80 protein-coding genes, 3 tRNA genes and 1 pseudogene are annotated in these 82,273 nt (G+C 68.7%); 44 read left to right on the top strand and 40 right to left on the bottom strand.

Features of this window, described 5'->3' with window-relative positions:
• Nucleotides 1-2,146: 2,146 nt before the first annotated feature.
• A tRNA-Gln gene (locus ASG51_RS07735) sits at nt 2,147-2,221 on the bottom strand.
• A 100-nt stretch (nt 2,222-2,321) separates the two neighbouring features.
• Here ASG51_RS07735 and ASG51_RS07730 point away from each other — a divergent pair.
• The 3 genes from ASG51_RS07730 (at nt 2,322) to ASG51_RS07720 (ending at nt 5,828) form a co-directional block, all read left to right on the top strand.
• Nucleotides 2,322-3,074 carry an SDR family oxidoreductase gene (locus ASG51_RS07730; protein ID WP_056380036.1) on the top strand — a complete coding sequence of 251 codons (753 nt, stop codon included), beginning with the start codon at nt 2,322-2,324 and terminating at the stop codon, nt 3,072-3,074.
• A 102-nt stretch (nt 3,075-3,176) separates the two neighbouring features.
• The gene (locus ASG51_RS07725) at nt 3,177-4,796 is read left to right on the top strand and encodes a peptide chain release factor 3 (protein ID WP_056274029.1); all 1,620 of its coding nucleotides are present in this window, start codon (nt 3,177-3,179) and stop codon (nt 4,794-4,796) included.
• A gap of 240 nt (nt 4,797-5,036) precedes the next feature.
• Nucleotides 5,037-5,828, top strand: a complete 792-nt coding sequence (locus tag ASG51_RS07720) for a DUF2189 domain-containing protein (protein ID WP_056380034.1) — start codon at nt 5,037-5,039, stop codon at nt 5,826-5,828.
• A gap of 15 nt (nt 5,829-5,843) precedes the next feature.
• Here ASG51_RS07720 and ASG51_RS07715 read toward each other — a convergent pair whose 3' ends face one another.
• Together ASG51_RS07715 and ASG51_RS07710 are read right to left on the bottom strand one after the other, a co-directional pair.
• Nucleotides 5,844-6,296 (bottom strand): response regulator, encoded by a 453-nt coding sequence (locus ASG51_RS07715; protein WP_056215936.1) that lies wholly within the window; start codon nt 6,294-6,296, stop codon nt 5,844-5,846.
• A gap of 55 nt (nt 6,297-6,351) precedes the next feature.
• A complete protein-coding gene (locus ASG51_RS07710; RefSeq protein WP_056274034.1) occupies nt 6,352-6,819 on the bottom strand; it encodes a BLUF domain-containing protein in 468 nt (155 codons plus the stop codon).
• A 252-nt stretch (nt 6,820-7,071) separates the two neighbouring features.
• On the opposite strand from ASG51_RS07710, the gene ASG51_RS07705 reads away from it, so the two are divergent.
• From ASG51_RS07705 to ASG51_RS07690, 4 genes are all read left to right on the top strand, one after another.
• Entirely contained in the window at nt 7,072-8,466 is a 1,395-nt protein-coding gene (locus tag ASG51_RS07705) for a flagellar hook-basal body complex protein (protein ID WP_056215930.1), read from the top strand.
• 46 nt (nt 8,467-8,512) lie between these two features.
• Nucleotides 8,513-10,390, top strand: a complete 1,878-nt coding sequence (flgK, locus tag ASG51_RS07700) for a flagellar hook-associated protein FlgK (RefSeq protein ID WP_056380032.1) — start codon at nt 8,513-8,515, stop codon at nt 10,388-10,390.
• Nucleotides 10,391-10,446: 56 nt separating this feature from the next.
• Nucleotides 10,447-12,261 (top strand): hypothetical protein, encoded by a 1,815-nt coding sequence (locus ASG51_RS07695; protein WP_056380030.1) that lies wholly within the window; start codon nt 10,447-10,449, stop codon nt 12,259-12,261.
• A 69-nt stretch (nt 12,262-12,330) separates the two neighbouring features.
• Nucleotides 12,331-12,654 carry a hypothetical protein gene (locus ASG51_RS07690; protein ID WP_156389615.1) on the top strand — a complete coding sequence of 108 codons (324 nt, stop codon included), beginning with the start codon at nt 12,331-12,333 and terminating at the stop codon, nt 12,652-12,654.
• Nucleotides 12,655-12,694: 40 nt separating this feature from the next.
• On the opposite strand, the gene ASG51_RS07685 is transcribed toward ASG51_RS07690, so the two are convergent.
• From ASG51_RS07685 to ASG51_RS07675, 3 genes are read right to left on the bottom strand one after another with little or no spacing between them, the layout of a single operon-like run.
• Nucleotides 12,695-13,183, bottom strand: coding sequence for a hypothetical protein (locus ASG51_RS07685; RefSeq protein ID WP_056380043.1), 489 nt, complete (start codon nt 13,181-13,183; stop codon nt 12,695-12,697).
• Nucleotides 13,167-13,544: a rod-binding protein gene (locus tag ASG51_RS07680; RefSeq protein ID WP_056215917.1), complete on the bottom strand. Its 378-nt coding sequence runs from the start codon at nt 13,542-13,544 to the stop codon at nt 13,167-13,169. Before ASG51_RS07680 ends, ASG51_RS07685 begins: the two co-directional genes overlap by 17 nt.
• A gap of 45 nt (nt 13,545-13,589) precedes the next feature.
• The gene (locus ASG51_RS07675; protein ID WP_244472818.1) at nt 13,590-14,663 is read right to left on the bottom strand and encodes a flagellar basal body P-ring protein FlgI; all 1,074 of its coding nucleotides are present in this window, start codon (nt 14,661-14,663) and stop codon (nt 13,590-13,592) included.
• A 307-nt stretch (nt 14,664-14,970) separates the two neighbouring features.
• On the opposite strand from ASG51_RS07675, the gene ASG51_RS07670 reads away from it, so the two are divergent.
• Nucleotides 14,971-15,396, top strand: coding sequence for a flagellar assembly protein FliX (locus ASG51_RS07670; RefSeq protein WP_056380027.1), 426 nt, complete (start codon nt 14,971-14,973; stop codon nt 15,394-15,396).
• Nucleotides 15,397-15,418: 22 nt separating this feature from the next.
• Here ASG51_RS07670 and ASG51_RS07665 read toward each other — a convergent pair whose 3' ends face one another.
• Nucleotides 15,419-15,961, bottom strand: coding sequence for a ferritin-like domain-containing protein (locus tag ASG51_RS07665; RefSeq protein ID WP_056274049.1), 543 nt, complete (start codon nt 15,959-15,961; stop codon nt 15,419-15,421).
• A 585-nt stretch (nt 15,962-16,546) separates the two neighbouring features.
• Here ASG51_RS07665 and dksA point away from each other — a divergent pair.
• Nucleotides 16,547-16,966: an RNA polymerase-binding protein DksA gene (gene dksA, locus ASG51_RS07660; protein WP_055951344.1), complete on the top strand. Its 420-nt coding sequence runs from the start codon at nt 16,547-16,549 to the stop codon at nt 16,964-16,966.
• A 69-nt stretch (nt 16,967-17,035) separates the two neighbouring features.
• Here dksA and flgH read toward each other — a convergent pair whose 3' ends face one another.
• From flgH to flgF, 4 genes are read right to left on the bottom strand one after another with little or no spacing between them, the layout of a single operon-like run.
• Nucleotides 17,036-17,782: a flagellar basal body L-ring protein FlgH gene (flgH, locus tag ASG51_RS07655; protein ID WP_056215907.1), complete on the bottom strand. Its 747-nt coding sequence runs from the start codon at nt 17,780-17,782 to the stop codon at nt 17,036-17,038.
• Between the two features lie 47 nt (nt 17,783-17,829).
• Nucleotides 17,830-18,894 (bottom strand): flagellar basal body P-ring formation chaperone FlgA, encoded by a 1,065-nt coding sequence (gene flgA / locus ASG51_RS07650; RefSeq protein ID WP_056380025.1) that lies wholly within the window; start codon nt 18,892-18,894, stop codon nt 17,830-17,832.
• Between the two features lie 14 nt (nt 18,895-18,908).
• Nucleotides 18,909-19,700: a flagellar basal-body rod protein FlgG gene (gene flgG / locus ASG51_RS07645; protein WP_055951334.1), complete on the bottom strand. Its 792-nt coding sequence runs from the start codon at nt 19,698-19,700 to the stop codon at nt 18,909-18,911.
• Between the two features lie 12 nt (nt 19,701-19,712).
• Complete coding sequence (gene flgF / locus ASG51_RS07640) at nt 19,713-20,453, bottom strand: flagellar basal-body rod protein FlgF (RefSeq protein WP_056215900.1); 741 nt, start codon at nt 20,451-20,453, stop codon at nt 19,713-19,715.
• A 285-nt stretch (nt 20,454-20,738) separates the two neighbouring features.
• Here flgF and fliL point away from each other — a divergent pair, with 285 nt between their 5' ends.
• The 8 genes from fliL (at nt 20,739) to ASG51_RS23235 (ending at nt 28,987) form a co-directional block, all read left to right on the top strand.
• The gene (fliL, locus tag ASG51_RS07635; RefSeq protein ID WP_056380023.1) at nt 20,739-21,242 is read left to right on the top strand and encodes a flagellar basal body-associated protein FliL; all 504 of its coding nucleotides are present in this window, start codon (nt 20,739-20,741) and stop codon (nt 21,240-21,242) included.
• A gap of 51 nt (nt 21,243-21,293) precedes the next feature.
• Complete coding sequence (gene fliM, locus ASG51_RS07630; RefSeq protein WP_056215891.1) at nt 21,294-22,511, top strand: flagellar motor switch protein FliM; 1,218 nt, start codon at nt 21,294-21,296, stop codon at nt 22,509-22,511.
• 11 nt (nt 22,512-22,522) lie between these two features.
• Nucleotides 22,523-23,041: a DUF6468 domain-containing protein gene (locus ASG51_RS07625; RefSeq protein ID WP_056380021.1), complete on the top strand. Its 519-nt coding sequence runs from the start codon at nt 22,523-22,525 to the stop codon at nt 23,039-23,041.
• Entirely contained in the window at nt 23,038-23,853 is an 816-nt protein-coding gene (locus ASG51_RS07620; RefSeq protein ID WP_056380019.1) for a hypothetical protein, read from the top strand. The genes ASG51_RS07625 and ASG51_RS07620 overlap by 4 nt, the downstream gene beginning before the upstream one ends.
• A gap of 132 nt (nt 23,854-23,985) precedes the next feature.
• Nucleotides 23,986-24,645: an invasion associated locus B family protein gene (locus ASG51_RS07615; RefSeq protein ID WP_056274061.1), complete on the top strand. Its 660-nt coding sequence runs from the start codon at nt 23,986-23,988 to the stop codon at nt 24,643-24,645.
• Between the two features lie 71 nt (nt 24,646-24,716).
• Nucleotides 24,717-25,097 (top strand): hypothetical protein, encoded by a 381-nt coding sequence (locus tag ASG51_RS07610; protein ID WP_156389614.1) that lies wholly within the window; start codon nt 24,717-24,719, stop codon nt 25,095-25,097.
• Nucleotides 25,098-25,299: 202 nt separating this feature from the next.
• A complete protein-coding gene (locus ASG51_RS07605; RefSeq protein WP_244480086.1) occupies nt 25,300-28,653 on the top strand; it encodes a hypothetical protein in 3,354 nt (1,117 codons plus the stop codon).
• Between the two features lie 160 nt (nt 28,654-28,813).
• The gene (locus tag ASG51_RS23235; RefSeq protein WP_082487900.1) at nt 28,814-28,987 is read left to right on the top strand and encodes a DUF3606 domain-containing protein; all 174 of its coding nucleotides are present in this window, start codon (nt 28,814-28,816) and stop codon (nt 28,985-28,987) included.
• A gap of 82 nt (nt 28,988-29,069) precedes the next feature.
• Here the strand turns inward: ASG51_RS23235 and fliP are convergent, their stop codons facing one another.
• Both fliP and ASG51_RS07595 read right to left on the bottom strand, forming a co-directional pair.
• Nucleotides 29,070-29,825: a flagellar type III secretion system pore protein FliP gene (gene fliP, locus ASG51_RS07600; RefSeq protein ID WP_056380013.1), complete on the bottom strand. Its 756-nt coding sequence runs from the start codon at nt 29,823-29,825 to the stop codon at nt 29,070-29,072.
• A 140-nt stretch (nt 29,826-29,965) separates the two neighbouring features.
• Entirely contained in the window at nt 29,966-31,354 is a 1,389-nt protein-coding gene (locus ASG51_RS07595) for a hypothetical protein (RefSeq protein ID WP_056380010.1), read from the bottom strand.
• Nucleotides 31,355-31,728: 374 nt separating this feature from the next.
• Here ASG51_RS07595 and ASG51_RS07590 point away from each other — a divergent pair, with 374 nt between their 5' ends.
• From ASG51_RS07590 to ASG51_RS07555, 8 genes are all read left to right on the top strand, one after another.
• Nucleotides 31,729-32,205 (top strand): nucleoside deaminase, encoded by a 477-nt coding sequence (locus tag ASG51_RS07590; protein WP_056380008.1) that lies wholly within the window; start codon nt 31,729-31,731, stop codon nt 32,203-32,205.
• Nucleotides 32,206-32,544: 339 nt separating this feature from the next.
• Nucleotides 32,545-32,967, top strand: coding sequence for a flagellar basal body rod protein FlgB (flgB, locus tag ASG51_RS07585; RefSeq protein WP_056274076.1), 423 nt, complete (start codon nt 32,545-32,547; stop codon nt 32,965-32,967).
• Between the two features lie 30 nt (nt 32,968-32,997).
• On the top strand, nt 32,998-33,408 hold the full coding sequence (gene flgC, locus ASG51_RS07580; RefSeq protein WP_056215858.1) for a flagellar basal body rod protein FlgC: 411 nt from the start codon (nt 32,998-33,000) through the stop codon (nt 33,406-33,408).
• 32 nt (nt 33,409-33,440) lie between these two features.
• Nucleotides 33,441-33,755, top strand: a complete 315-nt coding sequence (gene fliE / locus ASG51_RS07575) for a flagellar hook-basal body complex protein FliE (RefSeq protein WP_056215853.1) — start codon at nt 33,441-33,443, stop codon at nt 33,753-33,755.
• A gap of 81 nt (nt 33,756-33,836) precedes the next feature.
• Entirely contained in the window at nt 33,837-34,103 is a 267-nt protein-coding gene (gene fliQ / locus ASG51_RS07570) for a flagellar biosynthesis protein FliQ (protein ID WP_056215843.1), read from the top strand.
• Nucleotides 34,104-34,121: 18 nt separating this feature from the next.
• Entirely contained in the window at nt 34,122-34,886 is a 765-nt protein-coding gene (gene fliR / locus ASG51_RS07565) for a flagellar biosynthetic protein FliR (protein ID WP_056355546.1), read from the top strand.
• Nucleotides 34,887-34,909: 23 nt separating this feature from the next.
• The gene (gene flhB / locus ASG51_RS07560) at nt 34,910-35,977 is read left to right on the top strand and encodes a flagellar biosynthesis protein FlhB (RefSeq protein ID WP_056274088.1); all 1,068 of its coding nucleotides are present in this window, start codon (nt 34,910-34,912) and stop codon (nt 35,975-35,977) included.
• A 135-nt stretch (nt 35,978-36,112) separates the two neighbouring features.
• A complete protein-coding gene (locus ASG51_RS07555) occupies nt 36,113-38,791 on the top strand; it encodes a PAS domain-containing sensor histidine kinase (RefSeq protein WP_056380006.1) in 2,679 nt (892 codons plus the stop codon).
• Between the two features lie 60 nt (nt 38,792-38,851).
• On the opposite strand, the pseudogene ASG51_RS23230 reads toward ASG51_RS07555, so the two are convergent.
• Both ASG51_RS23230 and ASG51_RS23970 read right to left on the bottom strand, forming a co-directional pair.
• Nucleotides 38,852-39,192, bottom strand: a pseudogene (locus ASG51_RS23230) (transposase); the annotation flags it as partial.
• A 213-nt stretch (nt 39,193-39,405) separates the two neighbouring features.
• The gene (locus tag ASG51_RS23970) at nt 39,406-39,831 is read right to left on the bottom strand and encodes a hypothetical protein (RefSeq protein ID WP_210168758.1); all 426 of its coding nucleotides are present in this window, start codon (nt 39,829-39,831) and stop codon (nt 39,406-39,408) included.
• 432 nt (nt 39,832-40,263) lie between these two features.
• Between ASG51_RS23970 and recA the strand changes: the two genes are divergently transcribed.
• Nucleotides 40,264-41,355: a recombinase RecA gene (recA, locus tag ASG51_RS07550; RefSeq protein WP_056215830.1), complete on the top strand. Its 1,092-nt coding sequence runs from the start codon at nt 40,264-40,266 to the stop codon at nt 41,353-41,355.
• A gap of 103 nt (nt 41,356-41,458) precedes the next feature.
• On the opposite strand, the gene ASG51_RS07545 is transcribed toward recA, so the two are convergent.
• The 3 genes from ASG51_RS07545 to ASG51_RS07535 form a co-directional block, all read right to left on the bottom strand.
• A complete protein-coding gene (locus tag ASG51_RS07545; protein WP_056274105.1) occupies nt 41,459-41,767 on the bottom strand; it encodes a cytochrome c in 309 nt (102 codons plus the stop codon).
• 43 nt (nt 41,768-41,810) lie between these two features.
• Nucleotides 41,811-43,100, bottom strand: coding sequence for a PQQ-dependent sugar dehydrogenase (locus ASG51_RS07540; protein WP_056274106.1), 1,290 nt, complete (start codon nt 43,098-43,100; stop codon nt 41,811-41,813).
• 126 nt (nt 43,101-43,226) lie between these two features.
• Complete coding sequence (locus tag ASG51_RS07535) at nt 43,227-43,643, bottom strand: MAPEG family protein (RefSeq protein WP_056215820.1); 417 nt, start codon at nt 43,641-43,643, stop codon at nt 43,227-43,229.
• A gap of 214 nt (nt 43,644-43,857) precedes the next feature.
• On the opposite strand from ASG51_RS07535, the gene alaS reads away from it, so the two are divergent.
• A complete protein-coding gene (gene alaS, locus ASG51_RS07530; RefSeq protein WP_056380004.1) occupies nt 43,858-46,521 on the top strand; it encodes an alanine--tRNA ligase in 2,664 nt (887 codons plus the stop codon).
• Nucleotides 46,522-46,567: 46 nt separating this feature from the next.
• On the opposite strand, the gene ASG51_RS07525 is transcribed toward alaS, so the two are convergent.
• From ASG51_RS07525 to ASG51_RS07505, 5 genes are all read right to left on the bottom strand, one after another.
• The gene (locus ASG51_RS07525) at nt 46,568-46,996 is read right to left on the bottom strand and encodes a DUF2147 domain-containing protein (protein WP_056215815.1); all 429 of its coding nucleotides are present in this window, start codon (nt 46,994-46,996) and stop codon (nt 46,568-46,570) included.
• A gap of 97 nt (nt 46,997-47,093) precedes the next feature.
• The gene (locus ASG51_RS07520) at nt 47,094-47,648 is read right to left on the bottom strand and encodes a hypothetical protein (protein WP_056380041.1); all 555 of its coding nucleotides are present in this window, start codon (nt 47,646-47,648) and stop codon (nt 47,094-47,096) included.
• A 131-nt stretch (nt 47,649-47,779) separates the two neighbouring features.
• Nucleotides 47,780-47,855, bottom strand: a tRNA-Ala gene (locus ASG51_RS07515).
• A 261-nt stretch (nt 47,856-48,116) separates the two neighbouring features.
• Nucleotides 48,117-48,192 (bottom strand) — tRNA-Ala (locus tag ASG51_RS07510).
• Between the two features lie 168 nt (nt 48,193-48,360).
• Nucleotides 48,361-48,753, bottom strand: a complete 393-nt coding sequence (locus tag ASG51_RS07505) for a TIGR02300 family protein (protein WP_082487898.1) — start codon at nt 48,751-48,753, stop codon at nt 48,361-48,363.
• A 256-nt stretch (nt 48,754-49,009) separates the two neighbouring features.
• Between ASG51_RS07505 and aroA the strand changes: the two genes are divergently transcribed.
• Together aroA and cmk are read left to right on the top strand one after the other, a co-directional pair.
• On the top strand, nt 49,010-50,359 hold the full coding sequence (aroA, locus tag ASG51_RS07500) for a 3-phosphoshikimate 1-carboxyvinyltransferase (RefSeq protein WP_056215810.1): 1,350 nt from the start codon (nt 49,010-49,012) through the stop codon (nt 50,357-50,359).
• Nucleotides 50,360-50,364: 5 nt separating this feature from the next.
• Nucleotides 50,365-50,997: a (d)CMP kinase gene (gene cmk / locus ASG51_RS07495; RefSeq protein ID WP_056215952.1), complete on the top strand. Its 633-nt coding sequence runs from the start codon at nt 50,365-50,367 to the stop codon at nt 50,995-50,997.
• Between the two features lie 87 nt (nt 50,998-51,084).
• On the opposite strand, the gene gltA is transcribed toward cmk, so the two are convergent.
• Both gltA and gltX read right to left on the bottom strand, forming a co-directional pair.
• Nucleotides 51,085-52,374, bottom strand: coding sequence for a citrate synthase (gene gltA / locus ASG51_RS07490; protein WP_056215808.1), 1,290 nt, complete (start codon nt 52,372-52,374; stop codon nt 51,085-51,087).
• Nucleotides 52,375-52,623: 249 nt separating this feature from the next.
• Nucleotides 52,624-54,045: a glutamate--tRNA ligase gene (gene gltX, locus ASG51_RS07485; protein ID WP_056380002.1), complete on the bottom strand. Its 1,422-nt coding sequence runs from the start codon at nt 54,043-54,045 to the stop codon at nt 52,624-52,626.
• A gap of 194 nt (nt 54,046-54,239) precedes the next feature.
• On the opposite strand from gltX, the gene ASG51_RS07480 reads away from it, so the two are divergent.
• A complete protein-coding gene (locus tag ASG51_RS07480) occupies nt 54,240-56,498 on the top strand; it encodes a ComEC/Rec2 family competence protein (RefSeq protein ID WP_056380039.1) in 2,259 nt (752 codons plus the stop codon).
• Here the strand turns inward: ASG51_RS07480 and lexA are convergent.
• The gene (gene lexA / locus ASG51_RS07475; RefSeq protein WP_056215804.1) at nt 56,492-57,244 is read right to left on the bottom strand and encodes a transcriptional repressor LexA; all 753 of its coding nucleotides are present in this window, start codon (nt 57,242-57,244) and stop codon (nt 56,492-56,494) included. The two genes, ASG51_RS07480 and lexA, sit on opposite strands and share 7 nt — an antisense overlap.
• Before the next feature lie 353 nt (nt 57,245-57,597).
• Nucleotides 57,598-58,485 carry a DUF937 domain-containing protein gene (locus ASG51_RS07470; RefSeq protein WP_156389612.1) on the bottom strand — a complete coding sequence of 296 codons (888 nt, stop codon included), beginning with the start codon at nt 58,483-58,485 and terminating at the stop codon, nt 57,598-57,600.
• A 61-nt stretch (nt 58,486-58,546) separates the two neighbouring features.
• Here ASG51_RS07470 and sfsA point away from each other — a divergent pair, with 61 nt between their 5' ends.
• Complete coding sequence (gene sfsA, locus ASG51_RS07465) at nt 58,547-59,254, top strand: DNA/RNA nuclease SfsA (RefSeq protein ID WP_056379998.1); 708 nt, start codon at nt 58,547-58,549, stop codon at nt 59,252-59,254.
• 32 nt (nt 59,255-59,286) lie between these two features.
• Here sfsA and ASG51_RS07460 read toward each other — a convergent pair whose 3' ends face one another.
• Nucleotides 59,287-60,117, bottom strand: a complete 831-nt coding sequence (locus ASG51_RS07460; protein ID WP_056379996.1) for an FkbM family methyltransferase — start codon at nt 60,115-60,117, stop codon at nt 59,287-59,289.
• 345 nt (nt 60,118-60,462) lie between these two features.
• On the opposite strand from ASG51_RS07460, the gene ASG51_RS07455 reads away from it, so the two are divergent.
• Complete coding sequence (locus ASG51_RS07455; protein WP_056215943.1) at nt 60,463-61,725, top strand: outer membrane beta-barrel protein; 1,263 nt, start codon at nt 60,463-60,465, stop codon at nt 61,723-61,725.
• Between the two features lie 152 nt (nt 61,726-61,877).
• Complete coding sequence (locus ASG51_RS07450) at nt 61,878-62,642, top strand: alpha/beta fold hydrolase (protein WP_056379993.1); 765 nt, start codon at nt 61,878-61,880, stop codon at nt 62,640-62,642.
• A gap of 17 nt (nt 62,643-62,659) precedes the next feature.
• Here the strand turns inward: ASG51_RS07450 and ASG51_RS07445 are convergent, their stop codons facing one another.
• From ASG51_RS07445 to ASG51_RS07405, 9 genes are all read right to left on the bottom strand, one after another.
• Nucleotides 62,660-63,421 carry an ABC transporter permease gene (locus tag ASG51_RS07445; protein WP_056215796.1) on the bottom strand — a complete coding sequence of 254 codons (762 nt, stop codon included), beginning with the start codon at nt 63,419-63,421 and terminating at the stop codon, nt 62,660-62,662.
• Nucleotides 63,418-64,344, bottom strand: a complete 927-nt coding sequence (locus tag ASG51_RS07440; RefSeq protein ID WP_056215793.1) for an ABC transporter ATP-binding protein — start codon at nt 64,342-64,344, stop codon at nt 63,418-63,420. The genes ASG51_RS07445 and ASG51_RS07440 overlap by 4 nt, the downstream gene beginning before the upstream one ends.
• Nucleotides 64,345-64,472: 128 nt before the next feature.
• Nucleotides 64,473-64,958, bottom strand: a complete 486-nt coding sequence (locus ASG51_RS07435; protein WP_200927220.1) for an ATP F0F1 synthase subunit B — start codon at nt 64,956-64,958, stop codon at nt 64,473-64,475.
• Between the two features lie 92 nt (nt 64,959-65,050).
• Nucleotides 65,051-65,614 carry an ATP synthase subunit B gene (locus ASG51_RS07430; RefSeq protein WP_056379991.1) on the bottom strand — a complete coding sequence of 188 codons (564 nt, stop codon included), beginning with the start codon at nt 65,612-65,614 and terminating at the stop codon, nt 65,051-65,053.
• 106 nt (nt 65,615-65,720) lie between these two features.
• Nucleotides 65,721-65,948, bottom strand: a complete 228-nt coding sequence (locus ASG51_RS07425) for a F0F1 ATP synthase subunit C (RefSeq protein WP_018044493.1) — start codon at nt 65,946-65,948, stop codon at nt 65,721-65,723.
• A gap of 108 nt (nt 65,949-66,056) precedes the next feature.
• Complete coding sequence (locus tag ASG51_RS07420) at nt 66,057-66,812, bottom strand: F0F1 ATP synthase subunit A (protein ID WP_056215786.1); 756 nt, start codon at nt 66,810-66,812, stop codon at nt 66,057-66,059.
• Nucleotides 66,813-66,928: 116 nt separating this feature from the next.
• Nucleotides 66,929-67,303, bottom strand: coding sequence for an AtpZ/AtpI family protein (locus ASG51_RS07415; RefSeq protein ID WP_056274132.1), 375 nt, complete (start codon nt 67,301-67,303; stop codon nt 66,929-66,931).
• A 227-nt stretch (nt 67,304-67,530) separates the two neighbouring features.
• On the bottom strand, nt 67,531-68,184 hold the full coding sequence (locus tag ASG51_RS07410; protein ID WP_056355509.1) for a thioredoxin domain-containing protein: 654 nt from the start codon (nt 68,182-68,184) through the stop codon (nt 67,531-67,533).
• 89 nt (nt 68,185-68,273) lie between these two features.
• Entirely contained in the window at nt 68,274-68,759 is a 486-nt protein-coding gene (locus tag ASG51_RS07405; protein ID WP_056215776.1) for a DciA family protein, read from the bottom strand.
• Nucleotides 68,760-68,967: 208 nt separating this feature from the next.
• Here ASG51_RS07405 and mutY point away from each other — a divergent pair, with 208 nt between their 5' ends.
• A complete protein-coding gene (gene mutY, locus ASG51_RS07400) occupies nt 68,968-70,290 on the top strand; it encodes an A/G-specific adenine glycosylase (RefSeq protein ID WP_244480085.1) in 1,323 nt (440 codons plus the stop codon).
• 10 nt (nt 70,291-70,300) lie between these two features.
• Here mutY and ASG51_RS07395 read toward each other — a convergent pair whose 3' ends face one another.
• Together ASG51_RS07395 and ASG51_RS07390 are read right to left on the bottom strand one after the other, a co-directional pair.
• Nucleotides 70,301-71,428 carry a site-specific DNA-methyltransferase gene (locus tag ASG51_RS07395; protein WP_056274162.1) on the bottom strand — a complete coding sequence of 376 codons (1,128 nt, stop codon included), beginning with the start codon at nt 71,426-71,428 and terminating at the stop codon, nt 70,301-70,303.
• A 354-nt stretch (nt 71,429-71,782) separates the two neighbouring features.
• Complete coding sequence (locus ASG51_RS07390; protein WP_056379986.1) at nt 71,783-71,962, bottom strand: hypothetical protein; 180 nt, start codon at nt 71,960-71,962, stop codon at nt 71,783-71,785.
• 155 nt (nt 71,963-72,117) lie between these two features.
• Here ASG51_RS07390 and ASG51_RS07385 point away from each other — a divergent pair, with 155 nt between their 5' ends.
• The 7 genes from ASG51_RS07385 to ASG51_RS07355 all read left to right on the top strand — a co-directional run bounded on the left by ASG51_RS07385 (nt 72,118) and on the right by ASG51_RS07355 (nt 80,181).
• Nucleotides 72,118-72,474, top strand: coding sequence for a septal ring lytic transglycosylase RlpA family protein (locus ASG51_RS07385; RefSeq protein WP_056274143.1), 357 nt, complete (start codon nt 72,118-72,120; stop codon nt 72,472-72,474).
• A 77-nt stretch (nt 72,475-72,551) separates the two neighbouring features.
• Nucleotides 72,552-72,866 carry a polyhydroxyalkanoic acid system family protein gene (locus tag ASG51_RS07380; RefSeq protein ID WP_056215767.1) on the top strand — a complete coding sequence of 105 codons (315 nt, stop codon included), beginning with the start codon at nt 72,552-72,554 and terminating at the stop codon, nt 72,864-72,866.
• Between the two features lie 89 nt (nt 72,867-72,955).
• Nucleotides 72,956-73,183, top strand: coding sequence for a hypothetical protein (locus tag ASG51_RS07375; protein WP_056215764.1), 228 nt, complete (start codon nt 72,956-72,958; stop codon nt 73,181-73,183).
• 81 nt (nt 73,184-73,264) lie between these two features.
• Nucleotides 73,265-75,088 (top strand): ATP-binding cassette domain-containing protein, encoded by a 1,824-nt coding sequence (locus tag ASG51_RS07370; protein WP_056379984.1) that lies wholly within the window; start codon nt 73,265-73,267, stop codon nt 75,086-75,088.
• Between the two features lie 99 nt (nt 75,089-75,187).
• Complete coding sequence (locus ASG51_RS07365) at nt 75,188-77,152, top strand: BON domain-containing protein (protein ID WP_156389611.1); 1,965 nt, start codon at nt 75,188-75,190, stop codon at nt 77,150-77,152.
• Nucleotides 77,153-77,174: 22 nt separating this feature from the next.
• On the top strand, nt 77,175-77,456 hold the full coding sequence (locus tag ASG51_RS07360) for a hypothetical protein (RefSeq protein ID WP_056379980.1): 282 nt from the start codon (nt 77,175-77,177) through the stop codon (nt 77,454-77,456).
• Between the two features lie 163 nt (nt 77,457-77,619).
• Nucleotides 77,620-80,181, top strand: coding sequence for an HWE histidine kinase domain-containing protein (locus ASG51_RS07355; RefSeq protein WP_056379978.1), 2,562 nt, complete (start codon nt 77,620-77,622; stop codon nt 80,179-80,181).
• Here ASG51_RS07355 and ASG51_RS07350 read toward each other — a convergent pair.
• Nucleotides 80,178-80,795, bottom strand: coding sequence for a biliverdin-producing heme oxygenase (locus ASG51_RS07350; RefSeq protein ID WP_056215748.1), 618 nt, complete (start codon nt 80,793-80,795; stop codon nt 80,178-80,180). The genes ASG51_RS07355 and ASG51_RS07350 overlap by 4 nt on opposite strands.
• A 140-nt stretch (nt 80,796-80,935) precedes the next feature.
• On the opposite strand from ASG51_RS07350, the gene ASG51_RS07345 reads away from it, so the two are divergent.
• From ASG51_RS07345 to ASG51_RS07335, 3 genes are all read left to right on the top strand, one after another.
• Nucleotides 80,936-81,379, top strand: a complete 444-nt coding sequence (locus tag ASG51_RS07345) for a DMT family transporter (protein ID WP_056215746.1) — start codon at nt 80,936-80,938, stop codon at nt 81,377-81,379.
• Nucleotides 81,380-81,476: 97 nt separating this feature from the next.
• On the top strand, nt 81,477-81,938 hold the full coding sequence (locus ASG51_RS07340; RefSeq protein ID WP_056215742.1) for a tellurite resistance TerB family protein: 462 nt from the start codon (nt 81,477-81,479) through the stop codon (nt 81,936-81,938).
• 144 nt (nt 81,939-82,082) lie between these two features.
• The coding region (locus ASG51_RS07335) for a GTP-binding protein (protein WP_244480084.1) at nt 82,083-82,273 on the top strand (191 nt) is incomplete at its 3' end.

Below are 82,273 nucleotides of genomic sequence, written 5' to 3'. Positions count from 1 at the left end.
CTTCGTGTAGGTGCCTGAGGCGTCGGTGATGGTCTCGATGGAGCTGGTGAAGAGCTGATCGCGCTGAGCGGCGGTCAGGGTCGCACCCTTGAGGATGATGGCATCCTGCCCAGTCCCGCCCATGATCTGAAGGGCGGACTGGTAGCTGTCGACGGTGAAGCTGGTGCCCGTCGTGTTCAGGCTCGTRATGGTCCCGGTGCTGGCGCTGGGATACAGGCCCNATGATCTGAAGGGCGGACTGGTAGCTGTCGACGGTGAAGCTGGTGCCCGTCGTGTTCAGGCTCGTAATGGTCCCGGTGCTGGCGCTGGGATACAGGCCCAAGGAGACGATCTTGCTGGTCAGGTCGAGAGCCGTAGCCGTCGTGGCCAGCGTTCCGTTGTAGCCCAAGCTGATGCTGGTGACGTCGGCCAGGGTGGCGGCATCCACCTTCACGATGGTCTTGCCAGTGCCCAGGGTGCTGCCCGACACGCTCAGGCTCTCAACATGGCTGAGGCTGATGCCGGTCAGGTCGTAGGTCGTGTCGACGCTCGAGGACGACCCCGTTGTGGGGTTGTAGTTGTAAGGCGCSGACAGGCTCAAGGTGTCGTAGCCCGCACCGCCATCGATGACGCTGCCCGCCTGCAGCTTGGTCGGGCCATTGACGTTGATCTGGTCGCTCTCGTTNGACAGGCTCAAGGTGTCGTAGCCCGCACCGCCATCGATGACGCTGCCCGCCTGCAGCTTGGTCGGGCCATTGACGTTGATCTGGTCGCTCTCGTTCCCGCCTTGCAGCGTGACCCGGCCGGTGCCGAGCGTGACCGAGATCCCGCCCGTGGTCGGAAAGGAAGTCGATCCCCCTGGCGTGGTGGTGCCGTCGCTGAGCACGACCTTGAGATCCACACCGTCGCGCAGCGTCAGGTAGGCATAGCTGGAGGTGGCGTTGGTGAGGCGCACCTCCTCGAAGCCRGWGAACTGGGCCAGATTTGCAAGGTCGAAGCTGCCCGGACCYGTCAGCGCGAGCACGTCGTAGCCGGCGCCCCCATCCAGCTGGTCACCACCCGTGTAGGTCGAGGTCGTGCCGTTGTAGACGTAGGTGCCGGCGTTCAGCGTCGCGGCAGTGGCCTGAACGATCTGGTCGCCATCCAGCTGGTCACCACCCGTGTAGGTCGAGGTCGTGCCGTTGTAGACGTAGGTGCCGGCGTTCAGCGTCGCGGCAGTGGCCTGAACGATCTGGTCGTTGTCCAGCGGCAACACCGTATCCTGACCCGTCGTCAGAACAGTCATGCTGGACATACGTGCTCTCCGGAAGCGTTCGGTCGATCTCAAGACGGTGCGCCGCGGTCACCGCCAAGGCTTTTTGAGAGTACCCGGACAGGTTGTCGAGCGCCAAAATGCGGTGCGTGCCGAAGATTTCATTTACCAAGCCATAGATGTCTAAAAGCCACGAATCGCACCCGCCTCCTCCTCGATGGGCAGGAAAGCAATACAAATTTAGATATGTCGGACGGCCTGCGCGATCCTCCTTGAGCAGCGTCTTGGTGCGTCCGCACGATAAGCGCTTTGCAAACGCCATCTAAGTATTTTGAAAGATTATACTGACTTAAATAGTGTTTTGAAAATATACATAAGATTTTATCTATTACCTTACATGAACTACCAGACATATTACAAGTATTATTAATAGAAATGGGTTTAGATCGCTGAGTCAGAAGTTCGCATAAGGCACTTCGCAAGCTTCTCATTCCGGCCAGGGTCGGTGGCTGGGTCCATAAGACGTTTTCGCAGAACGAACCCATTTCGAAGAGGGGTAGCTGCCGTCAGCGGCTTAGGCATGAATTTTCTATCAGCTTGACTGCGAGCATCGATATTAAAGTCGATAGTCATCGGTGCGGAACCCCGCGAAAAAGCTCACAGCCCAGAACTCGATACAGGGAGCCTAGTGTAGTCGTCTAAACTTGATGGCGGCAGGTGATACTCGCAAAGTTCTCTCTCTGCGCTCCAACCATGTCGAGCGTCAAGTCTGCTTAATCGAGCGATGTCTTTCGTGAGGAACGATCTTCAGCGCAAGGCACTAAGTCTGATAGCGGCTGTGCAGCACGATTCGTGGCACCATCTCTCAATCTCGAGAGAGTGCTCTCGGAATAATATTGAGTCCGACGAAATGGTTGGCTGGGGCGCCAGGATTCGAACCTGGGAATGGCGGTACCAAAAACCGCTGCCTTACCACTTGGCGACGCCCCATCGCGCTCGGCGGAGGTGTGTCTAGACGCAGTATCGGGTGCTGGCAACAGGGGGAGGGGACGCTTATGGCTCTCGCGGGTTCAGCGGGAGGCGTTGGGACATGAGCGGGCGGATCGCGGTGGTGACGGGGGCAGGGTCGGGGATCGGACGGAGCGTGGCCTTGGCGCTGGCCGCGGCGGGCTATGATCTCGCCCTGGCCGGGCGGCGCGTGGCGCCCCTGGAGGCGGTGGCCGGAACGGCGCGGGCGGCCGGCGTCGCTGCGGAGGTGGTGGAAACGGACGTGGCGGACGCGGATTCGGTGGCGCGACTGTTCGCCCGGGTGGGCGAGCGGTTCGGGCGGCTCGACCTCCTGTTCAACAATGCCGGGGTGTTCACGCCCGCGGCGGCGATCGACACGGTCGCCCTCGACGACTGGCGACGCTCGGTCGACGTGAACCTCACCGGTGCGTTCCTGTGCACGCAGGCAGCCTTCCGGATGATGAAGGCGCAGGATCCTCGGGGCGGGCGCATCATCAACAACGGCTCCATCGCCGCGCAGGCGCCGCGGCCGCATTCGGCGCCCTACGCGGCCACCAAGCATGCGATCACCGGCCTGACCAAGGCGACGGCCCTGGACGGACGCCCCTACGACATCGCCTGCGGGCAGATCGACGTCGGCAATGCCGAGACGGAGATGACGGCAGGGATCGCGAAGGGCGCCCGGCAGGCGGATGGCAGCATTCGCCCCGAGCCCGTGATGGATGTGCGGCATGTCGCCGACGCCGTGGTCTACATGGCGGGCCTGCCGCTCTCGGCCAACGTCCCGTTCCTCACCGTGATGGCCACCGCCATGCCCTATCTCGGACGCGGCTGAGTTTTGCGCATCGCGCGCGAAACGCCTACAGAACACCCCTTCGTCGCTTATCCGTCGCGAATGCAGTGCCGCCCAGGGCGGACCCGGAAATTTTTGCCCGCCATGCTGATGCCGTCTGAGATCAAGCCGCCGGAGGCGAAGGCCGACCCCGTCGCCCGCCGCCGCACCTTCGCGATCATCTCGCACCCGGATGCCGGCAAGACCACGCTCACCGAGAAGCTGCTGCTGTTCGGTGGCGCGATCCAGCTCGCCGGCGAGGTCAAGGCCAAGCGCAACCGGGTCTCGACCCGCTCGGACTGGATGGGCATCGAGAAGGAGCGCGGCATCTCCGTCGTCACCTCGGTGATGACCTTCGAATACGGCGACTGCGTCTTCAACCTCCTCGACACCCCCGGCCACGAGGACTTCTCCGAGGACACCTACCGCACCCTGACGGCGGTCGATTCGGCCGTGATGGTGATCGATGCCGCCAAGGGCATCGAGGCGCGCACCCGCAAGCTGTTCGAAGTCTGCCGCCTGCGCGACATCCCCATCGTCACCTTCATCAACAAACTCGACCGCGAGGCGCGCGACCCCTTCGAGCTCCTCGACGAGATCGAGAAGGTGCTCGCCCTCGACGTGGCGCCGGTGACCTGGCCGATCGGTCGCGGGCGAAGCTTCGCCGGCACCTACGACCTCGGCAACGGCCGGGTGCGCCGCCTCGACGCGGCGGACGATGCCGGGACTGTGGCGGTGACGGGCGTCGACGATCCGCTCTTCGACCAGCTGCTGACCGAGGACGGTGAGGCCGCGACCTGGCGGGAGGAGGCGGAGCTCGCCGAAACCGGGCTGAAGCGCTTCGACCTCGCGGCGTTCCGCGAGGGCCACCTGACGCCGGTGTTCTTCGGCTCGGCCCTGCGCAATTTCGGGGTGCGCGACCTGATCGACGGGCTTGCCCGCTTCGCACCGCCACCGCGCGGCCAGGATGCCGACAAGCGCCTCGTAGAGCCGACCGAACCGAAGATGACGGGCTTCGTGTTCAAGATCCAGGCGAACATGGATCCGAACCACCGCGATCGCATCGCCTTCATGCGGGTCTGCTCGGGACGCCTGAACCGGGGCATGAAGGCCAAGCTGGTGCGCACCGGCAAGCCGATGTCGCTCTCGGCCCCCCAATTCTTCTTCGCCCAGGACCGGGCCATCGCCGACGAAGCCTTCGCCGGCGACGTCGTCGGCATCCCGAACCACGGCACCCTGCGCATCGGGGACACCCTGACGGAGGGCGAGGAGATCGTCTTCCGCGGCGTGCCGAGCTTCGCACCCGAGATCCTGCGCCGGATCAAGCTCACCGACGCCATGAAGGCCAAGAAGCTGAAGGAGGCCCTGCAGCAGATGGGCGAGGAAGGCGTCGTGCAGGTCTTCCGCCCGCATGACGGCTCCCAGGCTATCGTCGGCGTCGTGGGCGCCCTGCAGCTCGACGTGCTGAAGGAGCGTCTCCAGGCGGAGTACGGCCTGCCGATCGACTACGAGCCGACCCGGTTCTCGATCTGCCGCTGGATCACCGCCGAGAAGGAGCCCGAACTCGACAAGTTCATCGGCAGCCACGGCTCCGCCATGGCGAGCGACCTCGATGGGGCCCCGGTCTTCATGGCCACGACGGCCTTCTCCCTGCGCTACGAGGAGGAGCGCGCCCCGGAGGTCCGCTTCAGCGACATCAAGGACTATCAGAAGCGCGCGGCCTGACACAGGCCGCCCAGCGCCAAGCTTTCGCGCCGCGGCAGACAGTATCCGAAAATCTTCGCTCGCATATCCGCGCGGCGGAAGACAAGACCGCCGAAAGGGATTAGCGTCGAGGGTAGTCGCTCTCGGCGCAAGCACGCACGGGCATGCGCGGCGGGATTGGGTCCGGAAGGGCTTTTGTCTTGCCGAGACGGGCTCGGGCGCCGACGTCGTGGGCATCCTCCCTGCGTGAGGGCTTGAGCCATGACGACCCTTCCGGTTCACGATTTCGGCCACAGCATGGCCCGTCCGGTGGTGAACGCCATCGACAGGCACGACCTCTCGATGGCGCTGCGGCGCGGCGTCGACGATTTTTTGGCGATGCCGACCCACGCCCTCTTCATCGGGCTGATCTATCCCCTCGTCGGCATCGTGCTGGCCACCGCCGCCTTCGGCACCGAGGTCCTGCCCCTGGTCTTTCCCCTGGCGGCGGGTTTCGCCCTGATCGGCCCCTTCGCGGCGATCGGCCTCTACGAACTGAGCCGCCGCCGCGAGAAGGGCCTGTCCACCGATTGGGCCTACGCCTTCGGCAACCTGACACGTCCGGCTGCGGGCGCCCTCGCCGGGCTCGGACTGCTGCTGGCGGTGGTCTTCGCCTGCTGGCTGGTGGCGGCGCAGGGGATCTACTGGGCGCTCTACGGAACGAGCGTACCGAATTCGATCTTTGCCTTCGCTCAGGACGTGCTCACCACCCCGCGGGGCTGGGCCCTGATCGTCATCGGCAATCTCGTGGGTTTCGCCTTCTCCCTCGTGGTCCTCGCGCTCAGCGTGGTCTCGGTGCCGATGCTCGTGGACCGGGACGTGGACATGCTAACCGCGATCGAAACTTCGCTCGCCGCCTTCCGGCGCAATCCGCGGACCCTGACGGCCTGGGGCTTCATCGTGGCCGGCTTGCTTATCCTCGGGTCGCTGCCGCTCTTCGTCGGCCTCGCGGTGGTGATGCCGATTCTCGGTCATGCGACCTGGCACCTCTACAGGCGGGTCATCCCCGCCTGAGACCGACGGTCGGCCTCAGAACTTTCCCAACATCGGGAAGTCGATGCTTAGGGCCGATTCGGTGGCCAGCGGCGCCTCGCGCCGGCGCGGCTTGCGATTGATGACCTGCTTCAGCTTGGCCTTCAGCACCGACATGTCGAAGGGCTTGAGAATGAAGGCGTCGGCCCCGGCCTGGTGAGCGAGATTGATGTCCTCGAAGTCGAACGAGGCTTCCGTCAGCAGGAACGGCGTGTTCATCAGGGCGTCGTCCGCCCGGATCTCCCGCAGGAACGAGAGGCCGTCCATCGGCTCCATGTCGAGATCGGAGATCACGAGCGCGTAGCGGCGCTCCCGCATGCGCTCGAGGGCCGTGACCGCATCGGTCACGCCCTCGACATCGGGAAAGCCAAGCCGATTCATCAGAAGGATGACCAGCTTGAGCAACTTCTCCTGGTCATCGACGATGAGGATCGCGGGCGTATCGCTCATGGAATTTCACGGGTTTGAGGACGGGGCGACGACGGCGCGCCACGCAACCGCAGCATCAGACGAAGAGGTGGTCGATACCCTGCTTCGTCATCGACTCCGCCTGAAGGGTCGCCGCGAGGGCATGGATCGCGATGCCCTTCGGCGTTCCGCGCTGGAACATCGGGAGCAGGTTGGCCTTCTGGAAGATCGCGTCGTTGACCGGACTCCGGATCCCCGTGGTGAAGGAGTTCACGAACTCACGTTTCAGGATCTCGCGCCATTCCACGATCTGCACGTCACGATGCCGCGAATCGTTGCTGATCCGGGCAAAAGTCTCGCTCACCGAAGCCCGCTCGCCCTCGATGACCTGCGCAGCGAAGTTCTGCTCGATGAGCAGGAAGCTGGTGATCACCGAGAACTCGTTCTTCTTCTGCGCCTGCCGCGTGATCTCGCCGATCTGCCGGGTGCGCGTCGCCGCGTCCGCCGCGAGGTTGAGTCGCGAGAAGTAGATCAGATGGACGAGGGTCGACCGTTTGGCTCTCATGATTTCGATCCACCACCTTGTTCCGGCGACCTTAGACGCGACGACGATAACGGCACGTAAACGACCTCGCCTGCGACCGTTGACCCGGCAAAAGCTGCCGATGGGACGAAGCACAGTACGATTCCTGCCGGGTACCGGTCACGAATATCGTCGAATAATCAACGACTTGACCATGGCATGCCGATTGCTCGATGAGGCTGAAGCCGTGCGGGAACGCGCCGGCACTGCCACCGTGACGCAAGGTTTTCGGCCATGGATGTCTTCACCGCGATGCAGACGGCCGTTTCCGGCCTCAAGGCGCAGGCATTCTCGCTCGACAACATCTCGGGCAACATCGCGAATTCCCAGACGACCGGATTCAAGCGGGTCGATACGAGCTTCGTCGACCTAGTCGCCGAGCAGCAGACGCCGAGCCGGCAGGTCGCCGGATCGGTCGCGGCGAATTCTCGCCAGACCACGACGGTGCAGGGCAACCTGAACGCCACCGACATCGGCACGAACATGGCGTTGAACGGGGAGGGCTTCTTCGCCGTGGCCACCAAGTCCGGCGACGCCAACGGCCAGTCAAACTTCGCGACCGGCGATTCCTATACGCGACGCGGCGACTTCGCTCTGGACAAGGACGGGTACCTCGTCAACGGCGGGGGCGCCTATCTCAAGGGCAGCAGCCTAGACCCGCTGACCGGACAAGCGACCGGAGAAGGACCGATTAAGGTCTCGAATTCGATCATACCGGCGCACGCCACCACAACGATCACCTACTCGGCCAACCTGCCCAAGACGCCAGCGACATCCGCCGCGGACGCCAACAAGCCGAACTCGGAACTCATCGGCGATTCCGCGTGGAGAGCGAGTTCGACGGGCGCGCAGGTCAAAATCTCCGATCCGGCAGACATACAGAAATTCGTTGCAACCAGCATCGCTGGGCCGGCACTCACCGCCTACACGCCGAGCGGTGGACCAGTCGGCATCCAGATGCGGTGGGCGAAAGTTCAGAACGGCGCAGCGGCCAACGGGGCGACCCCGGCGACCAACGATGTCTGGAATCTGTACTATGCCGACAAGAGCACCGTGTCGGATTCCGGAACGTCCTGGGTCAATGCCGGTACGGATTTCCAGTTCAACAGCAGCGGTCAGCTGATTTCGCCAGCCTCCAACGCGGTGACCATTCCTGCTCTCACGGTCGGCGACGTTAATCTGGGCAACATTCAGCTCAATTACGGCAGCGGCGGCCTGACGGCCTACACCTCGGCCGGCGGCACCGTGACGACAAATACCCAGACTCAGGACGGCTACACCTCGGGGACACTCACCGGCCTCAGCATCACCACCGACGGCAAGGTCTCCGGTACCTACAGCAACGGCAACACCATCGCGCTGGCGAACATCAAGGTGGTGCAGTTCACCAACTCGGACGGCCTGAAGGCGAATTCGAACGGCACCTATCAGCAGACCCTCGAGTCCGGCACGGCCCTCGTCGGACTGAACGGAACCACCGTCGTCGGCAGCAACGTGGAGCAGTCGAATACCGACATTGCGGGCGAATTTTCTAAGATGATCGTAACCCAACAGGCATATTCCGCCAATACGAAGGTTATCTCGACCGCCCAGGACATGATGTCCGCGTTGATCAACATCATCCGCTGAGGACGCCTGACACCGGACGCGATCCGACACCGAGGGGAGGGGCTTTGTGAGCTTCAACGCCATCAACACCGCCTCCGCCGGGCTGAAGGCGACCCAGGCCGCGATCGGGGTCGTCTCGCAGAACATCGCCAATGTCGGCACGGTCGGGTACACGAAGCGCACCCTCGACACCGTCTCGACGGGCGTTGGCAATTCCGGCGTCTCGGTCGGCACGATCGGCCGGGCCCTCGATGCGGCCTCCCTCCGGCAACTGCGCATGGAGACCTCGGGTGCCGCCTATACCGGCTCCCTCTCCGCGGTTCGGACGCAGCTCGATCAGCTCTACGGGACCCCCGGCGCGTCCACGGCCCTGGACGGCGTGATGAACGACTTCGCCCAGTCGCTGCAAGCCCTCGCCAGCGATCCGACCTCCGCACCGGCCCGTGCCACGGTCGTCACAAAGGCCGCGAACCTCGCCTCCACCATCGGCACGATCGCGCAGGGCGTCCAGGACCTGCGCTCGGCGACCGAGAGCCAGCTCGGCAGCGACACGGCGAAGGCGAGTGCGTACCTCGCCTCCATCGCCAAGCTGAACACGCAGATCACGGGCACCACCGACGAGGGGGCCCGCGCCAGCCTGCTCGACCAGCGCGACCAGGCCGTGACCGGCCTGTCCGCCTTCCTGGACATCCAGACCGTCGACCAGCGCGACGGCACCCTGACGGTCATCACCACGTCGGGCATGACCCTCGTCGATCGTGGCGCCGCGGCGATCCTGAGCTTCGACGGACGCGGCACGCTCTCGCCCGACTCGGGATACACGGACAACGCGGCGACCCGGGGGGTCGGAACGATCACCGCGACGACGCCCGGCGGCTCCAAGATCGACCTGATCGCCACCCAGGCGATTCGCTCCGGCTCGCTCGCCGCCGGGATCGAGCTGCGCGACTCGGTCCTGCCGCAGGCGCAGCGCCAGCTCGACGAACTGGCGGCTGGGCTCTCGCGCTCCCTGTCGGATCGCAGCGCCATGGGCACGCCGGTCACGACCGGTACTTCCAGCGGGTTCGACATCGACCTCGACGGCCTGAAGGCTGGCAACGCGGTGACCGTAAGTGTGCGCGATGCCGCCGGCACACAGCGCAACCTCGTCCTGATGCCCTACACCTCGGACCCGGCGCCGAAGATCGATCCCCAGGACATCAACGATCCGACGGCATCGATCATTCCGATCAAGCTGACGGGGACCAATGCCGGGCTGCGCGATGCGATTCAGACCGCCCTCGGGGCGAGCTTCAGCGTGACCAGCCAGCCGAGCGCCGGCACCGGCGGCCTGCGCATCCTCACCGATCCATCGAGTGGGGCGCCGACGCTCCTCGGCGTCAGCGCCAGCGTCACGCAACTGAAAGACCCGAACGATTTCCAGAGCGGCGCCGCACAGATTCCGCTCTTCGTCGACGGAAACAAGAAGGGCACGCTCTACACCGGCTCCTTCGACGGCGGTTCGCAGCTGACGGGTTTCGCGCAGCGGATCAGCGTGAACCAGGCGGTGGTCAGCAACACCGCCAACCTCGTGACCCTCTCGTCCAAGACCCTGGCGTCGGATGCGTCGCGGCCCCAGTACCTGTACCAGGCCCTCACCGGTGCGAGCCGAACCTTCGCGGCGGCCAGCGGAATCGGCGGCGTCGCGGCGCCCTACACCGCGAGCGTCCAGGATTTCGCCCAGCGGATCATCGACGCCCAAGGGGCGGGAGCGGCCTCCGCGCAGGACCTCGACGAAGGGCAGGGCATCGCGCTGGCGACCGCCCAGTCCCGCGTCGCCTCCGTCTCCGGCGTGAGCATCGACGAGGAGATGTCGAAGCTCGTGCAGCTCCAGACCGCTTACAGCGCCAATGCGCGGGTGCTCACCGCCGCCCGCGACCTCCTCGACACCCTCCTGCGGATCTGAGGCCGAGCCCCCATGTGCCGAGCCCGACCGAGACCCCGCCCACTTCCGAGGCACCGATGAGCATCGCTCCGTTCAATGCCAGCACCTATCTGGGCGACCGCAACACGGCCAACCTCGTCGGCCTGAAGAGTCGCCTCGATACGCTGACGAACCAGCTCTCCAGCGGCAAGGTCGGCACGACCTATGGCAGCCTCGGCACGGGGCGGACGACCAGCCTGAGCGCGCACGCGGCCCTCAGCGCCCTCGACGGCTACGACGCGGTGATCACGAACGCGACGACCCGCGTTACCCTCGCCAACGCGAGCGTGACGCAGATCAACACCCTCGGCGACGGGATGCGGCGCTCGCTGACCGCCAGCAACAGCTCGACGATCGCCAACACACCGCAGGTCGCGCGCAACAGCCTGGACGCGGCGGTCGATGCCCTGAACGTCGATCTCGCGGGCCAATACATCTTCGGCGGCCGCGCCACCGACTCGCCCCCGGTCGCCGCCACCGACACGATGCTGAACGGCGACGTCGCCAAGGGCCTCGCCGGCCTGAAGACCCTGATATCGGAGCAGAAGACCGCGGACCTCGGTCTGCCGACCGGATCTGGCCGGGTCAGTAGTTCCGTGACCGGGACGTCGGCCAACACCGTGACGATCAGCGAGGACGGGACCGGGGCCGCCGGAACCGAGACGCGGGCCAATTTCGGTTTTCGGCTCCTCTCGGCGACGAGCTCCAACGCGACGGCGATCTCCGCGAGCGAAACCACCGATGCAACAGCTCCGCCTGTGACGTTCACCCTGGCGAAGCCGCCGGCCGACGGCGATCGCCTTCGGATCGCGATCAATCAGCCGGACGGGACGCAGAGCTTCGTCGATCTCACCGCGAAGGCGTCCTCGTCGGCGGGCGCGACAGACACCATGCCGGTCTTCGCCACGGCGGCCGAGGCGCAGACCTACCTCAACACTCGCTTCGCAACCTCGCCGGTCGCGAGCATCCAGGGCCCCACCGATCTCGGTGTGCAAGCCAATTTCGGAACCGGCACACCGGCGTCGCTGACGCTTGGCGTCAATGGAACACCCGTCGCGGGCGACACCGTGACGGTCAGCGTTGCCATGCGCGACGGCACGACCCAGACCCTGACCCTGACGGCCAGCCCCAACGCCGATCCGACCTCCACCACCGAGTTCTCCCTGGCAGGCGGCGTACAGGCTGTCGCGAACAGTCTCTCGCAGGCCGTCACCAATGCCCTGAAGGGTGCGGCTTCCACCAGCCTCGCGGCGAGCTCGGCGTCCCGAGCGGCACAGGATTTCTTCGCCGGATCGCAATCCGCCGGCCTCGCACCGCGGCGCATCAGCACCGACGGCAACGGCTACGCCGAGGCGGCCAGCACCAAGACCGTGATCTGGTACACGGGCGACGACACCTCGTCCGATCCGCGCGCCACGGCCACGGCGCAGATCGGGGCGAACCGGATCCTGAACATCGGCGTGCAGGCGAACGAAGCTCCGATCCGGAAGGTGCTCGCCGGTCTCGCCATGATCGCTGCCGATGCGGGAACGACGGCCGTCAGCGGGACGCCGGAGGCCCAACGCTTCAGCGCGCTCGCCGACCACGCCGGCACCCTGCTCGTCTCGAACAACACCACGGGGGGCGTTCCGGGCATCGCCAGCGATCTCGGCCTCGCCGCCAGCACCCTCTCGGACACGAAGACGGAAAACCGGACCAACCGCAACGCCCTTCAGGGCTCGCTCGACGGCGTCGAGAACATCTCGGCGGAGGACGTGACGGCGCAGCTCCTGCAGTTGCAGACGCAGCTCCAGGCGAGCTACCAGGTCACCTCGATGCTCTCGAAGCTGAACTTAGTGAACTATCTCAGCTGAGATCGGCGAGTTGGTCCGGCGGCCGGAATGGCTTAACCCAGGGGCCGGAGCGAATGCGGGAGCCCGGTCATGACCCCCAGGATGCCTACCGTGCTGGCCATGGCGATGCTGATCGTGCCCGGCCTCTCGGTGGGAGCCGGCGCGGCGGAGCGTCTCCGACCACAGGTTCAGGGGGAGAAACTTCTGCCCTGCCCGAAACAGGGTGCGGGCTTCGTCCGCGTGCCGGGCTCACCCATCTGCATCCGCCTCAGCGGCCGCGCCGTCGGTGGCATCGACGTCGACAGCCACGGCGCCGCGCCGGTCACGGCGGGGCAGCTTTCGATCGACACGCGCAGCGAATCCGAGTTCGGGCCGGTGCGTGCCTTCGTCCGCATGGGTCACGGGCGTCCCTGACGCGCCTCGCGGACAGGCGTCCCGCCGCGCGTCCTGTTATTCAGAGGCTGCGCGACAGCACCAGCGGCTGGCTTCTGGCGACCCCGCTGCGGCCATAGGGGGAGGGGCCCTGGGACGGGCGGCCATAGACGGTGGGCGTGCGGGTGCGCCCGATCTCGTCCGCCAGGGTCTTCACGAGGCCTTCCGACACGGTTCGGGCCGTCGCCAGCACGGCCTGGTTGGTCTCCAGGGCATGGGCGAAGCGGGCATGGGCCGCCTTGAGGGTGGCGATCCCCTCCGGCGCGAAGCGCGCGAGGGCGATGGCGTTGGCCTTCGTCGCCTCGAGGCCCTGGAAATAGGCGGCCGCCAGGGCCGACTTGCGCTCGTTCTCGGCGAGGCCCTCCCGCAGGCGGCCGACGCGGATGTGGTCGCTCTCGCGGGCGAGCACGCCCTCGAGCGCTTCAAGGCTCGCGATCACCCCGGCGACCAGGGCCGTCGCCCCGGCCCGGTCCGACACGCGGGGCGCCGGAACGTCAGCTGACCTTTGCACCGGCACCCTCCTGCATTTTCATCATCTCGCGGAACACCTGGTCGGCGATACCGACGCCGCCGCTCTTCACGATCTGGCCGGCGTATTCCTTGGTGAGCATCGACCGGTAGACGCCACCCCCAGTGCCGTTGTCGCCGAGCGGACCGTCGGTGCCCTCGGATTGCGACAGGCGGTCGAGGGACTGCTCCAGGAACATCGATTCGAAGTCGGTCGAGGCCTTCTTGGCCTTGGCCTCGGCGGCCGACTTCGCGGTGCTACCGGCGCTCCCGCCGACCGCGCTCTGAACGGTCTTGGCGATGTCGCCGACGATGGCCTTGCCGACCCCGAGGGCGGCACTGGCGGCGAGGGGCGCGAACAGCATGGGTTCAGGTCTCCGGCTGGAGTTGGGAGAGGGCGGCGAGAGGCATCACATCACCTCGATATCGGCCTGGAGGGCGCCCGCGGCCTTGATCGCCTGCAGGATCGAGATGAGGTCGCGAGGGCCGACGCCCAGGGCGTTGAGGCCGTCGACGAGTTCGCGCAGGGTCACACCCTCCTTGACCAGGGCGAGCTTGTTGCCGTCGCCCGTGTCGACCTTGACGCCGGTGCGCGGCACCACCGTGGTGGTGCCGTTGGAGAGGGGAGCCGGCTGGCTCACCTGCGGCTGCTCGGTGATGGTGACGGTGAGGTTGCCCTGCGCGATCGCCACGGTGGAGACCCGCACGTCGCGGCCCATCACGATGATGCCCGAACGCTCGTCGACGACGACCCGGGCGGTCTGGTCGGGTTCGACCTTCAGCTGCTCGATCTCGGTCACGAGCCGGATCATGTTGCCGGTGTAGCGGGCAGGGATCTGCAGGGTCACCGTGGCTGGATCGGTGGGTTCGGCGGTATCGGCGCCCATGAAGTCGTTGATCGCGGCGGCGATGCGCTTCGAGGTGGTGAAGTCGGGATTGCGCAGGGACAGGCGCAGCGAGCGCATGTCGTTCATCTTGAACGCCATCTCGCGCTCGATCATCGCGCCGTTCGGCACCCGCCCGTTCGTGGGAACGCCGCGGGTGATCTTGGCGGCGTCGCCTTCGGCCGAGAAGCCCGCGATGGCCACCGAGCCCTGCGCCAGGGCGTAGACCTCGCCGTCGGCGCCCAGCAACGGCGTGACTAGAAGCGTGCCGCCCTGGAGGGACTTGGCGTCGCCGAGGGAGGAAACAGTGATGTCGATGCGGTTGCCCTGGGTGGCGAAGGGCGGCAGGCTCGCGGTCACCATCACGGCCGCGAGGTTCTGCGTGCGCATGGTGGCTCCGCGGGTGTTCACGCCGAGGCGCTCCAGCATCGCCTGGAGGGACTGCTTCGTGAACGGGATGTTGTTCAGGGTGTCGCCGGTGCCGTTGAGCCCGACCACGATGCCGTAGCCCACGAGCTGATTCTGGCGCACGCCCTCCACGCTGGCGAGATCCTTGACCCGCGACAGGGCGAGGGCGGGGACCGCCTGGCCGACCAGCATCGCCCACCCTGCCAGAAGGCAAAGGGCGAAGCGCCGGATTCGGGTGGGGCCGTTCGGAGTGTCGGTCATGGCGCACTTTGCGACGGGAAGGTCCTGTCCAGTCTGCCAGGACCATGCCAACCGAACGCTTGTGCCAAAGCGTTGTTTTTGAACGATATTCTCTGGCGATACCGGCGCCGGCTGGGCAAAGGTCCCGGACGCTTCATGCCGACCCGGCACGTTCTGCCGGGTCATTTACGACCGGTTAACCACGCTTGCCGGATTCTGCCGACGCCGGGCGGACCATCGCCCCGATCGGTCTCACCTCATGCGCGTCGACACCCGCTTCGTCACTGCCAGCACCGGCCCGAGCGCGGCACCGCGCCGGAGCGAAGGCGCGCCCGCCTTCGCCGTCGCCAGCCCGGCAACGAACGCGGGCGGGCCGGGCGCCACCGCCGCGGCATCGCTCGCTGGTCTCGATGCCATCCTCACGCTTCAGAGCAACACCGATACGCCGGAGGAGCGCCGGCGCCGGTCGGCCCAGCGCGGCAACGACCTGCTCGATGGGCTCGACCGGCTGAAAGCCTCCCTGATCATGGGCCGCGTCTCGACGCGCGATCTACAGGCCATCGGGGCCCGCCTGTCGGAGCGCAGCGGCACCAGCGGCGACCCCCGTCTCGACGGATTGATCGCCGAGATCGAGTTGCGGGCCGCGGTCGAACTCGCCAAGCTGTCCGCCGCCCGCGCCGCCTGAGGCGCGGGGGCCGGAGCCGACCTCAGGCCTTCGTCTTCTTGGCGCGCGGCGTGTCGTCCGATCCGGCGGCAACTTCGCTGCCCTCGGTGTTGATCCGCTCGGCGATCTGGCTCAGCAGGGCGTCGGTCTTCTTCTCCTCCTCGAGGGTCTGTTCCAGGAGCTTGGCGGCATCCTCGTAGCCAAGCTGGCGTGCCCAGGTCTTCAGGGTGCCGTAGCGGGCGATCTCGTAATGCTCGACGGCCTGGGCACAGGCAGCCAGCACCGCATCGGCGGCTGGGCTATCGCCGAAATCCTCGAGATCCTCCTCCATCTCGGAGGTAATGCCCTGCATCGCCTCGCAGGTCTTGGCGCGGGCCGGCTTGCCAATGATCTCGAAGACCTGCTGGAGCCGCTCCACCTGCTCGGCACTCTCCTCCGCGTGAGTCTCGAACGCGCTGCGAAGCTCCGCGTGCTCGGCCGCCTTGGCCGACTTCTTCAGGGCTCGGACGGATTGCTTCTCGGCGTAGTAGACGTCCTTGAGGGTCTCGTAGAACGCGTCGTGCAGGGTTTTGGCCTTGGCTGCCATGGGGCGATCTCCGAAGTCGTGACGGTGGAAAAGGATGCGATCACCAGCGGAGTCAGGGCCGAGAAACCGGAAGGGTCCCGCAAGCGTCGCCATGGGAGAACCACACCCACCGAGGCCAGTTCCCCTGGGATTCTACTTCAATTTCTCTGTTTACCTGCAGTGTCTTAGGATAGAATTGCTTGGTAGCACCGGAAATTATCGTTTCCTTGAGGACACCTTTCTGGCCTTGAGAACGAGAGGAGCCAGCAATAGCTTTGCGCATGCGCCCCTGCGACCCCGACGGGACGGCGTCGCCCGCGTTCTCCGCCGGACCGCCCCGGCCTGTCGGCGGGTGCAGGTCAGCTCCTGATCCCTCGCCACGGAGACCTGCATTTTAACGCAGGACAGATTCTAGGTGACAAAGCGCAGCCGCTGTTGCAACGCACAGCCTCCGGTGGCGTGTTTGCAGCCGTTGCGTGTTTGCCGCAGCGCGCAAAACATCCGAGAGGATTGCGGTATGCGGTAACCACGATGCGTTGTCGTGGCCTGCACCCTGCATTATAGCCACGCAAAACGATCGCCGCGGACCGGCTGCAAGAGGCGCGAATGGCGAAGGTCACGATTGAGGACGGGTACGTACCGAGTGAGAGCGAGCCGTTCATGAATGATCGGCAGCGGGAGTATTTCCGTCGCAAACTGCTCGGCTGGAAGTCCGATATTCTACGTGAGGCCCAAGATACGCTGGTCGCATTACAGACCGAGAACGAAAATCATCCCGATTTGGCGGATCGTGCCTCGTCCGAGACGGACCGGGCCATCGAGTTGCGAGCGCGGGACCGGCAACGCAAGCTCACCGGCAAGATCGACGCCGCCCTAGCGCGGCTGGAGGACGGTTCCTACGGCTATTGCGAGGAGACCGGCGAGCCGATCTCGCTGAAGCGCCTGGATGCCCGCCCCATCGCGACGCTGTCGCTCGAGGCGCAGGAGCGTCACGAGCGACGCGAGCGCGTCTACCGGGACGACTGAGCGGGCTGGTCGCGGGCGGACCGCGATCCAAGCCGTTCTCGGAGAGGGACGAACAGGCTCCGGCGGGGCTCAGAACGGCAGGAGCACGTCGACCAGCTGCTGACCGTAGCGCGGCTGCTGCACATCGGTGATCTGGCCGCGTCCGCCATAGGCGATCCGGGCCTGGGCGATCTTGCTCGAATCGATGGTGTTGTCGGACTCGATGTCCTCGGGCCGGACCACGCCCGCGACGATGAGTTCGCGGACCTCGAAGTTGATGCGGATCTCCTGCTTGCCCTCCACCACGAGGTTTCCATTGGGCAGGACCTGCGTGACGATGGCCGCGACGCTGGTGGTGACGGTCTCGTTGCGCTGAACCGAACCGGCACCGTCGCTCGATGTGGTCGAAGTGGCGTTGATGAGCTTGTCGGGGCTGATCCCGGCCGCCGTCACCCCCTTGCTGCTCTCCAGGCCGAAGGCGTTGGGCAGGCCGAAACCCTCGGCGTTCGAGCGCGAGCGCTTGGTCTCGTTGTTCAGGTTCGCCTTATCGGTGACATTGACCTTCACGGTGACGAGGTCGCCGATTCGGGCGGCCCGCTGGTCCTTGAAGAAGGCGCGCGAGCCTGTCCGCCACAGGGAGTTCGGAGCGTACGAGACCGGCTGGACCTCCGGCATCGGCAGGCGCACCGGTTTGTAGCCGGCCTGGGCGGTCGGGTCCTCGATGGCCGAGAGGGCTGGCGTCGCACCGATCTGGGACAGTCGGTCCGCAGTGTTGCAGGCGCCGAGGGTCGTGCAGAGGAGCGCGACGGCGAGGGCTGGAGAGACGCGGTGGGTCATTGGGACCGAACCTTTGGCAAACCGAAAGGGGACGCGGACGGGGCGGCTCAGCGCTGAAGCGCGGGACCGTCGAGGGCGGCGCTGGCCTGGCGCACCAGGGGCGCGGGACCGACGGAAACGCGGCCGGGTCCGATCACGGTGGCGGACAGGATCTTCTTCGAGACCGGGTTGGTGACCGTGATCATGGCGCCGAGGCGGCCACCCTCGTTGGCCAGTCCCCGGAGGGAAAGATTGAGACCGGGGGAATCGAAGAGGATCGTGACGGCCTCACCCCGGGCCACGAGGTCGGGCGGCGCGAGGTCGCCCGAGCGCAGGATCGCACCGGCACCGAGGCTGCGCTGCGCCACCTGTCCGGCGAGATCGCCGAGGGACCCCTGCGCGTCCGACGGTGTCGCTTCGCGCGGACGGCGCTCGAGGGTCAGGTCGGCCGCGTTGATCGTCTCGCCGCGATTGAGGCTGCGCCCCAGGACGGCGACCTCCCGGATCTCCATGACCTGGCCCGAGACCCGGAGGGATGCCTGACGCTCGCCCAGGGTGATCAGGCCGGCGATCCGGCGCGAGCGCGGATCGTAGCTGAGGTCGAGGGCGACGGCCTGACCGTTCAGGTCCAGGGGCGCCAGAAGGGTCGGGGACTCGCCATCGAGGCGAATGGCGAGGTTGCGCGGATCGACGCCGTAGCCGGATTCCAGGGCGCGCTTCAGGGCGGCCTCGATCTCCGGCTGCGTCACCCGGCGGGCGGCGCGCTGGACCGAGACCTGGACCCGGCCGCCGGTCTCCACCGGGCCGAGCCCGAGACCGGCCACCGCATCGGCGATGCGACGCGCCTGGATCGTGCCGGTGGCGCCAAGGGCCGGCGCCCGGAACAGCGGACGCTGCGCCGTCTCCGCAGAGGCCCCCTCGACGAGGTCGCCGAGGGTGAGGACGTCGCCGCGGGCGGTGACGTCGCCGCGCAAGCGCAGGCTTGCCCCGGCGGGGCGGGCCTCCTGGGCCAGGACCTGGAAGGTGAGGAACGAGAAGGCCAGGACGGCCAGCAGGGTTCGGCCCACGATGGCGACGCTCAGGGTCGAGACCCTGATCGGGCGGCGGGGGGGGATCTGTCTGAGCGCATGCATGGTCAGGACCTCGATCAGCTGCGGAACATCTGGGAGGTGGTCGAGAGCATCTGGTCGGCGGCGGTCACCACCTTCGAGTTCATCTCGTAGGCGCGCTGTGCCGCGATCAGCGACGAGATCTCGGTGACGGCGTTGACGTTCGCCTCCTCGAGATAGCTCTGCTGCAGGTTGCCGAACCCTTCCGAGCCCGGCAGACCGTTGATCGCCGGACCGGACCCGGCGGTCTCGATGAACAGGTTGTCGCCGATCGATTCGAGGCCGACCTTGTTGACGAAGCGGGCGAGCTGGAACTGGCCCAAGGCCTGCGGCGCGGTCTGCCCTGGCACGGTGGCCTGGACCGCTCCCTGGGCGCTGATCGTCACCGACGTGGCGTTGTTCGGCACCGTCACCCCGGGATCGACGAGGTAGCCGTCGCGGGTGACGAGCTGCCCCTGGGCCGAGAGGTCGAACGAACCGTCGCGGGTGTAGGCCGTGCGCCCGTCCGGCAGCGTCACCCGGAACAGGCCTTCGCCGCGAATGGCGACGTCGTATTCCTTCTCGGTGCTCGTCAGCGTCCCCTGCGACATCACCCGGGCGGTCGACGTCGTCTTCACGCCCGAGCCGATGGCGAGGCCTGCGGGCAGCTGCGTGTTCTGGTCGGAGGTCGAGGAGCCCGCCCGGCGCAGGTTCTGGTAGAGCAGATCCTGGAAATGCGGCTGCTGGCGCTTGTAGCCGGTGGTGCGCAGGTTCGCGATGTTGTTCGAGATGACCTGGACGTTGAGTTCCTGGGCCGCCATGCCGGTGGCGGCGGCGTAGAGGGCGCGCATCTGCTGAGATCCTTACGCGACGTCGGCGAGACGGCGGATCGCCGTGCCGCGCAGATCGTCGAGGCGCGAGATCACGCCCGAGACCATGGTGTAGGTGCGGTTCACGTCCATGAGCCGGGTCATCTCGATGACGGGCTTCACGTTCGAGCGCTCCAGGGCGCCGGCCTCCACCCGGCCGGCGAGGCCGGCGGCCTGGGGCTGTGCCGCGGAGGCATAGAGATTCGCGCCCTCGTTGGTCAGCGCCTGGGGATTGGCGAAGGTGACGAGGCGGACGCGGCCGCGGATGCCGAGGTTGGTCGAGACCGTGCCGTCCGGGCCGATCGACACGCCGGTCTCCTGCTGGCCGATCTGGATCGGCCCCGCCTCGCCTTGCACCGGGTACCCGTCGCTGGTGACCAGCGTCCCCTGGGCGTCGGTCTCGAACGCGCCGTTGCGGGTGTAGCGATCGCCATTCGGGGTGCGCACCACCAGGAAGGCCTCGCCGCGCACCGCCACGTGGAGGGGATTGCCGGTCTGCTCGATGGGTCCTTGGGCGAGGTCCAGGGCGGTGCCCTGGTCGATCACGTAGGAGACGCGGCGGTCCGGCCTCTGAAAGGAATCCGCGCTCGCCACCGGCATCAGGTATTCCTGGAACCGGCTGTTGCGCCCCTTGAAGCCGTTGGTGGAGATGTTGGCCATGTTGTTGGCGATGACGTCCAGCTCGCGCTGGAGCGCGACCTGGCTCGAAACCCCCACGAACAATGCGTTCTGCATGACACTCTCAGCCCCGACGAGCGACGATGTCCCAACATCCGCATGGGCCGTGCCAGCTTAGGAAATCCGTATTCTATGAACATCGTCAATATCTTAAACAGATATCGACGACCAGGCAGCGCCTGCCGTGTCCGACCGCGCGGCAAGTCCGACCCGGCAGCTTTTGCCGCCTTAACGACGCGTTAACCTTGCTGGCCCGATACCTCTGCGAGGGTCGACATCCGAGGGTGTCGATGTCGACGAGCGGGTCCCACTCGCCCCACCGCGCAGTCCCGAGGTCCAGCGATGGCCAAGAAGCCGAAGAAGGCCACCGCCGAGGGTGAGGAGGGCGCGGAGGGCGAGGCCCCGAAAGGCGGCAAGAAGAAGCTCATCATCATCGGCGCGGTGGTGCTGGCGCTGGTGGGTGGCGGCGGTTTCGTCTTCCTGAAGAAAAAGGCTGGCGACGGCCACGCCGAAGCGGCCGCCGAGGTGAAGAAGCCGGTCGTGTTCCTCGATGTCCGCGAGATGATGGTCAATCTCGCCAGCGAGCCGGGCCAGGACCGGACGCGCTTCGCCAAGATCAAGGTCGCGATCGAGCTCAAGGACGCCAAGGTCGAGGGCGAGGTGAAGCCCCTGATGCCGCGCATCGAGGACGCCTTCCAGGTCTACCTGCGCGAACTGCGTGCGAGCGACCTCGCCGGGTCGGCCGGCATCTACCGCCTGCGCGAGGAATTGCTGCGCCGGGTCAACGTCGCCATCCACCCGGCCCGGGCGGAGGCGGTCCTCTTCAAGGACGTGGTGATCCAGTAGGCGGGCGCTGCCGATTGGGATGGATGAAGTTTCGCAGGTGACGAGAGTCTGATGGCCGGACCGGAAGACGAGATCGACGAGGACGACTGGGCCGCAGCCCTCATCGCCCAGAACGGCGAGGGAGGCGAAGCCTCGCTCGCCGACGAGTGGGGCGCGGCACTCGCCGAACAGGGCACCACCACCCATGCCAGCGACGTCGCCGCCGAATGGGCGACGATGATCGAGGACGGGGAGACCGACAATCTCCCCGAACTCGCCGGCAACGACCGCATCCTGAACCAGGACGAGATCGACGGCGTCCTCGGCTTCTCCCTGCGCGAGCTCTCGGCCTCGGGGGCCGGCGGCGTGCGCGCTATCGTCGATTCGGGCGTCGTCCAGTACGAACGTCTGCCGATGCTGGAAATCGTCTTCGACCGGATGATCCGGTTGTTGTCGACCAGCCTGCGCAACTTCTTCCAGGACAACGTCGAGGTGACCCTCGACAACATCACCTCGGTGCGCTTCGGCGACTACCTGAACGCGATCCCGCTGCCGACCCTGCTCGGCGTCTTCCGGGCCGATGCCTGGGAGAATTCCGGCCTCGTCACGGTGGAATCCAATCTCGCCTACTCGACCCTCGACCTGCTCCTCGGCGGCAAGCGCGGCGGCTCCTCGACCCGCCTCGACGGACGCCCCTTCACCACCATCGAAATGCAGCTCGTGCGGCGCCTGGTGGAGATCATCCTCACGGACCTCGAGCTCTCGTTCCAGCCGCTCTCGCCGGTGCGCTTCGCCATCGACCGGATCGAGACCAACCCGCGCTTTGCGACCATCACCCGGCCCGCCAACGCCGCCATCCTGATCAGCCTCAAGCTCGACATGGATGGACGCGGCGGCCTACTGCAGATCCTGTTCCCCTACGCCACCATCGAGCCGATCCGTGAACTGCTCATGCAGAGCTTCATGGGCGAGAAGCTCGGCCGCGACCACGTCTGGGAAAGCCACCTCGCCACGGAGATCTGGCAGGCCGACGCGACCATGGAGGCGGTGCTGCACGAGATGATGCTGCCCCTAAAGAAGGTGCTGTCGCTCAAGGTCGGCGATACGCTGATGTTCGACACCAAACCCTCGGACCTGATCGCGATCCGCTGCGGCGACTGGGCCCTGACCCAGGGCCGGATCGGCCGGATCGACGACAACATCGCGGTGCAGCTCACCCGGCCGCTGCGCCGGTCGCGCACCACGCTCCAGGCCTTCGAAGCCTCCATGAACAACCGCAACGACGGGTGACGCGACCAGCCATGAGCCTCCTCGTCACCCTCCTGGCCGATGGCCTCGTCGCCGTCCTACTGGTCGCCAGCATCGTCTCCTCGATGCGCCTGAGCGGCCGCATCACCAAGCTCAAGGCCGACGAGGCGGCCCTGCGCCAGACCATCGGCGACCTCGTCATGGCGAGCTCCACCGCCGAACGGGCCATCGTCGGCCTGCGCGCCACCCTCGACGAGTGCGACCGGACCCTGGCCGACCGCCTTGGCACCGCCGAGCGCTACGCCACCGACCTCGCCGCCCACGTGGAGGCGGGTGAGACGGTGATCGCCCGCATCGCCTCCATCGTGGCCCAGGCCGCCCCGACCCGCGAGCTCGCGCGCACGGCGGCCCCGGCACCGGAGCCGCTTGACCTCGAGCGCGTGGTCCCGCCTGTCCGCGTCGCACCGCCCGCACCGTCGAGCCCCAACGGCGAGCGCCTCGGGGTCGCTGCCGCCGCCGCCCTGGCCATGTCCGAGCGCGCCCTCGGCCGCCTGCGGAGCAAGGCCGCATGACGAAGGCGCCCCCCGGGAAACGGACCGGCAGCTTGGTCCGGTTCCGTCAGACGCGGCCGCTGAAGCTGCGCCTGATTGATGCCGTGACCCTGGCGGCGGCCGGGCTTCTGGTGCTGAAGGTCGCGGCCATCGCGGTGGAGGAATCGAAGCCGCAACCGGGCGCGGCGATGCCGGAGTTCGCGCGCGTCCTCGCCAAGGCCCGCACGAATTACGAGCCCGCAGACCCGTCGACCACCGGCTCGGTGACGCCGAAGGAACCCGAGAAGCCGGCTCCGGAGCCCGAGAAGCCGGCACCGCGTCCACCGCCGCCGCCGGAGCCGATGCCGGCGTCCGAGCGCGCCCTCCTCGAGCGCCTCGCCGCGCGGCGCGATACCCTCAAGCAGCGCAGCGAGGCCCTCGATCTGCGCGAGCAGCTGCTCGGCACCGCCGAGCGCAAGCTGGAAGAGGGCGTCGACACGCTGAAGCAGGGTGAGGACAAGGCCGAAGGAGGCGGCTCGCAGCGCGCCGAAGCCGAGCGGGCCGCGCTGAAGAACATCGTCACGATGTACGAGACGATGAAGCCGAAGGACGCCGCGCGGGTGTTCGACCGGCTGAGCCTCGAGGTCCTCGTGCCGATCGTTCTGGCGATGAATCCCCGCAAGATGGCCGAGGTGCTGGCGCTGATGCAGTCGGAGCCCGCGGAGAAGCTCACCGTGGCCCTGGCCAATCGGGCGCGCGGGCAGGCCGGCGGCCCGGCAGCCACGGTCGCAGCCGGTCTCGGCCCGAACGAACTCCCGGCGATCGACGCACCGACGCCTCCGCCCCGGCGCTGACCACCCTGACGTTTGCAGGCGGTCATCCACTGGGTTGTCCGCGCCTCCATTGCGCGTTCGTCCGCGCCCGACTAGGGGCAGGCATCCCGAGCGGATGAAATCCCCACCGCGCGGGTTCGGGGAGCCAAGCACGTGCCGTCCATCAGCCTGATCCGAGTCCTCGCCGTCCTGAGCTTCGCCCTGACCGTGGCGGCTCCCGTCGCGGCACAGGACGCCGAAGCTCCGGCCGCCACCGAGGCGCCGGCCAAGCCGAAACCGCGCAAGGCCGCCCCGCCGAAGCCAGCTCCGGCGAAGCCCGCGGCGCCGATGCCGGCTGCCGCCTCCGCGCCTCCGACCACCACGGCCGGCTGGCCGACCGGTGCGAGCTCCCTCACCGAGGTCTATGGCGACTGGACCGTGACCTGCGCGAAGGCCGACGCGAAGGCGGAATGCGCGGTGATGCAGGCCCAGGGGGCCAAGGGCCGTCGCGAATTCGCCCTGGAGATCCGGACGCCCAACGATGGGCGCGCGCAGGGCTTCATCCTGATGCCGCTCGGCCTCGCCATCGAGCCCGGCATCTCGTTCAAGCTCGACGAGGCCGTCCTCGGCAAGGGCGCGCCCTATCTGTCCTGCAGCCAGGAGGGGTGCCTCGTGCCCATCAGCCTGCCCACCCTGGCGACCGACACGATGAAGACCGCCAAGAACCTGCTGGTCTCCGCGACGAAGCCGGAGGCCAAAGAACCCGTGACCATCACGGTACCGCTCGAAGGATTCGCCAACGCGCTGGCGCGCGCCATCGCGCTGACGAGCTGAGCGGGACCGTGGCGCGGCCGGACCCGAGGAGCGTACCCGTGAAGAGATCGGCCCTGCTGACCCGAAGCCTGATGACCCTGATGGTGGCCGGAGCCCTGGCGGCGCCGGCATGGGCCCAGGAGGAACGGCCGCCCGAGAAGCCGCCCGGCCCCCCGCCGACGGCCGCCGAGGCAAAGGCCGAACGCCAGAAGAACAGCGCAGCCAAGCTCGCCGGCCTGCTCGCTTTCGTGGAAACCTACTGCCGCGACCTCAAACCGAACTCCAAGCGCTTGAATTCCGTCGTCGCCGGCCTCGGTGTCGCGCCCGACGATCTGGCCCAGGGTGACCTGAACCTGCGCAGCCGGGCCTATACGGAGATCTATACCAAGGACATTTCCGCCAATTGCGCGCGCGCCGCCGAGAATTTCGGCGAGACCGGCCGGACGATCCCGGGTCTGATCACCAAACGTTAGCGGTCCGGAGAAAGCGCCGCCGCGTTTTAAGCGCCCGTTAGCCTCGACACGCGAGAGTGGCCGGACAGTGCGGCGTAAGGCGGATCGACTCGGCTGCGAGTCACTCCGCCCCATGGGTTTGGCGTATCCAGCGATGGCTCTCGATGCCGGTATCGCGACACGACGGCGTCGGCTTCGGGCTGGCTTCGCCGCGATCTCGATCATGGCTGCGGCTCTCTGCGGGGGGACGGAGGCGACCGCCGCACGCCTCACGGCGATCAAGGGCGCGCAGAGCGAGCGCTACGGTCGCCTCGTCCTGACCTTCGACGGCCCGGTTTCGGTCAAGGCGCGGATGTCCGGGTCCGTGCTCGTCCTCGGCTTCTCGGAGAAGGTGAGCGCCGGCCCCGAGCGCATCGCCGCCGAGATGCCGGACTACGTCACAGCCGTGCGGCGCGATCCCGACGGACTGGGCCTACGCCTTGCCCTGCAACGCCCCTACCGCGTCAACGTCCAGGAGGCGGGGGAGAAGGTGTTCGTCGATCTTCTGCCGCAGGACTGGAGCGGTCTGCCGCCGGCCCTGCCGCCGGAGGTGGTGGCCGAGCTGTTCCGGCGGACCCAGGCCGCTGAGGCGGCCCTGCGGGCGGCGCGCCCCCCCGCCGAGCCGAAGACCCTGCGCCTCGAACTGGCGCATCTTCCGACGCTCACCCGCCTGAGCCTGCGTGCACCGGCGTCCGCCGCACCGCGCTTCGAGGCCGTCGGCCCGGCCATGCGCCTCGCGATTCCGGGAGCCTGGCGCATCGACGAGGTCGCCACCCGCGGGCGCCTGACGCCGTCCATCGAGAGCCTGTCGGCCGAGAGCGACGAGACCGGCGCCCGTCTTCTCGTCACCCCCGCGGACGGCTACGAGATCCGAACCTTCAGCGACGAGGACGGCGCGACGATCGACCTCGTCCGAAAGCCTGCCGAGAAGGCCAAGCCCAGCGCGCAGGATGCGAAGGCCGGGGAGGGCGCTGGGCCCGTCGGCGAGGCCAAAACGACCGAGACCAAGACGACCGAGACCAAGGGAGTTGAGACCAGAGCGACGGAGGTGAGGGCGGCAGAACCCAAACCCGAGAAGGCCCCGCAGCGGTCGCCGGGGCAGACCACGGAGACGTCCGGGACTGCACCGGCGGCTCCCGTCGCCGCGACGGTTCAGCGCCCCACCGGACCGGGCCTCGCGTTCCCGTTCAAAACCATGCCGCCGGCCGCTTTGTTCGAGCGTGCGGGCATCGCCAATCTGGTCTTCGAGACCGCAGAGCCGGTCGTCGTCCCCGCGGGCGATCCCATACTCGCGCCGCTCGGTCCGCCAACGCGAACCGGTCGGATCGTGACCGTGCGCTTTCTCGTTCCGCGCGACCGGCTCCTGGACCTTGTGCCGGTCGGCCCCGCCGGGGACCCGACCGGCTGGGAGTTGGTGGCCAGCGAGAACCTGTCTGCGAGCGACGCCCTCTCGGCGATTCGCGTCACCGATGCGGCCGGGCGGATCAGTGTCGGCGTGCGCCTCCCGAACCCCGGGGTCGCCTCCTGGCTCAGCCTCGACGGGGAGCGCATCGCCGTCGTGACGGGCCGGGGCCCGAAGCCGGCCGGAATTCCGAAACGGCAGATCTTCGTCGACTTCGAATTGCTGCCGAGCCGGCAGGGCGTCGCAGTCCTGGCGCAGGCGGACGACCTCCTCGTGCGGCCGGACCTCGACGGGGTCGCGATCAGCCGGGAAAGCGGCATGGCCGTCTCCGGCGTCGCGCGCCCCGCCGATGCGCCCCTGATATCCCTCAGTGACCTCGCCCTGGACCGGGGTCCCTGGGAGGCCTCGCAGCGCGGCGACACCCGCGAGCTGATCCGCGACCAGCTTCAAGCGGCCGCGGAGGCACCGCGTGCCGCGCGCGGACCGCTCCGAATGGTCCTGGCGCGCACGATGCTCGCCAATCGCCTCTCCCTGGAAGCGCTCGGCGTCCTCAAGACCGCCTTCGGCGACGATCTCGTCCTGGCCGGCCAGCGCGATGTTCCGATGCTCACCGTAATCGGAAACGCCCTGATCGGGCGCATGTCCGACATGCGCACGGGTCTGGCCGTCGAGATCCTCAGGAACGATCCCGAGGCGCGGCTGTGGCAGGGCTACCTCGAAGCCCTCGAAGGCCGCTGGAGCGCGGCCGATGCCTCGTTCCGCGCGACCGCGAGCGTGCTCGACCGCTACCCCGACGACCTCCAGGCGCTCCTTCGCACCGCAGCCGCCGAGGCCGCGGTCGAGACGGGAGACTGGGATGCAGCCAACCGCCAGATCGTCGCGGCCACCCGCGCAGCGGACCGCCCGACCCAGGAACGACTGGCCTTGCTGCGCGCCCGGATCGACGAGGTCACCGGCCAGACCGTGGCCGCCCTCGATGCCTACGAGCGCCTCAGCGAAAGCGCAGAGGCAGGGGTCGCCGCCTCGGCCCGCCTGAGGGCCACCGTGCTGGGGCACGCGGCGGGGAAGGTCACGGTGGCGGATGCCATCGAGCGCCTGGAGCTGCTGGCCCTGTCCTGGCACGGCGACGACCTCGAACCGCGAACCATCTCGGCCTTGGCCAAGCTCTACGTCGAGGCGGGACGCTGGCGTCAGGCGATGATGACCGCCCGCCGCGCCGATTCTACCGGCACGGATTCACCGCTGGTGCGCGACGTGCACGACATGGCCCAGACCCTCTTCGAGGATCTCTACCTCGGTGAGCGCAGCTCCAAGCTGTCCGGAGTCGAGGCCCTGGCACTGTATTTCGACTTCAAGGAGTTCGCGCCGCTGGGCCGTCGCGGCGACGAGATCGTCCGGCGGCTGTCGGATCGTCTGGTGGAGTTGGACCTCCTCGATTCTGCGGGCGAACTGCTGCAGCATCAGGTCGACCATCGCCTGACGGGGCCCAGCCGTGCGGGCACGGCGGCGCGACTCGCTGCCATCCGGCTCATGGACGAGAAGCCCCTCCAGGCCCTCCAGACCCTGGACGCCACCTACCTGCCCGAACTCCCCGAGGATCTGCGCCGGGCGCGGGCGCTGCTGCGGGCGCGCGCCCTGTCCGACCTGTCCCGCACCGACCTCGCTCTCGAGACCATCGAGGGCGAGACGGGGCCGGATGCCGAGCGCCTCAGGGCGGACATCCTCTGGACCGGCCGGCGCTGGCGCGACGCCGGGGAGGCGCACGAGGCACTGGTCGGCGATGCCTGGCGCCGCCGCGTGCCCCTCGACGACGACGCCCGCACGGACATCCTGCGCGCGGCGATCGCCTACGGGCTCGCTGGCGAGACCCTTGGCCTCGAGCGCCTCCGGGCGAAATTTGCGGGTCCGATGGCCGAGAGCGTCGATGCCCGCACTTTCGCCCTTCTCACCCAAGCCAACGCCGTCCGCACCGCGGGCTTCCGCGAAATCGCGCACAAGGCCACCAGTGCCGAAACGCTCCAGGCGTTCCTCTCGGAATACCGCAAGCGCTATCCCGAGAGCGCCGTGCCGGCGCCGGGCAAGCGCGAGACGGATGCGCGGGCCGACGCCCAGGCGAGTGCGACCCCGCCCGGCTGAGCGGGGACGACGTCACGCCGGACATGCGGCGTAAAAGCCTGATGCGATTCGCCGAATTATGTCGGGCCCAGCGCAACAAACGCGCCGCGGCGACGTTCTGCCTCCAATCCCAATCACCCGTGCGGCTTACGTTCCAGCCCGTCACAGCAGAGGCCTTCCCATGCTCACGGAACCGCTCGACACCACGACCGGAAAGACCCACCTCGACATCTTCGACACCCAGCAGCGCAGCGCGATGGCCACGCGCCTCGGCGTGTCGGAAGATCGCCTGAAGCGCGCCGTGCGCCTCGTCGGCAACCGCATCTCGACCCTGAAGAGCTACCTCGAGCGCTAATCGCGCGAACCGGCATGTGACGATAGGGAAGGGCGCTCTCGGGCGCCCTTTTTCGTGCGCGGCCACCGGCTCACGCGGCCCTTCAGGTCCCGTAGCTCTGCACCAGCGAGCCCGCCACCAGGGTCCAGCCGTCGACGAGGACGAAAAAGATCAGCTTGAACGGCAACGCCACGGTCGCCGGTGGCACCATCATCATGCCAACGGCCATGAGGATCGAGGCGACGACGAGGTCGATGATCAGGAAGGGGATGAACAGCAGGAAGCCGATTTCGAAGGCACGGCGCAGCTCTGAGATCATGAAGGCCGGCGTCACCACTTCGAGGCCGACGGCTTCGGGACCGGCCGGGATGGGAGCCTTCGCCATATCCAGGAAGAGCTTGAGATCCTTCTCGCGGACGTTCTTCAGCATGAAGGTCTTGAAGGGTGCGGAGGCGCGCTCGAAGGCGACGCTCTGCGTGATCTGCCCGGCGATCAGCGGCTCGATGCCATTGCGATAGGCTTCGCGCCCGACCGGTGCCATCACGAAGGCGGTCAGGAACAGCGCCAGGCTGGTGACCACCGCGTTCGGCGGGGCGCTCTGGGTCCCCAGCGCCGAGCGCAGAATCGACAGCACCACCACGATCCGGGTGAAGGACGTGGCCATCACCAGCACCGAGGGCGCCAGTGCGAGGACGGTGAGAAGCGCGACGAGCTGGAGGGCCCGTTCGGTCACCCCGCCGGTGCCGAGATCGACCGAAAGGCTCTGGGCCTGCACCGCCGTCGTGGCACAGGCCAGCCCCAGGCCGATCGGGACCGGCAGGCGCAAGCGTCTCAGGGGGAAGGAGCGGGGTTCGGTCATACCGGTTCCGGGCGATGCGACGCGACGCGGCCGCGCGCCCCTCTTAGCATTCGCGCCCCGGGCCGCATCCCCGTGCGAGGCCATGCGAACTCGGCCCCGGCGGGGTGTGCGGGTCGGGTGCGGGGCGCCCCCGGATCCGTCTACTGCTTGCGATCCAGAGGGCGGCCGAGTAGCCGCGCGAACTCCGCCTCGATCTCTTCCACGGAGAACGGATTGGGGCTGGCTGGCGCCTTTGCGGGCGCAGGAGCGGGAGGCGGCGGGGTCGGCGCTGCGGCGGGTGGCGATTCGATCACCGCCGGGGGAGCGGCATCTTCGACCTCCGGCGCGTCGGCGACCGCCGCGTGGATCACGGGGTCCGGCTCGATCGGAGCAGACTGAAGCGGAGCGGGCGGCTCCACCGGCACGGCCTCGAGCTCTGGCTCCTCGATACGATCGGCGAAGAGCGCGTCGTCGACGGCAGACCGCGGTTCGACGGCGAACCGCTCGTCCGATGCCGACGTCTCAGCGGTGGCCGCCATCGCGGCGGCGATGGGATCGATGCCGGACGCCTCGGCGACCGGGACCCGGTTCACCTCCGGCTGGGGTTCGACGCGCGCTTCCGGGGCGTCAGGCCTGTCTTCGGGCATCGCAGGCGCGACGGCCTCAGCCACGGGGCTCTGCATGGGCATGGCGGGACGGACCGCCGCCGAGGGTCGGCGCAGGGCCTCCTCCAGCTGGCGTGCCATGTCGGAGAGGATCGCGGCATCGACGCCGCGGGCTGTGGGTGCCGAGACGGGAGATGCCGAGACGGGAGGCGCCGGTGCGGCGACCGCCTCCGCGGGCGTGTCGCGACCGGTTTCGGGCTCGGATCCCCGCTCCGGCAGGCCGACGCGGTCCGCGATCGCGGCAGGAACGAAGTTCGCCAGGGAGGGCGGCGTCCGGCGCATGACGCGCGCAATCTGGGAGTCGCGCTGTCGCGGCGCGGCCGGCTCCGGGGCCGGGACGCCCGGCATCGGCTCTAGGGCAGCCGCACGCGGGCGATCGCCCAGGGGTGGGGCCACCTCGTAATCCGCGCCGGGGGACGGCACCGCCATCTCGAAGACCGGCTCACGATAGGGAGCAACGGGCGGAACGGATGGCGCCAGGCTCGGGACCGGAGCCTGCTCGGATACCGGCGGTTCCGGCATCGTCTTCAGCACCGGCTCGGGAGCCTCGTCGAAGGCGGTCTCATCGGACGCCATCCGGGCGCTCATGCCGCGCAGGATGTTGCGCTCGATCACGACGTCGTTGGGGCCGCCCACGAGAAGCAGATGCTCGACGTTGTCGCGCCGCAGCAGGATCAGCTGGCGCTGACGGTCGAGCTCGTAGATGTCGACGATGCCGAGTCGCGGCTGGCGGCCGCGGGGAGAATTCTTGCCGGAGAGGGGCGATCCCTTCCCGCCGAGTCGCCGGATCAGGAAGACGCCCGCCGCAAGGATGAGGAAGATGACGACGAAGATGATGGCGAACTGGAGGGGAAACGAGCCATCCGAGCTGAAGAACGATGACAAGACCGGGGTCTCTCGCTTTTGGGGCTCGTGGCCCGACGCAACACTGGAAAACCCAGTATCATGTCCGGCGCCAGCGCGGGCAACAACGTTAAGACTTCGTTAACAGCTCCTTTGGCCAAGACAAATTCGGCAATGTCTTGAAGGACTTGCGGTTCGCCAAGGACGCCCCGCCGCCCGATCCGATCACGGAGCGGCGGGGCGTGCCGTGTCTCCACGGCGAAGCCGATACGCAACGCGGCCTGGACTGACAGTGCCCCGCCCGCGGTTAACGGCGCATCAAGCGCTCGTCTGCGGCTCATCTCGAAACGGGACCCACCAGCGGTCCTGGCGCGTTGGATGGGCGGCACAGCCGGAGGTAGTTCGACGTGGCATCCGTGGAAGATCAGCATCAAGCGCATCTGCGAGACGCGGTCACGTTGGCCCGCGACAACGTTCTCCGGGGCGGGCGCCCCTACGGCGCCGTGATCGTACGCGATGGCGATGTGCTGTCGCGGGCCGTCAACACCATCGCGATCACCCAGGATCCCACCGACCACGCCGAGATGGTGGCGATCCGGGAGGTGAGCCGTCGGCTCGGGCGCCCGAAGCTCGACGGTTGCATCGTCTATGCCAGCGGTCGCCCCTGCCCGATGTGCCATGCGGCCATGCGCTTGGCCGGCATCAAACAGGCCTACTTCGCCTACAGCGCGGAGGAGGGCGAGCGCCACGGACTCCTCGGCGCCGGCATCTATGCCGAACTCTGCCAGCCCCTGGGCGATCAACCGATGCGCGTGGAGCACCTCCCCGTGGCGGTGGAGGACCATCCCTACGTGCTCTGGCGCGAGCGGCAGGGCGCCTCCGAGACGGGTTAAGGCGATGACCGTTCCGCGTTGGATCCCATTCCTCGCCGCCGGCCTCTTCCTCGCGGCCGCCATCACCCTCGGCGTTCTCTGGAGCCGCGGTGCCCTCCGCCATCCAAGCGAGGATGCCCGGTCGGCCGGTCCGCCAGCGGCTTGTGCGCCCCTCAATCCCAGTGGGCCGCCGCTCGCGGAATGCCCACAGGCGAAACCACCTACGCAGAGAACGCCCTGAGGTCTGTTCCTACTTCGAGGGAGACGCCCGGGGTTTAACCGGGCGTTAACCATGGGGGCGGCAGATTTTGCCGGTCCCACCGGGCAGATTCTTCCGGGTAAGGGGGGAGGGTCTCGCCCATGTCCGTCACCGACCTGCCCATTCTCGGCATGCTGCGCACGCGGATGCAGTGGCACCAGACGCGCCAGAAGCTCCTGGCCGAGAACGTGGCGAATGCCGACCTGCCCGGCTTCAAGCCGCGGGATCTCGCCAGCCCCGACCTCGGACGATCCGGTCCCGTCCTGTCGCAGCCGCAGGGCGCCACCACGAGCAGCAGCCTCGCGGTGACCAACGTGTCCCACATCGCCCCGGGTGGAGGCCCGGACGGTCCCGGAGCCGACCCGCGCCGCGTGAAGGACTTCGAGATCCGTCCCAACGGCAACGGCGTCAATCTCGAAGAGGAGATGATGAAGGCCGGCGACAACCAGGCGGATTATCAGATGGCAGCTTCGCTCTACCAGAAGAGCCTCGACACCATCAAAATCGCCATCGGCAAGCGCTGAGCGGCCATCCAACGCCTGACGGAGCGCGCCATGGACTTCCTGAAATCCCTCACCACCGCCGCCTCGGGCCTGAAGGCCCAGTCGAGCCGGATGCGAATCATCGCCGAGAACATCGCCAACGCGGATTCCGCGCCGAGCGCCGTCGGCGGCCAGCCCTATCGCCGCAAGATCCCGACCTTCACCCAGCAGGTCGACCGCGAGACCGGCGCGTCGCTGATCGAGGCGGGGCGGGTGCGCCGCGATACCTCGCCGTTCCGGACCAAGTACGATCCGGGCAATCCGAGCGCCAACGCCAGGGGCGAGGTGGCGATGCCCAACGTCAACGGCCTGATCGAGAACATGGACATGCGCGAGGCCCAGCGCTCCTACGAGGCCAACCTCAACATGGTCACGGCAACCCGCCGCATGGTCGCCAAGACCCTCGAGATCCTCAAGGCCTGACCGCCGCTTCCGCTGCCTGAAAGTCCGCCGCCATGACCAGCAACGCCTTCGCCGCCGGCGCCTACGCGGCGATCCAGAACATCGGCGCCAAGGGTTCGCCGAAGATCGCGCCGGCCACCGGCGCGTCGGGCTCGAACTTCACATCGCTGCTGACGTCCAGCCTGGACAGCGTCGGCGAGGCGGGACGCAAAGCCGACAGCCAGGCGCTCGCCGTGGCGGGCGGCAAGGCGAACGTCGTCGACGTCGTGACGGCGGTGGCCGAGAGCGAGACCGCCCTCCAGACTCTCGTCGCCGTCCGCGACCGGGTGATCTCCGCCTACGAGGAAATCATGCGGATGCAGATCTAGGCCGCGGCCTCGCGATCCCGGCGACGCAGCCGACACATTCGCACGAAGATCCCCGCCCCGACGCGAAATGACATCCCCTCCATGACCGGTCTCGCCATCATCGACGTCGCCCGCGACGGCATCTTCGTGTTCCTCAAGGTGGCGGGACCGGTCATGCTGGTCGCCCTCGTGGTGGGCCTCGTGATCTCTCTGTTTCAGGCCCTGACGCAGATCCAGGAGCAGACCCTGATCTACGTCCCCAAGATCGTGGCCGTGTTCGCGACGCTCCTGCTGATGCTGCCCTTCATGGGCGAAGCCCTCGGCAGCTACATGACCCGGATCGCGGCCCGCATCGTGTCCGGCGGCTGAAGCCTGCTATGACGGGCCATGAACCTCCTCCTGCCGGGCATCGCGGCGGCCTTCCTCCTCACCTTCGCCCGGATCGGCACCCTGGTGATGCTGATGCCGGGCGTTGGCGAGCAGCTGGTCTCGCCGCGGCTGCGCCTCGCCTTCGCGCTGCTGCTTACCCTGATCCTGTTTCCGACGGTGCGGCCGCTCCTGCCGATGCAGGGCGGAGCCATCGCGGGTCCGGGTCTGATCGCGCTGCTCATCGGCGAGTTGCTGGTCGGTCTGGTGCTCGGCCTCACGGTGCGGATGGTTCTCGCCGCCCTGCAGACCGCCGGCATGATCGTCTCGCAGCAACTCGGGCTGTCCTACGCCATGACGGTGGACCCGACGCAGGGCGGGCAGCAGACCGCGATCGGCAATTTCCTGGCGCTCCTCGGCATCACCCTGATCGTGGCGACCGACCTGCACCACGTCGCCCTCGAGGCGATCGGGCGCAGCTACGTCCTGCTCCCGCCGGATGGCGTCCCGGGCATGGGCGAGGCGGCGAGCCTCGCGTTGAAGGCCATCGCGCGGGGCTTCTCGCTCGGCGTGCAGATCTCGGCCCCGTTCATCGCCTTCGGCATCCTGTTCAACGTGGGGCTCGGCGTGCTGGCGCGCCTGATGCCGCAGATGCAGGTGTTCTTCGTGGCCGTTCCGGCCTCGGTCCTCATCGGGATGCTGCTGCTGCTGGGCAGCCTCGGCGTGATGATGAGCGTCTTCCTCGACGATATCGGGCGCTATCTGGCCGAGCTCGCCGGGCGCTGAGCCCCCGCGCGGAGGTCTGAGCCGTGGCGGACGATTCCGATCCGGAAGACAAGACCGAAGACCCGACCCCGCGGCGGATCGAGAAGGCGATCGAGCAGGGCAACGTTCCCAACAGCCCCGAGATCAACACCTTCTTCATCCTGGCCGCCTTCACCATGGCGCTGCTCATGGTGTCTGGCCTGATCGCCAGGAACTTGGTGCCGAGCCTGCGGGGCTTCCTGATGAACGCCCATGCGGTGCCGTCGGATTCGGCGGCCTATACCGAGATGGGATTGCGCACGCTGATCATCTGCGCGCAGGCCCTCTGTATACCAGTAGGTCTCGTCCTGGTCGCGGGCTTGGCCGCCGGTCTCGTCCAGCATCCGTTCGTCTTCAGCACGGAGGCGGTCGGCCCGAAATGGGACCGGGTCTCGCCGATGGCGGGCGTCAAGCGCGTCTTCGGGATGGAGGCCCTGTTCCAGTTCGTGAAGGGGCTGGCCAAGCTCGGCATGGTCGGGGTCGTCGCCGGCACCATCCTGTGGGGCGAGCGCGACCGGATGGAGGTGTTCGCGCGCCTCGACCCGAGCGCCGTCCTGGCCGCGATCCTGACCCTCGCCCTGAAGATGATGGCGGGCATGCTCGCGGTATTCGTCGCCATCGCGCTCGGCGACGCCGTCTACCAGCGCTTCCGCTGGCGCCAGCGCCTGCGCATGTCGAAGGAAGAGATGAAGCAGGAGCACAAGGAGAGCGAGGGCAGCCCGGAGGTGAAGGGCCGCATGAAGCAGATCCGGGCCCAGCGCGTGAAGAAGCGCATGATGGCCGCCGTCCCCACCGCCACCGTCATCGTCACGAACCCGACCCACTACGCGGTCGCCCTGCGCTACGAGGCCGGCATGGCGGCCCCCGTCTGCGTGGCCAAGGGCGTCGACTCGCTGGCCCTCAAGATCCGCGCGGTGGCCAAGGACCACGACGTCCCGATCCTCGAGAACCCGCCCCTGGCCCGGGCGCTGCACGCCACCGTGGAGATCGACGCGGAGATCCCGGCGGAGCATTACCGCGCGGTGGCCGAAGTCATCGGCTACGTCATGCGCCTGCGCCGGCGGGCCGCGTGAGGATTGGCGCTTGCGCTCGCCACGCTTTATGCACCCTCTTTCGCGAGATTTCTCGGCGACATACGCCGGTTTGCCCTTGCTGCGTGCGAAACCGAGGGGCTAACCGGATGAGCTTCAGGGATGGGTCGGCGGCGGATGGTTGAGTTCAGCGGACACGGGAAGCCCGCGTCGAACGCGATCGATCGTTCCGAGCGGCCCGGGCGCGTCGGGCTGCTCCTCGTGCTGGCGGGCCTGCTCGTCGGTGCCGCCGTGGGCCTGTCCTTCGTCGCGAGCGAGCAGGCCCAGCCGCTGATCCTCGGGCTGCTGGCGCTCCTCGCCATGGCGGGCGTGTTCTGCCTCTTCGCCCTCGCCATCGGGGCGATCCAGCTCGCCGGCCAGACCACCCGGGACGACATCACCAAGGCGATCGTCGACGCCGCGCCCGAGGGCGCGATCGTGGTGGAGGAGGGCGGGCGCCTGATCTACGCCAACGAATCGTACCTGCGCATCGCCGGCGGCGAGACCTTCGCCAGCCTGCGCCCGGTGGAGCGGGTGTTCGTCGGCTCGCCGGAGGTCTCGGAGGCGGTCTACCGCCTCGCCCAGGCCTCCCGCGACGGCCTCGGGCATGCCGAGGAGATCCGGATGGCCCCGCCTCCGGGCAGCGCGGCCGAGCGGGCCTTCGCCTGGTTCCGCATCAGCGTGCGCCCGATCGAGCGGCCCCGTCGCCCGGCGACCCTGTGGACGGTGAGCGACATCACCCACGAGCGCGAGCGCCAGGAGAACGTCTTCCAGGAACTCCAGCACGCGATCGACTATCTCGACCACGCCCCCGCCGGCTTCCTCTCGATCGATCCGACCGGCGCGATCGTCTACATGAATGCGACCCTCGCGGCCTGGCTCGGCTACGACCTCGCGACGGTCGGCTCCGGCGGCCTGCGCCTGCCCGAGATCGCCCCCGGCGCCGACGTCCTGACCGCCTCGGAGGGCCTGCCGGGCGAGGTCCGGACCGACCGGTTCGACCTCGACCTGCGCCGCCGCAACGGACATCCGCTGCCCGCGCGCCTGTACCATCGGGTCGCCTTCGGCCAGGACGGACGGCCCGGCCCGTCGCGCACCTTCGTGCTCAACCGCTCGGCGGGTGCCGAGAGCGACGAGCCGCAACGGGTCGCCGAGGTGCGGCTCGCGCGCTTCCTGAACAACAGCCCCATCGCCATCGCGACCCTCGACCAGAGCGGTCACATCGCCCGCGCCAACGCCTCCTTCGCACGGCTGTTCGGTGGGCTTCCGCGCCAGGCCCTGCCCGATGGGCGCAACGACCTCCAGGGCGAGCCCACCATGTGGGATGCCATCGCCGAGCGCGATCGCGCCGGCCTCGAGGCGGCCCTGGGCAAGGCCGCGGCCGGTCTCGTCGAGGTGCAGCCCATCGAGATCGCGCTCTCGGGCCCCGGCAACCGGTCGGCCCGCGTCTGGCTGAGCCCGGCGGGCGGCGAGCCGGCGGGCAGCGGCCGGGACGAGGCCGAGCAGAGCGACCGCGAGCGGGTCATCCTCTATGCCCTCGACACCACCGCCCAACGCCAGCTCGAGCAGCAGGTGGCGCAGGCGCAGAAGATGGACACGGTCGGCCAGCTCGCCGGCGGCATCGCCCACGACTTCAACAACGTCCTCCAGGCGATCATCGGCTATTCGGACCTGCTCCTGGCCAGCCATCGGCCGACCGACCCGGCCTTCCAGGACATCATGCAGATCAAGCAGAACGCGAACCGGGCCGCGAGCCTGGTGCGCCAGCTGCTCGCCTTCTCGCGGCGCCAGACCCTGCGCCCGGAGGTGATGAACGTCGGCGAGGCCCTTTCGGACCTCACGCTCCTGCTCAAGCGTCTGCTCGGCGAGCGGGTCGACCTCGACCTGAAGCACGGGCGCGACATCTGGCCGATCAAGGCCGACGTAAACCAGTTCGAGCAGGTGATCGTGAACCTCGCGGTGAACGCGCGCGACGCGATGCCGGAGGGCGGCCGCCTGCTGATCCGCACCGCCAACGTCGTCGACGAGGCCGTTCCGAGCGAGACCCGCGTCGGCATGCCGGTGGGCGACCACGTGCTGATCGAGGTCCTGGACACCGGGCAGGGTATTCCGCCCGACGTCATGGAAAAGATCTTCGAGCCGTTCTTCACCACCAAGGAGATCGGCAAGGGCACGGGCCTCGGCCTCTCGACGGTGTTCGGCATCGTCAAGCAGAGCGGCGGCACCATCGACGTGCGCTCCACGGTGGGGGAGGGCACCGCCTTCCGGATCTACTTCCCGCGCCACGAACCCGCCGCCGAGCCCGCGCCCGAGCCGGAGCTCGCGCTGGCTCCCCCGACGGGGCAGAGCACCGCCGCGATCGCGGCCACCCGGCTCAAGGGCGGGCCGGACCGGCCACGCCCAGACGGCGAGAAGCCCGCGCCCCGCAAGCCGGCGCCGGACCATACCGGCCAGGGCGTGATCCTGCTGGTGGAGGACGAGGACCCCGTGCGCGCCGTGAACAGCCGCGCCCTGTCGGCCCGCGGCTACACCGTGCTCGAAGCCGCCTCGGGCCTCGATGCCCTGCGGATCATCGCCGAGACCACCGAGACCATCGATCTCGTCGTCTCCGACGTGGTGATGCCCGAGATGGACGGGCCGACCCTGCTGCGCGAACTGCGCAAGCAATCCCCCGACCTCAAGGTCATCTTCGTGTCGGGCTACGCCGAGGACGCCTTCCGCAAGAACCTCCCCGACGGCGAGGATTTCAACTTCCTGCCCAAGCCCTTCAGCCTGAAGCAGCTCGTGGAGACGGTGAAGGAGACCATCGCCCGCTAGGGTTTGTCATCGCCCGAGCCGGTCGAGGGCGGCTGCGCGGCAGAGGACGCCCATGTCCCGGATGTCCTCGCGGACGGCGTGGCTCGTGAAGCCGAGGTCGCCCACCACCCACCGGGGCACGCCCGGCGGCTGGTCGAGCAAGGGAACGGCGTGGGGTCGTTCATGGTCCTGACCGGGGTCCGACCGGACGGCGATGGCGCGCCCTCGGCCATCGGCGATCACGCAGGCCCTGGTGCCATAGCCGCCCCATGAGCGGCCCAACGCTTCCTCAGCGTCTCGCTCGGCCGCAGCCAGAGAATCGCCGGGAGAGTGCGGCGTCGATCCTGCGGTGGTGTCTTGGCGCTCGGCCGGCAGGCCTCGACCAAGGGCTCCCGTTCGGCCCCTCGCGCCCCACTCGGCATCGACCCGCCCGACGCCGGGAGGGGAAAACGCGAGCGCGAGCAATCCGTTCAGGTGCCGACAGGCCCTCGCCGTGCTCGTCGTTCCACGAATATGCTATACTGGCACAAAACAGAGTACAGAGGCGATCGAGATTTCGAAAGCAGCCCGCTGCTTTCCTTTCAAGCGTTATTGGCGATCAGATGAATTGCCTCTGATGCGGTTTCTAACTGGTCTCATGTCTGGCCTGCGAGGTGAGCGGAGAACAGCGTGGAGGCCGTCTTCGAGGCGGCCTGCATCATGGCATCCTGCGTGTATTTGATTTCACCGCCATACATGTCCAACATCTGCTTCAGGCGAGCGTCGGCTAACGACGTTCCGTGTCCGTCGTTGGCAAGGTCACTTGGCAGCTGGACCTCATTTGGAGTCGAAATAAGACCGCTTTTATACACAGTCGCAAGGACACGGCCGTTTTTTTCCAGAGTCGCATATTGGTTCGACGGATCATTGTCCGCCACGACGTTCCCAGGAGCCGGGGGTGGTGGCGGGTTCAACTCCGCCTCACGTTCCGTGCGTCGACTTTCCGGCATCTTGGTGATTGCCGGAGCCATCTCTGCGAGGTTGTAGATCTGTCCAAGGCTTGGATTGACGCTGGAAATCATGACCTTACGCCTGAGAGGATGGATCAGGGCAAGCAATCCGTGACGATGTCGGTACATGGACCTCCAAAGAAGGTGCCGTGTCCGCCACTTGATCCTCAGCGCCGCGGGTGCGTCATGTCGCGTGCATCGATGGCGACTGAGGAGTTCGTAAACAGCGCGGCGCAAGCACCAAGCGCGTCGAATCCGTCTCAGGTTCGACTTGTGGACGATAGATTGTATTATTCAATCTTGCAACCTGTTAGCGTACCAAACACCGTGTCACGAGGCGTAGGCGCGCGCATCGGGACGACGGGTCCCGGGGGCGACGATTCCCGCGCCGCGACAGGAAATCTTCGCCCCGGCACCTTGCCCGATGAGAACAAAACAGGTACACAATCGGCAACCGGGGCGCATTGAGCCTTGCACCTCCCCCATGCATAAGGATGCCGACGAATGGCCCAGCCCGCGCTGAAAGTTGTGGATTCCCCGATGGTGGACAAGGACAAGGCGAAGGCGATCGACGCCGCGCTGTCGCAGATCGAGCGGGCCTTCGGCAAGGGCTCGATCATGCGCCTGGGCAAGAACGACAAGGTCGCGGAGGTCGAGGTGATCTCCACCGGCTCGCTGGGCCTCGACATCGCCCTCGGCGTGGGTGGCCTGCCCCGCGGCCGCGTCATCGAGATCTACGGCCCGGAATCCTCGGGCAAGACCACGCTCGCCCTGCACACCATCGCGGAGGCCCAGAAGAAGGGCGGCGTCTGCGCCTTCGTGGACGCCGAGCACGCCCTCGACCCGGTCTACGCCCGCAAGCTCGGCGTGCAGCTCGACGACCTCCTGATCTCGCAGCCCGACACCGGCGAGCAGGCCCTGGAGATCACCGACACCCTGGTGCGCTCGGGGGCCATCGACGTGCTGGTGGTTGATTCGGTGGCGGCCCTGACGCCGCGCGCCGAGATCGAGGGCGAGATGGGCGATTCGCAGCCCGGCCTTCAGGCGCGCCTGATGAGCCAGGCCCTGCGCAAGCTCACCGGCTCGATCTCGCGCTCGAAGTGCATGGTCATCTTCATCAACCAGATCCGCATGAAGATCGGCGTGATGTACGGCAGCCCCGAGACCACCACGGGCGGCAACGCCCTGAAGTTCTACGCCTCCGTGCGCCTCGACATCCGCCGCGTCTCGACCCTGAAGGATCGTGACGAGGCCATCGGCAACCAGGTCCGCGTCAAGGTCGTGAAGAACAAGGTCGCGCCGCCCTTCAAGCAGGTCGAGTTCGACATCATGTTCGGCGAAGGCGTCTCCAAGGTCGGCGAGCTCATCGACCTCGGCGTCAAGGCCGGCATCGTCGAGAAGTCCGGCGCCTGGTTCTCCTATGCCAGCCAGCGCCTCGGCCAGGGCCGCGAGAACTCGAAGGGCTTCCTGCGCGACAACCCGGAGATCGCCGGCAAGATCGAGACCTCGATCCGCCAGAATTCCGGGCTCGTCGCCGAGAAGATCCTCGAGAACGCCAAGCCGACCGAGGACGAGCTCGACGAGGGGGAGGCCTGAGGGCCTTCCGCGCTCCCGGAACGGGATGGCGCGGCTCTCAAAGCCAGAAAAAAGGCCGCCGGGCACGATGCCCGGCGGCTTTTCTCGTTCCTGCATCCGCCGGTCAGCCCGGAGGGAGAACGTCGACCTGGATCGCCGCGTAATAGGCGGCCAGATCGGCGATCTCGATGTCGCTGAGAGGCTTGGCCACGACGTTCATGATCTCGTTGCGCCGCGTGCCGTCCCGATATTCCTTGAGCGCCTTTACGAGGTACGGTTCGACCTGACCCGACAGGTTCGGAGCCTCGGGGAGCTTCGAGACCCCGTCGAGGCCGTGGCAGGTCTGGCAGGCCACCGCCGCCTTGCGGCCGGCCTTCGCGTCCCCCGCCCACGCCCCGTGACCGAGGAGCAGGATCGGGAGGACGCCCAGCAAAGCCGCCCGGACGGGCCCCGCGGTTCCGGAGACGGACCGCACGCTACTTGCCCTCGTAGGAGATGCGGTAGATCGCGCCCGCCGTGTCGTCGGCCACGAGGAGCGAGCCGTCGAGGAGCACCGCCACGTCGGTCGGGCGACCGAGATACTCGCCGTCCTGCGTCAGCCAGCCCTCCGCGAAGGGCTTCGGCGCGCCGGCCTTGCCGTCCTTGTCGATGGGCACGAACATGATCCGCGCCCCGAGGGGCTGGGTGCGATTCCAGGAGCCGTGCTCGGCGGTGAAGATGCCGCCCTTGTAGGAATCCGGGAACTGACGGCCGTTGTAGAAGGTCATGCCGAGATCGGCCGCGTGGGGCGGCAGTTCCGCCTGCGGGAACACCACGTCCTTCGGCGGCGTCTCGTCCTTGTACTCGACGGTGCGGACCTGTCCGCCGCCGAACCACGGGAAGCCGAAATTCTCGCCGGCCTTGGCGATGCGGTTCAGCTCGCCGGGCGGGATGTCGTCGCCCATGCCGTCGACCTGGTTGTCGGTGAACCACAGGGCCTTGTCGGCGGGGTTGAAGTCCATGCCCACCGAGTTGCGGATGCCGGTGGCGTAGACCTCGCGGTTCTTGCCGTCGGCGTCCATGCGGATGATGCCGCCGATGCCGGTCTTGGCATAGAGGTCGCGCTTGGCGGCCGGGGGCACGTTGTAGGGCTGGCCGAGGGAGATGTAGGTCTTGCCGTCGGGCCCGACCCGGCACATCCGGGCGGTGTGGTTGTAGCTCTCCTCGGCGGCCGGAATCAGGTCGCCCTGCTTCACCAGCACGCCGGCGGCGACGTCGGGGCTCTCGTAGAAGAATTCCGCCGCCGGGAAGGACAGGACCCGGTTCTGCTCGACGATGGTCAGGACGCCGTCCTTGGAGAAGCAGACGCCGTTGGGGATCTTGAAATCGAGGCCGGGGGCGAAAGCGCGGACCTCGTCGGCGACGCGGTCCTTGTCCCGGTCGGTGACCGTGTAGACCTTGCTCTTGCGCGTTCCGACGAACAGCACGCCGGCATTGGGCCCGACCGCGATCGAGCGGGCATCGGGCACCACGGCGTAGAGGTCGATCTTGAAGCCGTCGGGGAGCTTGATCTTGGCGAGCGTCCTGCGCAGGGCGTCGGCGCGTCGGCCGGTCTGCGGGATCTCCGGCGCCTCCGCGGTGCCGGTGCCCTGCATCCCCGTGAGCTTCTCGAGGGCGTCGGCCTTCGCCTTGGTCTCGGCGGGCGCGGCGCCCTGCGCGCGGGCGCCGGCGGTGAACGCCAGCGCGGCGCAACCGGCCAGCAGCGTTGCGGTGAGGACCGATCGCATGGATGTCTCCCGAAGTCCGCCCGCATGGTCGGGGCGGTTGAGCCCCGACGATATGCGCCCGCCGGGCGCGCCGGCAAGGGGCGCGCCGGCGAGGGACGGGCAGGCGGGCGACGGCGCGACCACGCCTCAGGGCGTGTAGGGCAGCAGCTTGATGAACAGGCCCCACAGCACGAACAGGATGCCGACGATCGAGACCAGCCAGACCAGGGAGCGGACCTTCGGGATGCCGAAGCCGTAGACGGGCAGGTAGACCAGCCGGGCGAAGAAGTAGAGGTAGGCGCCGAGGACGACCGCCGTGTTGTGGCGGCCCGTCGCCACGCAGGCGAGGACGAGGGCGGCGAAGATCGGGAAGGTCTCGAGGAAGTTCTTCGACGCCTTCTCCAGCCGGCTCGCGGCGCCCGTCACCTCGGGCGTCGGCCCCTCGCGATTGCCGGACGCCCAGCCGAAGCCGCCCCGCTGCTGCACGCCGCTCGCGGAGGCGGCGACGATGTGGACCAGACCGAGCAGGCAGGACCAGGCGAGGAGGCGTATTTCGACCGGCATGGGGCGATGTCCCTGAGAAGAGGTGCGGGGTGTTCCTAGCTCGGCCCTGGGCAAAAGCGAAACCCGGTCGTGACTTGCGCTGGAACGCTCCTTATGAGTGCGCCTGCGCGGCGGAGCCCCTGGATACGGGATGTTCGGCGCGCAGCATGCGGCGCGCCGGAGCGTTCCGGGGCGCCCGTATGCCGGCGGCACCCTACGACAGAGTTGTGATGCGATGAGCGGCGTCAACGAGATCCGGTCGACCTTCCTCGACTACTTCGCGAAAGAGGGCCACGAAGTGGTGCCGTCCTCGTCGCTGGTGCCGCGCAACGACCCGACGCTGATGTTCACCAATGCCGGCATGGTGCAGTTCAAGAACGTCTTCACCGGCGTCGAGAAGCGCGCCTACGACCGCGCCACCACGGCGCAGAAATGCGTCCGCGCCGGCGGCAAGCACAACGACCTCGACAACGTTGGCTACACCGCCCGGCACCACACCTTCTTCGAGATGCTCGGCAACTTCTCCTTCGGCGACTACTTCAAGCCGCGGGCGATCGAGCTGGCCTGGAACCTGATCACCAAGGAGTTCGGCCTGTCCAAGGACCGGCTGCTGGTGACGGTCTATGCCGACGACGACGAGGCCGCCGGTCTCTGGCGCAAGATCGCGGGGTTCTCGGACGACCGCATCATCCGCATCGGCACCTCCGACAATTTCTGGCAGATGGGCGATACCGGCCCCTGCGGCCCGTGCTCCGAGATCTTCATCGACCAGGGCCCGACGCTCCAGGGGGGGCCGCCCGGCTCCCCCGACGAGGACGGCGACCGCTTCCTCGAGTTCTGGAACCTCGTATTCATGCAGTACGAGCAGGTCGAGCCGGGCAACCGCCTCGCCCTGCCGCGCCCCTCCATCGACACCGGCATGGGCCTCGAGCGCATGGCCGCGATCCTCCAGGGGGTGACGAGCAACTACGAGACCGACCTCTTCCGCGCCCTCATCGACGCCGTGAGCCACGCGGTCGGTCGCCCGCCCGAGCCCGGCACGCAGGCCTCCTACCGGGTCATCGCCGACCACCTGCGCGCCGCGTCCTTCCTCGTGGCCGACGGGGTGCTGCCCGGCAACGAGGGCCGCGGCTACGTCCTGCGCCGGATCATGCGCCGCGCCATGCGGCATGCCGAACTCCTCGGCTCGCGCGAGCCGATGATGTACCGCCTCGTGCCGACGCTGCTGCGCGAGATGGGCCAGGCCTATCCCGAACTCACCCGCGCGGAGGGCCTCATCGGCGAGACCCTGCGGCTGGAGGAGACCCGCTTCCGCCGCACCCTGGAGCGCGGCCTCGCGATCCTCGACGCCGAGAGCCGCGACCTGCGCTCCGGCCAGAACCTCTCGGGCGAGACGGCCTTCACCCTCTACGACACCTACGGCTTCCCCCTCGACCTGACGCAGGACGCCCTGAAGGCGCGCGGCATCGGCGTCGACACGGATGCCTTCGGCCAGGCCATGGAGCGCCAGCGCAAGGCCGCCCGCGCCGCCTGGACGGGCTCGGGCGAGGCTGCCACCGAGACGGTCTGGTACGGCCTGAAGGAGCGCGTCGGCGCCACCGAGTTCCTCGGCTACGAGACCGAGAGCGCCGAGGGCATCGTCACCGCCCTGCTGCGCGACGGCGCCGAGACCGGGAGCCTGACGGCGGGCGAGACCGGCCTCGTCCTCGTGAACCAGACCCCGTTCTACGGCGAGTCCGGCGGCCAGGTCGGCGACACCGGCACCCTGTCGGCGGCCGGCCTGAAGGCGCGGGTCACCGCCACCGAGAAGAAGCTCGGCGATCTCTTCGTCCACCACGTCACGGTGGACGCGGGCACGCTGTCGCTCAACCAGGCCGTCGAACTCGCCGTCGACCACGGCCGCCGCGCCGCGATCCGCGCCAACCACTCGGCGACGCACCTGCTGCACGAGGCCCTGCGCCAGGTGCTCGGCGACCACGTCGCTCAGAAGGGCTCCCTGGTCTCCCCCGACCGCCTGCGCTTCGACTTCAGCCACCCGAAGCCCATGGACGAGGCCGAGATCCGGGCCGTCGAGGACATCGCCAACGCCGTGCTCCTGCAGAACACGCCGGTGGTCACCAAGCTGATGGCCGTGGACGAGGCCATCGAATCCGGCGCCCGCGCGCTGTTCGGCGAAAAGTACGGCGACGAGGTCCGCGTGGTCTCCATGGGCGCCCCGATCGCGGGCGAGGGCGGGCGCAGCAAGGCGTTCTCGGTGGAGCTCTGCGGCGGCACCCATGCGGGGCGCACCGGCGAGATCGGCCAGGTCTCGGTGGTGGGCGAGAGCGCCGTCGGCGCCGGTGTCCGCCGCATCGAGGCCCTGACCGCGGATGCCGCGCGGCGCCACCGCGTCGAGGAGAGCCGGACGCTGGCGCAGATCGCCGGGCTGCTGAAGGCCGCCACGGCCGACGTGCCGGATCGCCTCGCGGCCCTGATCGAGGATCGCCGGCGCCTGGAGCGCGACCTCACCGACGCGCGCAAGAAGATCGCCATGGGGGGCGCGGGCGCGGGCGGCAACGATGGCATCGCCGAGATCGGCGGCGTGAAGGTCATGGCGCGGGTGGTCGAGGGCGTGGAGATGCGCGACCTCAAGAGCCTCGCCGACGAGGGCAAGACCCGCCTGGGCTCCGGCATCGTCGCCATCGTGGGCGTCGCCCCCGACGGCAAGGCCGGCCTCGTGGTCGGCGTCACCCCGGATCTCACCGAGCGCTACGACGCCGTGGCCCTGGTCCGGGCCGGCGCGGGCCATCTCGGCGGCAAGGGCGGCGGCGGGCGCCGCGACATGGCCCAGGCCGGTGGTCCCGAGGGCGCGGGGGCCCAGGCCGCCATCGACGCCATCCGCGCCGCCCTCACGGCCTGACACGCCCGCGCCCGCTCCTCCGCTTCGTCCGGGGGGCGGCGCGTGCTCAGTTCACGCGCTTCCAGGTCTGGCTCTTGCAGAACACGCTCATCACGCAGCCCGAGACCTCGACAATGTCCGCCCCCTTCAGCGTCAGGGTGCCGGCGTAGGTCTTGCCGTCGTTGGGATTGTAGAGCGTGCCCTCGTAGCCGTTCGCGCCGGCGGTGCGGGTGTCCATGATCTGCACGCCGACGAGGCTGCGGGTGCGCAGGGACGGGTCGGGGTTCTTCGCGTCGAGGCCAGGACCCGCGACGCTCGCCAGCGTCCCGCAATAGCCGTTGCCGCAGCGGCTGATCCGCACCTTCGAGGCGCCGGTCTCCGTCAGCCACAGCCCCGTGGCGTCCCGTCCCTGCTGGGCCGAGACCGCGCCGCTCAGCAGAAGCGCGACCGCCCCTGCGCAGCCTGCGCTCCGCAACACCCGTCCCGTGATCGCCATGTCGGAAATCCTCGCCCTGCGCGTTCGTCGGGCGGGGGCATAGCGTGCGTCTATTCCGCTGGCCAGACCTTCGGTCGGCCGTGACGGCGGGGCCGCCTCAGGCGCGGGCCAGGACGGCGCCGGTATAGGTCTCGCCGACCTCGCAGAGCGGCAGGCCGTCCGCCCGCAGCAGGAGCGCCTCGATCGCGAAGAGCGGGTCGGCAGGCCCGGCGGTGTCCGGACGGTCCCCCGCGGGCAGGAGGCCCAGGGACAGGGTCCGGCGGGTGGGCGACAGGTCGTGCACGACGCGGCCGAAGGGCACCGTGCTGGTCTCCAGCAACCGGTTCATCGCGGGCGTGAGGCGCGACGGGACGTACCAGTTCTCCGCCTCCGACAGGACGAGCGCGCCGCAGGTCAGGCGGACCCGGCGGTAGCGCACCGGCACCGTGCGCGGCAGGGCGAGGCGCTCCCGCTGCACCGGGCTGGCCGGCCGCTCCGGCGCCGGGACCGCATGGGCGACGAGGCCGGGGGACTGGGCGAGCCCTCGGGCGCAGCACCAGTCTTCCAGAACCGCCGTGGCACTCGGGCCGGCGCGCAGCCGGTCACACAGGTCCTTCAGGAGGGTGGCCGCAGCAGGGATCGTGACCGGGTCGCCGGGGAGGGACGTCGCCATGAACACCGAACCACGTCCCATTCACCTGCACCGCGCGTCGTCGTGGCCGCCGCACGTGCTCACACCGCACCGCCATACGCAGCACGGGCGAAAAGGTCTACGTCGATGCCGGGACGGGGGGAGGGGAAGTTTGGTGGAGCCTAACGGGATCGAACCGATGACCTCTTCCATGCCATGGAAGCGCTCTCCCAGCTGAGCTAAGGCCCCACTCTCAGCACCCGGGGTTCTGGATCACCCGGGTGGGTCGTCCGCAGCGGAGAGGCCTGAGCCGCACCGGCGATGGCGGTGACATACTGGGATCGGGCCGCCGCCTCAACCCCTATTTCGCAGTCCGGGCGATTTCCTGCGGGCGACGTCCAGAGGGATCGCGCGCCGTTCGCAGCGCGGAGGCCAAACGCCGAAAACCGCACGACGCGGATACATCGGGCGGGGCCAGGGGCTGGGTATGTCGTGGTCTAAATAGAGAGTTGGTGGAGCCTAACGGGATCGAACCGATGACCTCTTCCATGCCATGGAAGCGCTCTCCCAGCTGAGCTAAGGCCCCACTCTCAACACCCCGGCCTCTGGAAGGCCCGGGGTGTTCGTCGTCGGCGGGCGTGTCGCCCACCGCCGATAGCGGTGATGTACTGGGGCTTGTCCGCGGCCTCAACCCCCTTTGTGCCCCGCCGGCAAACTTTTTTGCCGGAGGTTGGGCGGAGGGCGCGGGCGAGCGTCAGCTCTCCTCGTCGTTCTCGATGTCGCCGTCGATCAGGTCGGCCACGTCGTCGTCGCCGGCGTCCTCTTCCTCGAGGAAGGTGTCGTCCGTATCGTCGTTGCTGTCGCCGTCGACGTCCTCGGTCGTCGTGTCCGCCTCGTCCTCGGCCGCCTCGACCTCGTCGAGGGACACGATCTCCGGACCGCCCTTCTCGGCATCCGTATCCTCGTCGTCATCGGCCGGGGCGGCGTTGGCCCGCGCCGCGAGGGCCGGGGCGGCACGGCCGGAGGCTGCCGCGACCTGATAGATCGTTCCGCATTTCGGGCAGGTCGGAGGGTCGTTGTCGAGGTCGTAGAACTTGGCGCCGCAGCTCATGCATTGACGCTTCAAGCCGAGTTCCGGTCTGGCCACGGGCGAACCTCTAGTACGTGCGATCTTTTGGGAGAGGCGCCCCGTTAGTCGCGTGGGACGCTCCTGTCAAATTCTCTTGCGGTTGACGTACGTTCCACGTCCGTCTTCGGCCGTCCACGGGCGTTTTCCGGGCCAAGCGGCCCGGGATGCGCGCCATCGGATGACGGCGGCGGCGACGCATGTTAACCGGCCCCATGATCGGCGCGCCTGCAGAAGCCCGCAGGCGCCCCTGCGCCCAGCCGAAAAGTCGACGCCCGTGTCCCATGATTCCCAGCCGCACCCCCTGACCGCCCATGCGGGCCTGCCCCTCCAGGGCAGCCTGCGGCCTCCGGGGGACAAGTCCATCTCGCACCGCGCGATGATTCTCGGATTGCTCAGCATCGGCGAGACCAATGTCGAGGGCCTTCTCGAGGGCGACGACGTCCTGCGCACCGCGGCGGCCGCCAAGGCCCTCGGGGCCGACGTGGAGCGGGTGGGCGAGGGGCGCTGGCGCCTGCGCGGCGTCGGGATCGGCGGCCTGAGCGATCCCGAGGACGTGCTCGATTTCGGCAATGCCGGGACCGGCTCGCGCCTGATGATGGGCGTCGTGGGCGGCCAGCCGGTCACCGCGACCTTCGACGGCGATGCCTCCCTGCGCAAGCGGCCCATGCGCCGCATCTTGGATCCGCTGGTGCGGATGGGAACCGAGGTGGTGCGCGAGGAGGAGGGCGGCCGCGTGCCCCTGACCCTGCGCGGCCCCCGCGAGGCGATCCCGATCACCTACGAGACGCCCGTGGCCTCGGCCCAGATCAAGTCGGCCGTGCTGCTGGCCGCCCTGAACGCCCCCGGGACCACGACGGTGATCGAGGCGGCGGCCACCCGCGATCACACCGAGCGGATGCTGCGCCTGTTCGGCGCCGAGGTCACGGTGACGCCCCACGGCCCCGACGGACACGGGCGGACGATCGCGCTCACCGGGCAGCCCATGCTCCGGGGTACCAAGGTGGTCGTCCCCGCCGATCCCTCGTCGGCGGCCTTCCCCCTGGTGGCGGCCCTCATCGTGCCCGGCTCCGAGGTGACGCTGGAAGGCGTCATGATGAACCCCCTGCGGATCGGGCTCATCACCACCCTGATCGAGATGGGCGCCGACATCGAGCGCCTGCGCGAGCGGGAGGAGGGCGGCGAGACCGTCGCCGACCTGCGCGTGCGGGCGAGCCGCCTCAGGGGCGTCGACGTGCCCCCGGAGCGCGCCCCGGCCATGATCGACGAGTACCCGGTGCTCGCCGTCGCGGCCGCCTTCGCGGAGGGCACCACGCGGATGCGCGGCCTGCACGAGCTGCGCGTGAAGGAATCCGACCGCCTCGCGGCGGTGGCGGACGGACTCAGCGCCAACGGCGTCGCCTATCTCGTCGAGGGTGACGATCTCGTCGTCCACGGCACCGGCGAGCCGGCCCGGGGGGGTGGCACCGTGGCGACCCATCTCGATCACCGCATCGCCATGGCGTTCCTGGTGATGGGCCTCGCCACCCGGGAGCCGGTCACGGTGGATGACGGCGCGATGATCGCCACGAGCTTCCCGAGCTTCCTGCCGACGATGCAGGGCCTCGGCGGCCGGATCGAAGGGTGAGCGCGATGCCGATGGTGATCGCGATCGACGGCCCCGCCGCCTCGGGCAAGGGCACCCTCGCCAAGCGGCTGGCCGCCCATTACGGCCTGCCGCATCTCGATACCGGCCTGCTCTACCGGGCCGTCGCCCTGACGGTGATCGATTCCGGCCACAGCCTCGACGATCATCAGGCCGCGGCGCGGGCCGCCTCCAGCCTGATCGCGGACCGGCTCGCCGATCCGCGCCTGCGCGAGCGCGCCATGGGCGAGGCGGCCTCCCGCATCTCGGCGGTCCCCGCCGTGCGGGCCGCCCTCCTGGCCTGGCAACAGCGCTTTGCCGGCGATGCCAGCGGCGCCGTGCTGGACGGACGCGATATCGGGACCGTGGTCTGCCCCAACGCCCAGGTGAAGCTCTTCATCACGGCCGCGCCCGAGGAGCGCGCCCGGCGCCGCCACCTCGAATTGCTGCGGCGCGGGGAATCCGCGAGCCTCGGCGCCATTCTCGACGATATCGTCGCCCGCGACGCACGGGACGCGCAGCGTTCCACGGCGCCGCTGAAGGCGGCGACCGACGCCGTCCTCCTCGATACCACCGCGCTCGATCCCGACGAGGCCTTCGCGGCCGCCCGGGCCATCGTCGATCGCGCGCGCCCGCACTAGGGCGGTCCGGGTCGCGGATCGGCGGCGACGGCACCGATCCGAAGACGCATTCCGCGCCGGAGGGTGTCCGGCGCGGGGTGGCCTGGGTCAGGCGCGCTGATCGATCGGGGTGTATTCCCGCTTGTCGGGACCGATGTAGAGCTGCCGCGGCCGGCCGATCTTCTGCGAGGGATCCTCGATCATCTCGGCCCACTGGGCGATCCAGCCGGTGGTGCGGGCCAGGGCGAACAGCACCGTGAACATCGAGGTCGGGAAGCCCATCGCCTTGAGGGTGATGCCCGAGTAGAAATCGATGTTCGGATAGAGCTTCTTCTCGATGAAGTAGTCGTCCTTCAGGGCGATCTGCTCCAGCTGCACGGCGACTTCGAGCAGCGGATCGTCCTTGATCCCGAGCTGACCCAGCACCTCGTGGGTGGTCTTCTGCATGATGCGCGCGCGCGGATCGTAGTTCTTGTAGACGCGGTGGCCGAAGCCCATCAGGCGGAAGGGATCGTTCTTGTCCTTGGCCTTGGCCACGTACTTGGCCACGTTCTCCGGATGCCCGATCTCCTCGAGCATCTTCAGGGCCGCCTCGTTGGCGCCCCCGTGGGCGGGTCCCCACAGGCAGGCGATGCCGGCCGCGATGCAGGCGAAGGGATTGGCCCCCGAGGAGCCCGCGAGACGCACGGTCGAGGTCGAGGCGTTCTGCTCGTGATCGGCGTGGAGGATGAAGATCCGGTCGAGCGCGCGCGCGAAGATCGGATTGACCTTGAACTCCTCGCACGGAACCGCGAAGCACATCCGCAGGAAGTTCGAGGTGTAGTCGAGATCGTTCTTCGGATAAACGAAGGGCTGTCCAATCGAATATTTGTAGGCCATCGCCGCTAGGGTGGGCATCTTGGCGATCATCCGCATCGACGCGACCATGCGCTGCTGGTCGTCCGAGATGTCGGTGGAATCGTGATAGAAGGCCGAGAGGGCACCGACGCAGGCGACCATGATCGCCATCGGGTGCGCGTCGCGGCGGAACCCCTGGAAGAAGCGGTTCATCTGGTCATGCACCATGGTGTGGCGCGTGATCCGGTAGTCGAAATCCGCCTTCTGGGCCGGGGTCGGCAGCTCGCCGAACAGCATGAGGTAGCAGGTTTCGAGGAAGTCGCCGTGCTCGGCGATCTGTTCGATGGGATAGCCACGATAGAGGAGAATGCCCGCATCGCCGTCGATGTAGGTAATCTTCGACTCGCAGGAGGCGGTGGAGGTGAAGCCGGGATCGAAGGTGAACTTGCCCGTCTTCGCGTAGAGCTTGCCGATATCGATCACGTCCGGCCCGATGGTGCCGGTCTTGATCGGAAGTTCGACGTGGTTGTCGCCCACGGTGATCGTGCTGGAGGCGCTCATGGAGACCTGGACCCTTTCGTGGCAACGGGGCGGCGTCGGCCCGCGTGGCGATGCAATCGACCACCCGGGTCCGGGGTGCAAATACAGCGCATGCTGCACTTGCTCACACGAGCATGGGGGTAGCGGATCGGCGGACCGTCATCAACCGACGGCCCGGCTCACCTCGACGTCGAAGCGAAATCCGGGCCGATTTGTCATTCTTCCACTCGGAGCACGCGGACGAACCGGCATTTTGCTGCAGTGCGATGGTCAGCCGGTTTGGTCGCGGAGCCGGCCGAGACACTCCTCCCGGCCGAGCACGGCCATGACGTCGAAGACCGGCGGCGAGGTGGCGCGGCCGGTGAGCGCCGCCCGGAGGGGCTGCGCGATCTGGCCGAGCTTCAGGCCGTTCGCCTCTGCAAACTGCCGGACCGCGCCCTCGGTGGCGGCGGCGGTCCAATCGGGCAACCCCTCGAGGGCCGGCAGGAGGGCGGCCAGGCGATTCCGGGCCTCGTCGCCGAGCAGACCCTTGGCCTTCTCGTCGGGCACGAGGGGCCGGGCCGCGGTGAGGTAGTAGGCGCTGTCCAGGAGTTCGACGAGGGTCTTGGCCCGCTCCTTCAGGCCCGGCATCGCGGCGGTGAGCGTCTCCCGCAGAGCCGGACTCATGGGCACCGCGATCCCCCGTGCCGGGCCGAGCGCCGGCAGCACGTCGTCGATCGCCGCGACGAGGTCCGCATCGGCCGCGCCACGGATGTAGAGGCCGTTGAGGTTTTCCAGCTTGGCGAAGTCGAAGCGCGCGGGCGACCGCCCGATGGCCTTGAGGTCGAAGGCGGCGATCATCTCCTCGGTGGAGAAGACCTCCTGGTCACCGTGGCTCCAGCCCAGGCGCACGAGGTAGTTGCGCAGGGCGCTCGGCAGGTAGCCGAGGTCGCGGTAGGCGTCGACGCCGAGGGCCCCGTGCCGCTTCGACAGCTTGGCGCCGTCCGCGCCGTGGATCAGCGGGATATGCGCCATGGCGGGCGCCTCCCAGCCGAGGGCATCGGAGATCTGGCGCTGGCGCGCCGCATTGGTCAGGTGGTCGTCGCCGCGGATGACCTGGGTGACGCCCATGTCGTGATCGTCCACCACGACGGCGAGCATGTAGGTCGGGTTGCCGTCCGAACGCAGTAGGACGAGGTCGTCGAGATCCTTGTTCTGCCAGACGACCCGACCCTGCACGCCGTCCTCGACCACGGTCTCGCCGTCGGTCGGGGCGCGCAGGCGAATCACCGGCTTGACGCCGGCGGGCGCCTCGGACGGGTCGCGGTCGCGCCAGCGCCCGTCGTAGCGCAGGGGCCGCCCCTCTGCGCGGGCCGCCTCGCGCATCGCCGTCAGTTCGTCGGGCGTCGCGTAGCAGCGATAGGCGTGGCCGGAGGCCAGCAGGCTCTCGGCGGCTTCGCGGTGACGGGCGGCGCGGGCGTATTGGTAGATGACGTCCCCGTCCCAATCGAGCCCGAGCCAGCGCATGCCGTCCAGGATCGCGTCGATGGCGCCCTGCGTCGAGCGTTCGCGATCGGTGTCCTCGATGCGCAGCAGCATGCGGCCGCCGAAGCGGCGGGCATAGAGCCAGTTGAACAGGGCCGTGCGAGCCCCGCCGATGTGAAGGTAGCCCGTGGGCGAGGGCGCGAAACGCGTGACGACGGCTGACGACATCAATCTGGACTTGAATGGCTCGTGATTCGGGCGGGAAGCGGATCGACCGGCCCGGAACCGCGCGTGTAGCATGCGCGCGGGCACGCGTTAAGGAATCGTCCTGTTCCCAGGATCGCAGGGCGCATCGCCGGCTCCCGGTCACGGACGCACGCCCGGAGGTTTTCGCGATGGCGCAGGCGCGGGCGACGGCGGCGATGGGGCGCATCACGCGCCACCTCGCCGCGCGTCGCCCGGGCGCCGGGCCGATCCGCGACTGGTTCCGGGCGGGATGGACCCGCGAGATCGAGCAGCGCCGGCTCTTCGCCTGGCTCGCCGTCGCGTTCGGATGCGGCATCCTCGCGTTCTTCCTCGGTACGCAGGGGACGCCGTCGCTCCTGGCGCCGCTCGCGGCCGCCGCCTTGCTCGCCGCGACGACGCCCCTCCTCGTGGCGCGCCCGTTCGGCCTGGCCCTGGTGCTCGCCGCCGTCGCCGCCCTCCTGGGCTTCGCGGCGGCCGCCGCGCGCGTCCGCTCGGTCGACGGGCCGATCCTCGCCCGCACCACGATCGGTCCGCTGGTGGGCACCATCGAAGGGCTGGACGAGCGGGAGGAGGGGGCGCGCCTGATCCTCCGCGTCGAGAGCTTCGGCACCCTCGGCGCCGAGGTCCGCCCGGTCCGGGTGCGGGCCTCCTACCGCAAGGCGAATACCCTGAAGCCGGGCGACCGCATCGCCGCGACCGCGCGCCTGCTTCCGCCGCCGGAAGCCGCCCGCCCCGGAGGCTACGACTTCGCCCGGGATGCCTTCTTCCGTGAGATCGGCGCGGTGGGCTCCCTCGTCGGCAAGGTCGACCTGCGGCCGCCGGCCGAGAGCGCGGACTGGCAGATCCGCCTCGCGGCCGCCGTCGACGCGGCCCGCAACGCCCTGACGCGCCGCATCACCGACGCCAACGGCGGACAGGCCGGAGCGGTGGCGGCGGCCCTGGTGACGGGCAAGCGCGGCCTGATCAGCCCCGAGACCAACGACATCCTGCGCGCCGCCGGCATCTACCACGTCGTCTCGATCTCGGGCCTTCACATGGTCCTGGCGGCCGGCGTGGTGTTCTGGCTCGTGCGGGCGCTCCTGGCCCTCGTTCCGTTCGCGGCACTGCACTGGCCGATCAAGAAGATCGCCGCTGCCGTCGCCATGGTGGGCGTGACGGCCTACTGCGTCTTCTCCGGCTGGGACATCGCCGCCGAGCGCTCGCTGATCATGACCCTCGTGATGCTCGGCGCGATCCTGGTCGACCGCCCGGCGCTCAGCATGCGAAACCTGGCCCTCGCCGCCCTGATCGCCCTGGCCCGCGAGCCGGACGGCCTCCTCGGCCCGAGCTTCCAGATGTCGTTCGCGGCGGTGGCCGGCCTGATCGCCTGCGCGCCGCTGATCGCCGGACGTGGCCGGCAGCGCGACGGTTCCGGCCTGCTCCCCCGGATCTTCGCCCTGGCGTCCGCGGCGGTCTTCGGCACCCTGGCCACGACGCTCGTGGCCCAGATCGCCACCGCGCCCTTCGCCACCTACCACTTCCAGACGGTGCAGCCCTTCGGGCTGGTGGGCAATGCGCTCACCCTGCCGCTCGTCTCCCTGGCGGTGATGCCGTCAGCGGTTCTGGGCATCCTCGCCTATCCGTTCGCGCTGGATCAGCCGGTCTGGTGGGCCATGGGCCTGGCGGTGCGGGGGATGCTGACCATCTCGACCTGGATCGCGGGCTTCGGCAACGCCGTCGTCGTGGTCCCGGCCTTCGGCACGGGGGCCCTCGGCCTCCTGGCCGCCGCCCTGATCGTCCTGACGCTCCCGGCCTCGTCGCTGCGCTGGCTCGGCCTCGTTCCGGCAGCGATCGGCATCGCTTGTGCGGCTGCCCCGGATCGCTACGACATCTACGTCGATCGGGAGGGGGCGGGCGCCGCCATCCGCCAGCGCAATGGGCGGCTCGCCACCCTTGGCCGGCCGCCCCCCTTCGTGCTCGCGCAATGGCTCAAGGCCGATGGAGACGACCGACGGGTACAGGACGTCACGGGGTTCGAGGGCGCGCGCTGCGATCGCCTGGGCTGTACCCTGACCACACCCGACGGCCGCGTGCTCGCCCTGACCACCGACAAGCGTGCCCTCGGAGAGGACTGCGCCAGGGCCGACATCCTGATCACCCGGCAATCCACGCCCGGGGGCTGCGCCGCATCGATCGTCATCGACCGGGATTTCCTGGGATCGCACGGTGCGACCGCGATTCGCCTCACCCGCGATGGGCCGTCCCTCGCCTCCGCGAAGCATCCCGGGGATGTCGTGCCCTGGCGTGCGACGCCTTTGCGCAAGCCGGTGGACCCGCCGGGAACGTCCTTGCCATCTTCGACACCGCCGGCGTCGGTCTTACCGGAAATCCCCGATCGCACCCGCGATCCGTCGGATCCGTCCGGCGATGAACCGGACGGGGACCCCCTTCAGTAGCGGCGCACCAGGCTGACGAGACGTCCCTGGATCTGCACCCGATCCGGGCCGAGGACCCGCGTCTCGTAGGCCGGATTCGCCGCTTCCAGGGCAATGGACGATCCACGCCGGCGCAGGCGCTTCAGGGTCGCCTCCTCGTCGTCGATGAGGGCCACGATGATGTCGCCCGTATTGGCGGTGTCCTGCTTGCGGATGACCACCAGGTCGCCGTCGAGGATCCCGGCATCGACCATCGAATCGCCGCGCACCTCCAGGGCGTAATGCTCGCCGCCGGCCAGAAAATCCGGCGACATCGTCACCGAATGGCTCTGTTCCTGGATGGCCGAGATGGGCGTACCGGCCGCGATCCGACCCATCACCGGGATGGTCACGGCCCGACCGCTCTCGTCGGTGGCCTGCGTGGTCGGCAGTCGGGACACCGATGCGCCGGCCGGCAGGCCCTTGCCCTTGCCGCCTTCGACCACGCTCGGCGTGAAGCGGCGAACCTCGGAGGCCGGAGCGGCGCGCGGGGCGCCCGCATTCCCCCCGAGGCTCTCCGGCATCCGGATCACCTCGATGGCCCGCGCCCTGTTGGGCAGCCGGCGCAGGAAGCCGCGCTCCTCCAGGGCCGTGATCAGGCGGTGAATGCCCGACTTCGACTTCAGGTCGAGGGCATCCTTCATCTCGTCGAACGACGGGGGAACGCCGCTCTCGCGCATCCGAAGCTGGATGAACTGGAGCAGGTCCAGCTGCTTACGCGTCAACATGCGGGACACTCTTCGTTAGCGCCACGGATCGCGGCGGGTGGCACTAGAAACAAACCACGAACACGTTAAACGTTCCGTAAGTGTTCTGCAAGGGTTCCCATCTCAAGCCTCTCGGACCCGATCCGTTCGATCCGTTCGGGAAGGGCGGATCTGGGCGTCGCCCGAGCGCCACGCCGGCCTGCCGCTGCGGCCATCGCTGCGATCGAGTGGTGCCCCGATCCGACGAACGAGTTGGACGGCCGGCGTCGGAACCGGTCGGCAGGGCGCCCGGGCGCAGCGCCCTCGGGTCGATGGCCCGGCGACGATCGGTTCTCTGCCGTCCTCTGCCGGCGTCGCCGACGGCGGGTCTTCGGCTAGCGCTGCCCGGTGCGTCCTGCCTTGGGCCGGTCACCCGAACCGTTGCCGCCCGTCTCGGTGGGATTGCGGGGATCCTGCCAGAAGGTATCGAACAGGCGCTGCATCGCGCGGGCGTTCTCCTGCTGCACCTCCAGGCCCGTCTGGAACATCTGCTGCATTACGTCGAAGGGCGCTTCCGTGGCCGACCTGTCCGGCGCGGCGGACTCCGGCCGGGGCGAAGCCGCGAGCCACGTCGACGCCGCACGCGGCCGTGCCTGGGGCGAGGGCGTCGCGGGCTTCGGGGCCTTGGCGCCGGAGTTCAGGAACGCCTGCATCATCTCCGACCAGGCATTGGGCGGGAAGCCGAAGGGGTTCGCCTCGGCGCGCGGGACCGGCGCCGCGGCAGGCGCCTGGTTGATCATGACGTGGACGATCCCCGCCACCACCATGCCGGCCATGATCGGCAGCATCTGCTTCAAGGCCGGCATCGCCACGCCGCTGACGGCAGCGGCCTGCTGCAGAACGGCCTGACTCAGATGGGGCGAGCCGAAGAGTTGCTGGACCAGCATGTCCATCTGCGGCGTCGCGCTCGACGCCTTCGGCGCGGCGGGGCCGACGAGATTGAAGAGGTGGGCGAAGCCGGTCGGATCCTGGGCGACGTTCCGCTGCAGCCCCATCGTGAGGGCCGGAAGCAGGGCTTCCATCGCGCGCAGGCTCTGCTCCGGCGACAAACCGAACTGCCGTCCGAAACCCTGCGCGTTGGGGCCCGCCTGCGCCTGAAGGATGTCGAACAGATTGAACATGGCGGCCTCGCGGACGAACTGCGGCTTTCCCGGTCTTCGACCCGGGCGCGCCGCGCGAATTCTGTCGCATCCGGTCGGTACTGACCAGCCCGGGCGCCTCACGACGGCCCGATTCCCCGTCGACGGGGGCCCGTATCAACCCGTTTCTTGCCCAGGACCCGCGATGCGCTTCCCTTCGCCCCTGATCGAGGCGCACCTGTTGCGTCGCTACAAGCGCTTTCTCGCCGACCTGCAGCTTGCCGACGGGTCCGTGATCACGGCCCATTGCCCCAACCCGGGGGCGATGCTGGGACTTGCGGTGCCGGGCGCGCGGGCCCTGTTGTCCGACGTCCGGGGCCCGACGCGCAAGCTCCCCTTTTCCTGGGAACTGGTGGAGGCGGATCTGCCCAGCGGCCGGCAATGGGTCGGCATCAACACGATGCGGCCGAACGCCCTGGTGGCGGAGGCCTTCGCCGCCGGCGGCCTGCCCTGCCTCGCCGGCTACACGGGCCTGCGCCCCGAAGTCCGCTACGCCCGGGCCAGCCGGGTCGACTTCCTCGCCACCGGGGAAGGGATGCCGCCCTGCCATGTCGAGGTGAAGAACTGTCACCTGATGCGCAGCCCCGGCCTCGCGGAATTTCCCGATTGCGTCGCCGCCCGCAGCGCCCGCCACATGACGGACCTCGCGGCCGTCGTCGAGGCCGGGGGCCGTGCCATGGTCATCATCGTGGTGCAGATGTGGGCGGATCGCTTCGATGCCGCGCGGGACCTCGATCCTGCCTTCGACCGGGCGCTTCAGGCCGCTCGGGCGGCCGGCGTCGCCGTCCACGCCCATCGCTGCCGCATCGACCCGGTCGGCATCGCCGTGGCCGACGCCATCCCGGTGCTGTAGGGCGCGCGTCCCAGAAGAACCGCGCGGGCCCGTCAGTCGGCCCGCTCGAAGATCAGGTTGAGGCGGGTGCGAGCGATCCGGCGATAGCCGTGCTGCTCGAGCAAGGCGGGCAGGTCGATCTGCCACTGGTCGGTGCCGTTCTCGACGATGAGCAGCCGCGGGTGGAGGCTCGCGGGGGCGGCCCGCAGGAAGGGTTCGAGGATCAGGTCCTCGGCGCCCTCGACATCGAGCTTCATCGCGTCGATGCGCGCGATGCCCTCGCCGAGGGCGAGATCGAGCAGGGGCACGGCCGGCACACGAATCTGCGCGCCCTCGTTCGTCCCGACGATCTTCAGGCTCGATTCCCCCCGGTTGCGGGGATCCACGAACAGGGTGAGTTCCCCCGCCTTGTCGGCGACCGCGCAGGCCACCGCCTTGACCGTTCCGAACGGATTCTGCGCGATGTTGTAGGTCAGGCGGTCGAACACGTCCGGCTGCGGCTCGACGGCCAGGATCCGGGCGCGCGGCCCCGCGAAGGCCGCCACGAACAGCGCGTAGGCACCGATATTCGCGCCGATATCCAGGAAGGTGCAGCCGGGCTGAAGCTTCGCCAGTAGAAGTGCGCGCTCCTCCGGATCGAAGAACTGCGGCGTGAAGAGCACCTTCTTCTCGCAGTTGTTGTTGTAGGGGTAGAGCCGCATGCGGGCGCCGTAGCGTTCGACGTCCAGAGGGGCGCCGCGCAGCAGCCCGATCGCCACGCGGCGCAGGAACAGGGCGAGGCGTCGCCCGGCCCAGCTCGCGTAGGAGATCCGGCCCGTCTGCCGAGCGATGCGCGCGACGAGGCCTGTGGGAGCGTAAGTGCCGTAGGGCTGCGTGTCTTTCATCGTGCGTGCTGATGCCAGCGCACGGACGCGGCGGCAAGCGACGCCGCCGCGGGAGGATCGAAAGGTCCCGGACATTCCGGGCCGATCAGCCCGCAGCGCCCCCTCCGGGCGAATGCGGTCGGCCGCAGATCAGACCTGACCGTCGCGCCACTTCGGAAGCAGAGGACAATCGTCGAGACCGAATCTGGTGCTCAGACCTGTTCCATTGCGGCAACACCACGACCGAAACCCAGTTCGAGCGGCCTGAATTGCCCGAAAAATAGGCGTCTGCACAAAGGATAGCTTTGCCGTAACCGGGAACCTTTGAGAACGTCGCCCCAACGCAGATCCTCCCGCAGAGTTCCCATCGCCATGCAGCGCTCGCTTCTCGCCCTTTCCGCCGTCCTGCTGTCCTCGGTCTGCGCCTTCGCGGCCGACATGCCGGCGAAGGTGCTGGCGGTCCCTGCCCCGCCCGCGCCGTGCAAGGCCGAGATCACCTTCCCGGCCTATGGCGGCGTCATCAAGCAGAACCCGAACCCGTCCTGCCTGACGCTCGGCGCCTTCGGCGACGTCTATGTCGGCGGTGCGGTCACGGGCTACTTCTACACCCAGCCCAACCAGTACACGTTCTCGCCCGCTCCGCTACCGAGTGACCGGGCCGGCCGCGTGGACGTCTCGAACCTGATGGGCTTCATCCAGAAGGCCGACGGCCCGTTCCAGTTCTACGCCGCCTTCGGCGCCTACTCGATCCCCGGCCTCGGCCTGCCGATCTACGGCACCTTCGACCAGACGGATCTGCTGTATTCCCCGGCGCCGATCGTGTTCGGAAAGTACGTGATCAACGACAACTGGTCGATCCAGGGCGGTCGGATGCCGACCCTGATCGGCTCCGAGCTGCCGTTCACCTTCCAGAACCTGAACATCTCGCGCGGCCTCCTCTTCGGCCAGGAGAACGTGATCAACCAGGGTGTGCAGGTGAACTACTCGGATGGTCCGTGGGCGGCCTCGTTCGCCGCGACCGACGGCTTCTATTCCGGCGAGATCAACTGGGTCACGGGTGCGATCACCTACAAGATCGACCCCGCCAACACGGTGGGCATCAACGGCGGCACGCACTTCTCCAGCTACACCAATTTCGACTTCGCGGACCCGTTCGGTCGTCGCGGCCTTCGCTTCCAGTACGCCACGCCCGTCTCGCTGCAGAACAGCAGCATCATCAGTGCCAACTACACCTATGCGGACGGTCCCTGGATCGTGACGCCGTACGTCCAGTACACCAACGTGGAGCAGAACGCCGTCCTGGGCCTCGCCGGTGCCGAAACCATCGGCGGCGCCCTCCTCGCCAGCTACGCCTTCACGGACAACTTCGCCCTCGCGGGCCGCGTGGAGTACATCAGCCAGAGCGGCAATCGCAACAATCCGTTCGGTCAGACCTCGGTGCTCTACGGCGCCGGCAGCTCGGCCTTCTCCTTCACCGTGACCCCGACCTTCACCTTCGATCGCTACTTCGTCCGCGGCGAGTTCTCGACCGTGCAGCTCTACGACATCACGCCCGGCCTCGGCTTCGGCCGCAGCGGCCTGAAGACCTCGCAGGAGCGCTACATGCTGGAGACCGGCATCACCTTCTGATCCGATCGGACGATCCGGTTTCGGCGAAACGCGGCGGCAGGGCAACCTGCCGCCGCTTTCATGTGCGCCCATGCGCCACCGGAGGGCTTCCGTCCGCGCGCCCGACGGTTCAAGGAGGCGGGACCATGCCCCGACCGATAAGGCCCGAGCCCATGCAGCGCTTCGATTCCGACGGTGTTTCCCTCGCCTACATCGACGTCCCCGCCGTCGGCGGGTCGGGCGACCCGGTCCTGCTGATCCACGGCTTCGCCTCGAACCATGCGGTGAACTGGGTCAACACGCTCTGGGTCCGGGCCCTGACCCAGGCCGGCTACCGCACCATCGCCCTCGACAACCGGGGGCACGGCGAGAGCCAGAAGCTCTACGATCCGGAGGTCTACGGCGCGGACCTCATGGCCCAGGACGCGCGCCGCCTCCTCGACCATCTCGGGATCCCCAAGGCCGATGTCATGGGCTACTCGATGGGCGCGCGCATCGCCGCGTTCCTGGCGCTCGATGCGCCGGAGCGCGTCCGTTCGCTGCTGCTCGGCGGTCTCGGCCTGCATCTGATCGAGGGCAAGGGCCTGCCCGACGGGATCGCCGAGGCCTTGGAGGCGGAGCCCGGCGCACCGGCCCCGAACCCGACGGCCGCCGCGTTCCGCACCTTCGCCGAGCAGACGAAGAGCGACCTGCGGGCCCTGGCCGCCTGTATGCGCGGCTCGCGCCAGACCCTGTCGCGCGCCGAAGTCGCCGAGATCTCGTCACCGACCCTGGTGACGACTGGCACCCTCGACACCGTCTCGGGCTCGGGTCCGGCGCTGGCGGCGCTGTTTCCGAACGGCACCGCCCTCGAACTTCCGAACCGCGACCACAGCACGGCCGTGGGCGACCGCGGTCACCGCACGGGCGTCCTCGATTTCCTGGCCCAGCGGCTCTGAGAGGGCACTACCGCGCCTCAGGTCTTCAGGCGGTAGCCGGTCCGGAAGATCCAGGTCACGCCGGCGAGGCACAGGATCAGGAAGATCAACGCCATGGTGAGGCTGACGCCGACGCCGACATCCGAAGTGCCGAAGAAGGACCAGCGGAAGCCGCTGATCAGGTAGACCACCGGGTTGGCGAGGCTCACCGCACGCCAGAATGGCGGCAGCATCTCGATGGCGTAGAAGCTGCCGCCGAGGAAGGTCAGCGGCGTCACGATGAGGAGGGGCACCAGCTGCAGCTTCTCGAAGCCGTCGGCCCAGAGGCCGATCAGGAAGCCGAACAGGCTGAAGGTGACCGCCGTCAGGAGCAGGAACAGCACCATCACGAAGGGATGTTCGATCCGCAGGGGCACGAACAGGGCGGCGGTGGCCAGGATGATGAGGCCGATGAGGATCGATTTCGAAGCCGCCGCGCCGACATAGCCGAGCACGATCTCGAGGGGCGAGACGGGCGCCGACAGGATCTCGTAGATCGTGCCGGCGAAGCGCGGGAAGTAGATGCCGAACGAGGCATTGGCGATGCTCTGCGTCAGGAGCGAGAGCATCATCAGGCCGGGCACGATGAAGGCGCCGTAGGCGACCCCGTCCACCGAGGCGACCCGCGAACCGATGGCCGCTCCGAAGACCACGAAGTAGAGCGAGGTGGCGATGACCGGCGCCACAATGCTCTGCAGCGCCGTGCGCCAGAAGCGCGCCATCTCGAAGCCGTAGATGGCGCGGACCGCGTACCAGTTCATGCGCGTTCCTTCACGAGGTCGACGAAGATCTCCTCCAGCGAGGACTGGCTGGTCTGGAGGTCGCGGAAGCGGATGCCGGCGGCGGCGAGGTCGGCCAGCAGCGCCGTGATGCCGGTGCGCTCGCCCTTCGTGTCGTAGGTGTAGACCAGATCCTGTCCGCCCGGCTTGAGGGTGAGATCGTGCCGCGCCAGAGCGGGGGGAAGGGCGGCGAGCGGCTCCTGCAGGTTCAGGGTCATCTGCTTCTTGCCCAGCTTGCGCATCAGCTCGGCCTTCTCCTCCACCAGGATGATCTGGCCCTTGCGGATCACGCCGATGCGGTCGGCCATCTCCTCGGCCTCGTCGATGTAGTGCGTGGTGAGGATGATGGTGACGCCCGTGTCGCGCAGCGAGCGCACCAAGCGCCACATGTCGCGGCGCAGTTCCACGTCGACGCCGGCGGTGGGTTCGTCGAGGAAGAGGATGCGCGGCTCATGGCTCAGGGCCTTGGCGATGAGCACCCGCCGCTTCATCCCGCCCGACAGGGTCATGATCCGCGCGTCGCGCTTCTCCCACAGGGAGAGGTCGCGCAGGACCCGCTCGATATGCGCCGGATCCGGCTTGAGGCCGTAGAGCCCGCGGCTGAAGCTCGTCGTCGCCCAAACCGTCTCGAAGGCGTCGGTGGTGAGCTCCTGCGGCACGAGGCCGATCATGCGGCGGGCTTGGCGATAGTCCCGGGCGATGTCGTGCCCACCCGCGAGGATGCGGCCGGCGCTCGCCGTGACGATGCCGCAGACGATGCTGATCAGCGTCGTCTTGCCGGCCCCGTTCGGACCGAGAAGCGCGAAGATCTCGCCTTCGGCGATGTCGAGGTTGATGCCGTCGAGGGCTTTGAGGCCCGAGGCGTAGACCTTGGACAGGTTCTGGATCGCAATGATCGGCTGCATCGAAACTCCGCTGCGGCGTGGCGCCGGCGCGATCGGGGCGGCCTTTTAGCACGCTGCCGGCGTGGGACGGCGCCGAAAACGAAAAAGCCGCCTCGCGGCGGCTTTCCCTGGTGTCGCAGAGGGAAGGATCAGGCCCGCAGGCGGGTCCGAACCTCGCCGAGGCTCTGGCGGACGAGGCCTTCGGCCGTCTCACCCTGCATGCGCTCGCGCAGGATGACCTCCGAAACCTTCACCGCGGCGTCGGCAGCGGCGGCCCGAACCTGGGCGGTCGCCTGGACCTCGGCCTGCGCGATCTTGGTCTCGGCCGACTTGGTACGACGGGCGATGAAGTCGTTCAGGCGGGCATGGCCCTCGTCGGCGATCCGCTGGGCCTCCTCGCGGGCGGACGCCACGATGGCCTCGGCCTCGCGCTCGGCCTCGGCGCGGCGCTTCTTGTAATCGGCGAGGACACCAGCGGCCTCCTCACGCAGGCGACGCGCCTCGTCGAGTTCGTGGCGGACGCGCTTGGCCCTGCCGTCCAGCCCCTTGGTGATCTGGTTGAAGCCACCGACCTTCCAGACCACGGCCATGAACAGGACGAAGGCGACTGCGACCCAGAATTCGGCTTCCAACAACATGCTCGTCGTCCCAACTCGATGGTGTCCGGCGGTCCGGCGGGGTCTTCGCCCCTCGGGTCCTGCCGGTCAGGTATGGTTTGGCGTCCGCCTCAGTGCGGGAAGGAGACGCTGTCGAGGGCCTTGGCGAGGGCGCCCTCGTCGGGGCTGCGGCCCGTCAGGCGCTCGACGATGGCCGAGGCCGTCTCGCCGGCGATGCCGCGGACGTTGCCCATGGCCTCGGCGGTGCGGGTGCGAAGCGTCGCCTCGGAGGCGGCGATGCGGGCGTTCAGCTCGGCCTCGAGCGCCTTCCGCTTGGTCTCGGCTTCCTGCGAGAGGGCCGTGCGGGTCTCGAGGGCGATGGCCTGCGCCTTGGCCTGCGCATCGCTCAGGGATTTCTCGTAGGCGGCTCCGGCGGCATCCGCCTCGGCCTTCAGGCGCTGCGCCTCGTCGAGATCGCCCGACAGACGCACGGCGCGGTCGTGCAGGATGGCCTGGATGCGCGGCAGCGCGATCTTGTCCATCAGGTAGTAGAGCAGCCCGAAGGCGAGGGCGAGCCAGATGAGCTGGGACGCGAAGGTGTGGCTCTCGAAGGGCGGGAAACCGCCGCCATGTTCGGCGGCCGGCGTCGCGACGAAGCCTTCATGCGTTGCGGTCGAATGGGCCGGCTGAGCCATGACGTCCTTCGCGTAAATACAAGGAGTGGGGACCGGACGCCTCTGCCATCCCTGCGGGAGGCGGCGTCCGGTCCGGTATCGGTTCGAGATCCGTGACGAGCGTGTCTTAGACGGCGAACAGGAGCAGCAGCGCGACGAGCAGCGAGAAGATGCCGAGCGCTTCCGTGAGGGCGAAGCCGAGGAGCAGGTTGCCGCGCTGGCCGTCGGCGGCCGACGGGTTGCGGAGCGCGCCGGCGTAGAACTGGCCGAAGAGGTTGCCGAGGCCGATGGCGGCGCCCGCCATCCCGAGACAGGCGAGGCCGGCACCGATGTACTTGGCAGCTAAGGGATCCATCAAATTGCTCCTGGTGTCCGTGTCGTCGTTGCGTGGAGAGAAATCCGGCCGCGATCGCGAACCGGGGACGGAAGGGGGTGTCCCGGCCCTCGGCCGGGATGACCCGGCTCAGTGGCCGGGATGCAGGGCGTCGCTGAGATAGATCGAGGCGAGCGTCGCGAAGACGTAGGCCTGCAGACCGGCGACGAGGAACTCGAGAGCCGTGACGGCGACGCTAAGGGCCAGGGGCAGCGGCGAGATGGCCCCCCAAGCGCCGGCGGCGAGCAGCGCCGGGACGAAGCCCGCGAAGATCTTGAGCGCGATGTGACCGGCCAGCACGTTGGCGAAGAGACGAACCGCGAGGCTGATCGGACGCGAGATGAAGGACACGATCTCGATCGCGACGATCATCGGCAGGAGCCAGCCGGGCACGCCCGACGGAACGAACACCTTCAGGAACTTCGTGCCGTGGGCCATGAAGCCGTACACGATGACGGTGCCGATCACGAGGAAGGCCAGCGCGAAGGTGACGATGATGTGGCTGGTCACCGCGAAGGCGTAGGGGATCATGCCGAGCATGTTCAGCACGAGCACGAACATGAAGAGCGAGAAGATCAGCGGCATGAAGCGCTCGGAGCCGTGACCGGCGGATTGGCGCAGGGTCGAGCCGATGAACTCGTAGAAGATCTCGGCCATGGACTGCATGCGGCCCGGCACCACCGAGCGGCGGGCGGTGGCCACGACGGTGATCAGCGCGATGATCCCGACGGCGGCGAACATGTAGAGCGCGGACTGGGTGAACGCGATCTCCTGGTTGCCGATATGACCGAAGGAGACCAGCGGCTTGAGCTCGAACTGGTGGATCGGATCCATCTTTACGGCCATTGCCGCTCCCGCCCTTCTGACTCTCGGCCGGCCAGACGGCCCGCCACCACCGGTGCCGCGCGAGCGGCATGATTTCAATTCGGTTCGCCGCGTGCGCGGCGCTTCCCCGAGAACCGCTAGCGGTCCTCTTCCTTGGTCGGCACCTTGGGAAGAGACCCCGAGGCGCGCATGACGTTGTAGACGCCGGTGACGAACCCCAGCATCAGCAGGACGATCAGTCCCCAGGGTTTCGTCCCGAGGTAATGATCGAACATCCAACCGAGAATGCCCCCGGCGAGGACGCCCGCGATGAACTCGGTCGAGAGCCGCATCGCCTGGCCGAGAGGAGAGGGCCCGGCCGAAGGACCGGGACGCGTCGAATGACCGGGAGGGGCACTCGGCCGCTTCCGCTCAATCTGCGTCTCAAGACGTTTGAGCCTCTGAGAGAGGTCCGCGTCCAGTGCTTTCTTCCGCCCGTCCCCGCCTTCGTCCGCAGTTTCGTTGCCGCTCACGGCGAGAACTCACATTGGCGAGAGCGGAGGGAACCGGCGGAACGCCTCCTTCAAGCGGGGCGCACCATAGTTTCGCCCACCTTGGGTGTCAAGGCGCCCTCGACCTCACGTAAGATATTGTTGCACCACGAGAAATCGGTGTTTTGCCGATCCGCCCCCCGGTGTTCTCGCACCGGGCCGACGGCGGCGGGCGAGGCCGTCGCCGCGACGGACCCGCTTCGGGGATCTCAGGCGCCCAGGAGGGGCTTGATCACCTTCTCCATGCCCTCGATGGTCATCTCGCCCTTGAAGCGCTCGCCGTTGATGAAGAAGGTCGGGGTCGAATCGACCTTGAAGGTGTCCATGCCCTTCTGCTTGACCGCGTTGACGGCGCCGTAGAGCTTCTGGTCCTTCAGGCAGGCCTCGAACTTCTCCTTCGAGAAGCCGGCCTGGCGCAGCATCTGCTCCATTGCATCCACCGGCGATTGCGGCTTCTGGACGTAGGCCCAGGCCTGCTGCTGGTCGAAGAGCAGGTCCGTGATGGGATAGTACTTCGCATCGCCGTCGCAGCGCGCCAGCATGAAGGCCGCCGTCGCCAACGGGTCGAGGGGGAACTCGCGGAGGGTGAAGCGCACCTTGCCGGTGTCGATGTAGCGCTCCTTGAGGGCCGGCCAGGTGTTCCTGTGGAAGGCGGCGCAGTGCGAGCAGGTCATCGAGGCATACTCGATGACCGTCACCTTGGCGTCCTTCGGGCCGAGCCAGACGTCACCGAGCGGACCGGGCTCCATCAGGGTCGACAGGTTCGCGTCCTCCGCCGCGGCCGGGAGGGTGAACCGGGGCAGGAGGATCGCCGCGCCGACGGCAAGGCCGGTGGCTTTCAGGGCATCGCGTCGGGTGATCATGATCGGGAGGGCTCCGGTCGCGGACCAAATCTTCTCGTCAGCGATGCGGTAGAATCCTGCAGGCGTCCTGACAAGGCTGCGCGGCGCGCCTAGCGCTTGTGTGTTGTCGCCACCACTGCCGTTCCGAGGCGGTCGAGGGCGTCGCGCAGGGCGTCGTGCTCGATCGCCTGGACCGCAAGCGCCACTTCGCCGCGGCGGACGGGATCCACCACCGGCGGCGCGGGGCGACGCCCGATCCGGTCGACCCGTCCCTGGCGCATCACGATCTTGCCGACGCAGGCCCAGCCGTAATGGGCATTGATGCGCTGGATCACCACCGGCGCGAGGTGCTGCAATTCGAGGGCGAACACGCCTTCGACCCGGACCACGAGGGTGCCGGGATCGGGGCGCCCCTCCTCCTCGCGCCGACGCCGGCGCGGCCATTCGAGCTTCGAGGGCTGGCAGTACCGCGCGAGCCGCTCCCCGACGATCTCGGGCCAGGCGGCCAGAATGTCGGTGGAGGCGAACCCTTGCGCCGCGAAGGCGGGGCCGATGCAGCCCTCCAGCAGCTCGGCGAGGGGTTTGACACGCGCCATGCGCAGGGTTTCCGTAGTGTCCGACCGGGACGAGATCGAGGCTCCGATATCGCCCGCAATGGTTAGCATGCCGTTCCGTCCGGCCGAAGCGGGGCGCCGCCCCCCCCGCCCGACGACACGTTCAGGCAGGTCGGCCCTGGAGAAGTCGGCCTTGGACGCACCCGGCCGGCGGTCTATGGACGGGCTTCCCCATCACGCGCCGGTGCCCGTGCCCCACACTCCAGTTCCAGCCCCCGAGGCCGCGGATCTCCTGACCTGGTACGACCGGCACCGCCGCGTCCTGCCCTGGCGGGCGCTGCCGGGCGAGACGCCCGATCCGTACCGGGTCTGGCTCTCGGAGGTGATGCTGCAACAGACCACGATCGCGGCCGTCAAACCCTATTTCGCGAAGTTCCTGGCGCGCTTCCCCACCATCGACGACCTTGCTGCGGCGCCCGAGGAGGCGGTGATGTCGGCCTGGGCCGGGCTCGGCTACTACTCCCGGGCCCGCAACCTGCACGCCTGCGCCCGGGCGGTGGCGGCGGCCGGGCGTTTTCCCGACACGGCCGCGTCCCTGCGCAAGCTGCCGGGCATCGGCGCCTACACGGCGGGCGCCGTCGCGGCGATCGCGTTCGACCGTCAGGAAGCGGCGGTGGACGGCAATGTCGAGCGGGTGATGACCCGGCTCTTCGCCGTCGAGACCACCCTGCCGGCGGCCCGCCCCGAGATCCGGGCGCTGACCCAGGCCCTCGTGCCCGCGGACCGGCCCGGGGACTTCGCCCAGGCGGTGATGGATCTCGGCGCCACGCTGTGCACGCCCAAGCGCCCGGCCTGCGCCCTCTGCCCCTGGATGGCCCCCTGCCGCGCCCGGGCCCTCGGCCTTCAGGAGAGCTTCCCCAGGAAGGTGAAGGCCGTGAAGGGCACCCTGCGCCGGGGTGCGGCCTTCGTGGCGATCCGCAGCGGCGACGAGGCGGTCCTGCTGCGCACCCGGCCGCCCGAGGGTTTGCTGGGCTCCATGGCCGAACCACCAATGAGCCCCTGGGAGCCCGACTACGATCCGGCCCAGGCCCTCCTGGACGCGCCGCTCGACGCGCGCTGGCGGCGGCTGCCGGGCCTCGTCCGACACGGCTTCACGCATTTCCCCCTGGAGCTGACGGTGTTCGTCGCCAAGGTGGCGCTCAGCACGCCGCCGCCGCCGGGCCTGCGCTTCACGCCGCGCCGCGACCTCGACGGGGAACCGCTGCCAGGCGTGATGAAGAAGGTCCTGGCACACGCCTTCGATCCGAAGCCGGAGGCCGCGGAGCCGCTGGCGGAAAGGGCTGCCAAGCGCGGCAGGCCAAAGGCGATGCGGAGCCTCACGGATACGCCGCTCTTCGCCGAGCCCGAGCCGGAGGCACCCGCTGCGTCGCCGCGCTTCCGCCCGGTGCCCAAGCCCGCCCCGCGCCCGGCGCCAGCCCCGATTTCCGACGGGTCGATTGACGAGTTCGAAGGCCCGGCCGAGGCGGCACCCCCGGCCGCCCCCCGCAGACGGGGACGACCGCGGTCGCGCTGACCGGCGCCCCTCAGGCGGCCGAGCCCATGGCGGAGCGCATCTGGGCGCGGAAGACGTCGATGAGCACCGGCTTGCCGTTCCGGGTCGCATGCCAGAAATCCCAGCCGTTGCAGGCCGGAAAGCCCTGCACCAGGGCGCCGATCTTGTGGATCGAACCCGTGGCCGGTCCGGCCATCAGGGTGCCGTCGGGACGCACGATGGCGCTGTGCCGGCCGCGCGCGTCGGTCAGGGTCTCGCCGGCGCGGATATGCCCGGCCTCGATGACGCTGAGGAAGGCGACGCGGGGCTCGGCGCGCTTGCTCGGAGCCACCAGCAGGGCGGCCTGCGACAGGGGTTCGACGGCGTCGATGCGGGCGCGGGCCGCCTCGGCGTAGACCGTCTCGCGCTCGATGCCGATGAAGTGCCGGCCGAGGCGCCTGGCAACCGCACCGGTGGTGCCGGTCCCGAAGAACGGGTCGAGCACCACGTCGCCGGGATTCGTCGCCGACAGGAGCGTGCGGGCGAGCAGTGCCTCCGGCTTCTGCGTCGGATGGACCTTCTGCCCGTCGGCGCCCTTCAGGCGCTCGTCGCCGGTGCAGAGCGGGATGAACCAGTCGGACCGCATCTGGACGTCGTCATTGCCGCCCTTCAGCGCCTCGTAGTGGAAGGTGTAGCCCTTCGACTCCGCGGAGCGGGAGGCCCAGATCAGGGTCTCGTGCGCGTTGGTGAAGCGCTTGCCGCGGAAGTTCGGCATCGGGTTGGCCTTGCGCCAGACGATGTCGTTGAGGATCCAGAAGCCGAGATCCTGCAGCGTGGCGCCGACCCGGAAGATGTTGTGGTACGAGCCGATGACCCACAGGGTGGCGTTCGGCTTCATCACCCGGCGCGCGGCCGCCAGCCATTCGCGGGTGAAGGCATCGTAGGCGGCGAAGGTCGAGAACTTGTCCCAGTCGTCGTCGACCGCGTCGACCCGGCTCTGGTCGGGACGCAGGAGCGCGCCGTCCCCGAGCTGAAGATTGTAGGGCGGATCGGCAAAGACGCAGTCGACGCTGGACGCCGGAAGGGCGTTCATCGCAGCGATGCAGTCTCCGACGAGGATCTCGTCGAGGGGGAGACGGTCTTCGAGAGGAAAACGCTTGGCGGCGGGTACGAGACCCATCCGCGGCGCCGACACGGGCCGCCCGGTACGCGAGACACTTTTCCGGGCGACGGTGTCGGCAACCGCGGTACGCAGGGAAGCCATGGCAAACACCGGTTACGCGACTGACCGGCAGACCTTGGCCCCGTTAACGTAAAGGGCGGGTTGCCGGGACGAAGACAAGGCGTCTCGATTTGGGGCTGCAATTTTTGCCGGGTTGGTCGTTCGAAGAGCCACGAGGCTATTGCGACAGCATCGCCGCTCGAACGAGCAGGTCTCGAAAGATCTGAGAGAGACCGGCCGCAACCGTCCCAGCGGACCCTGTGGCGGCCCAGCCGGTGCCGCGATCGGCACCGGGTCCACCCGGCCTGGACCTCACAACTCCGCGGAAAGAGAAAATTCGTCTCCGGCGCCCCTCGCGACCCCGTCGCAGACCAGGGTTTCACTGAGCGCAACGCTGATTTCGTTTTTCCGCATCCCACCGTTGCGCAGCGACGCCGGCTGCAACGCGGTCTCGGCGATTTCACTGGTGTTCCAGCATTGCCGTTTCGTCATCGCAAAGCCCGCGGATATTCGACAATATGGCCACACACAACCAGTGATGAATAAACCGTTATAGCCTCAATTCCGGCCCCGGCCGCCACATTTGTCCGGTCTCATTTTGGCCCTGTTCCGCTTCATTTTGCCGGCCATCCGAAACAACAAAGGGAATGCGGATGACCATCAAGCCTGTTCGTGGGGCCGCTGCCATCATCGGGACCGTCGTGACACTTGCCGCCGTTCAGCCAGCCAGCGCCCAGAGCGGTGCCGCCTCCTGGTACGCGAGCGGCCATCGGACGGCGAATGGCGAGCGCTTCAATCCGAACGGGATGACCGCCGCCCATCGCACGTTGCCGTTCGGCACCCGGGTCCGGGTCGAGAACAAGCGCAATGGCCGTTCGGTGGTGGTGCGCATCAACGATCGTGGCCCGTTCATCCGAGGCCGGATCATCGATCTCGCCAAGGGCTCGGCCCGCGCCCTCGGCATGGGCGGCACGACCTACGTCGCCCTGAGCGTGGTGAACTGAGCTTATCGGGCCGGTCGGCGTTGTGAGAGGGACCGGCCGGCCCCATCTGGTCGGTGAAACCGAGAGCTCAGACCCTTATGGCAAAGCCGCTGATCGTCGAAATCCCCCATGAACTCGGCCTGGCCGAAGCCCGTCGGCGCATCGCGGACGGGATCACCCAGGCCGACGGGTTATTCGCCAAGGCGGGTGTCGCCGTCGAGAAGATGGCGTGGACCGACGACCGCCTCGACTTCGCGATGGCTGCCCTCGGCCAGAAGGTCGACGGGCAGGTGGATGTTCGCCCCGAGACCGTGCGGGTCGAGGTCCGGCTGCCGCTGTTGCTGGCCCTGTTCGCGCAGCAGATCCAGAAGAAACTTGGCAACGAGGGCAACCTGCTCCTGACCAAGAAATGACGAGTGCCGCCGGCATCGCGCCCGGAACCTCCCTCGGCGACGGACTGTTCCACCGGTCCGCTCCCCGAGGCTCTTGAGAGGCGCAACCGATGTCGAACCCCGGCCCGATCCCCGAAGTCCCGGTGCCCGAGACGCCCTACGAGGCGCCTCAGACCCCGCCCCCCGGCCCGGACACCCCCGGGACCGACGTGCCGGGGACGACCCCCACCGAAGCGCCCGACGTGACGCCCACCGAAATCCCGGTCAACGATCCGGATATCGGCCCGGCCATCGCCCCCGATCCGATGCCGACGGGCCCCGCCAACCCGACGATGTGAGTGGGGCACGACCGCGGGTTTGCAAGGGCATTCCGATTCCGGGTTTGTTCGAAGGCGCGGTCGCTGCCATAAGCCGGCCCCATGGCCGCTCCCCCGCTCCTCACCCTCCAAGACGTCGCGCTCACCTTCGGCGGCACGCCGCTGATCGAGCGCGCCGAGCTCGCGATCTCCCCCGGCGAACGCACCTGCCTCGTGGGTCGCAACGGCTCGGGTAAGTCCACTTTGATGAAGATCGCCGCGGGGCTCGTGGAGCCCGACCGGGGCGTGCGCTTCGTCCAGCCCGGCACCACGATCCGCTATCTGGCGCAGGAACCCGACTTCTCCGGCTTCGAGACGACCCTTGATTTCGTCGAATCCGGCCTGACCCACGGGGATGACGCCTACCGAGCCCGCTACCTGCTCGAGAGCCTGGGCATGACCGGTGCCGAGAACCCGAAGAGCCTCTCGGGTGGGGAGGGGCGGCGGGTCGCCCTGGCCCAGGCCCTGGCGCCGGAACCCGACATCCTGCTCCTCGACGAGCCCACCAACCACCTCGACCTGCCGGCCATCGAGTGGCTCGAATCCGAGCTGAAGAGCGTGCGCGGCGCCCTCGTGCTGATCAGCCACGACCGGCGCTTCCTGTCCGCCCTGTCGAAGACCACGATCTGGCTCGACCGCGGCGTCACCCGCCGGATCGAGCAGGGCTTCTCCACCTTCGAGGCCTGGCGCGACGCCTTCTTCGAGGAGGAGGAGCGCGACCGGCACAAGCTCGAGCGCAAGATCGCCGACGAGGAGCACTGGCTGCGCTACGGCGTCACCGCCCGGAGGAAGCGCAACGTGCGCCGCCTCGGCAACCTTCATGCCCTGCGCAAGGAGCGGCGCGAGGATCGCCGGCCCGTCGGCACCGCGACCATGACGTCGACGGAGGCTGAGAGCTCCGGCGCCCTGGTGATCGAGGCCAAGCACGCGGCCAAGGCCTACGGCGCCCGCAAGATCGTCGACGATCTCTCGCTTCGGGTGATGCGCGGCGACCGCCTCGGCATCGTCGGGGCCAACGGCGCCGGCAAGACCACGCTGATCAACCTGCTCACGGGGCAGCTCCCGCCCGAGTCCGGCACGGTGGCGCTCGGCACCAACCTCAAGATGATGCTCCTCGACCAGGCCCGTGCGGTGCTGGAGCCGACCATGACGGTGACGGAGGTGCTCACCGGCGGCAGCGGCGATTCGGTGAACGTCGGCGGCGTCAGCCGCCACGTCATCGGCTACCTGAAGGATTTCCTGTTCGCGCCCGAGCAGGCCCGCACCCCGGTGAGCGTCCTCTCGGGCGGCGAGCGCAACCGCCTGCTCATCGCCCGCGCCCTCGCCCAGCCCGCCAACCTCCTCGTCCTCGACGAGCCCACCAACGATCTCGACCTCGAAACCCTCGACCTCCTGCAGGAAATGCTGGCGGATTATTCCGGCACCCTGATCCTGGTGAGCCACGACCGCGACTTCCTCGACCGGGTCGTCGGGAGCGTGCTGGTCAGCGAAGGGGAGGGCCGCTGGGTCGAGTATGCCGGCGGCTACACCGACATGATCGCCCAGCGCGGGGAGGGCGTGCAGGCCCGGGCGGCCGCCGGGCGGACCGAGAAGGCGGAGGCCCGCGCCGACGCGAAGGATCGCGCCAAGGGCGGCGATGCGGGAGCCCCGGCCGGCAAGCCCAAACTCGGCTTCAAGGACCAGCACGAGTTGAAGACCCTGCCGGACCGGATGAAGAAGCTCGAATCCGATATCGCCAAGCTGCGCGAGGTCCTGGCCGATCCGGGACTCTACGCACGGGACCCGGCCCGCTTCGCGAAGGCGTCGGATCTGCTCGGCGTCGCCGAGACCGAATTGGCCAAGGCCGAGGACCGCTGGCTCGAACTGGAGATGCTGCGCGACGCCTGAGCGAGGCTCATGCGGCGCCCCGGCCTTCATGATGCCGTGAACGCCGTGTGAAGTGCCGCCCTGGCGTTCGCTCCCGCGCGCCTGCCACCGGGGTCCGACGTGTCCGCCGCTTACGCACTCCGTGACCGATCCCGCCGCCTCGGCTGGGCTGCCGGCCTGCCCGGCCTCGCCCTGATCCTCGGCTTGTCCGCCGCCTGGTTCACGCCGCGCCTCGAGTCGCAACTCGGCGAAAAGGCCGATGCGGTGGCTCGGGCGACGGCGACGCCCGGTGCCGAGCCGTGGCTGCGCGTGTCGGTCGAGGGGCGAGACCTCGTGGTCACCGGCGAGGCGCCGGATGCCGCGACCCGCGATTCGGCGTATCAGCGGCTCGCTGCCCTCGACGGTGTCCGGCGAATCGTCGGCCCCGTGGGCGTGGTCGAGCCGGCTTCGCCCTTCCTGTGGATCGCGACCAAGGGCAAGGACGGGGTCGACGTGACCGGCGTGCGGCCAGCCGAAATCGGCCCGAGCGCCCTGGCCGAGCAACTCTCCCCCGCCCTCGACCCCGGAACCGCACTGCACGACCGCGCCCGCGCCGCCCTCGGCGCGCCACCGGACTTCGCCGCGGCGGCCGCCTATGCGCTGGCGCGGCTGCGTGCCCTCGCGCCCGGCGGCCGGGTGATGCTGGAGGACATGCGCCTCTCGGTCGTGGGCGAGGCGGCCTCCATCGCCGACGACGAAGCCTTGCGGACGGCCCTGGCCGATCTGCCGACCGGCTATGGTCTGGGCCGGGTCGAGATTCGGCCGGCGGTCGTGCCGGATTTCCGCTTCGTCGCGTCTCGGGAGCCGGGGGGCACCCTGACGCTCTCGGGCCACGTGGTCTCGGACGCGGCGCGCGCCGAGATCCGGGCGCAGGCGGCACAGGCCTCGGAGACGGGGCGGATCGAGGACCGGATGCGCAGGGCGCGTGGCCTTCCGCCCGGGGTCGATGCAGCCGCGATGGCGCGTTTCGCCCTGAGCCTCGCCGCGTTGATGCAGGAGGGGAGCGTCACCGTCGCCGATGCGCGGATCGCACTCGAGGGCGTCGCCCTCGACGCCCAGGCGATCCCCGAGATCGAGGAATTGTTGCGCGAGGGGATGCCCGCCGGGCTGAGCCGGGGCGGCGCGACCCTGAGCACCCGACCGCTCTCGCCCTATCAAATCCTGCTCCGGCGCGACGCGGAAACCGTGACGCTGTCCGGCCACCTGCCGGATGCCGAGGCGCGCGAGGCCCTGCTCGGGACCTTTCGTCCACGGCTGTTCCGCGAGCGCCTGATCGACCGCACCCGCCTCGGCGAAGGGGCCCCGCCCGAGCTCGCCCGGGTGCTGCGCGCGACCGCCACGGCCCTCACCCTGCTGGGGCGGGGCGAGGCCCGGTTCGCCGATCGCGCGATCACCCTGACGGGCGAGAGCCTGTATGCGCAGGGTGGCCGGCGCGTTTCCGAAGACCTGTCGGCCGCGATGCCGCCGGGCTGGACCGCGGCGATCTCGGTGACGACCCCCGACGCAGCGTCGGCCTGGACACCGGAGCGCTGCGTCGATGCGCTCGGGACCAAGCTCATGGGCCAAGCCCTCATATTCCCGCCCGGAAGCGCGATTCTGACGCCGGCCTTCTACCCCCTCCTCGATGGGATTGCGGCCCTGGGCAAGACCTGCCCGACCCTGCGCCTGGTGGTCACGGGCCATCTCGATCCGAGCGGCGCCACCGCGGCACCGAAGCCTGTCGTCGAGACCGCGGTGGACAGCACGGCGTCGCTCGACGCGGGCAAGGATGCCGGCAGAGCACCGAGCAAGGCACCGGCCGGATCCTCCGGCTCGCGTGCCTCGGATAAGGCGCCCGGCAAGTCCAATCCGAAGGACAAGGCCGTCAGGACCGAGGCGAAGCCGGCGGCTCAACCGGAGCCCGCCCCCGATCTCGCGCAGGGCCGTGCCCTCGCGATCGTGGAGTATCTGCTCCAGGCCGGCCTTCGTTTCGAACAGGTCGCTGCCGCCCCGGCCGGCTCGCCGCGTCCGGCTGGCCAGGGCGTCGGGATCGAGTCACGGTCATGACGATCCGACGGAGGCGAACGGCGTGACGCTCCTGGCAACCCTGCTCTGGCCCCTCGCGGCCGTCAGCGCCCTCCTCGGCGGCGCCATCGGCGCGCTGACGGGCCTGCCGCGGACACCGACTGCGCGCCGCAGCGCCGGCCTTCTCGTCCTGGCAGCGGGTCTGGCCGGGGGCCTCGCCGCCGGGGGCTTCCTTTCGGGACGGGCAGGCTTCTGGCTGGAGGCCGGGGCGCTCGGACTCGGGTCCTACCTGATCGGAGCGATCCTGGCGGCCGGGGTCACAGACCGGATGGGCACCCGATCGTGAGACGACGAATCCCGTCGGCGTCGCGCCGGCCTGTGGCATCCGCAACACAATCGACTCGAAACTGCGTCCGTTGCCCGACCATCGAGGAGACTTTCCGGACGGTCTGTCGTTGGTCTCGACGCACTTCTCCGAACGGACATGGGACCGGCGAATCAGAGACCTGATGATCGAATCTTCAGCACGTCCCCGACCTGTGGACCTTACGTCCTGCGATCGGGAACCGATCCACATCCTCGGCGCGGTTCAGCCCTTCGGTTTCCTCATCGCGGTCTCCCCGGACTGGATCGTGGTCCGGGCCTCCGAGAATGCCGCCGGGTGGTTGGGGCAGGCGGAAGCCGATGTGCTGGGCCTTCCCCTGGCCGACCTGATCGACGCGGAGGCGATCCATCTGATCCGCGGTCACCTTCAGGCCCTGCGCGGGCCCGATGCCATCGACCGGATTTTCGGCACCGTCCTGCAGGCCGGAGGTGCCCCCTTCGACATCGCGCTGCACATCTCGGACGGCATCATCGTCATCGAGGCCGAGCCGAGCGTCAGCGAACACCTCAACGCCGGCAATCTCGTGCGCAGCATGGTCGGACGCCTGCAGCAGACGGTGGGTTTCGACCCGTTCTGCCGGGAGGCCGTGCGCCAGATGCGGGCGCTCACCGGCTTCGATCGCGTTATGGTCTACCGCTTCGACCCGGACGGCTCGGGGGTGGTGATCGCCGAATCCGCACGCTCCAGCCTTGCCCCCTATCTCGGACTGCATTACCCGGCCTCAGACATTCCGAAACAGGCGCGCGCCCTCTACGAGCGCAACTGGCTGCGCATCATCGCGGATGTCGATGCCGAACCTGTCGCCGTGCTGCCGCAGCGCGATCCCCACGGCCGACCTCTCGACCTGTCGATGAGCACCCTGCGCACGGTGTCGCCGATCCACCTCGAATACCTGCGCAACATGGGGGTGGCGGCCTCCCTGTCGGTGTCGATCCTGCGGGGCGGCAAGCTCTGGGGCCTGTTCGCCTGCCATCACACCGAGGCCCGCCACATCTCGCTGGAGCGCCGAACCGGCGCCGAACTGTTCGGGCAGATGTTCTCGCTGATCCTGGAAAGCCGGGAGCGCGAGGCGGAGGCCGCCTACGAAGGCAGTTCCCGGGCGCTGCATGACCGACTGATGGGTGCGCTCGCCTCGGGCGGAACGAGCCTCGAGAACATCACCGATTTCCTCGACGACATCGCGGGAATCGTCACGTGCGACGGCATCGGCGTCTGGGTCAACGGCGAGATCACCCTGCGGGGGGCGACCCCGACGGCGGAGGAATTCACCGGTCTCGTGCGCTTCCTCAACCGGACGGCCGCGAGCCGGGCCTTCGCCACCCAGGAGATCGGCGCGGTCCATCCCCCGGCCGCCGACTACCCCGAGCGGGCCGCGGGACTCCTGGCGATCCCGATCTCGCGGGCGCCGCGGGATTTCCTGGTGTTCTTCCGTCGCGAGATCGCGCGCACCGTCACCTGGGCCGGCAATCCGGAGAAGCCGGCGAGCCTCGGACCGAACGGTCTGCGCCTCACGCCCCGCAAGAGCTTCGAGGCCTGGACCGAGGTGGTCCGGGGGCAGGCCGCCCCCTGGAGCGCGGTGGACCTGCGCATCGCCGAGGCCCTGCGCATCACGCTGCTCGAGGTCATCCTGCGCCTCACCGATTCCGCCGAGAAGGAGCGCAAGACCGCGCAGGAGCGCCAGGAGCTCCTGATCGCCGAGCTGAACCATCGGGTGCGCAACATCCTCAACCTGATCCGGGGCATCGTCGCCCAAAGTCGCTCGGGGTCCGACAGCGTCGAGGATTTCGCCGGCGTCGTCGGGGCGCGCATCCAGGCCCTGGCCCGGGCGCACGACCAGATCACCACCACGAACTGGGGACCGGGTTCCCTGCGCGACCTTATCACCCTGGAGGCGGAGGCCTATCTCGACCAGCAGGCGGGCCGGGTCCGTCTGGACGGCACCGATGTCCTTCTGGATCCCCAGGCGTTCTCGACGCTTGCCCTGGTCATCCACGAGTTGATGACGAACTCGGCGAAGTACGGCGCCCTGTCGGAGGGGGTCGGACAGGTGGACGTGGCCTGGGAGCGCGATGCCTCGCAGTGCCTCGTGATCCATTGGCGCGAGAGCGGCGGCCCGCCGGTGAAGCCGCCGAGCCGCCGCGGCTTCGGCACCACGCTGATCGAGCGCTCGATCCCCTACGAGCTAAAGGGCGAGGCGGAGATCACCTACGAACTCACCGGCCTGCGCGGCCGCTTCGCCGTGCCGGCGCGCTACGTGCGGGCCGCACCGACCGTCGCCGCCCCCCTGTCGCGGGAGCGCGACCGGACGCCCGAACTCGATGCCGCGGCGTTGTCCGGGACCGTCCTGGTGGTCGAGGACAACATGATCATCGCTCTGGAGGCCGAGGAGATCCTGTCCACCCTCGGGGCGAGCGCGGTCGACATGGCGGGATCCGTGCACGAAGCCCTGCGGCAGATCGAGGCGGCGCATCCGAGCTTTGCCCTCCTCGACGTGAATCTCGGCGCCGAGACGAGCCTGCCGGTCGCCCGACGCCTGATCGCGGCCGGCGTGCCCTTCGTCTTCGCGACGGGCTACGGCGAGAGCTTCCGAATCCCGTCCGAGCTCGGCGCCGTGCCGATGATCAAGAAGCCCTACACCGCGGATACCCTACGCCGGGCCCTGGCGAGCACGCCCCCCCGGGACTAGCCCGGCGCCTGCGCCGCCTCGAACAGCGCGAAGGCACGTTGCGCACCACGGATCGCGGCGGCGTGATCCGCGACCGGGCGCGTCCCGAGCCAAGTCGCGAAACTCGGCCAGAGGCGGAGTCCCGCGCCGTGCCGGAGGAAGCGGGCGTTCCCGTGGACCAGCGGGTCCGGGCTCGCCAGGACCTGACGGAGCAGAACCTGGCCGCCGAGGCGCGAACCTTCCAGAACGTAGAGGAGACCGGGCGCCTCGGCGCTCGACAAGGTGGGGGGCAGGGGGGCGGGCGCGACCTCCGGAGGGGAAATCGCCAGCCCGGACAGGTCGGCCTGCAGGACCGTGGACCGGCGGCGGGCCGCCCAGTCCGGCGGCAGGTCGGCGGCATCGGCCCCGTCGAGCCAGGTCTCGATCTGCGCGAAGGGGTCACGCATCGCCGACAGGAAGCGCACATAATCGGCTCGCCGACTCAGGTCGTAGGCGACGAACCCCGCATCGAGGCGCCGATGGGCCGCATCGGTCTCGGCGCGCAGGGCGAAACGAAGATCGCGCGGTGCATCCGCACCACCCCGCCGCGGCTCCGGATCTCCCGCGTCGACGGACCCCCTGGCCGTCCCATCCATACCGCGTTTCCCTGTTATTTGGCCCCGTCACCGTTCTTAGCCGATCTCGGGCCCCCGCCAAGGACTTATCACAGGGTACCTGCACGACCCCGGCTCGCTCTCGCGGCCCGGTCCGCAACGCTGAAGGCCCAGGATCGACCATGTGGCTCCTCTACGGTTTCGTCCTCCTAGCCGGCATCGCGAACGCAGTGCAGTCGGGCGTGAACGCGACGCTCTCCAAGAACCTGGCGCAGCCCTTCGCCGCAGGCATCGTCGTCTCGCTGGCCGGGGGCGCGACCCTCCTCGCCCTCGGCCTGGTCCTCGGTCGTTTCGCCTTTCCGAGCCTCGGCGACATGCGGGCCGTGCCGCTCTGGGCCTGGTTCGGCGGCGTGGTCGGGGCGCTCCTCATCCTGTCCCAGCTGTTCGCCGCGCAGCAGATCGGGGCCGCGCCCTATCTGGGGCTTCTCATCACCGCCGGCGTCATCACCTCCATCCTGCTCGACCATTTCGGCTGGATCGGGTTCGAGCAGCATCCCCTCACCCTCTGGCGCGCCCTCGGGGGCGTGCTGATGATCGGCGGTATCGCCCTGGTGGCGCTGTTCTGAGGCGACGGACGCTTGTCATCGGCGCGTGGAACCGCGATGCCTGCCGCGGCGTCGATGCCGCGCCCCGCAACGATCCCGTCCGTGTCCAGAGCCCCCAATGAACATCTTCCAGGACATCGTCAGCCGCTTCAGCCAGACCGTGACGGCCTATGCCGGCGATACGGTCCTCATGCAGGCGATGGTCTCCGCCGCCGCCAACGTGATGGTCGCGGACGGGGAGATCGCCAGCGCGGAATTCGATACGGCGCTGGCCGGCCTGCAGGCCAATCCCATCCTCGAGAAGGGCTACGACCGGCTGATGCTCGAGAGCGAACTCTACGATGGGATCGCCCGTGCCCGGACCCGGGCGGGCCGGGCCGAGAACCTGCGCCGCGTCGCCGCCATCGAGGGCCGGGGGCAGGAGGAACGCGAAGCGACATTCCTGATCGCGGCGGACGTGGCCGACCTCGACGGCATCGCCGACGTGGAGGCGCAGGCCCTCGAGGAAATCGCCACCGCGCTGGGCCTGGACCGGGCCGCGTTGCTCGCCGCATCCCCTGTCCGACGCCCGGTTCCGTAGCATGCCGGAGCGCCTTGTCCCGCAAAGCCCTTGATCAAAGGACGGCAAGCCTCTAAGCGGGCCCCCGTCTTTCGCCCGGCTCGACAACGCGTCGAGCGACAGCCCGGGCGACCGCTCGTGTGAGCTTGCCGCAGGAAAGAGACGATGGCCAAAGAGAAATTCGCGCGTACGAAGCCGCACTGCAACATTGGCACGATCGGTCACGTGGATCACGGCAAGACGTCGTTGACGGCGGCGATCACGAAGGTTCTGGCCGAGACGGGCGGAGCGACGTTCACGGCCTACGACCAGATCGACAAGGCGCCGGAGGAGAAGGCGCGCGGGATCACGATCTC

This window comes from Methylobacterium sp. Leaf465, assembly GCF_001424705.1.
Lineage (GTDB): Bacteria > Pseudomonadota > Alphaproteobacteria > Rhizobiales > Beijerinckiaceae > Methylobacterium.
This window is presented reverse-complemented; position numbering and strand designations above follow the sequence as displayed.

Coding starts and splice junctions, on each gene's coding strand:
- flgC (WP_056215858.1), top strand. CDS start 32,998: ATGGACTTCCTGAAATCCCTCACCACCGCCGCCTCGGGCCTGAAGGCC.
- ASG51_RS07555 (WP_056380006.1), top strand. CDS start 36,113: ATGGTTGAGTTCAGCGGACACGGGAAGCCCGCGTCGAACGCGATCGAT.
- lexA (WP_056215804.1), bottom strand. CDS start 57,244: ATGTTGACGCGTAAGCAGCTGGACCTGCTCCAGTTCATCCAGCTTCGG.
- ASG51_RS07525 (WP_056215815.1), bottom strand. CDS start 46,996: ATGGCGATCACGGGACGGGTGTTGCGGAGCGCAGGCTGCGCAGGGGCG.
- ASG51_RS07420 (WP_056215786.1), bottom strand. CDS start 66,812: ATGGCCGTAAAGATGGATCCGATCCACCAGTTCGAGCTCAAGCCGCTG.
- ASG51_RS07720 (WP_056380034.1), top strand. CDS start 5,037: ATGACGACCCTTCCGGTTCACGATTTCGGCCACAGCATGGCCCGTCCG.
- ASG51_RS07690 (WP_156389615.1), top strand. CDS start 12,331: ATGACCCCCAGGATGCCTACCGTGCTGGCCATGGCGATGCTGATCGTG.
- flgF (WP_056215900.1), bottom strand. CDS start 20,453: ATGCAGAACGCATTGTTCGTGGGGGTTTCGAGCCAGGTCGCGCTCCAG.
- ASG51_RS07725 (WP_056274029.1), top strand. CDS start 3,177: ATGCTGATGCCGTCTGAGATCAAGCCGCCGGAGGCGAAGGCCGACCCC.
- fliE (WP_056215853.1), top strand. CDS start 33,441: ATGACCAGCAACGCCTTCGCCGCCGGCGCCTACGCGGCGATCCAGAAC.
- alaS (WP_056380004.1), top strand. CDS start 43,858: ATGAGCGGCGTCAACGAGATCCGGTCGACCTTCCTCGACTACTTCGCG.
- ASG51_RS07460 (WP_056379996.1), bottom strand. CDS start 60,117: ATGAAAGACACGCAGCCCTACGGCACTTACGCTCCCACAGGCCTCGTC.
- sfsA (WP_056379998.1), top strand. CDS start 58,547: ATGCGCTTCCCTTCGCCCCTGATCGAGGCGCACCTGTTGCGTCGCTAC.
- ASG51_RS07610 (WP_156389614.1), top strand. CDS start 24,717: ATGACCCTGATGGTGGCCGGAGCCCTGGCGGCGCCGGCATGGGCCCAG.
- fliR (WP_056355546.1), top strand. CDS start 34,122: ATGAACCTCCTCCTGCCGGGCATCGCGGCGGCCTTCCTCCTCACCTTC.
- flgB (WP_056274076.1), top strand. CDS start 32,545: ATGTCCGTCACCGACCTGCCCATTCTCGGCATGCTGCGCACGCGGATG.
- ASG51_RS07625 (WP_056380021.1), top strand. CDS start 22,523: ATGAGCCTCCTCGTCACCCTCCTGGCCGATGGCCTCGTCGCCGTCCTA.
- fliM (WP_056215891.1), top strand. CDS start 21,294: ATGGCCGGACCGGAAGACGAGATCGACGAGGACGACTGGGCCGCAGCC.
- ASG51_RS07520 (WP_056380041.1), bottom strand. CDS start 47,648: ATGGCGACGTCCCTCCCCGGCGACCCGGTCACGATCCCTGCTGCGGCC.
- ASG51_RS07540 (WP_056274106.1), bottom strand. CDS start 43,100: ATGCGATCGGTCCTCACCGCAACGCTGCTGGCCGGTTGCGCCGCGCTG.
- flgH (WP_056215907.1), bottom strand. CDS start 17,782: ATGACCCACCGCGTCTCTCCAGCCCTCGCCGTCGCGCTCCTCTGCACG.
- ASG51_RS07380 (WP_056215767.1), top strand. CDS start 72,552: ATGGCAAAGCCGCTGATCGTCGAAATCCCCCATGAACTCGGCCTGGCC.
- ASG51_RS07395 (WP_056274162.1), bottom strand. CDS start 71,428: ATGGGTCTCGTACCCGCCGCCAAGCGTTTTCCTCTCGAAGACCGTCTC.
- ASG51_RS07345 (WP_056215746.1), top strand. CDS start 80,936: ATGTGGCTCCTCTACGGTTTCGTCCTCCTAGCCGGCATCGCGAACGCA.
- ASG51_RS07430 (WP_056379991.1), bottom strand. CDS start 65,614: ATGGCTCAGCCGGCCCATTCGACCGCAACGCATGAAGGCTTCGTCGCG.
- fliP (WP_056380013.1), bottom strand. CDS start 29,825: ATGACCGAACCCCGCTCCTTCCCCCTGAGACGCTTGCGCCTGCCGGTC.
- ASG51_RS07405 (WP_056215776.1), bottom strand. CDS start 68,759: ATGGCGCGTGTCAAACCCCTCGCCGAGCTGCTGGAGGGCTGCATCGGC.
- gltA (WP_056215808.1), bottom strand. CDS start 52,374: ATGAGCGCCTCCAGCACGATCACCGTGGGCGACAACCACGTCGAACTT.
- ASG51_RS07480 (WP_056380039.1), top strand. CDS start 54,240: ATGGGGCGCATCACGCGCCACCTCGCCGCGCGTCGCCCGGGCGCCGGG.
- ASG51_RS07355 (WP_056379978.1), top strand. CDS start 77,620: ATGATCGAATCTTCAGCACGTCCCCGACCTGTGGACCTTACGTCCTGC.
- dksA (WP_055951344.1), top strand. CDS start 16,547: ATGGCGAAGGTCACGATTGAGGACGGGTACGTACCGAGTGAGAGCGAG.
- flgA (WP_056380025.1), bottom strand. CDS start 18,894: ATGCATGCGCTCAGACAGATCCCCCCCCGCCGCCCGATCAGGGTCTCG.
- ASG51_RS07450 (WP_056379993.1), top strand. CDS start 61,878: ATGCAGCGCTTCGATTCCGACGGTGTTTCCCTCGCCTACATCGACGTC.
- ASG51_RS07385 (WP_056274143.1), top strand. CDS start 72,118: ATGCGGATGACCATCAAGCCTGTTCGTGGGGCCGCTGCCATCATCGGG.
- ASG51_RS07445 (WP_056215796.1), bottom strand. CDS start 63,421: ATGAACTGGTACGCGGTCCGCGCCATCTACGGCTTCGAGATGGCGCGC.
- ASG51_RS07350 (WP_056215748.1), bottom strand. CDS start 80,795: ATGGATGGGACGGCCAGGGGGTCCGTCGACGCGGGAGATCCGGAGCCG.
- ASG51_RS07705 (WP_056215930.1), top strand. CDS start 7,072: ATGGATGTCTTCACCGCGATGCAGACGGCCGTTTCCGGCCTCAAGGCG.
- fliQ (WP_056215843.1), top strand. CDS start 33,837: ATGACCGGTCTCGCCATCATCGACGTCGCCCGCGACGGCATCTTCGTG.
- ASG51_RS07675 (WP_244472818.1), bottom strand. CDS start 14,663: ATGCTGGTCGGCCAGGCGGTCCCCGCCCTCGCCCTGTCGCGGGTCAAG.
- ASG51_RS07710 (WP_056274034.1), bottom strand. CDS start 6,819: ATGAGAGCCAAACGGTCGACCCTCGTCCATCTGATCTACTTCTCGCGA.
- flgG (WP_055951334.1), bottom strand. CDS start 19,700: ATGCGCGCCCTCTACGCCGCCGCCACCGGCATGGCGGCCCAGGAACTC.
- ASG51_RS07340 (WP_056215742.1), top strand. CDS start 81,477: ATGAACATCTTCCAGGACATCGTCAGCCGCTTCAGCCAGACCGTGACG.
- cmk (WP_056215952.1), top strand. CDS start 50,365: ATGCCGATGGTGATCGCGATCGACGGCCCCGCCGCCTCGGGCAAGGGC.
- ASG51_RS07440 (WP_056215793.1), bottom strand. CDS start 64,344: ATGCAGCCGATCATTGCGATCCAGAACCTGTCCAAGGTCTACGCCTCG.
- ASG51_RS23235 (WP_082487900.1), top strand. CDS start 28,814: ATGCTCACGGAACCGCTCGACACCACGACCGGAAAGACCCACCTCGAC.
- ASG51_RS07535 (WP_056215820.1), bottom strand. CDS start 43,643: ATGCCGGTCGAAATACGCCTCCTCGCCTGGTCCTGCCTGCTCGGTCTG.
- ASG51_RS07375 (WP_056215764.1), top strand. CDS start 72,956: ATGTCGAACCCCGGCCCGATCCCCGAAGTCCCGGTGCCCGAGACGCCC.
- ASG51_RS07605 (WP_244480086.1), top strand. CDS start 25,300: ATGGCTGCGGCTCTCTGCGGGGGGACGGAGGCGACCGCCGCACGCCTC.
- ASG51_RS07390 (WP_056379986.1), bottom strand. CDS start 71,962: ATGACGAAACGGCAATGCTGGAACACCAGTGAAATCGCCGAGACCGCG.
- ASG51_RS07715 (WP_056215936.1), bottom strand. CDS start 6,296: ATGAGCGATACGCCCGCGATCCTCATCGTCGATGACCAGGAGAAGTTG.
- ASG51_RS07695 (WP_056380030.1), top strand. CDS start 10,447: ATGAGCATCGCTCCGTTCAATGCCAGCACCTATCTGGGCGACCGCAAC.
- ASG51_RS07670 (WP_056380027.1), top strand. CDS start 14,971: ATGCGCGTCGACACCCGCTTCGTCACTGCCAGCACCGGCCCGAGCGCG.
- ASG51_RS23970 (WP_210168758.1), bottom strand. CDS start 39,831: ATGATTTCCAGCGTCAATCCAAGCCTTGGACAGATCTACAACCTCGCA.
- ASG51_RS07665 (WP_056274049.1), bottom strand. CDS start 15,961: ATGGCAGCCAAGGCCAAAACCCTGCACGACGCGTTCTACGAGACCCTC.
- recA (WP_056215830.1), top strand. CDS start 40,264: ATGGCCCAGCCCGCGCTGAAAGTTGTGGATTCCCCGATGGTGGACAAG.
- ASG51_RS07680 (WP_056215917.1), bottom strand. CDS start 13,544: ATGCTGTTCGCGCCCCTCGCCGCCAGTGCCGCCCTCGGGGTCGGCAAG.
- ASG51_RS07410 (WP_056355509.1), bottom strand. CDS start 68,184: ATGATCACCCGACGCGATGCCCTGAAAGCCACCGGCCTTGCCGTCGGC.
- ASG51_RS07370 (WP_056379984.1), top strand. CDS start 73,265: ATGGCCGCTCCCCCGCTCCTCACCCTCCAAGACGTCGCGCTCACCTTC.
- gltX (WP_056380002.1), bottom strand. CDS start 54,045: ATGTCGTCAGCCGTCGTCACGCGTTTCGCGCCCTCGCCCACGGGCTAC.
- ASG51_RS07730 (WP_056380036.1), top strand. CDS start 2,322: ATGAGCGGGCGGATCGCGGTGGTGACGGGGGCAGGGTCGGGGATCGGA.
- ASG51_RS07425 (WP_018044493.1), bottom strand. CDS start 65,948: ATGGATCCCTTAGCTGCCAAGTACATCGGTGCCGGCCTCGCCTGTCTC.
- fliL (WP_056380023.1), top strand. CDS start 20,739: ATGGCCAAGAAGCCGAAGAAGGCCACCGCCGAGGGTGAGGAGGGCGCG.
- ASG51_RS07620 (WP_056380019.1), top strand. CDS start 23,038: ATGACGAAGGCGCCCCCCGGGAAACGGACCGGCAGCTTGGTCCGGTTC.